We start from the raw sequence: 107,746 nt of genomic DNA, 5'->3' as shown, positions 1-107,746 counted from the left end.
GTAAGGGACACCAGCGGTTAAGCCCGTGAAGGAGTAGAGACCGTTGGCATCGGTCGTCAGTGAGGTCACGACCGTACCATTGCTGACTAAGGTCACCACTACACCGGCCAGCCCTGGCTCACTGCCATCGGTGGCCTGCTGACCATCCTTGTTGGCGTCCACAAACACCTTGTCGCCAATACTGGCCCCTGGAATGAAGAAGCCTGCATCTACTGAGGTGTTGTTCTCACCCAGCGTCAGGGTGATGGGGCCGGTGATGCCTCCCACAATGTCAGAGTCAGTCAGGTCAGAGCCCACATTGGCCAGCGTGGCCGTGTAGCCCGCTGGGGTGGTGAAGCTCACTGAGTAAGGGACACCAGCGGTTAAGCCCGTGAAGGAGTAGAGACCGTTGGCATCGGTCGTCAGTGAGGTCACGACCGTACCATTGCTGACTAAGGTCACCACTACACCGGCCAGCCCTGGCTCACTGCCATCAGTGGCCTGCTGGCCATCCTTGTTGGCATCCACAAACACCTTGTCGCCGATGCTGGCCCCTGGAATGAAGAAGCCTGCGTCTACCGAGGTGTTGTTACGTGCTGTGCTTGATTCTGGCTGGCTAGTGTCTATAGTATATACGCCGGTGAAGCCATTGGCTCCCGCATCACTATCCAAATCGTCGGTTACTACACCTACATTGGCGGATGAGGATTGGTATCCTGCCGGAGTAATAAACCGGACGACGTAATTTCCATCGGCTAAGCTATCGAACAGATATTTACCGCCGTTTGCGGTAACCGTAGAATCTAATTTTGTGGTACCCGTTGAATCGTATAAGAATACAGTTACGCCATCCAGTCCGGTCGCGCCATCATCTTGCGCTCCGTTTCGGTTGGCGTCCACAAATACATAATCGCCCAGGCTACCGAATGGTCCCTGGATGACTTGAATGTCACAACAGTTCGTGGCCGGGCAAGTTGCTCTGTAGCTTACAAACCGGTATACTCCCGGACTTTTGATTGTCAGGGAGAGGTCAGTATTAACTTCAGCCAAGCTCGTTGATACACTTGACGTACTTATCGGTACATCATTTCGGTACCAGACAATTTGATCGTAACCGGATGGAACGGTAACGGTATACTCATCTCCCGCGTACCAAAGTATGGGTACGGAGAAACAGACGGCATCGTAGTCGTCTTCCAGTAACTCCTGATTGTTAGGTGTCGAATTTGAATCTGTTTGATCGGCGGAGAATATTTCAGCGGTGTTAAACCAAACGCCACGTTCGAGTACCGTCGCGCTCAACACCAAAACAACAGAATCGTTAGGAGCGATAGGGCTGGTAATATTCCAGATTCCGGTTCCGGTATTATACGTACCGCTACCACGTAGTGCACTAGCTGACGAAGGCACATAGGAAACGCCACCCGCAGGTAATTGATCCTTAACTGATACGCCAGTAGCAATTGTTGATCCTGGTGCATTGGTAACGACGAGCGTATACGTAATAACATCACCAATGTTTGGCGCCTGGCTATTAACGGTTTTATTGAGGCTTAGGTTGATTGATGCCGGTGATTGAGCTTGTACCGAAGATGCTACCAATCCAAGTAACATAAAGATAAACGCGGTACAGGCTCCTTTTACGGCAAGCCTTGTCATAAGAGAACCAGAACCTGCAAACGAGGATAGCAGCTTCTCTAAGCTGCCCTTCGAGGAGAATGCCTCCTTCCCTAACGTTGTCTCTCCATCCCCGTCGGGTATCGCTCGGGAAGAAGGGGCGCCGGTTAATTTGCTTAGTAGAAGTTGCTCATTCATTAGATATTGTACGAAAAGAGTAAATGTCTGTTGAGTCGTCTCGTGTGAAATGCCGGAGAGGCTGGGCTTGGGTATGTCGGGTGGCTCGCCAGTAGACCGTATCAATCGGCGGCTGGTTTTATAGACGTAACTTTCTGGCTTTCCCGTGATTGACGAAGGGAAACTGGCTGCCCCTGTTAGTTCATCAGGCAGAGGGGACTGGGGCCGCCCACAAACCAGCTGCACAACATAATAAGCCAACCGGCTCACAAAGCTGGTCAGTTGGTGTAAATGCCTTACAGACTCAGAACGCTTGTCCTTAGATAAGCGGCCAACTGTGGGCTTAAGACGTTTCTTGCGTAGCGTAGAAGTTACTTCCATCTGCAACTTAATTTGGGGCGATCTTTATAAAGCAAAATGCCTCGCCAGTATGCGATTCTTCAGACAGATAAACCTATGACAAGTCACGGGACATCTGTTCCAAACTAATAATGACTTTTGCTTCGTAGAAATTAACTAAAACTATGCCAATCCAAAGTAACAAGTCATCTCTTTAGGTTAACAGCTATTAAAAAGCTTCTTTTTAAGCAGTTACTTATCGCAAGCTCCCTCTATACTTATCAACAACCGCCTTTTACCGGCACCTCACGGCTACCTCTTAAGCAGGAACTATAGTGAGGAGGGGTTAGCGAAAACTATGCCAAGTCTATTGTAACCGCTCTTCGTAAATTTATTAATCGAATAAACAGCCTTTTTAAGGCTTATCCGTCCATTTCTATTAGAAAAGTCGAATAACCAATTATGTATAAATGAAAAAAGGCTAAAAAGTTTACAAACATTAATTTCGCTAATATTTATTTTTAATAATATTAGGTAACAATATTACTTTAAGTACGCTTAAGTAGATACACCAGTAGTAGCTAATGTTCAGCGTCGGCTAAAACCAAAAAAGCCACCTCAAAAGAGGTGGCTTTTTTGGTTTTAGCCAATCTTGATTAAAAATCGTACCCCAAGGTTAGGTAGGCTATTGGCTTGCCAACGGTGCGGTCCTCAAGACCCCAGGCATAGTCAAACTTGACAAAGTAGCCAAAAAGCATTGTCCTGACGCCCGCGCCATAGCCGATCAGGAAGGGGTTTTTAAAGTTGGTCACTATAGCCCGGAATGGAATGCTTCCACCGCCAATGATTTCGGTGTTCAACGTATTCTGCTGACTAAATGGGCCAGTTCCCGCCCAGGCAGTACCGATGTCGGTAAACGCAACTAACTGTAAGTTTCTTAAGAAGTTTGACGTAATGTTCCCTCTGTATAGATACCGTATCAGAGGCAGGCGTAGTTCAGCATTAAACAACATATAACTATTACCTGTCAATTTACCCTGACGGAAACCCCGCAATGGAGCTACAAAATCAAGGAAAAAGACGTTACGGTAGTCGCGTGGAGGTTCGTTCAAAATTGTATTGGGCACAAGCAACGGGTTGGAACCTACAGGCTCCTTCTGATTGGCGCCGATCCAGTTTTCCATACCACCCAACGTGCTTTGCTTAGGCGAGGGGCCGCCCGACTGGCTAAAAGCAAAACGAGTCGCTAGTATCAGATCGCGATGAATCTTCTGATAGTGACGTAGATCGAGCGATAACCGGCGGAAGCCTTCCGATGCAGACCGTAAGCCGGCATACTCCTCGAAGCGCAGCTTTAGCCGAGTGCCTACGATCATGTTCATTCCATTCTTATTGGTGTTATCAAACACAAACTCTCCTCGCAGACCTGCGTAATCAGATACCCGATCTGGCTCAGCGAAAGATGACAGGTCAATCAGGCGGGTAATGGCATAGAAAGGAGCTACCGTGAAGCGACTGTTGACGGAAATCGGATAAGAAGCAGAGACCGAGAACCGGTTGTAGCGGTACTTCTGCAACAATCCTACCTCCGGTGGTACATATAAAGTCTGCCGGTCGGCACGAGCCCCAAAATCAATACGGTGTGTCAGATTGCTATACTCTGCAAACAAGTCACTGTTACGAAGCGTAGTCGTAATGAACCCACCCGCCCGAAGAACATGATTCTCGAGCTGGTCGGTCAATGTTACGTCCTGAGAATAACCAAATCCCCGAATGGGATCAATTCGCCAGTTTGAGGTAGCATCATTAATATGAAACATGCCCTTGTACTCAAACGGTCCACGGATGGTGATGTTCTCCCGACGACGATTGCGGGGGGGCGCCGTTGTGATTGTCGGTGAAACACCCGTATTAGAACGGCGTTGCCGGTATTCAGCCGCTTTCAAAACCTCTGGATCGAACTGATAATTATCGGTATCGACTTCACCTGGTTCTAAAGCCAGTCTCTTTTCTGGATCAGGTTGCAACCCGCCGGATGCATTACGGCCCGCGGCACTTGAGTCTGTAGCAGTACGATTTGTTTGAGCCGCCCGCGCCGTATCCGCTTTTGCCGGATTAGGCCGGTTAGTAGTAGTCACCCGAGCCTGGCTACTTGCCCGCTGCGTTGGGGGGGCCTGAACGGCCTGCGTCAGATTCAGTTGTGAGCGAAACCCAACGTATTCGTCTCCGTTCTTCAAACTACTATAAACAAATCCGCCGTTAGCTGGATTGAGATCGTACAAACGAATACTCTGCGGGAAAGCCGTTAACTGGCTGATTGCTTTATTTTCTGTGCTAAGCCGGTACAGATTACGAATCCCTTTATCATCACTCAGGAAGTAAATCGTCGATTCATCGGCCGGGATAGGCTGAACTGCCTGAGAAAGCGAATCGGTCAGCCGGGTCAACGACAAGTCGCGCGCACCACCCTCGTGCGAGAACAGGCTCAGTTGCTCACGGAATGTCTTATACGATCCTTTGTCAACGCCAAGTGTATCTTGTTTCCGGTTTGAGCTGAAAACTACCTGGCGCGCGGTACGGCCCACAAACGACGGATAAAGGTCGTCATATAAGTCGTTCGTAATCTGTTGATACGACCCTCGATTTATACTGTATAAGAACAGGTCATTTTGGCCTTTACGTTCAGCGCTTAAGACCAGGCTTGCTCCATCTTCCGAAGCGTCCATCCAAACGACCTGCGACAAACCATTAACCTGCCGTTTAAACTGCTGCTTGGGACGTTTTTCGAAATCGCTGAACTGATACAAATTTGTTCGCCCCAGCTCATCGGTAATAACTAGCAGGTTATTATCCCGTTGCCAGGCCACTAACGGAGTACTTGTCTTGGACGATTGCCCGTCGAGCCGATACCCACCGGAGAGAACAGATAGCTTTTTTCGATTTGTGGTATTAACCACCTCGACGTTGAACTTGCCATCGCGTAGCACCGTGTAAGCTATAAACTGTTTATCAGGACTTAATTTTAAGCTAACCAATGATGTTTTCTCGTCCGCCGACCCAACTTTGATCTGAAAATCGTCGGCCGTGCTGCGATACGACTGCGATACGCTATTCGCCATACCGGCATAATATTCGCGCCATTCGCGCAGAAACCGGTTATAGGGTACACCTAACGTGCTGGATATGCTGCTCTGCTCATTGCGAATAATACGGGTTAAATTCAGGATGTTAGAGACATTATCCCGGCCGTATTTCTGAACGATGTAGTTCCATATAGAATGGCCAATGCGCTCAGCCTCAGCGCCCGATAGCAACGACGGCTTCTTTACTGGGTGATTCAGCGAGACATCGCGCATGTAATCATCTAACTCCAGGCTATTACCCTCAGCAATGTAGGCGGCAATACCCGGCATAAACCAATCGGGCAAAGTGAGCAAAAGCGAGCTTTGGAGGGCATCTTTCAAGCTTCCTCCATACAGCATGTCGTAAACAAACAACATGGAAATGTCGCGGATGATCTGCCGACGAAAGCTAACCTGGTCTCCGGTGAATGCCAGCTCAACCCTAGATTTGGATAAATCCTGCTCCTGGCTACTCAAGCTGCCCTGCGAATTGAGCCCTATGTTACTTTGAGCCAGCTCTTCGGGGGAATTAAACAGAAAAATTTTGATCCGGTTGTAAGGCGTGTAGCCCAATAGCTCCGTAATTCGATCAAATTCTGACTCGGCGTATTGAGCCGTCAGGTTGGCAATCTGGGTGCCATCCTGGTAATAATAAATCTCAAAGTTTGATGTCCGAATGATTTTCCAATCGAAACTACGGTACTGAATGCGGTTTTTTCCGAACCGCTCAAGCGAAGGATAGTTTTGCGCCGTGGCCACGCTCAATCCTCCCAGCCACAGGCCCAACAGCAGAATGTATTGATTTCGCATAACAAGACGGTTACCAGTCCGGTCAGAAAGCCGCCTTCCACTAAAGCAAGCCAGCCTTGACCTTTAACGACTAATTAAATCAGAAACTTAAGGCTCTAAATTCAATGAATTAATTTGTGTTACTATAACGAAACATACCGACTAATATTCGCTTCTGGATCTAAATCTTCGCCATCGAGCAGATGCCGAGAAAATTGCTCTGCCAGAAACGGGGATAGCGATACGCCCTTGGTACCCATTCCCCCAAAAATACCAATTGCAGGGTGTGAGGGATGCAACCCTACGAATGGTCGGCGATCTTTAGTAGACGGACGAATACCGGCTTGTTGCGCTACAATCTGAAACGGTACTTTCAGAATATCACGTACTTTCGACTCTAGAAACGCTCGGCCGTCATCGGTTGTTTGCCAATCTAAGTCATGCCAACTGTAAGTGGCGCCAATTCTTATTAAACCGGTCCGTAGCGGCAAAATAAACACGCCCTGATTGACTATGTTCTTAATAGAGTACCCTTCAGCAACCGCCGTCAGAATCTGTCCTTTGACAGGATTGTACGGAAGCCAGTCAAATAACGAATTCTCGCGGCCTTGAGACCCGTCGCAGAATATAACTTTACTAATTTCAATATCTTTCCACTTCACAACGTCATCGTTGATTATCAAATCATTTACACTGACGCTCCCTTCATAATATTGATTTTTTCTAACAAAATATCCCTTGATAATTCTGACAAACTCAGTTAAATCGATCCACCCGGACTGCTTTACTTCTATGCCCCCAAAAGAATTATTTATATACTTATTATACTGCTCATTGTCAGCGTTTTGGTTAACATAGGGTTGTATATCAGGGTCAGCTGTAAGCTTTAGATAATCGTTTTTTTCGGTTTCGGACCGGAATGGACGATAGATTGGAAGTGGATGATAGAATCTGACACCGAGTGCCTGCTCAATGCCGCTGTAGAACTGATGCAAAAAAGGAAACAGGTCACCCGCCTTCCAGGTGCGCACGAGTTTACGCCCGGTTAACGGATTAACGATACCTGCCGCCACCGATGACGCCGATGGCAAGGCAGGGTCATCGGCCAGGAGCACCGAACAGCCTCGTTGGTCGAGTGTCCAGGCCAGCACAGAGCCGGCTACCCCCTGCCCTACTATCAGAAAATCAATCTTCATGAAAGTGGAATGGATGAAATGAGGGGAGTAGTGAAATGCTGGAATGAGTTTAGCCATACCTCACCTATTCCACTCATTTCCTCACCTCAGCAATTACACTTGTTAACTATTTACGACGCGAGCGAAGCAACTCGGCCAGACGCCGGTCAGCTTGTTCAATGACCCAGTCTACCTGCTCTTCAATCGTCATATGGGACGTATCGAGTAACGTAGCGTCGGGCGCTTGCACAAGAGGGCTCTCAGCGCGGGTGGTGTCAATTTTGTCGCGCTTCTCAAGATTATGGATGATGTCTTCCAGGTTTACCAACTCCCCTTTTTCGAGAAGCTCCTGTTGTCGGCGCTTAGCTCGTATGTAAGTTTCGGCGGTCATAAACACCTTTACTTCAGCATCAGGAAAAACCTTGGTGCCTATGTCCCGACCATCCATGACTACGCCCCGTTTGCGACCCATTTTCTGCTGCTGAGCCACCATGGCCCACCGTACCTCCGGAATTGCGCTCACTTCGCTGACGATGTTTGAGATGTACATCTTACGAATTTCCTCTTCCACGTTCAGGCCGTTTAAACAGGTCTCGTTTTTACCGGTGCGGGCGTTATGGTTGAAGGTGATATGAATCTTATCGAGCGCAGCAGTTACTTCCCGGTGATTAGAAAGAGCAACGCGTTCCTGAGTAAAAAAGAGACTCACAGCGCGGTACATGGCCCCCGTGTCAATGTAGCCATACCCCATTCGGGCGGCTACTGCCTTAGCGGTTGTACTCTTTCCGCAACTGGAATATCCGTCAATTGCAATTACTATCTTCGGCATGAAAGCTTGGTCCGCCGAAGCGGTAACATTTCGGCAAAATAACCACAAAATAGGAGGATAATCAACCCGACAGGCGGCCTACCTTTCCAGGTACTCGGCCCGAAGCATCGCGAATATGTGCTCGTCCAGGTATTGGTTGTTCTTGACAGCGGCCTTTCGGTGGACAGCTTCGTGCCGATATCCAGCCGATTCGAGGACACGCATTGATCCAACATTACCTTCTAATACACAGGCAAAGAGCCGGTTGACCTGAAAATTCTGAAAAATGTAGTTTGTTACAATTGGCACGGCTTCGCTCATGATGCCCCGTCCCCAATAATCTTCGCTGAGCCAGTAACCAATTTCGGCGTTATACCGATAAATATCGTCTTTAACGGTAAACCCAACATTGCCCACCGCTTGCCCATCTACCTCAATGGCAAAATTGTTGGGCTGCTGATACGACTTATTTGAACGTACCCACGAATGAGCGTCACGGGGTGTGTAGGGATACGGAAAGAAGTCTCTAACGTTATTCCAAATGCGCCGGTTGCTGGCGTGATGGGACAACGACTCCTCATCGCCCTCACGCCAGGGGCGAAGGCGGCCGACAGAAAGCTGGAAGGTAATCAACGTAGTAGTCAAGGGAGCGCAGTATTTACTACGTCAGTAACAACGTATAAACCTAAATGTTAACCCAAAGATTTGGCAAGTAATATACCGTTAAATCAACAATATTCTACTCTGCACTCTGATCACTACCAACTAGTCACTCTTACTGGTCCTCGACAAACGTAGCATAAAACCTTACCCGGTTCAGCTCCATATTCCCTATTTTGTTGGAATAACAATGCCCAGTAAACTACTGGTATTGACTGTTATTGTGCAGGTAAGTGATTACAGTATAAAGGGTAAATCGTCAATTTAATACTTGCAAAACAAATCAACTTCATCCTTTTCCTTTTGTGGTTCACTCCCTGCTTTTCGGTATTCGTCGGAAAAGCCAGGTAGGCAGCGATTTGGCGCCCTAGTTTTGATTCATCATCTCGACAACGCCAATTCTGATGAAAACACTATACCTCTTTTTTAACAGCCTGCTTCTGATGATCTATATTGGTCAAGCGTCGGCGCAGACAGTACTCACTGGTCGTGTCATAGACCAGAAAGGCCATGCTCTACCAGGGGCCAACGTATTTTTACGCGGCACCTACGACGGCGCCAACACGGACAGCAGTGGAGCTTTCCGGTTTACAACGTCGCGAAAAGACACAACTACCCTCCAGGTATCATACATTGGGTACGAACCTTTCGTGCAGAAGATTACGGCTGGTCAAACAGCCCCGCTCACGATCCGACTGACGGAAATGGCTAATGAGCTGAATACAGTTGTTATTACTGCCGGTTCGTTTGAAGCCTCTGACGAAAAACGGATGACGATGCTGAAACCTATGGACATTGTCACGACCGCTGGCGCAGGTGCTGATATTACTGCCGTCATGAATTTGCTCCCCGGCACACAACGGGTGGGTGAGCAGGAAGGTTTGTTCGTGCGGGGCGGCTCCAACGCCGAAGCTAAGGTAGTCATCGACGGAATGATCGTGCAGAACCCGTACTTCAGCTCGCTGCCCGACGTGCAGTCAAGGGGACGTTTTCAACCGTTTATGTTTAAAGGTACGTCCTTCAGCACAGGTGGCTATTCGGCGCAGTACGGACAAGCGCTGTCGTCGGTCTTGTTGTTAAATACCGCCGATCAGAGCCAAAACAACGGCCTTAGCCTGAGTTTAAACATGGCCAGCGCAGCCGTCAGCTATGACCATGCAACCGACAAGTCATCGGTCTCGGCGACAGGCTACTATGGCAATCTAAAACCCTTGTTCGCCCTTGTTCCCCAGACTATTGACTGGACGTCTGTTCCTGAGTTTGCAGGTTCGTCACTAACGTATCGACTGAAAGCGAGCAAAACAGGAATGCTTAAGTTCTACGGTATGTACTCGGATAGCCGATTGGGCATGAACTTCCGGGACCCGTCGTCGGAAAATAACTTTACCGCTTTAAAACAGCGCAACCGGAATTTCTTCACAACCAGCACCTACACAGATAGCTGGGCCAATGGTAGATGGTTACTCAACTCCGGCTTATCGTACAGCTATGACACCGACGCGACAACATTTGACGCTCAAGACTTTGGCCGATCGATCCAACGATTACAGGGACGTATCGTATTAACAAGACTTCTGGCCAATAACAATTCGATACTGTTTGGCGCTGAAGCTCATGCTATTACCCTCTCTAATGCGGTGCAGAACGTCAATTATTCGCTCAATGACAACTATAGTGCTGTGTTCGTCGAGTCACAAACGTACCTCGGTCGAAGTCTGGCGGTGCAGGTAGGATTACGTGGTGAGCATACGTCAGCTATCGGTCGATTCAACCTGGCACCTCGTGTGTCGCTAGCCTACAAAACAGGATTATATAGTCAGGTATCATTAGCCTACGGCCAGTTTTATCAGACACCCGATTATCGGTATCTCTATCGGAACACCTCACTCGGTTTTGAACGAGCCGATCACCTCATCCTGAATTATCAGATTATTAAGAATAAGCGCACATTCCGGGTAGAGACATTCTATAAAAACTACGTACAATTGGTACGGGAGTTTACAGGCCAGGCCGGTTCGGCGTCCCGATACGACGCAAACCCGTATCGGTTTCCGTGGGGGCGCACAGACAACTCGGGAAATGGGTATGCACAGGGTTTTGACGTTTTCTGGCGCGATCAGAAAACCGTGAAAGGTCTCGACTACTGGATTACGTATAGTTACGTAGATACCAAGCGTTTGTTTCAGCAGTACACCGTTGCCGCCACGCCTACCTTTATCTCGAACCATAACATCAGCCTAATCACCAAGCGGTACTTCGAAAAGATCAGCACGAGTGTTGGCCTGACCTATACCATCAGCAGCGGACGTCCCTATTACAACCCCAACCGCAGCGATGCTGACTTTCTCACCGACCGAACGCCTTTTGTTAATAACCTGAGCTTCAGTGCCAGTCATGTCACCAAAATCAAGCGCAATCTGGTCGTCATTTACGCGGCTGTAGACAATATCCTCGACACCCGCAATGTCTTTACGTATCGCTATACTCCAGATGGAAAGACCCGATACGCTGTTGGGCCCCAATCGTATCGGAGCTTCTTCGTGGGGGGCATGATCATGCTCTCGAAGAAGGCTAAAGTGAATGTCAATGAATTGTAACAACCAATTAAATCAACATATCTCATGAAAACCATCCTCTTGTTCATCGTTGCGGCCCTGGTGGCCAACAGTCCTTCTGCCCGGGCGCAATCAGACCAGTATAAGCAAGCCATGACCCAGGCCATCGCCACCATACAATCGCACAACCAGCAATCTCCCCCCGCCGACATGCTGGCTTCGGCCAACCAATTTGAACGTATTGCCAGCGCCGAGCCTAAAGAATGGCTTCCTCGTTATTATGCTGGTTTGAACTATGTCTATTTGGGTTTTATGGGAAAGACAGAAGCCGAAAAAGATAAATATCTCGATCAGGCAGATGCCAATCTGAAAGCCGCCGAGGCACTGGCGGTTGACAACGACGAGCTGGCGGTATTGAAGGCTTACATTGCGCAGGCACGTATGGTCGTTGACCCTATGAATCGCTGGCAGCAATACGGCCCTCTCTTTCAAGCCGGTATCGAAAAGGCAAAAAGTTTAAATGCAAATAATCCGCGTGCATATGCCCTCGAAGGTTCAGCCCTGATGTACACACCAGATCAATACGGGGGTGGCCCCGGCACGGCTTGTCCCGTACTGAAACAGGCCGCCGAAAAATTTGCTACTTTTAAACCAGCCAGCGATTTGCATCCGGGTTGGGGGCTTAAGAACATTGAACCCCTACTGGCCAAGTGTAAGTAAGCGTTAAGATTTTCGATTTACAGTTTTCAGCTATGAACTAGCATCCCAACTGTAGACTGAAAACTATGAACCGAAAACCGCAAACACATGACGCGTGAACAACTGATTGGCACCATCGGGAAAAACGGCCGCCGTCTTAAAATGAGGGCGTCGGACATGGTTGACTTTGACTTCAGTGGTCTGGATTTGACCCAGGCCGACCTTCGTTTCTCGAATCTGGCGCGGGCTAACTTCCGCGGAGCAATACTGCGCCAAGCCGACCTGAGCTTCTCGGATTTAAACGGAGCCGATTTCACCGACGCCGACCTATTTGAAGCCAACCTAAGCTTTAGTGGCTTGGAAGGCACAAACTTGACAGGAGCTAACGTAGAAGGAGCCAAGTTTAATTTTTCGGGACGAAGCACTTATCGCCCCGAGCTCAGCCAGGCAGAATCCATTACGTTAACAACGATTCTTCAGAAACCCGGCTGGGGAACGCTCATCGGCTCAGTTTTGGGAGCCCTTCTGATTTATGGCAGTAACGCTATCATTTATTTTACTCACCTGATTTCGAACGCCAAAGACCCCATTATAGCGGGTTTTTATCGGTTCCTGATTGTCCAGAACATCACCGATGGCGCCATTGTGTTCTTGTTAACGTGGGCGTTATCAGGCTGGCTTAGCCACCAGTTTAAAGTTATATGGAAGCGGCACGTCATAATCACTTTAGCCGTGATGATAAGCTTTGTTGTGGTCAACACCGGCATTTATTACCTGTTGGGAAAGACATACGCGGATCAGTTACAAAAGCGGCCCGAAGGCATTGAAGGATCGGCTCCCTGGTACGTTTATGTGGTGGGTGACCTTATCATTGCTAACTTCTTTTTGTATGTTCTTCAGCAAGGTCGTCAGTTAACCCGTAAACTCTCCGAGCAGGAATATCAACTGCTTAACCTGGAAAAGCTCAAAACCCGCGCGGAGCTAGATGCCTTGCAAGCCAAAATCAACCCGCATTTCCTCTACAATGCGCTCAACAGCATTGCCAGCCTGGTTCATGACGACCCTGACAAAGCAGAAGAAATGACGTTGCTGTTATCTAAGCTATTTCGCTATTCGACCGGCCGCGACGGCGAGTTGTTTGCGACCCTGGCCGACGAGTTAGAGATGGTCCGAACATACCTGCAAGTTGAGCAGGTTCGTTTTGGCAACCGGCTCACGTTTAATGTCGACGTATCAGACCCTGCCTTGAATGACCTTAAATTGCCGCAGTTTCTGCTCCAACCTATTGTAGAAAACGCCATTAAACACGGTATTGCCAAACGGGCAGATATGGGCCGGATCGACGTTCGTATTTACGAGAAAAAACGGGACACCGGATCAAACGAATTGCACTTATGTGTGCACGACAATGGTCCGGCTTTTCCGGATGACATGAATGGTGGTTATGGTCTGCGTAGTATTCAGGACAAACTCCGGTTACTCTACGGCGACGATGCAGGTATTGAACTACAAAACTGGCCACTTAAGCAAGTTCTATTGTCCATCGGTATGGATAAAATACGCGGCACTCACCCTGTGATAACGTCAAACACCGAAAAGGTATGACCCTTCCTTTAAAAACGTTACTCATTGACGACGAGTCATTGGCCATTAGCCGTCTGCGTCGTTTGTTAGAAAAGCACCGCGATACGTTTGAAGTCATCGGCGACGCCCCTAACGGAGCCGAAGGCTTGACACTCATAGAAGCCAAACAGCCTGATGTTATCTTTTTAGACATCGAAATGCCCTTGCTCAATGGTTTCGACATGTTATCACGCCTAACGGCCATGCCAATGGTTGTTTTTGCTACGGCCTTCGATCAGTATGCGATCCGGGCTTTTGAAGAAAACTCGGTGGACTACCTTCTCAAGCCTATAGAAGCGGATAGACTAGCCCGCACAGCTCAGAAAATTCGTTCACTCGTTGAACGTAGCGATACTGGTCAGCCACTTAATAATCCCATGACGGACAATGTCATGCGCTTGCTGGCTCAGATGCAACCCAAGAAAGAAATTTATTCGATCTCGGTGAAAACGGGTGAAAAAATTCGGTTGATACCGCTTTCTGACATTGCCTATTTTGAAGCAGAAGATAAGTATGTCTTTCTGGCAACAATGGATGGGCAGAAGTTTCTGACAACCTACACCCTGACGACACTTGACGAAAAACTTCCCGAAACGTTTGTGCGCGTCAGCCGATCAGTTATCGTGAATCGTCATAAGATCTCAGAGATTCATCGGCACTTCGACGGCAAGTTTCTACTGGCGCTAACCGATAAAAAAGCAACCAAACTTACTACCGGCAGTACCTACGGCGAAACAGTGCGGCAGCTGTTGGAATTATAAAAACAACGGTATGAAAGCAGCTACTGAACGTAAAATCATCCGCTGGTTTCACATCCTGGCCAGCATCCCTATTTTGGGCTACATTTATGGGCCAGTTGCGACCTTAGCTGAACCTGCCTTTGCGGTTAAGTTTGTTATTCTGCCCGCTGTAATTTTATCAGGGTTCTGGTTATGGCTTGGCCATTATGTCCGAAAATGGTGGCGTACAGTTAACCTTCGCCTTCGGTGAACGAGTGAAAGACGCTATTTTTGCCGGTAAACAGAAGGATTTATGAGCAAGAAGAACCGCAACGGAATTGTGTATTCCACCAACCCTGACTTTGAGTATCAATCTGATGGTCAGTCTGCAGCGGAAACGTTACCACCAGCGCAACAGAACTTCAAGATCTGGCTCGTTAAGCTAGGCGGAAACAAAGTTGTCACAGCCGTTCGAGGATTTATCGGTACCGAAGCTGATCTGAGCGAGTTGGGTAAACAACTAAAAGCCGCCTGTGGGGCAGGCGGCTCTACTAAAGACGATGAAATTCTGATTCAGGGCGACCACCGCGACAAAGTACTCACGTGGCTCGTAGGCAAAGGCTACAAAGCGAAAAAAGCAGGCGGCTAAGTTATTCCACCTGAGTGGTATTATTGTGCTTTTTCTTGAGGTATGGCAGCAATAATGCTACTTACTTCATCAATATCCATCTCGAACGTGTCGGCGATGGTCTTCGCGTCCATACCCAGTTTTAGCGCACCTTTTACTAATTTAAAAGTGGCTTCTCTTCGGCCTTCCTGACGGCCTTCCTGCTTCAATTTTTCTAATCCACTCATGACCACAGGGTTTTGAGTTGCTTCTGTAAATATAGAAATTATGTCCTGTTTTGTATAATTCGTGTATTCCAGAATATACACAAGAATTGCTTCAACTGTTTGCCGTTGTTCATCTTCAGACAGGCTGTTAAATTGGTGAGCAACGACTTCAGCAACGATCCGCTTAAACAGTTTGGTACGATGCTGGTACTTCATCAATGTAGCAGAAATCTGCAAGAAGCGACTCCGGAAAGTCTGAATCTGTTCATCTGGCAACACTGACAAATCAATCAATACATAATCGAAGTCGGGCACGTACCGACGCAGGGCATCATTCATCCCCATCAAGCTTTGTTCGAGCGACTTGTAGCTCCATGGTAGATTATTACCGGAACAATGGGGTCAGTTTACGCTTATGTTGCAAGTCCTCCTGCCATCGGTTTAACATGTACCTCAGCAGTTGCAAATGCGGGTGCAGCTCTACGTAGCTCTTGTGTTCAAGCAGCAGAGCTACCACAAACGGGAGACCATCGTTGAAGTGGCATTCATAAACCAAGTCAGCCAGGTGCTCGTTCAGCGCATCATCAATGTACGAATCGTTAGTCAGACGAAGGGAATCAATAGCGATCGCCGAAGCGAGGTCTGGCGGAAACAGGTCTGCAATCAGTGACGCTACCACCCCGGACTGCGAGAAAACGGATTTGAAGAACCGGTCGTGGATGTGATTCATGGATTAATCAATTCCCCCCATCCACTTCTTAAGCGGCTTCACGAAAAGTAGCATCAGTATACCTGCCCCAAGACTAAAGAAGGCGACGCTCTGAAACATAGTGGGCATCTGCTGAACGTTCTCTTCATCGAAACCACCCGCAAACAGACCCGCAATCAGGTTGCCCAACGACGAACCAACGAACCACAGGCCCATGAGCTGGCTGGTATACCGTTTAGGCGACAGTTTAGAAAACGCGCTCAGGCCTACCGGACTCAAAAACAACTCCCCTAACGTAAAGAACAGGTACGTCATGGTTAAGTACAAGGGCGAGGTACGCGTACCTGTCAAGGCCAGTTTTGAGGCAATAATCATGACAACGTATGCCAGCCCAAGTAAAACCAGACTTGTAGCGAACTTAGCAGGTACTGAATAGTTAATTTTTCGGTTTGCCAGAAATACCCACAGTGCAGCCAAAACAGGCGAAAAAATAAGAATAAAGGCAGGATTCAGATTTTGGAACCAGCTCGAGGGCATTTGCCAGCCAAACAGATTGAGATCAGTATAGCGATCAGCAAAGATTTGTAGCGATGATCCTTGCTGCTCGTTACCAGCCCAGTAAACAGCGGATGCGAGGAAAAAAACGAATAACACTATTACTCGTTTCTTTTCAACGGCATCCAGTCCCCCCGCCAGAAGTATATAAGCAAAGCCCCCCAAAGCGACGAGTGAAATGATAGTACCCATTGCTTGAGCTAATCCCTGCGCGGTAGTCAGATCCAGCACGCCCGTTAGCTGTAAGCCTGCTAATATAACTACCATCACAGCCAGAAAAACCAGCAACGAGCGCTTACCACCCGATGCCTTTTCGGGAGTTTCTGATTCCTGTGCCACGTAGTTACCATAATCGCCGAGGTAGCGTTGCCCAAGTGTCCGGAACGTGATCATCCCTAACGCCATCGCAACCGCAGCTGCGCCAAAACCATAATGCCAACCGACTTTCTGCCCCAGGTAACCAACAATGGAGATACCGAGCAGTGAACCAGTGTTGATACCCATGTAGAATATCGAGAAGGCTGCGTCTTTTCTGGCCCCCCCTTCTGGGTACAGTTCACCGACAATACTGCTGATGTTAGGCTTCAATAGTCCTGTGCCAAGCGCTACTACGCACAAGCCCGAATAGAAAAGCCCGGGCCCAGACGGAATAGCTAAGATGATATGACCGAGCATGATAACTAAACCTCCATACCATATCGATTTACGCTGACCAAGTATGTTGTCGGCAATCCAGCCGCCGGGTACAGAAAGCAGATAAACGGAAGCCGTATAAATACCGTAGATGGCGGCTCCTTCTGCCTCCGTCAGCCCCATCCCTCCCCGAACGTTGTCGATGAGGAATAGCAACAGAATGGCCCGCATGCCGTAGTAGCTGAACCGCTCCCACATCTCGGTAAAAAATAAGACAAAAAGACCTACCGGGTGGCCAAGCATTGTAGCCTGACGAGCGGGTTTGTTGATGGTCGCTTCCATGTAGTTAGGTTAATTGGTCTGTTGACCAAAGAATATAGCTTAGTTAACGAAGAAAATAGTCGTAAAGATACCCATAACAACCGAAATCTGGTCAACTGATACCTAGGACTCATTTGGTCATTAAATTGCGGGCTCAATCCTCATTAAGAATGCTTGTCCCCTTCGACTTTCGGAAAGAACCCTATCTTATTCTTGATTTTTCGTCCAGTAACCCAGACCTGGCTACGCTTGATTTAACCAATACAGCCACATTCGCCGACTACGTAGTCAACCAGCTAAAGTTGAGTGGTGCCAGAGTAGGCGTAGGCGGTTACAACGAGCACCGGGTCATCTACCGTCGGAGTGAGCACTTTCAGCAAATGACGGAACCACGAGAAATTCACCTCGGCATTGACCTTTGGGCTGACGCTGGAACACCCGTCTTTGCGCCGTTAGACGGCGTAGTGCATAGCTTTCAGGACAATGCCAACTTCGGAGATTACGGCCCGACAATCATTCTGGAACATTATGTGGAAAGTAGCGCGGCTGGAAAGCCGCGACCTGGGTTGGCGGCTTTCCACCCACTTTACTCACTCTACGGACACCTGACTCGCGAATCATTAAACGGGTTGTATGAAGGCAAAGAATTCAAAGCAGGTCAGAAGATTGCCGAGATTGGTCCCTATCCTGAAAACGGCGATTGGCCTCCACACCTGCACTTTCAGCTTATGACAGACATGCTTGGCCTAAAAGGCGATTTTCCCGGCGTCTGCTCCCTCGCCGACCGGGCTAAGTTTCTGGCTATCTGCCCTAATCCAAACGACTTATTAAGAATAACAGGCTTGCCCTAAACACAGAACTTAAGCACTGATTTACGTGTGAATTTCTAACCAACCACTATCTATCTTTCAAATATTTTTGAAATTATAAAAACAATGAAGTACATTTGAGCATGACATTTGAAGAGGCTAAAGATAAATTCATTCATACGTGGGGCACGCTGGCTACGCAGTGGGGTATCAATCGCTCTATGGCGCAACTTCATGCGTTGCTCCTGATTTCACCCGAAGCCATGTCGACCGAGGATGTGATGGAGCAATTACAGATTTCGCGGGGTAACGCCAGCATGAACCTTCGCGATCTGATGGATTGGGGACTCATCTACAAACAGCTTAAACCAGGTGAGCGCCGGGAGTTTTTCGTGGCCGAAAAAGACATTTGGAAAGTAGCTCGTCAGGTTGCCAAAGAACGTCGCCGACGGGAAATCACCCCCGTTGTGGATGTGTTGAACGAGCTAAAAGCAATCCCGACGGATACGCCCGAGGCTCAGGAGTTTCAACGGGTGATGACTGGCCTGAGTAGTGTCGTTGGCTTTGCCGACAACACCCTTAATGCAGTTATCAAAGCTGAAGAAAATTGGCTGATGGGACAGTTCTTAAAAGTGTTTCGGTAATATTTTTTTAACACTATTTTTCAATTATTTCTGAAAATTTAAAACATACAAATTCATGAGAAAGCTAATTATTTATGACGAGAGCTGTCCAATGTGCAGGCTTTACACTAAAGGTATGGTGGCTGTTAACAGCAGTGGAGATTTGATCCGAATTAGTAACGCTCAACTTACCCAGGAAACGATAAATCGTTTAGATACCCAACGAGCTCGGCATGAGATTCCTCTAGTCGACCTGGATGGGGGCGAGACAATATATGGTGTTGACACCTGGACTTATGCCTTTAGTAACTGGAACAAATCAGTGGGTAAGTTATTATCCCTGAAACCGCTACGAGCCCTTTTTAAGAAGTTGTATGCGTTCATTTCTTACAACCGACGAATCATTATCACATCCGCACCAGGCCGCTGGAACCTGCTAGACCTTCAGCCCGATTTTCATGCTGGTTATCGGATTGCCTTTATTCTGGTTGTTTTCGGCATAATTAGTGGGCTTTTCGCCACCGTCAGTTTACCCATCTGGCCACCAGCAGTGCTGGCTTTGGTTGTAGTCCAATTAACGATTGCCTGCCTTTATCTACTTCGTCAGCACACGGATAGCTTCCTCCAGCGTATGCTGGATTATACCGGTCACTTGGGGATGAGTTTGTTGCTAGGTGGCGCGATTAGCGCCATCGGGATAGTAGCTGGCTATACGGCACTCATTCCAATCGCTTATGCGCTGACACTTGGCCAGCATTTTATACGTACCTATCGGCTTGGTCTGAATCCGTGGCTGAGTGTGTGCTTCACCGCTTTGGTTCTCCTGTTGATTTTTCCGTACTGAAGTCAGCTATGTATAGTTATGAACAACACTTTCGATTCTTACGACTGGCATAACAGTTTAAACTTCCGTTGGATCGCCTTACCGGTACTGGCGCATCTATTCAGCTCGATGACCGGAATAGGCGGCATTTTTCTCTTTCCAATCTTCATCACCGTCGCCCAATACCTGATTTTCAAAATACATCCCGCCATTGGGCAACCAGGTATCTGGTTCGTTACCTTACCTGTTACTTTCTATATCTGGATCAAGTGGGGGCCTTTCATGACGTATACTCAGCCAGATGGGATTGTACGTGGAGTATTGGCTTACTATGCCGGACAACTCATTAATGCCTTCTTTATCCCATTGATCATTAAACCTGGAAGGCCTGAGCTTTTGCTGAACTGGCTTGTATGCACATCAATAACCGCATTGATATGGGTAGGATTATATTGGTTAATTGCTCATTCAACAAACCTCGCTTCTAAGGACGTAAGTAACTATGGTTTTTCTCAATTCATTCTTTATCCTGCCATAGCCCTTGTGGCGAATAGTATCAGTAGCTTTTTTCTTTTGAAAGAATAGGCGTTACCGCTTGCCTGAATGGAAAAGCCGCCCTCCTTCTCAGACGGGTAAAAGTTTCTGGCAATCCGTCCAGTACGAATCGTTTACTGAATCTTTGACCTTATAATGTAGTCTTAGCTAAATCCACCTAGTTTGTAAGCAGCCATGCCACAGTAGCTTTCGGTTCTGCAATAGACCACGAATGAGGATTCCGATTTCCTTGCTGTTTGCGATATCCTTGGTTAACAGTCGGTACATAAGTAGCCTTTGTGTTTCCAATTAAGCGCAGATAATTGATAAGGCTCACGCAATCGATTGTATTCTGTTCATAAAGATCCCGGTTCCGCTCATTCATCTGCCACAGTATATCAGGTTCGCTGATCAATCGTATGGGTGTGTTTTTTAGCAGGTTCGCATGGCGAGCAGTTGTATCAGTATAGCTGTAGGGTGACAGCGATACGTATTTAGCGGGCTGAGCCGTGGGCGGGCCACCAAATTCTTTGTCCATTCTGTCCATGAGGAATTGAGCTTCTTTGACAGCCACTTCCACTTTTCCGTGCTTTCGCTGGTGTAGCGAGCTTTGATAAAGTCGGGCAAAATCCAGGGGAGGATCAATGGCAAAGATGGCAGTAGGCTTAGGCAAAGAATTACCTGCCATGGCTAGCTCAGCATAACGAACGACTCCGCTCCCCCCGAGCGAAAAACCACCCAGATACAATTTTTTATCGGCCAATCTATGTTTAGACTGTACTTCTTTGATAATGTCAGCAAGCGTCTGTTGGGAAGCATCATCGACGTAGAAAGACTGCCAGCCCTGCTGTAAGGTAACCAGCACTGTCAGCAAACCTTGGCGTACTGCCTCCTTGGGCAGTTCGGTCTCCGCATAAACATACTCGGGCGACTCGCCAAAGCCATGCAGGAGGAGCAATAATCCTTTCGGTTGGCCAACTGGTTGAATAGTCATGTAGTAATTCACAGAACTATCTTTAGGATTACGAAAAGTCAGAGAAGGTGTTTGAGCCCAGTTTATTAAAGGAATTAGGGCAAGCAAACTGGACAACCAAAATAGTTTCATATATAAGTTAACAAACATCATTTTGTAAGAAACGATACCACAGCCTTAGCAAATTCGGGTGTCCGCATAGCGCCACCGTGATCACCCGGTACAATGACCAAACGAGAACCGGGCACAGCATCAACTAACGTTTGAGGGTCGCCATTGTCCTTATCCTGATCGCCATTGACAACGAGTACCGGTACTTTAATTTTAGCCAACTCGGCCCGGGTGGTAACGGGTTGAAATTCCTGCAAACGGGCTAATACGACAGTGTCAGCTCCACTCTTTTTCGCGTAATCAATCGCCGATTGTAGTTCAGGATGGCTGCCAGGTTTGGTAAGCGCTTCGTGAAAATTCTTCCGCCGATACCAGTTTGGATCTGAGAAATCAACACTGATACCACCCATCACAGCCCTACGCACCTGCTTATCAAGCGTCAATAACTTAGCCGTTAAAATAGCTCCACGGGAGTAGCCCACTACGTCATAATTGGTCAGACCCAGATGCTTCATCAACGCCATGACGTCTTTTAACTCCGCGTTGTTCTGATAAGCTTCGGCCGTGTGCGGCTTATCCGACTGGCCATTTCCCCGTAAATCGAGCGTCACAACTTTAAATCCAGCATCAACCAGCGCCTGTCGAACAATGGCCCGCTTCCAGCTTTCGCCGTTCGTGATAAAGCCATGCAATAATACCACCGGCTTGCCTTCACCCAGTACATCATAATGGATTTTAGTGCCGTCAAATGACGTAAACAAAGGCTCACGAGTTAACTGAGCGTAAAGTGAAATGGGAAGTACTAAAATTAAAAACAGACGTAGCAGTTTCATGCGTTAACAAAAACAGTAGTGAGCTAATTGGTTGACTGAATAAGAGTAACCTTTCGCTATTCTACCGAGTTACGTGTTATATCAGACACTCAACGCTTATGGCAACGTTAGTTCAACACCATTTGGCCGAAGATACCGAAGTGATTGGTTCGCGTATCGGCCGCATCGACCCCGACAATTTCCGGAATCAAAGCGGAGCTTCTATCGAAGACGATGATGACACCAGCGACGAAACGGAAGACAACGGCTTATTTGACGAACCCGTTGACGAAGACGGTGACCCTACCGGTGAACACGATCACCATCAGGACGATAATTACGCCCTGGGTGGTCACGTCACCCGGTCTGGCAGCGTGTAAACCAACCCTACTATGAACTCGACAAACAATCAGGACTACAACCCAGCTGAAGACGAAAATCAAGGCGTGATCACTAAACTGGTGCAGGGCGAAGAATCAAACGAAGGTGTTTCACAAATTGAATACATGAATCCTGTTACGAATCAAGGTCCTGAGCCAATTAAAGAGGAAGTTAACGAATCGGATACCGGTACCAATGGCAGCAACGATGACCTGTTAACGGAGAAGGACGTAGAAGATGGGGACATAGAAATGGATAACGAAACCGACCAATGAGCGCTAATCAATTGGCCCAACTGGTTATACGGCTTGGCCTGGGCATTAATATGCTGATGCACGGTTTAGTACGCATCCCGAAGTTGAACGCCTTCGTGACAAAAACCGCAGCAGGCTTTAGCGCTACCATTCTACCGGAACAACTAACCAGAGCGTTTCTGTATGCCCTGCCATTTGCCGAGTTTGCCAGCGGTTTGCTGATCCTGTTAGGTGGTCAGTTCAGCAAGTGGGGATACGGTCTGGGCGGAATCATCATTGCCTCGTTGCTTTTCGGTACTACCCTTAAAGAAGACTGGGGCGGAGCCGGAAACCAGTTGATCTACGTTATCGCCTTTTATCTGGCACTACGTGGACTTGAAGACATTAATCGCCGACGCTGATAATTTTATCGCCGGATGTTCCAACTGAATCTCCCACACGTGAGTCAGTATGGGAAACAAAACCAAGTAAAACGAAGTCAACGTTATTTTTAGTTTCTGCTGTAACAAGTAGTTTATTGACGTTCTCCGCCTGCACGAACGAGAGTACCACTGTAGCGCCCACTCAGCCGGGCATTCCTTATCAAAGTAATTTCCAATAAGGCAATGACGGTTGGGAAGCCGACTATGTAGATTACCACACGCAGATCAGCGACATCCAGTTTAAGTCTGACTGGACAAATTTACCCCAACCCTTAGACGCCCGTCGAAAATCATTGATGGTATCGAGTATGAACCGCAGTGATGATGTGTTCATGTTCATGAAAAAGAAGCTGACCGGTTTGCAGCCAAATACCGATTATAAACTGGTTTTTGACGTCGAATTACCTTCCGCTTACGCCGATAATTCTGTTGGTATTGGTGGTTCGCCCGGCAGCAGCGTTTTTCTAAAAGCTGGAGCTTCGGCTGTTGAGCCTAAGAAACAGTTAAAAGACGATTTCTACGAAATCAATATTGATAAAGGAAGTCAATCAGAAGGCGGACGCGATGCGGTGCTTCTAGGTAATATTGGAGCAGGAGAAGACGTAACGGATTACAAACTTATCACCCGCAGTAATACTGATGATCCATTAACAGCCCGTACGAATGATAAGGGTGAACTTTGGTTAATTGTCGGTACAGATTCGGGTTACGAAGGCCTGACAACCCTTTATTACAGCAGTGTGAAGGTAACTGCGAAATAGGAGTTAAGCTTCCCGCGAAAAACAAGGCCATTACGATGAGTGATGGTCTTGTTTTTTGTAGTGCGGGTGGACCCGCGCGACTTCTGGCTATAAATTGAGGATTTCCACCCGCATTACACAAGCCGGATAAACCTGCGCTCATGTGGGCTTAACAACCGTATAACTCAAAATAACGGAAAGTTTCCGATATTTGTCCAACCTGCCCGGAACGTACCATACCGGCCGATTGTTAAAATTATAACGCAACGGTTCAATTAACCAAGCGACCAACCGACCATGAGCAAGGACGTTGAAATTTTAGAAAGTATTACAAATTCCGAGTATAAATACGGATTCGAGACGCTGATTGAGGCCGACGAGGCCCCCATAGGTCTTGATGAAGACACCATTCGTTTCATCTCTGCCAAGAAAAATGAACCCGACTGGCTGCTGGAAGGCCGCTTGAAGGCGTTTCGTTTATGGCAGGAAATGACCGAACCACACTGGCCAAACGTCAAGTACCCTAAAATTGACTATCAGGCCATTAAATATTACTCGGCACCCAAGCAGAAGAAAACTGTTGGCAGCCTTGATGAAATTGACCCCGAGCTGTTAGATACATTCAACCGGCTGGGTATTTCGTTGAGCGAACAGAAGCGGCTAGCCGGTGTTGTCGATGAACCTGAAGGAGAACGTCCACGGGTTGCTGTCGATGCTGTTATGGACTCTGTTTCGGTAGCCACAACATTTAAGAAAGACCTTGCCGAGCGCGGTATTATCTTCTGCTCAATATCAGAAGCGGTGCACGAGCACCCCGAGCTGGTGAAGAAGTATATGGGTTCGGTCGTTCCAGCGAAGGACAACTACTTTGCAGCGTTGAATGCAGCCGTGTTTACCGACGGTTCGTTTTGTTACATTCCGAAAGGCGTTCGTTGTCCAATGGAGCTGTCAACGTATTTCCGTATTAACGCGGCTGGTACGGGGCAGTTTGAGCGAACGCTGATTATCGCTGACGAAGGTTCGTACGTAAGCTATCTCGAAGGCTGTACAGCCCCGATGCGTGATGAGAACCAGCTTCACGCGGCTGTAGTTGAGCTGATTGCCCATGCCGACGCCGAGATCAAATACTCGACCGTTCAGAACTGGTACCCAGGTGATAAAGACGGTAAAGGCGGTATTTACAACTTCGTGACCAAGCGCGGCATCTGCGACGGTCCAAACGCCAAGATTTCATGGACCCAGGTTGAAACTGGTTCAGCCATTACCTGGAAATATCCTTCGGTAATTCTGAAAGGTGACAACTCGATTGGTGAGTTCTATTCAGTGGCTGTTACGAACAACATGCAGCAGGCCGATACGGGTACTAAAATGGTTCACATCGGCAAGAACACCAAGAGCCGGATTGTATCAAAAGGTATCTCAGCAGGTAAGAGCCAGAACTCATACCGTGGCCTGGTGCAGGTAATGAAGCGTGCCGAAAACGCCCGCAACTATTCGCAATGTGACTCATTGCTACTTGGCGATAAATGCGGAGCGCACACTTTCCCCTATTTAGAGGTAAATAACCCTTCGGCAACGGTTGAGCATGAAGCCACCACATCGAAGATTGGTGAAGATCAGTTGTTCTATTGCAATCAGCGTGGTATTCCTACCGAACAGGCCGTTGCTTTAATTATCAATGGCTACGCCAAAGAAGTGCTGAACCAGCTACCGATGGAATTCGCCGTTGAAGCCCAGAAGCTGTTGGCGATTAGCCTGGAAGGATCAGTAGGTTAAGTTATATATCTTTTATATATTAGGAGGGCAGGTATCAACCAAGATTATTCCTGGTTAATGTCTGCCCTCTTTGTTTGTGATGAACTTTATTCTTACTGATTATGACCATCGAACGCACTGCTAACGAAGTAATTGTTCGCTTGTCTCCGTTGCTTGATGTAGAAGAGCTACAGCGATTACTTAATTATTTAGCTTATAAAGAATCAACAATTGAAAGTTCGGCTACCCAGGAGGACGTTGATAAGCTAGTAGCAGAAGTCAAAAAAGAGCGTTGGGCACATAGCCAAACCCGCTTCAACAAATGAAGATTGTTGTTGATACTAATGTTGCTTTCAGCGCAATACTGAATACGAATAGTAAGATTGGAGACCTGCTTTTCAACTCGGGTGAATTATTTACATTCTACACGTGCGATTATCTGCAGATTGAGCTTAAAAGGCATAAACCTAAAATGCTCAAAGTAGCGAAGAAGATGACCGAAGCACAAATTGATACTACGGTATCACTGGTTTTAGGGCAAATTACCTTTATCAACGAAAATCTTATTGATGAATCCGTCTGGATAGCAGCTCAAGAAATTGTAAAGGATATCGACGTTAACGACACGGACTTTGTAGCGCTTAATGATCAACTTGGTGCCCTTCTCTGGACAGGGGACAAACTTCTGTTCAGTGGTTTACAAGAAAAAGGTTACACACGTGTATTAAATACTGATGATTTGTGGACTTTACGGGCTCATTTAAGAACATCTTAAATTGTGCCAATGCATCAACGGCCACGCCAAAGAAGTACTGAACCAGCTGCCGATGGAATTCGCCGTTGAAGCCCAGAAGCTGTTGGCGATTAGCCTGGAGGGTAGTGTTGGATAAGTAGCTTGGACGGCCACGTCCGAGAAATAAACTTTGTATATTACAGCCCCTGCGAAAACGTAGGGGCTTTTTTGTAAGAGTATTTCCGTATGGCTTCTGTTCTTAATCTGGATGACTGGTTATTGCCCACGGCAACACAACCAGCTGATGTATCGGTAGTCCTTACCGTCCATATTAAAACTGATATCGAAGCCCTACGATCAATCGACGATCCTAAGCAACGACGGAGTCATGCGAGTCATCAGCGTAAAAAAGCAATAGAACTCTTCGCTCAGCAGTTCAATATTAAACAGTATGATGTTTCCCACCAGCATTATGCTATTACCTTTAAAACAAGCTTGCCTTTGGTAAATCAGATGGCAGACAATGAATCAGTTGATCGCGTTACAGTTCGTGAAGTAACGCCCGGTATCAAGCGAGAATCTAGTCGGCCTATCAACTACTTTTGTTTAAAAGTGCAGTTTATTATTCAAGTTGAAGGTTACACAAAGGGGTTGCAAGAAGTAGATGAACAGCATGTGTTGGTAAAGGCTACGTCGCCAGAAGATGCTCGGCAAAAGATTCAGCCGTACATCAACAAATATGAAACTCCGTACATAAATAGTGATGGCGCATGGGTACTCTGGAAGTTTGACCGGGTTCTGGATTGTTTTGAAACGATTGCTTCCACTGAATCTGACTTCAAGCCGGAGGGAGTGGAAGTATTTTCCGAGATAAAACGTCGGCGTATGAAATCGAACGATTATTGGGACGGCAAATGGTGATAGTTACTATGAAAAGGTTCGAATACATGACTTTAGACGTACCTACACAAGGGTTGTGGAGTAATCAGATTAATGCGCAGGAATTGACTAACAAGCTCAATCAGTTAGGCGCTAAGGGCTGGGAAGTAATATCCACTGTAGATTTAAACCGTTCGCAAGGAGCAACAAAGAGTTTGCTTGTTATGCTCAAACGAGAGATTGATTAAGTCGGCTGAGCGTAGTAATCATAAACAAAGCCGCCTTGCAATCCGTCTACTTTTTTCGTAAATTAGCCTGATTCAACCGAGCCGCACAGGCGACGCTAATGGACTTTAAATTAACCTCAGAATTTCAACCTACCGGCGATCAGCCAGCAGCGATCGAGAAGTTGGTAGGATCGATAAAAGAAGGCGAACCAGCACAGGTACTTTTAGGCGTAACGGGAAGTGGTAAAACGTTTACCGTGGCCAACGTAATTGCGCAGCTCAATCGCCCCACACTTGTCTTGAGCCACAACAAGACCTTGGCAGCTCAACTTTACGGCGAATTCAAGCAATTTTTCCCGGAGAATGCTGTCGAGTACTTTATCAGCTACTACGATTATTACCAGCCGGAAGCCTACATCGCCACCACGAACACCTACATCGAAAAAGACTTAGCGATCAACGAGGAGATTGATAAACTGCGGCTAGCGGCAACTTCAGCCCTGATGAGCGGTCGGCGTGATGTGATTGTGGTAGCGTCGGTTTCGTGCATCTACGGTATGGGTAACCCGGAGGAGTTCAAACGCAATGTTGTTCGAATTGGGGTCGGTGAGCAGATGAGCCGCAACCAGTTCCTGCATCAGCTCGTCAGCATCTTATACAGTCGTACCGAAGGAGAATTCCAGCGGGGCAATTTCAGAGTTAAGGGTGATACCGTAGATCTCTATGTGGCCTACGCAGACTTCGCCTACCGAGTTATTTTCTTTGGCGATGAAATTGAGACAATTCAGCGCATTGATCCGTCGACGGGTAAAAAGCTCTCAAACGAAAGCATCGTAACTATTTTTCCGGCGAACCTCTTCGTAACCGGCCGTGATACGCTAAACAGTGCCATGTACGAAATCCAGGACGACATGGTGGCTCAAGTTCGTTACTTTGAGTCGGAGTTTCGGGAGCAGGAAGCCACGCGAATAAAAGAACGGACGGAGTTTGACCTGGAGATGATGCGCGAGTTAGGGTACTGCTCCGGTATAGAGAACTACTCCCGCTACTTCGACCGACGCCAACCGGGACAACGACCATTCTGCTTACTCGACTATTTCCCAGACGACTATCTGCTAGTAGTCGACGAAAGTCACGTAACGATTCCGCAAATTCGGGCCATGTGGGGTGGAGACCGCTCTCGTAAAACAGCCCTTGTCGATTATGGCTTCCGGCTTCCGTCGGCTATGGATAACCGACCACTAACGTTTCAGGAGTTCGAAGATCTGTCTGGCCAAGCTATTTATGTATCAGCTACACCGTCGGACTATGAGCTTCGGAAGAGTGAAGGCGTAGTTGTAGAGCAGCTGATTCGCCCAACGGGTCTGCTTGACCCTGAGATAGAAGTACGGCCGAGTTTAAACCAGATCGACGACTTGCTTGAGTCGATTGACGCTCGCATCAAAGCGGGCGAACGGGTGCTCGTAACCACATTGACCAAGCGCATGGCCGAAGAACTTACCAAGTATCTAGACCGGGTGGGCATTAAAACGCGCTATATCCATTCGGAAGTAAAAACCTTGGATCGAGTCGAAATTCTGCGGGATTTACGACTTGGTAATTTCGACGTGTTGGTAGGTGTAAACCTACTCCGCGAAGGTCTTGACTTGCCTGAAGTATCGCTGGTTGCGATCATGGACGCCGACAAAGAAGGCTTCCTGCGTGACATTCGGTCATTGATCCAAACCATTGGCCGGGCCGCCCGGAATGCTAATGGCAAGGTGATTATGTACGCAGATACCATCACAGGATCTATGCAGAAAGCCATTGACGAAACCAACCGTCGCCGGGCTATTCAGATGGAGTACAATACCGATCATGGTATCGTGCCGCAGACGGTGTTGAAGTCTCGTGAATCCATCATGGGGCAGACAAAAGTGGCGGACTCCAAAGTGAAGCAGTTTTACATTGAGCCGGAAGAAATCCGCATTGCGGCCGATCCAGTTGTGCAATACATGGGCAAAAGCGACTTGGAAAAAGTCATTAATGAAACCCAGGCTAAAATGGAGCGCGCAGCAAAAGAGCTTGACTTCCTGGAAGCTGCCCGCCTGCGCGACGAACTATTTCAACTACGCGATAAGCTCAAGAAGGAAGCCGCGTAGGCTTTTAGCAAATATTTAGTACTTAGCGCTGATTTTAGTATCTTATAAAGGTTGGGGAGAGGTCCTCGACCCCTCCTTGGGGTGATGCAGTTTAGCTGTATCACCTCATTTTCTTTTACAAAGTAGATAAAGCGATCCTGTGCTGGCTCAGTGAAACGAGCAAGTTACCAATTCTTGCTAACTTAGAATCCGTCAATTCACTTCTACCCAACTACCATGAAACGCGTCTTTATAATCCTCGGCATTATTGCCGCCGTTCTGCTTCTTGCCTTTTTCGTACTGCGTAGCTTAACAAAATCAAATAGTCCCGAGGCCATCGCCCAGATTGAGCATGATGGATTACATGTTAAAGTAGATTATTGCCAACCCTACAAGAAAGGGCGTAAAATCTTCGGTGAGTTGGTACCGTATGGAAAAGTATGGCGTACTGGAGCTAACGAAGCAACCCTTATCGAATTAGGTCAGAACGTAACAGTCGCGGGTCAACCATTAGCAAAAGGTCTATATTCTTTCTGGACAATTCCGTCACAACAAGGCTGGACAGCCATCTTTAACGGTGAGACAGGCCAATGGGGTACAAATTATGACCAAACTAAAGATGTCCTGCGGGTACCAATTGTGTCGCGTAAGCACAGCCCGGTAGCCGAGCAATTCACCATCAATTTTATTCCGCGCTCTAATGGAACGAACATGACCTTGGTATGGGATCAAACCGAAGCCGTCGTTCCTATACTAAAACGATAGACAGTTCATGCTAAGTTCTCAGATACTACCGACGAAAGCTTTCGCTAATAAACTTCAAAGCCTCGGGCAATCCTGTACGCCAGTATGTCCAGGTGTGCCCACCGTCGCGAACCCGGTATTCATGAGGAATTTTACGCTCAAGCAACGCTAAATGCAAAGCAGCATTACCAACTGTCAAAGCATCGTCGTCGCCACAATCGATCCACCACCGCACTTTTGACAGGTCGCCTTCTGGTGCTGACTTCGCCAATGTGATTGGGCTGTTTCGTTTCCAGGTAAGGGTTAATCGATCTTCTCCTTTTGCGGGTCCACTGAATACGGGGGCAAAAACCGTATTATATCGCTCGTCTGGTATGCTGGCAAAAGCCTCATCGGTACGAATACCTGCGCTTATGGCTGCACATGAGCCAAATAAATTTGGATGATGCATCGCCAAGGTTAGTGCACCAAAGCCACCCATTGACAGACCCGAGACGGCCCGGTACTCGCGCTGCGTGCGCGTCCGATACGTTGAGTCAATGTAAGGCACCAACTCCTGCACGAACATATCTTCGTACCGTACCTTGTTCTGGTAATCATTGATATAAAAACTGGCCCCTGCGTTTGGCATGACAATAATCATGGGTGGCAACTCGCCCGTTTTAACTTTTTCGTCAACAATGCGGTCGGCTTCACCGAACTGCACCCAACTAGTTTCATTGTCTCCATATCCGTGCAGCAGATAAACAACCGGATAGCGCCGGTTAGATACGTAGTAATCTGATGGCAGGTAGATTGAGTATTTTAAGGCCTGATTCAATAATGAGCTGCTCATTCGCATACTCTCTAGCAACCGCGCCTGCGGGGCCGTTACGACCGGAACAGGGTCATTTGTTTGAGGGGCAGTTAACTGAGCACGTCGGCGCGACTGGGCCGAAGTAGTAAAGGTGACACTAACCAAAAGCAAAAAAAGAAAGAAACTACGAGCAAACATGGCAGGGTAGTAAGGCGGTTAAATTTATGCGAAATTTGGCGGCATTGGCAAACGACCTTGCGGTTAAGATGTCCATTTTTTATAGAATCGGTCATCCATTTTCTAATTCAATAACGAAATAAACCCTTCTTACATGCACACCCGCTTGCTTCTATCCGTATTCTTAATGGGTCATTTGACGTGGGTAGTTAATGCGCAATCGCTTCCAGATTGGGAAGACCCGCAAATCATAAGTCGTAATACCGAAAAACCGCACGCTACGTTGGTACCGTTTGCTTCAGAGCAGCAGGCGCTTGCTGCTTCCGACTGGCGTACTTCTCCCTATCTTAAACTGCTCAATGGTACCTGGAAATTTCGCTGGATTAAACACCCAAACCAAGTACCGAACGACTTCTACCAACCAAATACAAACGATGGAAACTGGGACGATTTGCCTGTTCCCTCCAACTGGCAGGTGATCGGGGCGCGGGAAGGAAGGCCTTATGATCGACCCATTTTTACGAATATTAAACACCCATTTCCGGTCACTCCTCCGCGTATCACGTCAGATACGAACGCCGTGGGTCTTTACCGAATGCGTTTTACCATACCGCCCAATTTTCAGGATCGAGAAATCTTTCTGCACTTTGCTGGGGTTCAGTCTACTTGCCGAGTATTTCTGAACGGAGCGTTCATTGGTTACCACGAAGATGGAATGACACCCGCCGAATTTCGGATCACCGATAAACTAAAAAGAGGCCAGTCGGCAGAAAATTTGCTGGCCGTAGAGGTAATCAACTGGTCGGATGGAAGTTATTTAGAAGACCAGGACTTCTGGCGTATTTCGGGCATTTTTCGCGACGTATTTCTGTATGCCAAACCTGAAACGTACCTCCGCGACCTATATGTTGTAACCGACTTAGACGACCAGTACCGGGATGCTACGTTCAAACTAACAGCCAACGTCCGTAACCTGACGTCGTCAGCCGCGCAAACTCCGTATCAGCTTAAGGTTACGCTCTACGATCCGAAAAAGGCCGTTATTTTTTCGGAGATAGTCAATGCAGAAGGTTCTGTTGAACCCGGCCAGGAAACCATTCTGCGATTGAACAAGGCTATAGCAGCGCCCGCGTTGTGGAGTGCTGAGTCGCCATCGCTCTATACGTTGACTACCCAACTTATTGGTTCAGACGGCCAGGTAAGCGAGGTCGTTAGCCAGCGGATCGGCTTCCGGGAAATGACGTTGCAAGATGGTCAACTGCTCGTTAACGGCAAACCCGTTACGTATAAAGGCGTTAACCGCCACGAGTTCGACCCTAATACAGGCCGAGTCATTAGTCGCGAGTCAATGATTCAAGACATTAAGTTGATGAAACAGTACAACATCAACGCCGTTCGAACGTCTCACTACCCAAATGTAACCGACTGGTATGACCTCTGCGATGAATATGGTTTGTATGTCATTGACGAAGCAAACATTGAAAGCCACGATCTGTGGTCTAAGGGGCAAACGCCAGCTGCTAAACCCGAGTGGCGCGATGCATTCGTAGCACGCGGGAGAGCGATGGTAGAGCGCGATAAAAATCATCCGTCGATAGTGATTTGGTCGCTCGGCAACGAGACCGACATGGGCCAAAACTTTAAAGATATGGCCGATATCATACGACTCATCGACCCAACACGGCCCATTCATTACGAAGGCCGCCGACCTTATAACGGCACTTCATTAACCAGCTTTGACATTATTTCGACCATGTACCCATCTGTAGACGACATGATTAAACTGATGGAAAAAGATCCTTCACGGCCAGTCATCGTCTGCGAATATGCCCATGCCATGGGTAACAGCGTCGGTAATCTGAAAGACTATTGGGCGGCTATTGATAGATACCCTCGAATGCAGGGCGGATTCATCTGGGACTGGGTCGATCAGGGATTGCGAGTACGGAACAAAGCGGGTAAAGAGTTCACCGATCATATCAATTACATTGACGGAGCGAACGCGGGCGACGGGCTTGTGAACCCCGACCGAACGCCCCAACCCGAAATCAACGAAGTAAAATTGGTGTATCAGTACGTTAAACTGACAGCGCCAACAGCACTTTCGGTTGGCGCGCCGGTTAAAATTAACGTTCGTAATACGTACGATTTTCAAACCCTTGAGCCGTTCAGGCTGGAGTGGACGCTGCTTCGCAATGGAGAAGTCGTGCAGCAAGGTGGCGAGAATAATTTGGTGGCTAGGCCCGGACAAACGCAAGTATTGACCTTGCCCGTAAAATTTCCGGAGGTGATTGAGCCCTACAGCGAGTATTTTCTTACGGTAAGCGTACGTTTAAAGCAGGCCACCGCCTGGGCACCGACCGGCCACGAGGTGGCTTCAGGGCAATTTCTCATTAAAGCCAATGCTCCAACGCTGCCCGTGGTGGGCATGAATCGCATTCCAGCCGTGAAAGCTACCCGATCGAGCAATGGCTATACAATTCGTGGCAAGGACTTTACGGTTGTGTTCGATAAAGCAACTGGCACCGTCAATCAGTGGGTATATAAAGGTAAGAATATACTGTTGCAGGGTCTACAGCCAAGCTTTTGGCGTGTTCCGACCGACAACGACGCAGGAGGTGGCAACAATTCGTTTGCCGCACGCTGGCGGAAGGCCGGATTAGATACGGCCAAAGCAAGGCCGGTCGATAGTCAGGTCGATATTCATCCGCAGAGGGTGCGAGTGAGCTGCACCAATGAAATAGTAGGAAACGGAGGTAGTCTGCTACAACAAACCAGCTACACGGTTTATGGCACCGGCGACATTCTGGTAACTACAACCTACACGCCCTCGGGCGCACTTCCCCCGTTGGCCCGCGTGGGTATGCAATTTCAGCTACCGGCTAACGTAACAAATTTTAAATGGTATGGCCGGGGTCCGTTTGAAAGCTACGCCGATCGGAAAGACGCGGCTAAAGTTGGGCTCTATGAAGCCAAAGTGGCCGATCAGTTTTTTCCTTACACAATGGCACAGGAAAATGGGAATAAAACTGATGTTCGCTGGGCAGAGCTAACAGATGCCACCGGCTTTGGATTGTTGATTACGAGTGACGTAAATACAGGCTCATGGCTTAACATCAACGCCCGAGACTATACCGATGCAGCATTGCTGAAGTCTAAACAACCTGATACACAAGAAATCGAACGTGGGAACGTAACGGTAGTCAATGTAGACATGGCTCAGATGGGCCTAGGTGGGGACGACAGTTGGACACCACGCGTCCATACCGACTATCAATTACCCGCTACAAAGCCCTACACATACTCATTTCGGGTTCGTCCGGTTGATGCTCGTACAAATGTAGCCGAGGTGGTAAGTCTGTCACTACCAAGATAACACGGTCACTTTATTCATAAATTTTAACCGATTCAGGCAAATTTGGTACACATACTTGCGGATGCTGATATAAAACAGCTATTTTCGGGCATATACTAACCCCATAGTTCAATTTACCCCTACTTATGGCCAAGTTGATTATCGTGGACGACGAAAAACCGATTCGGGCGGCTCTACGCGATATCTTAGAGTATGAAGGCTACGATGTGGACGAAGCAAAAGACGGAGAAGAAGGGCTCGAGATGATCATGCGAACCGGCTACGATGTAGCCCTTTGCGACATTCGGATGCCTAAACTCAATGGATTAGAATTACTTCAGAAAGCCAGCGAAGCCAGCAGGAGCACGCAGTTTGTGATGATTTCAGCGTACGGCAACGTCGAAAACGCCGTAGAAGCTACTAAACGCGGTGCCTTTGATTTTATCACTAAACCACCCGATCTGAATCGCCTGCTCATCACGGTTCGAAATGCAATTGAGCGCGCCAAACTGGTCCAGGAAACCAAGACGCTCAAGAAGCGAATCTACAAACTCAATGAGATCGTCGGTGAGTCGGAGCCGATCAGGAAAGTTAAAGATACCATCAACCGAGTAGCGGCTACCGAAGCCCGTGTCCTGATCACCGGCCCTAACGGCTCTGGTAAAGAGATGGTTGCTAAACAGATTCATGAAAAAGGAAGTCGCGCTAGTATGTCACTCGTGGAAGTGAACTGCGCAGCTATCCCGAGCGAACTGATCGAAAGCGAGTTGTTTGGCCACGAAAAGGGAGCCTTCACCGGAGCCGCTGCCCGGCGCGTAGGCAAGTTTGAGCAGGCCGATGGCGGTACGCTATTCCTTGATGAGATTGGCGACATGAGTTTGTCAGCACAGGCCAAGGTGCTGCGGGCGTTGCAGGAAAATAAAATTACGCGCGTTGGTGGCGACAAAGAGATCAAGGTCAATGTGCGTGTGATTGCGGCTACCAACAAAGACCTGCGGCAGGAAATTATCAATGGTAATTTCCGGGAGGACTTGTTCCATCGTCTGAGCGTAATCATGATTCATGTTCCACCGCTGGCCGAACGGCGGGCCGATATCGCCCTGTTGTCTGACAAGTTTTTGCAGGATATTGCCACGGAATATGGTTCGCCGGTTAAAGAGCTTACGCCTGATGCGCTGGCTTATCTACAATCATTGCCCTGGACCGGTAACGTTCGCGAGCTTCGCAACGTCATCGAACGACTCGTGATTATGTGTGGCGACGAGATCTCACTTGATGACGTGAAATTGTATGCATAATTGTCTGAACCGGGATTTAGAGGATCACAAGGATTGACAAGATTCTGTTTAAAGATTGCTGCCAGAAACAAAATCTTGTAAGTCTTTCAAATCCTCTAAATCCTAGTTCAGACATCCCGGTTCCAATCAGACAATCATCAAATTGCAACCACGCACATCAGAGTTGTCGAAGCGGCCAATGACACGGAACGTACCATCAACGTCGACGTACTGCCCCAGGTCCTGCGTTTCAATAAATGAGCAGGAATCCAGGTTTGCCAAGTCAACAACGTTGATGCCTCCCGTACGTCGCTCACCGGTCCGAATGTAATGGTCCGGATATAGCAAAAAAGGGTCGTTGATGTCACGCAGAAGTACTCGTAAGGTCGAACTTGGCGCAAACACCCCCTGGCCTGCGGAGTAAGCCTGCGAGAGCAACTCGGTCATACCATACTCTGAATGAACCGCTTTGATGCCTAGTCTTTCCATCAATATCTCGTGCACTTCTTCCCGCAATAGCTCCTTCCGTCGGCCTTTCATACCGCCAGTTTCCATGACTACAAGATTAGCCTGATCCCCCAGGAACGTCAGATCTCGGTCCGACTCAGCCCAGTCTAGTAGGCCGAATGTCACCCCAATAAGTAATACCTTACGCGCTGAGTTTGTCAATTGACGAAGCCGGTTCGTTAATTCACGGTAGTCATTTAGAAAAAAACCCGATTGCCGCGAATCAGTTTGCATCATAAATCGCTGAACCATATACACCAGCGACGAGTTATTTCGTTCAAGATACGACGGCAGTAGCGCCAGGATGTCGAAGTTCCGGAGCGGACCATACCTCTGTTCAAAAGTCTGAGTACTAACAGCATCATAAAGGTCAGTATCAGGTACCAGGTGCCGACTGGTCTGCTCACCAGTAGTACCACTGCTGGCAAAGGTTAGCACATTAGGCATGGACTCGGCAACCCCCGGACTCACCCCAGTCAACACCCTGTGTTTCTTGAAAAAACCAATGGGCATGAACGGCACCCGGCGTAAGTCGGTAATCTGGTCGGCCTCAACGTTCAGGTGATGCAGATAGTCACGGTAAACAGGGTTATAGACGGCCTGGTAGCGAAAAACAGCCAACGCCAGCGACTCAAACGTATCGCGGTTGGGTGCCTGAGCGCTAACAGTCAGGATCTGCTGACGAAGTGACTGGCGAAAGGCAGTGACTTCGGCTGAAAGAGTTAATGAAAAAGACAAAGTAACAAAAGCGATTATTGCACAACGAGTACAACAGCATGCGACGGCAACTAATTCAACCGTATCTACTAACCTTGGGGGTAGCCCTGAGCTTATCGGCCTGTTTTAATGAGCCGAACTACTCCAACACCCCCGAAATTGATTTCCGAACTCTTTACCACTATCCCTTACCAGCACAACAGGGAGTAGGAAGAGGCAAACGAGATTCTGTTGTGATTACCATTGGCTTCAAAGATGGAGACGGTAATCTGGGCATTAAACTGCCCATCTCAAAACAAGACTCCACGGCATTTGCACAAAATGGCGGCTGGGGGAATTACGACATAAAAACGTTCAGACTAATTAATAGACAGTACGTTGAGTTTCCGCAACAGGTCAATAAGTTTTTAACATTCCCTGATTTAACACCAGATAAGCCGAGGGGACCCATTGAAGGTACGTTAGATTTTAATCAAACCTTCCAATATGGCACCAGCTTTCAGTTATATCCGACTAAGTTCCAGATTAGAATTCGGGACGAAAGCTTAAATGTGAGTAACGTTATCGAAACAGATACAATATCACTCCCGTATCCAAGATAAATAACCTACATCATTACACAAAGGCTTGTAGAACGTACAAGCCTTTTTTTATTCACTGTTAAGTACAATTCGGAAGGTGGTACCTTTGCCAACTTCCGAGCTTTTAACGTAGAGCCGCCCATTGTGGTATTCTTCAACGATGCGTTTGGCCAGCGTTAGTCCCAGGCCCCACCCTCGCTTTTTGGTGCTGAAACCCGGCGAGAATACTTTCTGCATGTTTGCTTTAGAGATACCCTTACCCGTGTCTGTAATGTCAATCGCTACTTCCTGATGCGGCAGCGGCACCATATTAAGCCGTAGTTCGCCCGTGCCTTTCATAGCATCTACGGCATTCTTGCAGATGTTTTCGATTACCCATTCAAACAGAAGCTTGTTAATTTTAACCATTTGCGTGGGCGGCAACTGACTCGACACGCTCATTTTCACCTTTGTTGAAATACGTTTAGACAAATAATCGGTGAACTGCCGGACCACCTCGTTCAGATTCTCTTCTTTCAACGTAGGTATCGAGCCAATGCTTGAGAAACGGGCCGTAATGGTTTCTAACCGCTGTACATCCTTTTCGATTTCGTCGGTTATAGATTCGTCATACTGTGCCGGGTCCGAACGCATGTACTCGACCCACGCCATCAACGACGACATAGGTGTACCTAACTGGTGAGCAGTTTCTTTAGCCAATCCAACCCAAACGCGGTTTTGCTCGGCTCGGCGCGATGAGCTAAAGGCCAAATACGCTAACACGCCTAAAGCCGTTAGAATGGCCAGCAGCGCGTAAGGAAAATACGTTAGCTGACGTAGTAAACTCGAATTGCTGTAATACACCAGCCCTCGTTCGCCATTGCCGATGTCAACGACCAGAGGATCATGCTTTTTTTTCATTTCAACAATCTTCTGCCGCAGAAACTGCTGCTGCTGATCGTCAGTAAGATCAGCTGGCAGGTCGATGTTAAGTTTGTAGGAGATATGCCCGTTTGGATCGACGTAGATAGCGGGGATTGTCTTATTGGCCTGCAAAATCTCGCTCGTCACAAAAGTCATATCACTCATGTTCGTATGGCTGGTATCAGAAGCATAAGCGATAGCTTTGGTGTATAACTGCACGTACTGCTCCTCACGGTCTTCGAGTTTAGTGATTAACCGGTCTGTGTACAGAAGCGATCCCGTACCGACCAGAAGCAGATTTAGAGCGACGATAATTTTCAGAATGTTATTCTGACTGTAAATGTCAAATGATTTCAGCATAAGGTGCTGTTACTTTCGGGGTTTGCCATCGCTGGCCTGCAACTACCGCCTGGTGCGGCCTTCTGTTAATGCAAAATTTTAACGTATAGCTCAGCAAGCAATATACTCAATTAACAGCCAGGGGTTATCAGGTCGCTAATTCCTTGTAATAATAGTAAACGAAAAAACGGGATTGATGGTGCAAATCAGAACGTCCATCTATCATCTTGTGTTCTTCTAGTAAATAGGACTGTGATAAGAATCAGCCTTCTTATTTGGACACCTTCTAAATAACAAAGCCGTTTGCACAGTCTGTTATAATGTCCGGCAATTGTACCGTAATTTTGCATTGGCCAATGGCCGATTAGTGTGATTTGCAACGATGTTAGATACTTTCAAATCAATTAGTTTATCTCACAAAACGGCTCCGCTCCGGGTGCGTGAACTAATTGCACTTAACGAAGACGAAGCGAAGCGATTGATGTTGCGGCTACGAGACTTTTTCGGATTAACCGACTTGCTCGTTATCTCAACCTGCAATCGAACTGAGGTCTACTACGCCTTCGAACAAGACTTAAACGCCGAAATCGCCCGTCTGTTACTCATTGAAAAGGGGCTGACCGATACCGAAAATTATTTGCCTTATTTTCAGTTTTTTGGCGCACACGACGAAGCCGTTCGGCACTTGTTCGAAGTATGTGTCGGTTTGCATTCGCAGGTTGTTGGCGACATGCAAATTCCGAATCAGGTGAAGCAGTCCTATCAATGGTCTGCTGATCTGGATATGGCCGGTCCATTTTTGCACCGGCTAATGCATACCATCTTTTTCACGAATAAGCGGGTGGCTCAGGAAACGGCGTTCCGCGATGGAGCCGCTTCAGTTTCTTACGCTGCTGTAGAGCTGATTGATGAACTAGTTGGCGAAAATCAATCCCCAAACGTTCTGGTAATCGGTCTGGGCGAGATTGGAACCGATGTTTGTAAGAATCTGGCCGATCGCAATGTAAAAAATATCACACTCTGCAACCGCACCCAGGCCAAAACCGAGGTGCTGGCTAACCAATACGGTTTTCGAGTGGCCGACTTCGCTAATCTGACCGACGAAATTCGGAATGCGAACGTAATTATCTCATCCGTCATGCGCGATGAGCCGTTAATAACACCGGAACTGTTGCAGGGCGTTACGGTATTGACGTACAAATATTTCATTGACTTGTCGGTACCACGTAGCGTTGATGCCTCTGTCGAGCAGATTCCGGGCGTGCTGGTTTACAACATTGATCATATCCGTAACCGTGCCGACGAAGCGCTGAACCAGCGCCTGGCGGCTATTCCGCAAGTCGAAGCCATCGTTACACAGTCGGTAGCCGAGTTTGGCGACTGGTCGAAAGAGATGGTCGTGTCGCCGACTATCAACAAGCTAAAAAATGCGCTGGAGCAAATCCGTCGCGATGAAATTGCCCGGCACTTAAAGCATTTAACGCCCGATGAGTCTGAGAAAGTAGACAAGATCACGCGGGGCATTATGCAAAAAATCATTAAACTACCAGTGCTGCAATTAAAAGCCGCCTGTAAGCGGGGCGAAGCCGAAACGCTCATTGATGTGTTGAACGACCTGTTTGACCTCGAAAAACAAACCGCCGACGAACCAAGACGTAACCACTAGCATCTATTTTTTTACGCAAGAAACTCCCAAATTGGTGACGATTTGGGAGTTTTGTTTTAGTATTAGATCTAGCTAATGCCTACACTCATAAATACACTACTTCGCCTTTTTGTGGTTATCGTGCTGGTGGCAGGGCTAATCGCCATTTGGGAGCAGATTCGCGGTAATGCTGTGATGAGCCGCTTCCGACGGGGAGATAACACAACCCAAAGCATTGTCCTGAAAGAAGTAACGTCGTTGGGTAGGTTAGAACTAGTCAAATACACCTTCAAGGATATCGTTGAACATGAGCAGATAAACGACATCTTGCCCAACTCCAACGCCGTATTGATTGTAGAAGGCGAAGCCACCGGGTGCCTTGATCTGACGCAGATAACGCTAGCTGACATCACGGCGGCAGATGACTCAATCATTGTGCAGCTTCCTAAGCCACAGCTTTGCGGCTGGAAGATTAACCACGACCGATCGCGGGTGTACGATACTCGGTTCTCTTTTCTGAACGAATCGCAACTTGTAAGCGACGCCTATCGACAGGCAGAGCATCAGATACGGCAGGCGGCCTTGACTGGTGGCATCTTAGAGCAAACTCGTCAGAATGCTGATCGGATGCTGCGTCCCTTATTGGAGCGCATCTCTAGCCGAAAAATCAAGCTAACCTTTCGGCATTAATTTCTAGCGTACGGGTAAATCTGTTAGATTAATTCTACCGTATAAACGTAATTCTGCCCTTACGTAGCGTATTTAATAGTTTTTTGGTAACATCAACCCCTAAAAGTCGTTTTCTCTGTAGGATCATTACAAAGATTTGATGCCCCATGAACACGAATACGCCGACTGTTAAGAATGGAGATTTATTGATTGCCGAACCTTTCATGGGGGACACTAACTTCGAACGTAGTGTTGTATTGGTTTGCGAACATAGCGATGCTGGTACATTTGGCCTGGTACTTAACCAGCTTACCGACATTCACCTGAGCGATGTTATTGAAGAGGTGCAGGCTGACCTTCCGCTGTTTGTAGGTGGCCCGGTGCAGCAAAACACGCTGCATTTCATCCATCGCCGACCCGATCTTATTGACAATTCTATACGCATTAGCGACGGTTTATACTGGAGTGGCGACTTTGAACAGGTTAAGCAGGCTGTTAACCTGGGCACGCTGGCTGATCAGGACATCCGTTTCTTTATAGGCTACTCGGGCTGGAGCGAAGGGCAACTCGACGAAGAGTTAGTTCAGAAAGCCTGGATTGTGAGCCGAACGAACGCCGACTTTCTGTTCGATACGCCAACCAATGAGTTCTGGCGGGGTGTATTAAAGCGCATGGGAGGAGAGTACAAGTCCATTGCCCACTACCCCGTTGACCCCCGGCTCAACTAACCGGAGCCAGTTTTCAAAACAGGACTGCTGCGGCTGTTACTAGTTTGTTGTAAGATTCGGTCTTAGTTAGGCAGGCGAATCAAACTCTTAACTTTTTTTAACCAATTTTGCAGGCGGCCCAACGTTTAGGCTAAAACACGTTATTGGAAGCGTAGTTTCTTCCTGCAGTCCTGTATGAATTTGTATCGATTACTTTTTTTTACCTGTTTCGTTACCTCCAGCCTGTTGTCTCGGGCGCAAAGCAATAATCCGGTTGGTGGACACTTCGGTGTCAAAGCAGGAGCTTCGTTGACCCGTGTCGCGATTTCGGGCGTCAGTACTAACCTTCCAAAGCAGGCACTACAGCCTCATATTGGTGTAATGTACCGGTATCGCCTTCAAAAATTCGTTATACAGCCAGAGGCTTTGCTGGCCATAAAAGGAGGAACCTTTCAAAGCACAATTCCCGGGCGCCAACCCAGGAGCCACTCGTATTACTACGCCAGTCTGCCTATCATGCTGGGCTATATCCCAACGGAGGGGTTAACCCTGCAGGCGGGGCCTGAATTCAGCTACGCACTCAACGCCGGAGACGCCACCGAAACTGGCCCTGGCGCAAAAAATGACGTAGGTTTAGCGGTCGGTGCTCATTACGATTTCCTGGATATGCTCGACAAGTTCAGCCTGCATATTCGCTACGTTCGGGGGTTTACCAATGTTTCTCCCGAAACGGCGGCTACGTACAGAAACCGGGTAGTTCAGGTGTCAATCGTATATAATCTATATCCGAAGAAGAAAAAATAATGCTGCTGCCTCATTGAAAGTAGCTGTTCACATACGTTCGATTGATTGCTGATAACGGTCTATTTACATGCTCTCTGATTTCGGCATCATTTTGCTGTTCATTCTGGCTGCATTTGCTTTCATCGGCGCTGTGCTGTTCATAGCTAAGCTGTTGCGTCCCGATAGGCCGAACGTAGAAAAGAACAGCACTTATGAATCAGGAGAAGAACCCGTTGGTAACGCAAATATTCAGTTCAACATCCGGTTCTACGTGGTGGCCTTAGTCTTCGTCTTGTTTGACGTTGAGTTAGTCTTTCTATTTCCCTGGGCAACGGTGTTTGGCCAGGAGCAACTCATTCGGGCTACGGGCGGTTTGTGGGGTTGGTTTGCCTTAGCGGAAGCGCTTTTATTTGTTCTCATCCTTGGTTTAGGCCTTGCTTATGTGTGGGCCAAGGGGTATCTGGACTGGGTGAAGCCACAGCCTAAAATTCCGACCGCCGACACAAAGGTTCCGGCCGAGCTTTATAACCGGATTAACACAAAGTACCAATCGCGCCCCGGCAATGATCCACCAAGCATGTAAACGCTCTGATGAGATACTATGCGCTGGTTTTGCTTTTTGCGTTAGTGCCTGCTTACACTTTGCAGGCTCAAAAGGCTCAAGTTGACATTTACAAGATTAAAGTAGTGACAGTAGTAGGCAACCGCTTGTATGGAACACTTGAGGCAGTATCCGAAAATGATTTAATCATCAATACGGCCGATAACCGTCGTTCGGGTAATAGGCTTAACAGGTTGAAGCTATCAAGCGTAAAAAGAATAGTACTTCGTCGGCGCAGTGGACAAAAAAGCGCGGTTCAAGGAGCTATCGTTGGCGGATTAGCCATCGGCTACGTTGTCGTAAACTCAACGCCCAAGAATCCATTTCGAAGTCCGGTTCTGTATGGCGTTAACCTTGCCCTAGCTGTAGCGGGTGGGGCCGCTGGTGGCGCAATACTTGGAAATAGCATTAGCAGCTCCCTGTCCAGAAAGGTTATTCGCCCCCACAATCGGGACCGCGAAGATGCGAATGAACACCTGCGACGACAACTCGAACCATTTACCTATAGTTACCAGATTGATGTCTTGAACCGCATTCAACCGTAATGCGTTGTTGCGTAAATCTAGTGTACTCGATGAATTCATCTGCCCCATCTGATAAAACCGGCGAAGCCAGCGTCATTCTGATGCGCTCGGAAGAGCTCCTGAACTGGTCGCGCGAGAAATCGCTCTGGCCCATGAGTTTTGGGCTGGCCTGCTGTGCCATTGAAATGATGCAGGCGTTCGCGGCCAACTACGACCTCGACCGGTTCGGCATTTTCCCCCGCCCTTCTCCCCGACAGTCAGACATTATGATTGTATCAGGCACGGTAACCTACAAGATGGCGGACCGAATTCGCCGACTCTACGAACAGATGCCGGAGCCTCGATATGTAATCTCGATGGGCTCATGCTCCAACTGCGGTGGTCCCTATTGGCAGCATGGATATCATGTCGTGAAAGGCGTTGACCGGATCATTCCCGTCGATGTGTACGTACCCGGTTGTCCACCTCGTCCCGAAGCCCTGATCGATGGTTTTTTGAAGCTACAGGAAAAGATCAGGACCGAGCACCCTTTATCAGGTAAGCCTGCTTCTATTGATCCAGTTTCATCCGACGACATTCCGGTTCATTCATCATGAACGCCCTCACCTCCTCATTACGCCACACACGCAGCTCCGGGCAATTAATTTGGTTAATTTATGGCGTTACGCTGATGTTAGGTTTATTGGCTGCCTTACCCTTTTACAACACGCTTAAGGCCGAAGATGAGGACTCACTGGCCTTCCTAAACCTACTGGATGGCTTCGACTACACGGTTTACTCTGACTTTATGCATCGTAGTGAGCGAGCCATTGATCCGCTTATGAGCGTTGGTCGCTGGCTAGGTGTTCTTTATCTGCTCCTGAACCTCTTCTTCGCTGGGGGCATTCTGATGCGCTTTTCACAGCCCAGAGGTTCCTTCAACACGGGTTTGTTCTGGCAGGCTTGCAGTCATTACGTTGGCCGATTTTTACGGCTGTTCGGAGTCACGTTATTGTTTCTACTCGCCGGAGGGGGTATCTGGCTTGTAGCGGGCACGCTGGTAGGGGTTATGCTCAGCGATGAACTTACCGAACGGGGGCTATTCTGGGTAGGAGTGCTTTTTTTCGTCCTCTTTGCTTTGACTGCCACCTTGTTGCTTTGCATCGGTGACTACGCCAAAGTGCTCATGTTTCGCGAAGACGAACGTAATGCCTTTCGAGCGTTTGGTCAGGCTGGGCGACTTGTTCTCCAAAACATCAGGCAAACGTATGGCTTGTATTGGCGGTTTATTTTGATCGGGGCCGGCTTATTTGGGATTTATTTCTTGATCGACGAAGCCATCGTGATGAAAAACTGGCCAACAATCCTGATTATGTTTGTTGTTCAGCAAGCCCTCATTTTTGCCCGAGCAGGCCTCAAGGTGTGGTCGTTAGGAACCGCCTACACGGTCTATGCAACGCTCCTTAAACCTACACCGCTCACTCGGCCAGCACCAGTTTTTGAACCGTTGTATACTCAGTCTCCAGCCACCGAGCCAAATAAAGATGAGCCACAATCATCTGTCGATTGAAATAGGTTGGACGGCCTCGTCCGACAGGCTAAAAACATGAAGAGAAAAGTCAACCTAGCGGCTGTCGGACGAGGCCGTCCGACCTACTCCTTAAAGCACCTGCCCCAAGCCGAATAACACCACAAACAGTAACGTAGTCAGTGCAAGTTGACCCAGACGGGCGTTGAGCTCAACAGGGCGTTTGTGCGTTGCTACGGCACGGCCATTTATTATAAACAGCGGGAAAGCAAGCAAATAGAGGTAACTAAACCAGTTAGCCCCGGCAAGAAATGAGTAAGCCAATGCACAGAACATACCGGTTAGCAGCAGCCCCCAATGGTAGCGAATGGCCAGTGGTAAACCCAACCGCGCTGGAATCGACAGCTTACCCGTCATGGTATCAGTTTCGATGTCGCGAATGTTGTTGATATTTAACACCCCAGTGGCGAACAAGCCAACACTTGTAGCGGGTAATAGCATAATAGGATTGAACGACAGCGTATGCAGGAAATACGTCCCTAAAACGCCTACCCATCCAAAGAAAATCAGAACGGCTATATCCCCAAAGCCAGCGTAGCCATACGGACGCTTGCCGTTCGTATAACCCACAGCCGCAGCTATGCTCAGCAAACCAAGTATCAGAAAGAACCAGAAGAGCATTGGCCCTGCGTTATAAAAAGCGACAATCAGCAAACCGATACCACTGATAAGCGATAACACCGACGTTATGATGATCCCCCGTAGCATGGCTTCTTTGGAAATATCGCCCGTGGCTACTGCCCTACGTGGGCCGACTCGTAGTTCGGTATCTTTGCCCGATACGGCATCGCCGTAGTCGTTGGCAAAATTCGACAGGATTTGCAGGAAGATGGTGGTTAAAGCTGCCAGCAGGGCGATTTGCCAATTGAAGCGGCCAATTGAAGCGGCCAGAAAGCTGCCCAGAATGATACTGGCTAAGGATAATGGTAATGTGCGCGGCCGGGCGGCCGCTACCCAAGGATTCATAGACATAGTGGAAAATCGAAAGAGTGAAAGAGCGAATTTTCTGGGTTTACAGCAATTCGCTCTTTCACTCTTTCAACAATTATATACCTACAGCTTTCTTAAACTCGGCGTCGTCGGGTTTGATTTTAGAAGCGAAAAAGTGAGTTAGCTCGCCCTTTTCGTTGATGACGTATTTGCAGAAGTTCCAGGTTGGAGCCTTGTCGTTCCAGCCATTCAGCGATTTGGTCGTTAGCCACTTATAAAGTGGAGACTGATCATCACCCGATACGCTTACCTTTTCAAACATGGGGAACGAAACACCGTAGTTTTTTTGGCAGAACGTAGCGATTTCTTCGTTGCTACCCGGCTCCTGACTCGCAAAGTTGTTGGCGGGAAAACCTAATACGACGATTTTATCACCGTGCTCTTTATAGAATTTTTCCCAGTCGGCATACTGTGGCGTGAAACCACATTTTGACGCTACGTTCAGGATAACGACTTTTTTGCCTTTAAAACCGCTCAGGGCGACAGGCTTACCGTCGATACTTTTGACCGTGAAATCATACAGAGTTTTGCTGGGAGCCTCGGCTCCTTCGGGGACAACAGCCACTTCGCTCTTGTCGCTGAAAATACCTTTAACGATGTTTTTGAACATAAAACCAGATGTAATAATGAACACACCGAAGGCAGTGAGTGTAAGTAGGGTTATTTTTTTCATAGAATGTGTAGGCAAAAACCTGGAATTAGGCCAGGGTACTGCCAAAACGGGTTGGCGAATGAAATAGTTTACTGGTTTCTGTTTACGAATGGCGGTCAGTTTATCACGTCGCGCATGTACAGCTTAACGCCCCCTACCCTTGGAGCAATCAGATTGTAAATTACGGCGAATAACGCCCCAAACACCATCCCTATAATTCCGTAAAAAATGGGCAGAAATATCGCCATTGCAATGCCGCCCCCCATCATAGCCCCCATGCCTGAACGGCCAGACATTGCTCCGAACATCGACCCGAAGACCAGAAACAACACGGCAAAAAACAGCCCGATAACTGCCAGTACTGCGCCATACACTAAAGCTACCGACGTAACATCTAACTTGGTAATTTCTTGTTTCATTCCGCAAAAGTTTAAAGGTTTACGGATTGAATATAAGACCTTTATAGGTCAGTTGCAGAAACAGCGCTACATTTTTTCCGGAACGTCTATTCCTAACAATTCCATTCCAGATCGGATGGTATCAGCCACTATCCTCGACAGTATTAGTCGAGTATCCGCTTTAACCGCATCCGTTTCTTTCAGAATAGACAGTTTATCGTAGAACTGATTGAACGTTTTGGCTAGCTCATATAAATATTGGCCAATGTAAGAAGGTGCGTAATCATCCCCCGCTTCTTTCACGCGTTGCGGATACTGGCTCAGTAAAAAGATAAGTTGTTGCTCAACCGGATCGAGTTCTCCGCCCATGTTCAGTCCCTGCCCCGTTGCACCAAGTCCTTCACTCGCTGCCCTGCGTAACACCGACCGAATACGGGCGTGAACGTACTGAATGTACGGCCCGGTATTTCCGTGCAAGTCTACCGATTCAGCCGGATTGAACTGCATTCGCTTTTGCGGGTCAACTTTCAGCAGGTAATACTTCAGAGCACCCAGCCCGAGCATCCGGAATAGTTCTGTTTTTTCGGCTTCGCTAAATTCACCGAGTTTACCTTTAGCCGCTTCGTCGGCGGCCGTGGCTGCGGCTTCGGTCGTTTCTTTTATTAAATCGTCGGCATCCACCACCGTGCCCTCACGAGACTTCATCTTGCCCGTTGGCAAATCGACCATGCCGTATGACAGGTGATACAGTCCGTTGGCGTACGGCCGACCCAACCGACGCAGAATAGCAAACAGTACATTAAAGTGATAATCCTGTTCGTTGCCAACTACCCAAATCTGGCGGTCATTGTGAAAATCCTGGTACTTCAGATCCGTTGTGCCCAGATCCTGCGTCATGTAAACCGACGTTCCGTCTGAACGTAACACCAGTTTCTGATCCAACCCTTCTTCGGTTAAGTCAATCCAGACAGATGCATCGTCTTTGCGGTAGAAGATGCCTTTCTGCAACCCCTCTTCAACGACTTCTTTACCGAGCAAATACGTGTTCGATTCGTAATACGTCTTATCGAAGCTCACGCCGATACTGCGGTAGGTCGCATCGAACCCGGCATACACCCAATTGTTCAATTGCTGCCAGAGCGCCACGGTTTCTGCATCACTCTGCTCCCATTTACGAAGCATCTCCTGAACCTCCTGCATCAAAGGCGCTTTCTTTTCGGCCTCTTCCTTAGGCGTTCCCTGCGCAACCATCTCTTCGACCTGCGCTTTGTAGGCTTTGTCGAACAATACGTAATACTTGCCAATCAGGTGATCACCTTTCATCCCCGACGACTCGGGTGTTTCACCATTGCCAAACATTTTATAAGCCAGCATCGACTTACAGATGTGAACGCCCCGGTCGTTGACAATGCAGGTTTTCACGACATTGTAGCCATTGGCTTTCAGAATCCGGCTGACCGAATCGCCCAGGAAGTTATTACGTAAATGACCGAGGTGTAATGGCTTGTTGGTATTCGGTGACGAGAATTCAACCATTACTGACTCGGGTTTCGCGGGCAACGTTCCGAAGGTTGGGTTGGCCGATATGTCGTTGAGCACCTCGATCCAGGCAGCGTCGGCAATGCTGATGTTCAGGAAACCCTGCACTACGTTGAAGCCGCTTACGATGGTGCTGTTCTCCAACAGCCAGCCACCAATGGCCTGACCAATCTGAGCAGGAGCTTGCCGGAGCGTTTTGGTTAACGAAAAGGTGACGAAGGTATAAAGTCCCTCAAATTCTTTTTTGGTTGGTTGCAGGACGACCTCATCGACGGTTGTGTTGAAGAGTGCCTGAATAGCTTGCTGGATGGCGGTTTTTAACTGCTCTTGTATGTCCATTCGGTTGGATTCCATGACGAACCGCAAAGGTAACGCCCCAACCAACCGAATTACAAATAGAAGCCTGCTGGCTAAACTTCAATTGTAGTCTATCCAGCAGGCTTTAAAATCAAAATACAACCAACTGGCCAGCCGCGCCAACTTGCTGTTGGGTATACGACACCCCGGCAACCTTCCGGCCAGTTGAGTCGAGCAGGCTGATCGATCCACCACTGTTGCTCAGCTGTATGCCTTGCCCAGTCGCTGCATACGTTAGTAGCTGGCCAGCTGGCAACGTCCCCTGCAGCAGTTCGCGCCGGTTCGCTTTATCAACCAGTACATACCCATCGAGATTGATGTCTTTTACCGACGCATTAAGGATGTATACTCGTTCGGGCTGACCACTCGCGGGTTTCACCAAAGCGGCAATCAGGTGCAGGTCTGCTACGACTGGTGCTGACGGGTCTCCTGGCTGACTGGCAATGGTATGGCCATTGTCGTCGGTAAAGAACGACTGTGATTGAAAGGCCAGAAATAAGGCCACCCACCGATTGGTAGTCGTGAAATGGATGAGCATACCGCCGTCCTGCCAGATGCCGTCCTGTGCCACAAACTGCGCAACGTTGCCCTGATTCATGTGGATGTCGTGGATACCCCGACCCGGTTGAAAACCAAAATACTGATCGGCCTGCGTTTCGGGGCCCCAGGTTTCGCCAAAGGCATAAATCAGTGCATCGGGGTTGTTGATCGCCCGACTCACGTATAAATCAAGCTTATCGTTCAGATCATTGTCTTCTCCCGGAACTTCCAGTGGAAGAGGCACCAGCTGCGCGGTATCGAACAGGTTGCGCCGGACAAAGTCGAGTGCCAGCGCGTTGGGCTTACTGGGCACTGACGTAACGCCCGTGGGCAGATCAGCTTCGGCAATCTTATCGAGCAACTCGTGCGAGTAATTATCAGTGAAGAAGTATAACACTTCGGACGGTGCCACTCTCGACTTTACATTCACGGCAACGCGATACAATAAGCCCGCATCATCTTCGACCAGAATCTGAAAGTGAGCTTTCTGCTGAGTCGCCCGTTTGCGCTCTTTGATACGCCCTTTCAGGACGCTATAATTCTTTAATGGCATGATGGGAGAAAAAAATGGTTAGTTGGTTCCGCTGAAGTAATTACGAATAATTTCTTTGGGGCTATCAGGAAGGTAAAAAAGCGTTGTCCAGGCTGGCGTTTCATCTAAAAATAGCCGGTCGGGCTGGCTACCACTGTCGACAGACGTAACGAGGTTACGAAAATAGAAATGTCGGAAAAGGCGCATGAACTCCCCGAAATAAATATCAGCAACCCGCTTATCCCCGCGAATAACCAGCATATTTTCGTCGTTCCGCTGAATCGAGCTTTCACTGAAATTGGCCGACCCGCTGATGGTAACCGGATCGTCGCCGAGCGGGTCGAGCAAGAGGTATTTTGTATGAACATACCGAACTCGTGAATTCAATGGCGTCATACGCTCTTTAATCCAGCCTTCGAGGTTATTAGGCTGATTAAGCATTTTCCCAAACGCCGTTTGATTAGCCGGATTCTTAACAATGGCATTGGCCCGTAACCCAGGGTCCGTTTTGTCAGACATGACGTAAATAGGATTTTTGCGGCCCGAACGTGCCAGCACCGTTTCAAAGCGTTTATCCAGGCCAAACGGTACGGTAATGAAAGCTGGCTTTGTTTGTCCATCCATTTGTTCGGCATACCAGTCGAGCACCCGCAATTGCGCCCGAGGACTGAAATAAACGCCGGTTTCGTTGGCGGTTGCCTGAGCGCCCACAATTGGGTCTATGGCCATCTGAAGCGTACCGGCCCGGATTGTTGCCGAATCGGAATCAGCCTGGAGCAGTTGCCAATAGCGCAGGTACTGCTCCGCTACGTTTGGCAAGCGTACCACATGCCCAACGTTCGAATGGCCGTGAATACCACCATTGGTCAGGTTCGTGGAGCCGGTCCAAACCGCTTTGGGGTCTCCGTTTTCGAGCAGCACAAAAAATTTGTTGTGCGAGATAGTAGCTGTCCGCTGCCGGAAGGTCGTAACCAGAGTGAGTCCCAGCCGGTCGACCCGTTCCCGTAAGTGGGTCATTTCCCGGCGTTCGTCGTCATTGTCGGCCCGGGCATGCACAACAATCTGCACATCAACACCCCGTTGAATGGCGTCGGCTAACTCCTGCATAACTGGCTCGTAATTGAACTCATATACACCAAGCCTCAACGCAAAACCTGGCCCGGTGGCCAGCCTAATAAACTCAACCATAGCCTCCCGTAATCCCCGGCTTAACCAGGTGTACACTTCATCGTGCCGCTGAGCTTCAATGGTAGCGAAGGGCGCGCTACCAAATCGGTTAACAAACGCCTGCGACCCCGCAACGCCCCGGTTAAAATACACATCGTGCGCATGGCCATTCCCGTTCTGCTCGGTAGTGATATCGACGGTTACCTCGGCCAGCGTCGTCATGGCTCCGGGCAGGCCGCCCCGCGCCAGAATCCGGTACCTATAGTCGCGACCCGGCCGTACGGTAAAATCGGACCAGAAAAAATCCTGAATAGGATGGTGTTCTGTTGAAACTAGTTGCCCGGCGGGCTTCTGAGGAAGCACGGATTGAAACACTTTTAAGGCTTCTAACCAGACTTTTCGGTTACTGGCAAGCTCTGTACGCTGGATTGAGAAGCCTAATAACTGGCTTCCTACCGGTTTGGGTAAGTTCATACCCAGCGTAATGACGTGCGTACCAGCGACGGCCAGTACAGACAAGGATTGGTTTTCTTCAGAAAAGCGCATCAGGATAGACGAGGAAAGTGGTATTTCTGCACTAAGGTACTGCCTCTCTAGTCTTTGCGAATGTTAAGTTTTACCCCACTTTTTAAACGGTAAACCCTCCTTTTTTATAGGGGATATTTCACTCATCAAGGCGTTAATGTCACCGTTGTTTCAGCCACGCTCTTGACTTTTTCTTTTGAGAAGTATACCGGAAAATAGCCATTTTCGGACCAGATCGGAAACAGGTCCCCATAATGCGGACTCGCCGGGTCACCCGATTGGCCCGGACTGTTGATCCCGAGTGTCTTGTCCCAATCTTCGGTATCCACTAGAATGCGAAACGATGCGCCGTGGGTCTGATTTAAGGCATTGGCCGTTGCGTTCACGGTTTCCCCGTATCCACCACGGATGGCCGGGCCCAGGTTGATTTTTTGCTGCGTGGCTTTGTCAACCTGGTCGCTGAGCGGATGCGTGATGGTAATGTGCTTGTTCTTGCGCTGCCCATACGACCAATCGTCCATATCGTTACCCAGACGATCCGAAAGCTCAGCAACGGCCCGGTCGAGACACGTTAGCAGTAAGCTATCTCGGTTAGGAGTCGGAACGAGTAAAGCGTCGATAACTCGCTTCGACGGTAGGCTTGTCAGGTAGCGTTGTGCATTTTTCGGCACGTGCTTCTGATATACTGCCTGCTTAAGTTGACCTTCCCAGGCAACGTAGATAGAGGCCGCCACTGAACTAGGCTCAAGTTTGTAATCCCACTTGCGTAAGTAGCCCAACGCCTGTTCGGTTCGGTTTTCGGGCGATGACAGGTTTTGCAACAACGGCACCAGCGTTCGTGCCGGAATTGACAAATAATCGGCTTGCAACGCCATAAAATCGACCAGATTCTTACGTTTCCCGTCATTGAGTACCTCTTCAATGCGGTGTGCCCGAGCCGGGCCTGACCAAGTCCAGCCAACCGCATTCCGGTGAGGGAAGTTTACGGGTGTAAGGTTATTATTGGCCGTAACGACGTAGCCTTCGGGCGGGTTGACCTTATTTGGCAATTGATTAATGGGCAAATAGCCGCCCCACTCAAAGCGGCCATCGCCGGGCACCGGCACCAGACCACTGAAGTTTTTACGGATGGGCGACAACCCAACAGCCTGCCAGCCAATGATGCTTGCTTTAGGGGCAGTTGGCCGCTCCGCCCAGATCATATTTTCGCCGGGCAGTCGACTAAACAAACAGGCTTGCCGGAACTCCGCCCAGTTTCGGGCCTGATTCATCCGTAAACTAGCCAGATAAGGGGCCGAACCTACGTCGAGCCAGCCCGCCCGAATTACGTAGGCTTTGTGGTGTTCTTTGTCTTCAAACACTACGGGGCCATGTTGCGTGTACTTCAATGTGGCTTTAACCGGTTGTCCACCCTTCACAGGAATGGTTTCGGTCAATGTTTTCATGGCTACCCAACGCCCTTTGTAACGGTACTGATTCGGGTTAACCGGGTTCGTTTCGTAGACGTACAAATCTTCATTATCCGTCTCGAAAATGGTTAGTCCCCAGGCCCCGTAATTGTTATGCCCAATGGATACGCCCGGTAACGTTGGCTCCCCCGCTCCCACTACGTTCCAGCCCGGCCCATCCACGCCGGGCCCATTCAAATGAACCCAATAGCGTAGCGAAGGGGTCGATTGCGCTCGATGTGGATCGTTGGCCAGCATCGGATAACCACTAGCCGACTTATCACCAGAAATGACCCAGTTATTCGATCCAACGTATTGCTTTTCGGTATCGAACCACTCATCTATTGCCTTGTCGGTTCGCCTGGCTTCGTCTTCATCGGCTTTTGTGGGCCGTCCGCCGAACTTCAACGGTAAACGGAACGCTTCGTACAGTTCGAGAATTGGCTGAAACAACTCATCGCCGTTTACGTGGAGCGTCAGATCTGGCTCCGACGGTTTAGATACTGGGTGGAACCATTGCAATTCGCGCAGCTTGTCGGCGCCGATGAGCTTAACCAACCGACCGTAGTTCAACTCGTCACGAACGTTATAAGCCAGTCCTTGATGACGACTGATAACAACCTCTGGCGTCCAGTAGTCTGGTTTTGTGTTGAGCACCCGAAATTCAAAAGGGAGCTTTTCGGGCGTTTTCAATATCTGGGTGATGTAGGCATTGATACCATCGACGAATGCCCGAACAATTTGTGGGCCGCGTGGGTGGTAGTGTTTTAACTCCTGCTCCATATTACCCCGAAAACGGAAGAGTCGCGTTCCAATGTCACGCTTCACTTCTTGCGGTCCTAAAAGCTCGGCCACTGTCCCTGTCGCCTGCCGTCGCCAGATTTCTAATTGAAACAAGCGATCCTGGGCCGCACAATAGCCTTGAGCGAAAAACAAATCGTGTTCATTTTTTGCATAAATATGGTTGACGCCCCAGCGATCTTTAATGATTTCGACAGGCTGCTGAAGTTTAAGATTACGTTGGGCGTAAGCAGTAACAGTGACCAGCAAAAAGCAGATAAGCAGGCGAAGCATAGTCAAGTATAGTTTCAGGTTTAAAAGGTAACTGGCAAACTTGACACTTAGCACCGAAAACTTACCTTTTACTCGTTGATGGTACCGGGCTTTTACGTCACTAGTAACCAACGGTTGCGGGTTTATGCGTAACATTGCGCCATTATTACCAATCCTGTTGCGGGTTTAGCCAGCTGTAGTACGACCAAATATTGTGAGGAGAATCCTGCTGTTTGATACCATTATTGATGGGCACCATGCCGACTATTTAGCCCATCTCGTTAATTACTGGCTACGCTACCAACCCGAGGGTGAGCTGCTCGTGGTGACCCAAGCCTCTTTTGAGGCTACGTTTCAACAGTTGCGGGACGACACCGCTAACAACGCTTCAGTTCGCTTTATTCCAATTCCGCCCGAAGACATCGAACGCACGCACCAGTCGTCGGCCTTGAGCCGCTCATTCAGCGAATGGAACTTACTACTAAAATATGTTCACGATCACCAGCCAACGCATGCCCTGATCATGTACTTCGACATTTTTCAGTTAGGCAGTTGGCTCGGCAAGAAAGCGCCTTGTGCTATATCAGGCATTTATTTTCGGCCTGATTTTCATTACGCTATTCCTCCGGGACTTAAAGCCCGTTTAAACGTACTCAGAAAAAAGGTGACGCTGCGGGGTATGCTCAACCGGGGTGTTCTGACGAATTTGTTCTGCCTCGATCACTCGGCCGTTTCAGCATTAAAACAAATGAACCCTCGAGTTAACGTGCTGGCGCTCCCTGATCCGGTAAAGTCATACGACATCAAGCCCGCAGAAACGAAACAGCTTCGAGCCGAATTGGGGATTGAGGCAGGCCGTAACGTTTTTCTGCTCTTTGGCCACCTGGACGACCGTAAGGGGATTGAACCGTTGTTGGAAGCTTTAAAGCAGCTAAATCCAGCGTTACGTTCAACCTTGTGTTTGTTGCTTGTCGGTTCAATCAGATCCGTGTATCAGGCCGGCATTGAACAACTGATCGCCGAGATTGACTCACAAATACAGATTGTTTGCGTGTTCAAAGAGGTTCGGGGTCGCCAGATCCAAACCTACTTCGAGTTGTCTGATTACGCGCTGGCTCTGTACCAACGGCACATCGGCATGGCGTCGGTGTTTATTCGGGCCGCCGTTTCGGGCAAGCCCATTTTATCGTCTGATTATGGCTACATGGGGCGATTCGTGCAAACCGCGCAGTTAGGTGCGGTAACTGATTCAACATCGCCAACAGCCATTTGCCAGCTTCTTGAGCAGGTATTGACACAGGGCGTCTCTTACTCAGAGACTAATCTTAAGAAAGTAGCCGATCAAAACTCAGACGTAGCATTCGCGGAGACTATCTTCAACAGGCTTTAACGTTATAATCCGTCAATCGAAAAGACGTCCATCGTTGTCTTTCGGAAATTGCGGACACGAGCGAATACGGCCGTACCGTTACTCGACCCTTTCGAGTCGGTGTTGCCTTCAATTGTCTCCACAACGTCGCCATCCACACGGCTGATAAATCCGGTATGATACCAATCGGGTGCTTTGGGGTATCGCAAAAGAAACACATCGCCCGGCCGCATTTGTGAGGGATCTTTCTGTAAAAGGGCATTATCAATCAGTCGGCCATTCCGCTGACCACTCAATGCCATTACGTCGCAACTGAGCGTTTGCGGCATGATGGCAGTAAACGAGCGGCCATGCGCCGAAGCCACCTGATCGAGTATGGTTTGCACGAAGCCCGCACACCACTTAAAGGGCGAGCCATCCAGCCCATCACAATAGCTACGGACCCACGGCCCCAGGTTTTGAGCTTCGGTATTCTGGAGTTCGGTGGCCCGCTGCCGCAAATGCATTTGGGCTACCTGCACCACCGCTCGCCGGACGTCGGGTGCGGCTGCCTTTGCCTGAAAAGCCGTTGATAAGGGTTTGCTCAGTTGCGCGAACAACTCCGGCGAGACAATTCCTGTTCTGGGTAGATCGAGCGCATCTTCAAAATTGCACACGGCCCGCCGGGTTGCCGGGCCGAACTGGCCGTCTACATTCGTCGTCAGCGTCACCTCCGGAAAGCGCAGCGCATTGAGCGACAACCATTCCTGAACACGTTTTACGTCGGCCCCCTTGCTGCCTTGCTCGAGTGTATTTTGTAAGGTAAGTTCTTTCTGGAAAGCTGTTTTAAGCATTATGGACTATACCAAAATCACGTTTGCATGAATCAGCTGCAAGGTACAACGTGGAATTTGGTACGCTGATAATAACTTCATAAACGGCTAATCGTCGTCATCATCGTCATCTTTGTCAGCAACCAACAGGAAAGCCCCGCGCTTCGGTGCGGGCATCACCGCATGTTCGCCTTTGACCGCCTTCCAGATAATTTCGTTGAACAACCGGTCATCGATCTTATCGGCATACCGCAAATCCAGCTTCTCCGACTGACGGGCCGGTTCGTTCATGGCGGTGTTTTTAGCATCGAGGTCGATGTTGGCCGGAATGTGCGTGTAGGGTGTTAAAGTCGGTGTATTGGTGAAGCAGGCAAACATGGGGGTAGCCGCTGCATCGTACTGGCTCATGGGCGGCAAACCCAAAATCAATTCAATCGTCCGCAACATCCCCGAAGTTGAATACATGGTATGCTCAACATGCTTACGCTTCGTGTATGGACTAATGACCAAAGCCGGTGAGCGGTGCGCATCAACGTGGTCAGCGCCGTTCTGAGCATCGTCTTCCAGGATGAACACAGCCGATTCTTTCCAGATCGGGCTCTTTGACAAGTACTCGATGAATCGCCCAACTGCCAGGTCATTATCAGCTACGTGCGCAGCAGGGGTTGGCGCTCCAACTCGGGCTCCGCTCGTGTGGTCATTGCCAAGGCGAATGCTGCTGAAATGAGGCACTGCGTTGATCGCGATCAGGGAATCAATATCTTTCTTCCAGATCTCGACCCGGTCAATGTCTTTAACTTTCAAATCATAATCTGGGTAGTTCGGTGCGAAACGGCCATCAAGCGCTGATCCTTTACGTTTTGAATAAGCCTCAAATTCGCCGTAGCTTCGGTAGCGAAGGCCCGCCCGCTGACAGTAGTCCCAAATGAAGCCCTTCTTTGGGTACGCCACCGGCCGACTTCCTTCAAAGTCGTACGTACCTCCTCGACCACCGTAGCTCGTTGGCCACACCTTTTCGACGTAGTCGGTGGCGTAGGCTGCCGTTGACCAGTTGTGCCCATCGGCACTTACTTCGGCATCAACGTAAAAGTTGTCCAGGAGGACAAATTCCCGCGCCAGAGCGTGCTGATTGGGGGTAATCTTCTCTGGAAAGATACACAACGACGTATCGCCATTGCCGCCGGGCATATCCCCGAACACCTGGTCGTAGGTCCGGTTTTCTTTGATGATATAAAAGACGTGCTTGATGGGCGAGTTTTTGGCACCAACAACTTTTGGGATTGGATTGTTAGCTTCTCCGGCAGCCTGCTTTTCTTTCTCCTTGGTGTAAGGGGTATTCTGATAAACGAGTTTCGACAACCCCGTTAACTCTGCCGGTTTAGGCAGATCGAAGATAGACAAGGTGCCTTTAAACAGCCCGGCAATGTACTCCGTGCCCGACTCCCGGCGCTTATAAGGATTCGGGCCATTCGGGTTCGCTTTCGACGAAAACCCTTTCCCATTCGCTACCAGAACCTTCTTGCCAACGACCTTGACCGACGTTGGATACCAGCCCGTCGGAATAAAACCCAGCGACCGGCTTTTGCCCGGCTTCGATACGTCGAATACCGCCAGACAGTTGTTGTCGGCATTGGCAACCAGCAAGCTTTTCTGATCCGACGAAAGCGCCAGTCCATTGGGTGTGCTGCCAGCCGGAGCATCGGGGAATAAGGCCGTAGTAACCGTTTCGAGCGTCTTCCCGGTTTTTACGTCAATTACCGACACCGAATTGTCATTGGCATTTGCTACAAACAACAGTTTCCCGTCGCGGCTGAACACCATGTCATTGGGATGACTACCCGTTTTCAGCTCGCGGGTCAGCTTTTGCTGCTTCGGGTCATACACAACGATTTTCTCCGCTCCCCAAACCGAAATATACAGCTCATCAGACACAGGCGACCGCAAGCAGGTATAGGCTTCAGCGGGCAACTTAATCCGGTTTTTGATCTGCTTACTGGCTAAATCGCAGACGTAGAGTGAGCTATCATCTTTGGTGACAGCATATAATGTAGCGCCAGCCTTATCGGTCTCGACACCTGCTACCGAAATCCGGATAGGCCAGGGTTTGCCCAACACGACCGAATCAACTTTGTTTAGTTTATCGCCCGAGACGTCGTAAATCAGAATGCGGTTGTCGTTGCCCCCGGAGGCCAGCAAGCGCTTCCCATCAGGACTAAACTTCAAGCCTACCCATGACTTACTGATTTCAACTTCGCTGAGGACTTTTTCTCCTGTTACGTCGATCAACTGGATGGATTGCGTACTCTGCCCGTTGTTTGTTACGGCCAGCCGCTTTCCGTTTGGGGAAACCGTCATGTTCAATGGCAAATCGCCCAATGGTAGTGAGCGTCCGACCGGCGTCAGGCTCCAACCGTTGGGAAGGGTTACCCGTTTTTCAATGGGTAATGTAGTCTTAGTTACTTGGGTGGATTTGGGAGCCTGCGCTAAACTTAGCACGGCCTGAGCGAGGAGTATAGAAGTAAGTAAAGAGCGCATAATAGCAGGGGATTCAGGCAAAGGTAACTCAGAATAGATTTTCTGTATGTTACGTACTTGTTAAGTTGATTGAGTTCCGGATAGCCGATTAAGCTACCTCAAGACATACCGACCGTTTCAAGATTTTTTCGTATTTTTGATAGTTATACACCGCAGTAAAAATGACACTTACCGACCAGTCGCCCGTTGATTTCCTCAAGCGCTATTATGGCTACGATCGCTTCCGGCCGATGCAGGAAGACATTATCCGCTCCATCCTGAGCGGACGTGATACGGTCGTGCTTATGCCAACCGGGGGCGGCAAATCGGTTTGTTTTCAGATTCCGGCCCTGATGCTGCCCGGCGTTACCATTGTGGTCTCGCCCCTGATTGCGCTTATGAAAGATCAGGTGGGTGCCCTGCACATGAATGGTATTCAGGCGGCTTTTTATAACAGCACCCAAACCAGTCGCGAGCAGCGTGACATTGAGGACGACTGCATCAGTGGGAAGCTAAAACTACTGTATGTCTCACCCGAGAAGTTGTTGACTGAGTCTTTCTTCTCATTTATGAGACGAATCAACATTTCGCTCTTCGCCATTGACGAAGCCCACTGCATCTCCTCCTGGGGGCACGATTTCCGACCCGAGTACACGCAACTAAACGTCCTCAAGCAACACTTCCCGAATGTGCCAACTGTAGCCCTGACAGCTACTGCCGACAAACTTACCCGGCAGGACATTTGCCAGCGGTTGGGCATGAACGATCCGGCAGTGTTTATCTCGTCGTTCAACCGTACCAACTTAAGCTTACAGGTTTTGCCGGGTCAGAACCGCATTCAGCAGATCATTCGCCTGTTGCAACGTAAGCCCGACACGTCAGGCATCATCTACTGCCTGAGCCGTAAATCGACCGAGTCGCTAGCGGCTAAATTGCAGGAGAAGGGGTTCAATGCGGCCTTCTACCACGCCAAAATGGACCCCGACGATCGGGCGCGTACGCAGGAGGCTTTTCTGCGCGACGATGTCCGGATCATGTGTGCCACGATTGCGTTCGGTATGGGGATCGATAAATCGAACGTTCGCTGGGTGATTCATTACAATATGCCCAAAAACATTGAGAGCTTCTACCAGGAGATTGGCCGGGCAGGGCGTGATGGAGCCGACGCGCAAACGGTGCTTTTTTATAGCTTCGCCGACGTAGCCACGTACAAGGAAATGCTGGCCGAAAACAGTCCAGCCAATCTGGGGCTACAACTGGCGAAACTCGAACGCATGCAGCAATACGCCGACGCACACACCTGTCGCCGTCAGATTCTGCTTTCTTACTTCTCAGAAGAACTCTCGGAACCCTGCGGTAACTGCGACGTCTGCCGCGACCCACGCGTAACCTTCGATGGTACGGTACTCGCCCAAAAAGCGCTTTCTGCTATTGTTCGAACGGGCGAACGGGTGCCCATGAACCTCCTCATCGACATTCTGCGCGGCTCGCGCAGCCAGCAAGTGCTACAGGGCGGCTACGACCAAATAAAAACCTACGGAGCGGGTCGCGATCTGCGTTTCGAGGATTGGCGCAATTATTTGCACCAGCTGATTAACATTGGCGTCATTGAAGTAGCCTACGATCAGCATTACGCCCTGCGCCGGGGCATCCTAGCCGATCAGGTACTGTTTGGGGGCCGCAAAGTCGACCTCGTCCGCCCCGACGATGCACCGAAGCCAGTGGTTGAGAAAGCAAAGACTAAAACAGAAACCAACCGCGACGATCTGTTCGAGCGGCTACGGGCTCTCCGCAAAGAACTGGCCGACGAGCAGAACGTACCGCCTTACGTTATTTTCACCGATACAACCCTCGAGGATATGGCCCGCCAACGGCCAGTTACGCCCGATACCTTACGTAACGTTAGTGGCGTCGGCGAACGGAAGCTACAATTGTTTGGCAAGCGCTTCCTCGACGAGATTGTTGGCTATGTCCGCTCGAAGGTGCAAGCAGGCGAAAAACCGAAAGGATCAACGCAATTAATCACCTTCGATCTGTACAATCGGGGCATGACGGTTGACGAAATTGCCGCCGAGCGCCAGCTTACCACCGGTTCCATTGCGGGTCACTTAGTGCAACTCGCCAAGTCTGGTTACGACATCGATTTAGCGTCTATGGTTGACCCCTCTGACCGGCGTGAAATTGAAAAAGCCATTGCTACTGTTGGTATTGAAGAAGGTCGGTTAAAACCCGTTTTTGACCATCTAGGCGGCCGTTTTGATTACGGTAAAATAACCTTAGTAGCAGGCCTTTTGGAGCGATAAAGTCCTACTTTCGGAAAGGCCGTTGGATAATTCTCAGAACGACCGTTTGGTACCTATCAGATTATCAACTAAATTCGTATTGTCATGTTAGACAAGCCCGTACCAAGTAGACGGGCTTTGTCGTCTATATGTACCACAACAAATGCTGTTATTTTGATAAAAGAAGTAAGTTTCTCACTGCTCATGGCCGCGGTTAAACCGGCCTTTGGTCTAGCCACATTCGTGGCCGACACCAGCCGAATAATTCCGTCGTCGAATGGCCTGGAGAACCCCGCTTTGCTGGTTGTAGACTCCTCTAAACGCCTGTTTCCAATTTATTTTTGCGGAGAAGAAGTACCCGTTGACGAACCGCGCGTGTCGCGCCGGTGGCTGCAAACTCTGCGGACGTATGGTGCACAGCCGGAGTGCTTGTTCGACCTTCGGCGCCGGGCCTCAACCTTCTTCCCGATCATCGATCCAATTTTACGGAAATACAAAATTCCCCGCGATTTCCGGTTTATGCCCTTAGCAGAGAGTGCCCTGGTTAACGATTGCGTATCGCCCAAAGGCGCATCGGGCTATTGGCAATTGATGCCCGGCACCGCCCGCGAATTAGGCCTGACGGTGAACAAGCGGGTAGACGAACGCTATAATCTCCACAAAGCAACCGTTGCCGTTTGTCGTTATCTGCACCAGTTGTACCGGGAACTGGGTTCCTGGACACTCGTAGCAGCGGCTTACAACGGGGGCATTACGCACGTGCAAAACAAGATGGAGCAACAAGGCCAGTCCAACTATTACCGGCTCCGTCTGCATCGTGAAACAAGCCACTATCTGTTCAGAATTTTAGCTTACAAAGAGCTCTTAAGTAACCCCCGGCAATACAGCCTTCTATTACGTGGCTCGACGATTGCTCAGCTAACCAAGCCATTGCCAAGTTGGCGTAAACCATTGGCACTGCCGAAGAAAATCAAAGACGCTCCAACCGTCGAGCTGGTTGACGAAGATTATACAGATCCCACCTGGGGCCCTCGCCCAAACACGGCGCTAACTAAAACGCCGACAGACACCCAACAGTTTATTGCGATGGCTGTTTCGGCTGAGACCACACAAGCCACTCCTGATGCCGACCTAACCAAGCAAACAGCCCATTTGCCCATCCAGAAATTGATGATGGGCCTTATGGTTCTTCGGTTCCGTCGCCCTCGTTTGTTGCAATGGAACAAGGGGGAAGGTATTCGTCCACTTCACTTCTGGGATTGGATATAATCTAACGAGCTAAAGTTAGATCTCAATGATGTTTAGAGTTCTCTGTAACTGACATCAGCTACTTAATAGATTAAAAGCGGCTTCAGATATAAACAGTCTGAAGCCGCTTTTTTCATGTGTTTAAAAAATATAAAAAGTTTATACTATAGCGTTACTATAGACATAAAGTGGCGTCATAATTGCTGCAATTCTCAACGTTAACCGCCGAAGAAACCGTACTTGTCACTTTATGAATTTGTTAGTTTGCTTTTCGCTGACAACCAGTTTGGTCATGGCGAGCATCTACCCTTTTGTCAATTTTCGAGATAAGTCCTCAAGCCATTTGGTATCTGTTTCATCAACAACCAGTACCATTGCATTTGATCCTGGCTTAACAAGAATGCTGCCACCTGTGTACTTCTGTGGCGAATCTGTACCCGTTCATGAAGAAGTAGTCGCTCGTCGGCTGGTGTCAGCGTTAGTACGTAATACGGCCCATAATCAGGCTATGTATCGGATTCGACAACGGGCTGCTTCGTTTTTCCCAATCATTGAACCTATTCTGGCACGTCATCACGTTCCTTTAGACTTCAAGTATTTACCTTTGGTAGAAAGTGCCTTACGCGGTTTTGCAGTTTCCCGTAGCGGTGCCGTTGGTTATTGGCAATTCATGCCTGGTACGGCCCGAGAATTAGGCTTATCGGTGCGGCCGGGAAACGACGAACGACAAAATCTGGCCAAGTCAACCGCTGCTGCCTGCCGGTACCTAACGTACCTACACGACCGGCTGGGCTCCTGGACGCTGGCAGCAGCGGCCTATAATAACGGCCTTGGCGCGTTGTTGAGTAACATTCGCCGTCAGCAACAGCGGGACTATTATTACTTACGCCTGAACGCCGAAACCGGTAAGTACCTATACCGAATATTGGCATTTAAAGAGCTATTCTCAAATTATAGAAGCTACGAAGGTCTAATTCCCGACCAGATGCTGGCTTATTTAAGCGAGCCACTTACGCCAGAATCTGAACCGAACGGCGATGAGGTTCTATTACCAGAGCTTATTCTGGACGAAGCAACTCGATCAGCTATCAATACACCGACTCAGGAAGGTTCAGAGTTAACGGCTGGCCGTAATTCAGATATTCCGCTGCCCAATGCAGCGGATGTTTTCAGAGGTGGCATCAAGGCGCGTTTAACTGAATCGACTGGTTTGCAACGGGGACAGGTATGGGTCTTCCATTTAACCCGCGACGGAATCGCCGATGGTAAAGAAGTAGAAGAAGGCGATGTGCTATATGCGATTGTCGAAGATATTGATCTAAAAACGAACAAGCTCTACTTACGAGCGGATAGGTTGTATTCGACCACTGAAAAACATACGTACAACCTGGCTTTATCGGCCGTTGATGCGTCAACCGGGCGCATCGGCATTAAACTACCTGATGTGGATCAGGTGAAGTCAGGCTGGTTGTTAACCTGGAAAGCGCTTTGACAGCGAACAGGTGTATCAGTGAGCAGTGATAGCTAATAAGATACGTTTGTGACACTGTTCACTGGTATCTGTTCTGAACTAAACCACAAAGACCCTTCGTTGTCTATCGGTTAAACCAGCATAAATTGTTTTGACGCTAGCCACACGTTACTTTGTCCTTTTAACGCTTAGCCTCTTACTTGTAAACGGGCTCGCCTGGGCACAGAAGAAACCCGTTTCTAAAAAGCTGACACCGACTCGACCTGCGGTCGTACAGCCGCGTGTTACAAAGGGCACTCAGCGATTACTTCCCCAGCGGTTGCATTTTTGCGGAGAAGTAGTCCCTACTGAACAAGGTGATGTATCGTCAAAGCTGGCCTTCGCGTTGGCGGGCAGCTCCGGATACATTCGCCACCTCAACGGATTAAAAGCGCGGTCAGCTCCGTTCTTTGCCGTTATTGAACCTATCCTCCGAAAACACACTATTCCAAACGATTTTAAGTTTTTGCCGCTCATTGAAAGCGCCTGGCAGGCAAATGCGGTATCTTCAGCTGGGGCGGTTGGGTATTGGCAATTCATGGACGATACGGCGCAGGATATGGGTCTGTCCATTGCGCCGGGGAACGACGAACGGACAGACTTACGAAAGTCAACCGAAGCAGCCTGTAAATACCTAAAGTTCCTTTACCGAAAGTTAGGCTCCTGGACGCTCGTAGCAGCCGCTTACAATGGTGGGGTTGGTATGGTTGAGCGCAAGATCACCCGGGTTGGTCACCGCGATTATTATGCTATGGCGATGAATCCCGAAACAGGTTATTATCTGTACCGGATTCTGGCCATGAAAGAGCTGTTTACGAATCCATCGTATGGGATAGGTTCGGCCGGAGCGCTGTTGGCAACCGTTGGCAATCCCTATGAGCAGGAACGGCAGCAGGCCCGGCGCATGGGCTGGCTTCAGGACGACGAGCCAGAACCGGTCGGCATACCCATTGAGTCGCTGCCTGAGTTTGCGGGTAGTAAAGCGCCTGACCGTAGCGAAGCCATTGTCATGGATAGTCTACTTTCGGAACTGCTAAAGAATAAACCAACAACTACGCCTATTTTCTTAGGAGATGTTGCCGCAAAACTGGTACGAGCCGGTCAGCCCAAAATTGGCCAAAGCTGGGCGTTTATCTTAACCGAGGATGTACAGGTTGATGAAGACGCACTTAAAGCAGGCGATGTACTTTATGCCCTTGTTGATGATATAGACAACAGGGGCACTATTTTTCTACGGGCTACTAAAGTTATTACGGCTACTACTAAAGAGACCATTCCGCTAACCCTAACTGCTATCAACCCGGCTACAGGTTTGGCTGGCTTACCTCGCCCCAAAGTCATTAAGCCAGGCTGGGTCGTGCAATGGAAATTGTAATAGCTTTAGACGGTAAACTATTTGAATATAAAGTTGTACGATAGCGAAACGATTGGCGCAGCAAAAATCTGCAACTGATAAGCGTTGGTTTTTCCACTTTCCGTTTTAAAGAAAATAGAATACGCATTCTTGCGGCCATATAGATTATAGACAGTAAATGCCCAACGGCCCTCCCACCGCCGGTTACGCATACTAGGATTATAAATGTTCCAGGTAAAGTCGAGCCGGTGATAACCAGGCAGGCGTTCATTGTTACGTATGCCATAATAAGGGTATTGAGCACCATCTATGGTTACGTAACCAGTCGGGGCCGAATATGGACGGCCAGTACTATAAGCAAAGGTGAGCCCAAAACTATTATGACGATCGACGTCGATGGTCATGTTGGCGTTCACGGTATGTGGTCGATCATAGTTAGCCCGGTACCAACTGCCGCCATTCACATTTTGCTCAACCGTCGAACCTTCATACACCTGATTTAAGGTTCGGGCGTACGTATAATTCAACCAGCCCGTCAGTTCCCCTTTCTTTTTGGATATCATCGTTTCAATACCATAAGCCTTGCTCTGTCCTTGTAGCAGCTGCGTTTCTGGATAAGGCTGTAGCAGGAAATCGGCACCGGGACGATAATCGATGATGCGCTGCGTGGTTCGCCAGTAGCCTTCAACGGTCACTTCGTAAATATTTTCCTTGAACGACAGAAAATACCCGGCCGTAAGCAACTGGCTCACTTGCGGCCGAACGTTAGGATCGGACGTTTTCCAGCGCGACGTTGGCAGGGGCGTGGTTGTATTGGTCACGACCTGCAAGTACTGCCTCATTAGGTTATACCCTAATTTGAACGAGGAGTTCGATCCTAATGTGTAACGAATACCGAATCGGGGTTCAGGGCCGCCGTAACTTTGGCTGACCTGGCCAGCCCCGTACCGGATTGAATCAACCACCGAAAAGTCGTCGCGTGTTTCACCAGCCGCATATTGTCTAACCAGTGAGGGCCCCAGTGAAAGAAACTGAGAATAGCGTAACCCCGCCGAAACAGCTAACCTCGGGCTTATGCTCCGTTCGTAGTCAGCGTAGATGGCTAACTCAAGCGCATTTTCGGTGGGCGTTGTCACGTAGTTGACACTCTCGCTCCGGCCGGGTAGTAACGTTCCTGGCTCGACTCGGTAATGCGTCGCGCTCACGCCTGCTTCAATCTTTTGGTTGGCCAACTGGTAATTCAAATTCGATTTAATTTGACGTTGTAATACGGATTGGCGCAGCGTAACGACGTTGCCACTTAACTCGGGCGACAGAATGCGCGGCACGTAATGAACATAAATACCCGTAGTTTGCAGATTCAATCGGGGCGACAATGTCCGAAACCAGCGGGCCATCACGTTAATAGTCTGGTGGTCATAGCGGGTGGCCGTACCGTTTACGTTGGGCAGATTAGCCAGCAGATCGGTCCGGAACATATCCTTGCTGGCATAACCCGTTACGGTTAGTGTGTTCCGGTCATCTACGCGCCAGAACGCTTTTACAACGCCATCGGCAAACTTGGCCCGGATGTTAGCCAGCCGATCAGACACGATGGGCAACAAAAAATCGTTGAACGCCCCTCGGCCCGATATCATAACGCCCATTTTGCCTTTTATAATCGGAATGTCAGCCGTCAGCTTATTAGACACCACACTAACGCCACCGGATAGATTAAACTTTTCAAGACTTGGGTTTCGCAACGCCACATCGAGTACCGAGGCCGCCCGGCCACCAAACCGCGCGGGTACGTTACCTTTGTATAAGTCCACGGTGTTTAGCACATCCGGCGGAAACACTGAGAACAGCCCAAACATGTGGGTCGGGTTGAAAATGGGTGTGTCGTCCAGCAGAATCAGGTTTTGATCGGTTGTTCCTCCGCGGATGTTTACGCCGTTTGAGGCCTCCCCAACACTCGTCACGCCCGGCAGCATTTGCAGTCCCCGCAGGAGGTCTACTTCCCCTAAGGCCGAAGGTAGTTTTTTTAATGTACTGACATTAAGCTGGTCAACACCTAACATGGGCTGACGTACCGTCTGATCAAAGCCTTTAGTAGTCACAACCACCTCTTCCAGTTGACTTTCGACAGTTACCATGTTGACATTCATCGTCACGGGGTCGTTGGTCAACCGTAGCTCTTTCCGGACAGGTGTGTAGCCAATTAGTCGGGCAATGAGGATGTGATCGCCAGCGGGCAGATCAATTGTGTAATACCCCTGGGCGTTTGTGTTTGTACCGGTTAAGTGTTTGCGATAATCAATCACAATAGCGGCCCCAGGCAGTGGCCGACCAGTCGCCGAATCGCGTACCGTGCCACTCACTTTAACTAATAGTTGTGCATAGCCTGGCAGACCACTCAGCAAGCATACAACAAGGATTAGTACATGTCGATTCATTTGATTGTGCGTCAATTGTGCGTATTTAATCATTCCAGCCAGGTGGTAGCTGGTCGGTACGCGTACGACTCGGCACACAAACTGACGATGCAGAACTTCCTCCAAACGGACTTGGGCTGCCCTGCGATGACTCTAGCTTGGGACTACGACCATTTATTGCGTAGAACAACCCTTGAAATATGCCAGTTGTAACATCCATACGGCTGATCTTATGATTGCGCACAGCAACCGAAGCGGCTGAGAAATAACCCACCACGTTTTCTAAAGGATTTGCCTGATTTTTGATATTCCCCGAAATCGGCGCGGGGGGCGAGTCGGCCAGTGTACCTGTATTCTGCACCTGATCGGCAAACAGTTTATAATAACGATACGCGTTGGCCGATAAAGACAATTGCTCTACCACAATGAGTGCCTGATCGCGCTGATAGATAGGAATACTAGCCACTTTATGGCCTATCTGCGTTTGCCCGTTGGTATAAATGTCAGAGAACACATCAATAGTAGTGTTATAGAAAATGTCCCAACACAAGCCCCGGCAGGGATAATCGAAGAAATTCATTGAGCCCAGGGTTGTGTCTCGAACGCAACCCAATACATTGACCGGGCCCGCCCCCACCGGACCAACGTCTACGGCCACGTAACGGCCCTGCTGACAGGTGGCACACCATAATTGTGTTTCATAAAGTCGCCAGCGCCAGAGGTAGAAATTACGGTCTTTAGCCGGGTCCTGGAAATCTATATAAATATCGTTGGCTGGTACAGGCAAACCATCAGCCGTTTTCCTGGGGCCTTCAGGATTGAATTGATCGTAGGTTTTCAGGATGGGAGGAGTAGCTGCCATTGTCTCCACCGACGACTCGTAGGTGGTTCCGTCAGTGGTTTGAAAACGAAGTTGATACGTATTACCAACTTTTCCCCGGAAGCCTGTCGGAAATTGATACGTTCCGGGCTGAACCTCAATCAAGGAAATAGGGGTAGTTCCGTTCTCCACAACGGTAACCGTGGCACGCTGAACAGGCGTATTGATATTGCTACTATCAGCCTTGGAACGCGACCGGCTTAAGCTAATGGTTTGTACTTCATTCAGGTCGGTGACGATGCCGCTAACGACAACTAAGTTAGCGTTCAGGGCAAGACTAGGGTCATACACGTTAATACAACCTTGCATCATTGCGAGGATACAACTGATAACGCCCCATCGGATGACCTGTAAAAAGAACGGCATAAACACGTTGACGGCTAAAGGTTACACATTATTTCCCTCCGCTAACAGTGGGGTATGTTCCCTGAACTACGCTTTTTTGCGCAACGACTGGACTGGAAACAACAACGCCACCGGTTTTAAATGTCCAGCGTTTGCGACCTGTAGCCGCATCAAGAGCGTAAAGGTTGTAATCGTTACTACCCACGTAGACAACGCCGTTGGCCACTAATGGCGTAGAGTAAATATCAAAATCTGTGGTGTATGCCCAACGCGGACGGCCAGTGGCGGCATCAACGGCATACAGCCGATGATCGCGACTGCCCACGTAAACAACGCCATTCGCCACTACCGGACTCGAATAGATTACGCCATTCGTACCAAGTTTCCAGCGTTGAACCCCAGTAGCCGCATCAAGCGCGTAGAGTTGCGTATCAGCACTTCCAACGTAAACAATACCGTTAGCCACTACTGGGCTGCTGTCGATGGCACCGCCCGCTTTGAACGCCCAGCGCCCTCGCCCGGTCATGGCATCGATAGCATATAATCTCCCATCCTGACTACCGATGTACACCACGCCATTCGCTACGGTAGGACTAGAGAGAATGTAGTATTGGGCGCTATATCGCCATCGTAAAGTCCCACGGCTCGCATCAATGGCGTAAATCTGGTTATCCTGTCCGCCTATGTACACCATGCCATTCGCCACGACAGGACTGGAGTAAAAGCCGAAAGAACCGCCAAACGTAAACACCCAGAGGATATTCCCAATAGTCGCATCGATGGCGTACAATTTTCCATCCTGACTACCTACGTACACAATGCCATTGACAACTACAGGACTCGAATAAACGATATTACCCGTTTTGAACGCCCAGCGCTGCTGGCCGGTCGTTGCATCTATCGCGTAGAGGTTATAGTCGTTGCTACCTACATAGACCATACCATACGCCACTACTGGACTAGATTGAATAGATGTATCAGCTTCAAATACCCAGCGCTGAGTTCCGGTTGCGGTATCGAGCGCATAGAGCTTGTTATCAAAACTCGCGACGTACACCAAGGGAGCAGTAAGCGTTACGGCAGGGGGCGTAGTTGCCGTAACGGCCGCCGGTGGCGTAGGGGTAGGAGCCACAGTCAACTCCGACGATGAATGGCAGCCTGAGAGACCGTTAACAAGCCCGAAGGCAAGAAAAATCAGGCCCGTTGACCAAAAGAATGAAGACAGTATCCGCAACGCCATAACGTTAAGTAGCCAGTTTTAACTGACCCCTAAAGTACAAAGACGGTTGGAACGGCGACATACTACCCATTTTGTCTGGGCCAAGCTCCAGCCTGGCCAATACGCAAAGGTCCCTGGCCAGACTAGAACCTGGCTTGGACAATCATTACTTTGCCAGCGCCCGCTTATACGTATCAATAGCTCGCTGCCGGGCAAAACTGTGTTCGACAATGGGGTGCGCGTAGTTCAAACTGTTAAACTCGGGCACCCATTTGCGGATATATTCTCCTTTGGGATCAAACTTCTGGGCTTGCAGAGCTGGATTAAACACCCGGAAATAAGGGGCCGCGTCAGTGCCCGAACCAGCTGCCCATTGCCAACCGCCGTTGTTGGCTGCGAGGTCATAGTCGCGCAGTTTTCGGGCGAAATAAGCCTCCCCCCACCGCCAGTCGATCAATAAGTGCTTAATGCAAAAACTAGCCGTCACCATACGAACGCGATTGTGCATCCAGCCAGTTGTGTTAAGCTGACGCATACCGGCATCTACTAAAGGGTAACCTGTCTCACCAGCGCACCAACGCTCAAACTCGGCTTCGTTATTACGCCATTGAATGTTGTCGTACTCTCTTCGGAACGAGTGCTTTTCGACGTGCGGGAAGTGATCCAGCACCTGAAAATAAAAATCTCGCCAGGCCAGTTCTTTCAAGAACGTAGGACTCGTTTCCTGCGCCTGCCGGGCCAGATCTCGAATACTTATGGTACCGAAACGCAGGTGAATGCCTAACTCGCTCGTACCGGTTTGAGCCGGAAAATCACGCATTTTTTGGTACGCCTTTAACAACTCAGCCGAAACAACCGGCTCCGGAAATGACTCACCAACCGGTTGAAAATTCATTTCCTCCAGTGTAGGAATACTAGTGTCGGGATTTGTTTTGTAAAAGTTAGCAAAATACTTCTCAGTTGGGTACGACTTAAGGTAAAACTCACCTGAGCTACCCGTCAGCTTACTCGACCAATTGTTGCCGTAGGGCGTAAAAACGGTATAGGGCGAACCGCTGCCACTCACGACTTCATCGCGGTCCAATATTGTCTGGTCTTTACTAGTATGAAACCCGATACCCCGTTCTTCCAGCATCGATCCGACAACGGCATCGCGCTCTTTAGCGTACACTTCGTAATCATAATTGGTAAATACCTCTGCAACGGTGTACTCTTCTGTCAACTGCTTCAACACGTCGATTGGCCGACCATATCGGGCAACAATCGTTGACCCAACCTTTATCAATTCATCATGTAGCTTATGAATTTCTGTATGAATAAACTCAACCCGACGGTCGCGTCGGTCTTCCAATATATCGAGGATCAGGCAGTCGAATACGAAAACAACAAGAACGGGGTTGCCGCTTTTAAGGGCGTAGTACAAAGCGGCATTATCATGCAGGCGAAGATCACGCCGGAGCCATACAATGGACAGCGGTTCAGTCATAAAAAGAAATCGTAGGTTATGAGTTGGTAGGCTAACGGTAGGTTTAACAGAAATGTTTGTGCACAAAAAAGTCAGGAATGGCCAGAATTTGTCAAGTATAGCCAGAGTTCGTTTACGACATCTGACAGTGATTGACTATTTCTAACTATTCCTGACAATGATGGTCAGCTCTGATTAGCTAACAACTATTCTGGCTGAAACCGGAGACGTACGGTGTGCAGTTCGCCTGCGTCGCTACCGTATCCGTTCAGCTTCTTGCCAGTTAGCTGTCGAATCAGTGTATTATTGATCTGTTCGTTCTGGCTGAACACCTCCAATTGACAAATCTCATTATCGGAGTTCACTCGAAACTGAATAACCACTATACCCGCCCGTTGAGTTGGTCTCAGGGCTTCGGGGTAAGAAATGTACTTCGCTAACTGCTGCTCTAAGTTGACCTTAGGAGCTTTTGTTTTGCGGGTGTTTGTCGGCGTAGCGTAGGCTTGCGTCGCCAGGAAGCCTACCAGCGTAAGGAGAAAAAGGGACTTTTTCATTGACTTCGTTATGTTAAATGTGAACAATGCCCACTCGCCCAAATCCCTCAAATGAGTCGTAAGGACTAATGTTATTGTAATATTAACTAAATATTACGTAAATGTTAACAAAATATGATATTAAATTTTTAATGGTCTTTTAACCTCTATTAAATAGATGAGTAGATCGGCTATAAAAAATAAACATTACCACCTAATCAATTCATAATCAATAAGTAATTACAGTTACTATTGGCTGTGGTTACAATTTGAAGATCACTCTTAATATTAAATTAATGTTAACAATACATAGACACGCACTTTATTTTATTAACACAAGGAGTTCGACTTGAGAAGGATGAGTAGTGTCATAGTAAAGCTTCATGGTTGCTTTTTGGAAATCCGAATCGTCAGCTGTGCCAATATTTACAAACGTCTGTGGGTTACGGTCAACGATTGGAAACCACGAGTGCTGCACCTGCACCATCAGCCGATGGCCTTTCTTAAATGTATGCATGACATCGGGCAGTTGCAGGTTTACTTCGGTCACCTCACCGGGTTTAAATGGCTCTGGTTTCTCGAAACTGTTCCGAAACTTTCCCCGCAGCACTTCTGCTCGTACAAGCCGTTGATAACCCGCCATTTGCAGCCCCTTAGGGTTAGGGTCGGGGTTTTTCGTTGAATCAGGTAATACGTCAATGATCTTGACAATGAAATCAGCATCCGTGCCTGTTGTTGAGGCAAAGAGCTTAGCCCTGATCGGTCCGGCTACAGCCATGTCTTCTGTTAATGGTTCGCTTTGGAACACAACTACATCCGGACGACGAGCCGCGAATCGCTGATCTTCGATAACGTACTGATTATTGCGCCGAGCGTAAATACCGTCTGTGTAGGGCACAGGTTTGGCAGGATCGCTAATGTATTCGTCGAAGGCGTTTGTCGCTTTCGGTTGCTCTGTAGCTAATTTACCCGCCGGCTGTAAGTACATGGAACGAACCTGAACAGCTTGGGGTGGCCAGGTGTCGAACCTTTTCCAGGCGTTGACTCCCGTATCAAACACCGACGCTTCGGGGGCGTCGAAGTTACCCTTATCTTTCAGGTAGAAGGCAAAGAATTTCGATTCAATATTATCCCGATAATATTTCGCTGTGTTCTGCCCAAACGAAAGCGGGTCAAACTGACTCCAGTCCGGCCGAGCCCAGGCGCCGTGCGTCCAGGGGCCCATCACGAGCTTATTAACATTGCCCGTCGATTGTTTCTCAATGGCTTCGTAGGTTCGGAGAGCACCGAATAAATCTTCGGCATCGAACCAGCCACCTACGACAAGCGTCGCCGGTTTTACATTTTTTAGATGGGGACGAATGTTGCGGCTTTGCCAATACGCATCATACGTATCATGTTGCAGGTATTCATTCCAGATTTTTGCGCGGTTATTAAAGTACTGAGCGCTGTTTGCGTTTTTGACGGCTCCCAGATCAAGAAAAAATTTATAAGCATCGGTTGGCTTCCAGCTAAACATCTGGTCGTAATCCTGAACGGGTCCGCTGCGCGGTGTATCGAAGTAGTTCATGAACGAGAAGTTATCGAGCAGGAAAAATGCACCGTTGTGGCGGGCATCGTCACCAATAAACTCGTCGGTTACTGGTGCCTGGGGCGACACGGCCTTTAACGCTGGATGGGCTTCCGGCAAGGCCGCCGACGCATAGAAGCCAGGATACGAAATTCCCATTAGTCCAACGCGGCCGTTATGATTAGGCACGTTTTTAAGTAGCCACTCGATGGTGTCATACGTATCGGTACTTTCGTCCACCGGCCCAATGGCTTTTAAACTACCAATGCTTTGGGCTATTCGACTTGTGTCGCGTGCACCGGTGTATGTACTACTCCCTCGTTTATAAGCGATTTTTTTAGATTCAGCCGTTCCATTTCTGGCAGGCGTCATTTCCTCGAAATTACCTTCACTCATGTACCGACCCCGCACGTCCTGATACACAAAAATGTACTTCTCCTGCGACAGCTCTTTACTCATGCCGGGCCCTGTGCTGGGGTATTTATTTTCACCGTATGGGCTCGCCGAATAGGGAGTTCGCTCCATCAATATTGGGTAGCGAGTTTTGGCACTTGCGTCGGTCGGTACATAGATGACAGTATACAATTTGACCCCATCGCGCATTGAAATTTGGCGATCAAGCTTACGGTAATTCTGCCGGACAAATAGTGAGTCGGATGTGGTGGATTGCGCCAGGCTAAATACAACCGAACCCAATAAGATCAGTGCTGTTAGCAGCGTTCTAGAATGATACATGAACTGTGTTATGAAGATATGGCCAGTATTAACGACCTAAGTATGAAAAAACTGTTTAAACTGCCAAAAAAGGACGGCTTGGTACAGCGTACAACCGTTTAGCCGCTACAGATACCAGCTCCCGCTCGGGATAGCGCAAGGCCGTCAGTTTACCGCCAAACGCGCAGCCCGTGTCAATGTCAATGGTATTATTGAGCCAAACTGCTTCAGCAACGGGAGTATGTCCATAAACGATGGTAGTCTTTCCTTTGTAATCAGCCGCCCAGTTAAGCCGAACAGGCAAACCCAAAGCGTCCAATTGTCCGTTAGTTGCACCAAACAGACAAAAAGCCCGAACGGTCTCCCCCGTACGTCCGTGCAAATCTTCGCGCAAGCCGGCATGGGCAACCAGCAGCCGCCCGCCATCGAGCCGAATGTAGTAAGGCAAATTTTCGAGAAACCGACGAACATCCTGCCGAAAGAAAGACGGCTCGGCCTCTACTTGTGCCACTGTGTCGGCCAGCCCATGCGTCATTGACACTTTATTGCCGCGCAATTTTCGCCGAAGCTTGTCGTCATGATTCCCTGTCACACACAGCGCCGTTCCCTGCTGTACCAGTTGCATAACCAACCGAAGTACCCCTGCTGAATTGGGCCCCCGATCGACTAAGTCACCAACGAAAATGATTTTCCGGCCCTTAGGATGCGACAGTTGAGCCACATCGTATTCTAATTTGGTAAGCAATTCAACCAACTCATCGTAGCAGCCGTGTACATCGCCAATTATGTCAAATGGCCCAGTTTCACGCAAATAGCTGTTAACTTGTGAGGTACGTATCATTTCGACTGACTCAATTGCTTGCTCGGAGTTTAGGATGTATATAGCCTGAAACTCTTCAACCGGCAAGTGTTCACGGGAGTTTTCCAGATTAGCAAGCTGATAATCCAGCACAGTTTCTTCAAAAGAACGGTCGGGCCGAGCCCGGTGCCGGGCTAGCAGCACAGCCTGCGGCAGGTCGAACACAATGGCAATAGTGGCAACACCGTAGTGCCGGGCGGTTAACAAATAGCTCTTTCGATCAATCGTTTTCAGGTTAGTAGCGTCTACCACCGTTAGTAACCCGCGCCTAAGCCGCTTGTCGACAATGCTGTGCACGAGCTCAAAGGCATCTTTACTGGCCGTCTGATCATTCTCGTCATTCGACACCACAGCTCGGTAATGATCCGAAGAGACCACTTCGGTTGGGGTAAAGTGCCGCTGGGCAAAGGTCGATTTGCCGGAGCTACTAACACCAACCAACACGACAAGCGCACGTTCGGGAAGGGTAATGGTCATGTAAAGCTTACTATCATGACAACAGCTAATTACGGAAGTTTACGCGTAATTAAGCTAGTTCGATAACGAATCTATTATTCAAGCGTCAAATCTCGCACAACGTAAAAGCCCTCCTTAGTAGTGACATTACCAAGGAGGGCTTTTACATGAGTGTTTATTAGGCAGTCTCTAACTCACGCTCGGGTTTGCGAACACGCGATCGGTCGTGAACGTGCAGACGAAGGAGGATACGCTCTTTGATGCGCATCCAACGTTCGTAGAGCTTAGACTCTTTCAGAAAATTCCACTTATCTTCCTTCTCTTCTTTTTTGTGTTCTTCCGGATCGTACAGCATACCCGTGCACAGGCAGTGCTTACGGTTCGTACGCGTCAGAATGTCGAAGTTGGTACAGGTCTGACAACCCTTCCAGAAGGCATCGTCGCCGGGTAACTCGCTCAACGTAACGGGCTGATAACCTAAGTCAGAGTTAATTTTCATCACAGCCAGGCTCGTCGTAATGCCAATAATTTTGGCATCCGGGAAACGGCTTCGCGACAGCTCGAAGGCTTTAGCTTTGATGCGCGTTGCAATCCCACTCTTGCGGTGCTCAGGACGCACAATTAAGCCCGAGTTAGCTACAAACTTGCCGTGCTCCCACGTCTCGATGTAGCAGAAGCCTACCCACTCGCCCGACATCGTCGTGGCAATAATGGCTTTGCCTTCAAGCATTTTTTCCATCACGTAGATGGGTGAACGCTTGGCGATACCGGTTCCCCGGGCCTTGGCACTTTCCTCCATCTCGCGGCAGATGGTTTCGGCCAGCCGTAAGTGGTTTTCACTGGCGACCTGAACAATATATTGATCGTTGACTACTTCTGAAGTTATCATCGTCGTTTTACTGAGCGGGTAGTTCCGCAAACGGACCGGGCCGCTGGAGCGGACGGTGTGATCCGTGCTGATTTGTTAAAATGAATGAAATAGGAAAAAGTCGGAAGAGGTTTACCACATAGGCAAACAAAAAGATATAGTCCTTTCGGACCTAAACCGAAATGGCGTAGTATGGAAGAAGGTCGGTATGTAAACGAGCTTTGCCATCGGTTGTGCGCTGAAAACGCGGACAATGTTCGAGAAATTATCCGGGTCTTGCAATAGTTTAACGGATTTTTTAAGGGATAGTTCAGTAACGGTCAAAACATAATTGTTCATCTTTTAGTCGTAAGGTTTGGTAGCCATCCCAATCCGTTGGGTGACTTCTCTACTCAACGTATGATCACTGCCCTTCCTCCACCTTCTTACCCACTGACACTCAGCCAGAGCCGCCCGTTACGGTACGGTGTTTTTCTGTATCTGTACATCATGCAGGGTATCCCTTCCGGCTTCTATTTAACGGCCCTAACCAATTATTTTACGGCCGAAGGAGTTAAGCCTGACGTAGTCGGTTCCTTCATCGCTATTATTGGTTTACCCTGGGCATTTCAGTTCGTATGGGGCCCGCTTATTGACCGGTTTCAAAGCTCGCCAATGGGCCGACGTAAGCCGTGGGTTGTCGGCTCGCAGCTCATGACAGTGCTGGCCTCCTGCGTACTCTTATTTGTGAGTAACCCTGTTGCGAACATTACCACGCTGGCATGGCTATTCTGCGTCCGTAGTCTGTTTGCCGCCATTCAGGACGCCAGCGTCGACGCCATGGCGATTACGGTCATCCCGGAAGATGAACGGGGACGGGTGAACGCCTTCATGCGGGCGGGCTTTCTGATCGGGACAGGCATCGGTGCTGCCGTATTCGCCACCCTTTTACGTCGGTATGGCTTTCATGGCGCAGCACTCGCTCAGGTAGGTTGCTTAGTAACGGGCGTTGTGCTAATGCTGTTTATCCGTGAACGGCCGGGCGATCGGTTGTTGCCTACGTTCCATGATTCACCAGCAATGGCCGGCCCTTTTGGCTCACTAACTAAAGTCACTAAGCAAGCCGAGATAATTTCAACTGACCGTATCAGCACCGCCGGTCAGCATGATTTCCGCTGGTTATTTACGGAGCTATTTCGAGGACTGTTTTCGAGACAGAGCCTGTTGCTGTTCGGAGCTATTATAATGGCGTACACAAGCAACGCCTTGTTCCTGCGGGCTTATAACCACCACCTGATTGAGGAACTCGGCTGGCTCGACACGGACGTATCTGTACTAACTGGTACTTATGGTATGGTGGCAGCAACAGCCATCGCCTTAACCGGCGGGTATCTGGCCGACCGAGTAGGTGCTCGTCGACTACTTGTCATGATGCTGACTGTAGTTGCCGTGTACTTGATTGGGTTTAATTTATTGTCAGATCTTTGGGTTCGGCGTGATATCGCCCGAACCGGCTTAGTCGCCATATACTTTATGGACCCGGCAGTCAGTGCTGCCGCCATGCCGGTGCTGATGGGCATCTGTCGCAAAGGAGTAGAGGGGTCACAGTTTACGACGTATATGGCCTTCGTTAACCTGTGCGACATAGCCGGTACGTATTTCGCCGGGAATGCCTTGCTGATAGTATCTGCTCCCACGATTGGCCTGTTTGCTGGCGGTTTAGCCGTATTGGCGGTAACAGCTGCTCTACTTACCATCCGTCACTACCGCAGTAAAACTTCGTGATCACAGGCAGTAGCCGTTTGGAGTTTGGTGAGTAGCTTGCGCTACTGACCGTATCTGCCATGCTACACTTTCGCAAAAACCTTTATCGTATCCTCGAAACCTCGTCGGGCAAGCGACGGGGAATCAGCCTAGCGTTCAACCTAACGTTAATTACGATCATCACGCTCAATGCCATTGCGATCGTGTTGCATACCGTACCAGAATACAACCGGCGCTTTGCCCGTCTTTTTTACAATTTCGAGCTTTTTTCCGTCTGCTTCTTCACGGTAGAATACTTACTGCGCATTTGGGTCTGCGTTGAACAGGAAAAATATCGACACTGGTTTTGGGGGAGAGTTCGGTATGTTTTTTCGGCGTCGGCCATAATTGACTTTTTGGCTATTTTCCCATTTTATTTCTCATTATTCGCAACAGATCTGGCTATAGTCCGGATTCTGCGGCTATTCCGCATCTTCCGGCTCTTCCGCATATCTCGGTACTCACACGCCTTTCGACTAATTCAGAACGTAGTAGTTGACAAAAAGGAGGAACTGATTTTAAGCATGACGTTTGTCATATTCATGTTGATCATTGTATCGAGTGTCATGTACTACGTTGAGCATGCTGCCCAACCCGATAAATTCACGAGTATACCCGCCACAATGTGGTGGGGCGTCAGCGCCATGACGACAGTGGGCTACGGTGACATTCACCCAATAACACCTTTAGGAAAATTACTGGGAGGAATTGCTGCTATCATGGGCATTGGGCTCTTTGCGCTGCCCACCGGTATTTTAGTATCGAGCTTTAATGAGCATATCCGAACTCCGCACCGGCCCATGACACGCCGTTGCCCACATTGCGGAAAGGAAATAGTTAGTTGATTTTTCAAAAAACAGGGCAAAACTCACTTGGTCTAACCACCACCCAAAATCAGCACAAAAGGTAAAGGAGGTACAAATAGTTAAATCTGTTCTATTTTTCGCCTGAGAGTAGCCTTATCCTTGTGAATTAATTATAGCTACTCATGATTCGACGTAACTTTCTGCAAGCTGCTGCCCTGGCGGGTACGATTCCCCTTTGCGGTTCACCCCTGACTGACACGTTGCCTACCGGCAAAACGCCTGCCCTACCCGTGGATGAGCAAGACGCAATTGCCAAGGCTCTGGGTAAAAAGGGCACCTACGTTGAGTCACAAGCTACATACACCGTACCCCTGCCCCGCAATGATCTAAAAGTTACGATCAAGGGGGAATCCGTGCCGATTCCGTTCGGATTTGGCGGCTGGGTCTCCTTCAAAAAAACGCTTGACGGCCGACAGACCGTCATGATGAGTGATACGGTACTTCTAGAAAGCGAAGTAAATCCTCTAATCGACGCTACTCATGCAGCTGGCCTAGAAGTGGGCGCAATTCATAATCACTTTTTTTACGAACAACCACGCATTTTCTACATGCACCTGCACGGTGTGGGCACTACAACTGAGTTGGCAACCAAATACGCAGCAGCCATTGGGAACACGAAGCTTTTTCCGGCCAATCAATCCCAAACTGCTACGTCCCCGACGGCACAATCGGGCAACAATGCGACCCCAGCACCCGCCAACGCTCCTCAGACGGGCAAGGAGTTGTTCGACCTAACTACGCTAGACGATCTGGTTAAGTATAAAGGCGTGGTCAACGGTCCCACTTACAAGTACACTGTGGGTCGTGATGACGTGCAGATTGTAGCCATGGGTGCTGAAATGACAGCTGCTATCGGGCTAAATTCCTGGGCCTCCTTCGCTGGCAAACAGGATGCTGCCCATATTGCGGGCGACATTGCCATGTTGGAAGGAGAAGTAAATAACGTGGTTCGTGTGCTGAGGAGTCATAAGCTCGATGTAGTAGCCATCCACCACCACATGTTGGAGGAACAGCCCCGAACGATCTTTTTACATTATTACGGTACTGGCCCGGCGCCGGAACTAGCTAAAGGCTTCCGAGCGGCACTCGACCAATTAGGAAAATCTACCAGCATGAAACACTAGTTCTTTATGGGCATCTTAAGGATAAGATAACCTCTTTGTGAACGGTATCACCTGACCTACAGCATCATACTGATTACACCCACTGTATTACTCCACTCATTACACGTACTGCGCTGACTCCGCCATTTGAAATCCGACCCTCAATTGCTAACTTTGAGTATGGAAAATTTCGTGGTCTCGGCCCGCAAGTACCGCCCCGCCACCTTCGACACCGTTGTAGGGCAGGAGCACATTACTACCACACTTAAGAACGCAATTAAGACCAATCACTTAGCGTCGGCGTTTCTGTTCTGCGGGCCGCGCGGAGTTGGTAAAACGACTTGTGCCCGGATCTTAGCCAAGACCATCAATTGCCAAAACTTAACCCCTGAAGGAGAAGCCTGCGACCAATGCGAGTCGTGCGTGAGCTTTACCCAGAATGCGTCCTTTAACATTCATGAGTTAGATGCAGCTTCGAACAACTCGGTTGAGGACATTCGTAATCTGATTGACCAGGTCCGCTATCCGCCCCAATCGGGCAAATACAAGATTTATATTATTGACGAGGTGCATATGCTCTCGTCGGCGGCTTTTAATGCCTTCCTGAAAACGCTGGAGGAGCCTCCCTCCTACGCTATTTTTATTTTGGCGACGACGGAGAAGCACAAAATCCTGCCGACAATTCTGTCGCGTTGCCAGATTTTTGACTTCAACCGAATTCAGCCGCAGCACATCGCTGATCACTTGGCAAGCATTGCTCAGAAAGAAGGCATCACGGCCGAATCCGAAGCGCTGGACCTGATTGCCCAGAAAGCCGACGGTGGTTTGCGCGATGCGCTATCAATGTTCGACCTGAACGTAACGTTTGCGGCCGACCGGATCATTCGATATAAAGAGGTGCTGGATAATCTCCATATCCTCGACTATGATTATTACTTCAAATTAACCGATCAGCTGCTAGCCGGTAACCTTCCGCAAAGCTTGCTAACGGTAGATGAAATCCTGCGAAAAGGCTTCGACGGGCATCAGTTTGTGGTGGGTTTGTGCCGCCACTTCCGCGATTTGCTGGTTTGCAAGGATGCCGCCACGGTGCAACTGCTACAAGTAACCGAAAACGTTCGTCGGCAATACCTCGACCAGTCGGCGCGGGCACCGATGTCGTTTTTGCTATCAGCCCTGAGCCTGGGTGGGCAGTGCGACATGAACTATAAGCAGGCCAAAGACCAACGGCTGCATACGGAATTGTGGCTGATGAAGCTGGCCAATCTGCGAAATCTGCTGGACTGGAACGCCCTGCCCGATTTGCCGCTCAACGGTTTACGGATCAGCGAAAGCTTAATCGCCGATCACTCGGTGGACGAAAAAAAAAACGTCGAACCAACGCCCGTCCAACCACAACCCTCGCCTAGTAGCCGGTTAATCGAGAGCCATCCGATTACCAGTGAGCCAGCAAATGGTTACCGTCCGGCAGCACCAGCAAACGGGACTCCAACAAATGGCACCAACGGAGCTGGCCAAAACGGCCATGCAACTCCAACCAACGGAATAGCAACAGCGAGCGTAGCGGCCAAACCTCATATTGCGCCACCTACCCGCCCGGCCAGTAGCCGGTTACGGTCTACTGTGGCTTTGACTACAGGCCCCGTCCAACCAACGAATAGCGATGAGCCGGTAGCGGTAGTAGCGCCGGTTCGCCCTGACAAGCCGTTCATCTTCGAGCAATTGCAGGCGGCCTGGTCGGCGTTTGCCCGGCTTCGTCATCAACAGAATGACTCGGCTAGTGAGCAGTTAATTCTGAATCGAACCATAACGCTCGATGGGACGACCATTCACATCACGCTCGACAATACATTACAGGTTGGTTATCTAACCGAATTAAAGCCCGAACTTTTAGGCTATCTGCGTGATCAGTTACAAAACAGTCAGATTCAGCTCGAGCACAAAGTCACGGTGCAGGAGGTCAAGAAGATGATTTATAGTTCGCAGGACAAATTTAATTTCATGGCCGAGAAAAATCCGGCCTTGCTTGAACTACGAAAGGTCCTGAATCTGGAAGTTGATTATTAGACCGGGATTGGGCAGATTATTTATACGCCTTTGCTTCTTTGATCACGCCTTTATATTGGGCTACAGTCAACGCTTTTTTGTAGTTTATCTTGGCGCGGTTCGGATCGTTAGCCCGGGCTGCAATTCGCGCCAAACCGGCGTAGGCAAACGCATGATACTCTTTTGTGTACGGGTCATTATACTTTTGCTTCAGTGCCGTCTGGTATGACTCGGCAGCTTCTCTATCATTTTTATCCGCGTACTCAGCCAACATTCCCTCGAACGTATTGACCGCCATCGGCACAAGTTTATTGTCCATCTGCTTCAGGCGTTGCAAATAAGGCCGGGCATCGGCATAACGGCCTGCCAAAAGCAGCGCTTCGACGTTGACCATTCCAAACAGTGGATTATTGGGATACTTGTCGGCCAGGTATTTTGTATAAGTAACGGCTCGATTAGGCTGGATCTCGTGTTTTAACAGAATATGAGCTAAATAATAGTTGGCTCCAGCACGCATGAAAAGGCCTCTTTTAGTAGCTGTATCCATTTGCTTCAATCCCTGACCCATATCGCCGTCATCGAAGAAAATCATGAACGGCCGAACAATCGGATGGTCCATGGGGTATCGTTCGACGTAATAATTATATAAGCCCGTAGTGAAGTAGAAATCGGGGCTTTTGTCCATCAACGTAAAGCCGTCTTTAAGGTAGCTGTATGACTTCTTCGACTCGCTTACAGCTTTCATTGATTCGCCCTGGTTATTGTACAACGAAGCCAGATAACTATGCGCTGTCAGGGCAAAAAATACCCCCTCAGGATCATCTTCACGCTTAGCTAATAGTTTCCTGGCCAGCTCCAGCCCCTGATTAGCGGCTTGAATAAACTGAGTTGTGGCTACCTTATTTTCGTGCAAGGGCAGGTACTGCAATTCCAGTTGCGTAGCCCGCAGGATCGGCCCAATCGGGTGTTGTGGGTAACGTGCCTGCAGTTGACGAATCAGGCCCTCAGCTTCCATAAATTCAAAATTATAAATAGCATCCAGTGCTTTCAACACGGTCTGTTGTGCAGCTGGATCAGTCATCACCTGCGCCCGACTGAAGAATGATAACAGGAATAAACCGGCAAAAAGGCCCCATCTTTTCAGGGCTGATAACATTGGTACCAAAGTATGTCGTTTGATTCTGTACGGCTGGAACCGTACTTTTGTTAAGTGCGTATTATCTAACGAGGGCTATACGCAAAAGTTTTTATCCATGATTCATTACGAGCAATTTGTTCTGGACAACGGCCTGCGGGTATTCGTTCATGAAGACGAGTCGACGCCGATAGCAGCTGTCAATATTTTATATAACGTAGGGTCGCGGGATGAAGATCCAGGCCGAACCGGCTTTGCCCATCTGTTTGAACACCTGATGTTTGGCGGATCGCGGCACATTCCAAGCTACGACGAACCGCTGCAAAAAGTTGGGGGCGAAAATAACGCCTTCACCAGTCCCGACATTACTAACTATTACATTACGTTACCAGCCGCCAACCTGGAAACGGCCTTCTGGCTCGAATCGGACCGAATGCTGAGTCTTTCGTTCGATCCGCAAGTGTTGGACGTGCAACAAAAAGTCGTGATTGAAGAGTTTAAGCAGCGTTACCTCAACCAGCCCTACGGCGATGTTTGGTTAAAGCTACGCCCTTTGGCTTACCAACACCATCCCTATCGCTGGGCTACGATTGGTAAGGACATCAGCCATATTGAAAATGCCACGCTAGACGACGTCAGATCGTTCTTCTTCAAGTATTATCTGCCTAACAACGCGATCCTGGTGGTGGCCGGCAACGTAACGGTTGAACAGGTAAAGCAGCTATGCGCGAAATGGTTTGCGCCTATTCCGGCGGGCGAACAGTACATTCGTCAACTACCCCATGAACCCAGGCAGACGGAGGCCCGGAAGCTGGAAACATCGGCTAGAGTGCCACTAAACGGTTTGTACAAAGCGTATCACATGCCGGGGCGTTTTGACCCAGGTTTTCAGACCGCTGATTTGTTAAGTGATATGCTGGGGCGCAGTAAGTCGTCCCGATTGTATCAGAGACTGTTGCGCGACAACCCGCTCTTCAGTAATGTCGGTGCTTACATCACCTCATCGGTCGACCCAGGTTTATTGGTTGTGCAGGGAACATTAAATGAAGGTGTTACACTCGAAGAAGCAGATGCCGCCGTTGAAGCCGTTGTGCAGGAATTTATTGACCAGCAAGTGCCCGACGAAGAGTTGTCCAAAGTAAAGAATCAGGCGGAGGCAACGTTGGCGTTTTCAGAAGTGGAATTACTAAATCGAGCCATGAACCTTGCCTTTGCTGCGAACGCGGGCGACCCCGAGTTAGTGAATCAGGAGGCAGCTTTGATTCAGGCAATTACCCCTGAGGATATACAGGCAATGGCACGCCAAGTATTACGTAAAGAAAATTGTTCGACCTTGTATTACCGGCGGGATAGTTAGTTTTAATCTGATAGTCAGTCGTCCAATGCAAATCACATACGATCCAAAGCCACTCACGGCCGATCAACTACAGGCCCTTTCGCAGGAAGTCAAGCAAGCGTTAACTGAACTCTACGGTGACCGGCTCGACCGGGTGATTCTGTACGGTTCATACGCTCGGGGTGATTACCACGGAGAGTCGGATGTCGATTATCTGGTTGTGTTGAGAGACGATGTTCAGTCTGGTCGGGAAGTTAGGCGTATGGCTTCAGCCATTGGTGCCTTATCATTAAAATACATGGTAGAAGTATCGATTTTCCCGATATTAATATCAAAATATGTTTCGGGCCATACACTTCTATACCGGGCCATACAGCAGGAAGGCATTTGTCTATGAGCGACCTAAGACGGGCTATAGCTCATTTGCGTAAAGCAGAAAGTAATTCAGAAGAAGCCCGTATTTTAATGAATGCAAAGTTTCCAGATGGTGCTTCAAATCGTGCTTATTATGCCATGTTTGATTGTATAATGGCACTCTTACACACAACGGATGGGCCAATTCCTAAGACGCGCATACAGGTGCGCATACCGAATTTCGAAAACAGGTCATCAAAACAGGTGTTTTCGCCGACACATATAGCGCTGTAGTTACTGAACTGTTTAATCTACGACAAGGGGGTGATTACGAGATTGATTTTGATATATCCTTAGAAGATGGTCAAGATGCTATTGATCAAGCCACTCAGTTTTTGATGGAAGCTCAGTCGTATTTTGCCGCAAAGGGCTACAATTAAATTTTTGGTTTATATACTGTTGTGAAAATACGCGTAGGACAAGGGTACGATGTTCACCGCCTGGAAGAAGGCAGACCCTTCTGGCTGGGCGGTATCCAGATTCCGAGCACATTCGGGCCAGTCGGCCATTCCGATGCGGATGTCGTTTGCCACGTATTGTGCGATGCACTGTTGGGAGCCGCCAACATGCGCAACATTGGCTATCATTTTTCGGATAAAGACCCGCGCTGGAAAGGCGTCGACAGTAAACTGCTGCTTGCTGAAGTGCTGCGCATGGTGCGGAGCGCGAGCTATGAAGTGTCAAATGTAGACGTAACAGTGGTTCTTCAGGAGCCAAAACTCAATCCTCATATTCCGGCTATGAAAACCTGCCTGGCGGACGTAATGGCCATTCCCGAGGACGATATTTCCATTAAAGCCACGACCTCCGAACACATTGGATTTGTAGGGCGGGGCGAAGGTATTGCGGCTCACTGTGTTGCGCTGATTGTTAGAACTTAGATCTAAACGATTAAATTGATTAGCATGATTTTGTCTAAACCACTGTTACACACTAGCAAGCTCTTTACGTTTTCGTTGTCGTTAGCAACCACCCTTGTTTTAGCCCAACCTAAAGTGTCAACGCCCGCCGGTCCAATCGACTTTGAGGAGTATGAGCCGGTATCGACGCTTAAAGTGCCTGAACACAAACTCGGTCGTGCCAAGTACCCGTTCATTGATGTCCACAACCACCAGTATGAGATGGACAACGCCGACCTGCGGGGGCTCATCAAACAAATGGATAGCCTGAACATGGGTCTGATGGTTAATCTGAGTGGACGTGGCTTTAGCAGCAATACAGCCGAGAGCACCAAGTTTTTTGATAACGCCTTAACAAATATTCAGAAAACGAACCCAAAGCGTATAGCCCTGTTCACGAACATCAACTTTGCCAACGTAAACGACAACGGTTGGACAGCACAGGCCGTTAAAACGCTGGAAGACGACGTTAAGAAAGGCGCCAGGGGCTTGAAAATCTATAAAAGCCTTGGCTTCAGTGTTAAAGATGATAAAGGCAACCGGGTTCGGGTGGACGACCCGCGACTAGATCCTATCTGGGCCAAATGTGGCGAGTTAGGTATTCCGGTACTGATTCATACCGCCGATCCAAAACCCTTCTGGGACCCGATGGACCGTTATAACGAGCGCTGGCTCGAGTTAAAACTTCACCCCGGCCGCAAGCGGTCGGATACCAATCCTGTATCGTGGGAGCAGCTCATTAAGGAACAACACAACGTATTCCGGAAGCACCCAAAAACAACCTTTATTGCTGCGCATATGGGCTGGTTTCCCAACGACCTCGTCAAACTGGACAGTCTGATGCGGGTGTTTCCAAACATGAATGTGGAGATTGGCGCCGTCATTGCCGAGTTAGGGCGTCAGCCACGAACGGCCCGCAAATTCTTCGAGAAATACCAGGACCGGATTCTGTTCGGGAAAGACAGTTGGGTGCCATCAGAATACGCAACTTACTTTCGAGTGCTGGAGACGGACGACGAGTATTTTCCTTACCACAAAAAATACCATGCCTTCTGGCGGATGTACGGTATGGCGTTGCCTGATGACGTGCTGAAAAAAGTTTATTACAAAAATGCCCTGCGAATTATTCCAGGTCTGGATAAGAGCCAGTTTCCTAATTGAAACCTAAAGACTACTTCTTATGAGATCTAGATTCTTTCTAGCCATTTTTCTGTACTTGAGCACCTGCATAGTGCGTGCACAGTCTCTCGCGCCAGACGCGTTTGCTACGCAACTTCAGCAGCAGCCAACGGCGCAGCTCCTCGACGTACGTACCCCCGGCGAGTTCAACGGAGGGCATTTGATTGGCGCTAAAAATATTGATTTCAGAGACGCTGCTTTTGGTCAGAATTTGGCCCGTCTCGATAAAGCAAAACCGGTGTATGTCTATTGCCTATCGGGCGGTCGTTCAGCGGAGGCAGCTAAACTCATGCGCGAACAAGGCTTTACTAATGTGTACGAACTTCAGGGCGGCTACCTGAAGTGGACGACCAAGCTGAAGCCGGTTGAAGGAGTAACGCCGGATGCATCAGCCAAGGCTGTTACGCCCGAGCAATTGAAACAGATTGCCACCAGCAATCGCTTAGTGCTGGTCGATTTTTATGCGCCCTGGTGTGCCCCCTGCAAAAAAATGATGCCGCTTATTGAGGAGTTACAAACAAAGTATACTGGCAAGCTTGTGGTTGTAAAAGCGGATGCCGACGCCAGCAAAGCATTAATGCAGCATTACCAGGTCGATGAAATTCCGACCCTGTTGTTGCTCAAAGAAGGCAAACCCAAGGAGCGTATGATTGGCCTACAAACGTCAGGCATGCTGACCGAACTGATCGATAAGAACCTGTGATTATCTCCAGTATTACCTTCTATCAGTACGATATTCCGCTTAAAGCGCCCATCGCTATTTCGCTCGGCACGATTGAGCACGCTCGTAACCTGCTGGTTGAAATCCAGACCAGCGAAGGCATTACAGGCTGGGGTGAAGGCTCGCCCTTCTGGATGATCGTCGGCGAAACACAGGCTTCTGGGCTAGCCGCGGCTCAGGACATGGCCCGTTTATTACTCGGTCGGAATCCGCTGGATATTGAAGGGTGTATTACTACGTTGACTCGCTACTTACCTGGTCACCCGACAACCCGCTCGGCTTTTGATATGGCCCTGTATGACATTGCCGCTAAAGCCGCTCAAATGCCACTATATCAATTCTTAGGGGGAGCAAAACGAGCGCTGGTGACAGACGAAACGATTTATCTAAATACGCCCGAACGCATGGTAGAAGATGCGCTACGCATTCAATCTAAAGACGCAGAGGCAATAAAGGTCAAGCTGGGAACAAACCTCCGCGACGACGTTCGGCGGGTTGAAGCCATTCGCAAAGCTATTGGTGATGAAACACCTATCCGTACTGATGCTAATCAGGGTTGGGATGTCGTAACCGCATCTGCGGTACTAAGAACTATCGGCGACTGGAACGTTCAGTATTGCGAACAGCCCATTAAACGTAGTGACGTATCGGGATTACGACAAATTCGCCGAAATTCACCCGTACCCATTATGGCCGACGAGGCATTGTTTGATGCGACCGACGCCATTCGACTGGTGCGCGAAGAAGCCGTTGATTACTTTAACATCAAACTATCAAAAAGCGGGGGAATTTTTGAAGCCCTCAAGATTAACGCCATAGCGGAAGCCGCTGGTGTGCCCTGCATGATCGGCTGTATGTCGGAGTCACGCCTGGCGCTGACGGCTAATGCGCATTTCGCAGCCGCTCGACAGAATGTCCGTTTCTGTGACCTCGATGGCTGTTTTGAACACGCCGATGATCCCGTTTATGGGGGCATTACCTACCATGGATACCAAATTGAACTGCCTGATGCCCCTGGAATTGGTGCCGAGATCGACTCCGCTTTCTTAAACAAACTATCCGCCCAAACAATCGCCTAAGCGAATGCTTACTATCACTACCGTCCAATCCGATGCCGATATACAAGGCATTTTAGCCTTACAGCAACGTAACCTGCGTAAGAACCTACCTATCGATGTACAAACAGATCAAGGCTTTGTGACAGTTGAGCACAACCCAGTTGTTTTACTACGTATGAATCAGGACGCTCCTAGCATCATTGCCAAAGATGGAGAAATAGTAGTCGGTTATGCTTTAACGATGCTTCCCGAATTCAGAGCAGACGTACCAGAACTATTACCTCTGTTTGACTCTATTGATCAACTTCATTATGATGGTAAGCCCCTACTTGACTACTCTTATTATGTTATGGGACAAGTATGTGTGGCCGATGGCTACCGGGGCCAGCAGTTGTTCGACCGGATGTATGAGCAACATCGCGCTACGTACAGTGACCGGTATCAATTATTGGTAACCGACATTTCAGAGCGCAACACGCGTTCAATGCGTGCTCATAAACGGATTGGTTTTGAGCCACTGCATTCCTTTCATGACCCTGCTTTAGACGAAACATGGGTAGTTGTAGTATGGAATTGGCAACATCTGCCCAAGACCGGGTTTTAAGGCAATGCCATTGCGCATCCGTAATCAGCGACGCGCAACAACTGATTAACATGCAGCACTTCGCCCCCGTTTATTTCAACCTTAACCAACCCTTTACACAATACACTCATAATCAAAGCTGTTATGGCTCCACAGGACCTTAAATTGCGAAAGCAAGTGGAGTTTATATTCGCTGATAGTTGAACAGATACCATAAATCAAAGTATACTATACTTCAGTAACTTTCTTAAAGAGGCTTGGCCAGACAGCCTACCGCTGTTGTGTAGTTTTAACAAAGGGGTTTCCAACCAATGGGCCGAAAAATTGCTCTTATTATCGTCGGAGTGCTTGTCGGAGTAGCGATCTGGCAGTGGGAATGGGTCAACTATGGATGGATGCAGGCCAAGGGCCAGCTTCAGATTATGCTGAACACAAAACCCGTTTCAGAAGTCCTCGCTGATCCGTCGTACCCCGATTCGTTAAAGCACAAAATAAAACTTATCCAGGAGATCAAGCGTTTTGCCATCGACTCACTTAAGCTTGATCCCTCGGGTAGTTACGAATCGTTTTATGATCTCAAGGGCAAGCCACTCATGTGGATGTTGATTGGGTCTGAAAAATACCGGCTTGTACCGGTCGAATACAAAATCCCAATTTTAGGGACGTTTTCGTATAAAGGATTCTTTGACCAGGATCGGCTTATGAAAGCGGACACCTTATTGCAACAGCAAGGTTACGACACACGGATCAACGAAGTGGCAGCTTATTCAACATTAGGATTTTTCAAAGAACCTATCCTGTCGAATATGCTCGGCCGGACAGAAGGGAGTTTAGCCGAATTAATTATTCACGAACTCACCCACGGCACATTGTTTGTGAAAAACAGCCTGGAGTACAACGAGAATTTGGCGGACTTTGTCGGGGAATATGGTGCGTTGCGGTTCCTGGCTCAGAAGTATGGAAAGCAATCTGTGCCGTATCGGGACTATCTGGCAACGAAAGAGTTTTACGAACGTTATGACGACCATATTCTACGGGGCACTCACACGCTTGATAGTTTGTATCGGACGTTTAAACCTCAGACACCGGTTATGGTCAAAGATTCGTTGAAGTGGCAGACGATTCGACAGATTGTTAGCTCGTCGGACACAATTACCGACGAACGTAACAAACCAGTAGCTCGTTTAGTAGAAAAACGGAGGTCGAACAAACTAAACCTACCTAATAATGCGTATTTTATTGGCTATCTAACCTACCGGAAGCAGCAAAATCGTTTTCGGCAGGAATTTGAAAGCCGGTTTGGAGGTGATTTTACCCGTTATCTAACATACCTTAAAGAAACCTATCCATCTTTGTAAACGAAGCCCAACGGGCGGGCGGTTGTTACTATGAAGAAGTTTTTAATTGGCCTCGGCATTGTCTCAATTTTAGGGTCCGGGTTCACGGCCCTAAATGCTTACCGGCGTGTAGTAAATACCAGCTTTGGCCCTGGTGAACACCTTGAATACCGAGTTCACTACGGCTTTCTGAATGCAGCCGAAGCGATTGTAGACGTCAGCCCAACTCTATACAAAGTGAATGAGCGCCCCTGCTACCGCGTTAACGTGGACGGCCGGACGGTTGGTGCCTTTGACATGGTAACCCGCATCCGCGATACCTGGCGGTCGTACATCGATACATCAGCGATTCTGCCTCAGAAGTTTTACAGTAACTTACAGGAAAACAGCTATCGCAAAGAAGAAAACATTACGTTCAATCATGCTGCAAATACGGTTAAAGCCGAAGAGCGCACAGAACGCGATGTGTTTAAGGTGCCCGAGAATGTACACGACTTCATTAGCGGCTACTACTTTCTGCGCACTATTGATTTCAACCGGCTCACCAGCGGCCAGGTGCTTGAAGTGCCCGCTTTTTACGACGACACCGTTTACAACATGAAAGTCCGGTATCGTGGAAAAACCACAATAAAAACGAAGCAAGGCAAGATAAATGTACTGCGGTTGAATCCTGTTCTGCCTCAGAACAAGCTATTTAAAGACGAAGAGTCAATCCGGATTTTCGTTTCCGACGATACAAACAAGATTCCGGTTAAAGTTGAGGTGGACCTGTGGGTTGGCTCGATGGTCATGGACCTTCGCCAGAACAACAATTTAAAGCAACCCCTCCGGTACTTCTAGAAGATAATTCCTTTTGTGGGCTCGTTGACAAACGCAATTCCTGGCTCTGTCAACGAGCCCACAACTTGTTTCTAACCTGTAGCAAGCCACGCTCAAGCTGGCTCAGTCGACTCCAGCATATCATTTCAAAGGGCTCTTCAACGGCTCCGAAGCTTCGATAGAAGCTAACAATAGACGGCTTCTCCGGGCTTTCAAAATCAAAGACCATCGGTTTTCCGGCATAGTCTTGAAGTACCTGGTCAATGAGCAGCGTTCGGGCATTACCCCGTCGGCCGGCTTCAGAAGCTGCGTTAAACAAATAAATCACCCGGTTGCCTTCGCGAACGAATAAAGCGCCAGCTTCAATTCGTCCACTATAGGTCGCGTAGCGCAGGGTGATCAGTTGACGTCTGTGTAACTCCTGCACCAGACTGATAAAGGTATCATAAGCCCACTCAGCCACCCCGCCCGGAATCCCTACGGCATGATTCGCTCGAAACAATGTTACTAAAGGGGTTGGATCAAATGAATCAATAACAACCCACTGAGCAGCCTTGGCCCGTCGCAAATTGAGTTTGCGATCCTTCGTATAATTTCGAAATAAAGCCTGATACCCGATTGACAAATCAAGAACGTGCGTACCTAAACGTTTGATCAGGAAAGACGCCAACGGTGAACCGCCAACCGGTTGGCGGTTAATGCTTAATGTTGAACAGTAACGGTAGCGCTGATACAGAGTACACAAGAACAGATCAATGTCGACAGAGGTATCGTAGCTAAAAACGCCCAGCATCTGACAGAACAAAGGTTGGTGGACAACCCAGTCGTAATCAATCCCCAGAACACACTTTCGACGTAACGGAACAGGCATTATGGCCCGATAATGTCCGGCATCGTCGCTCAAGACCAGCCCCTCCCATTTCCAGCCAGAATCAGGGAGTACACTATCCAGATACCAGGAATACCCGTAAACAATTGGTTGTAACGAAGCTGCTACGCAGGCATCCCAGGCAGAAGCGTCAATCTGACTTCGGGTCAGCCATTGCAATTCGGCCGGCATACGAATGAATCGAAATTATTTGAACTGCGCTTTCAGCTTCTCAATCGCATCGCGGGTTTCGGCGTGTTTAGCCACCAGATCGCTGATCGTCTGTACCGCGTGGATAACTGTGCTGTGGTCGCGTCCGCCAAAGTGGTAACCGATGGACTTGAGCGACAAATCTGTTTTTTCTTTGGCTAAATACATAGCCACCTGCCGAGGATGAACGAGCTCGCGTTTACGGCTTTTCGCTTTCAAGTCGGCAATGGTAACGTTAAAATAATCAGCGACAGCCTCTTGTACTGAGTCGATCGTGACTTCGCGATCCGAATCGACAACAATGCTACGTAGCGTGCTTTTAGCCAGCTCAAGGTCAATATCGCGTCGGTTCAGCGATGCCTGCGCCATCAATGAAACAATGACGCCTTCCAGCTCCCGAACGTTTGTGTTAACACTATGCGCTAAGTATTCAATGACGTTATTTTCAATATAAATGCCTTCGGCCTGCAGCTTTTTCTGAATGATCGCGATACGCGTTTCGAGGTCAGGCGTTTGCAGATCGGCTGATAAGCCCCATTTAAACCGTGATAGCAGCCGGTCCTCCAGTCCGTCCAACGCTCTGGGTGCCCGGTCGGAAGTCATGATAATTTGCTTACCCGATTGGTGAAGATGATTGAAGATGTGGAAGAAAATTTCCTGCGTCTTTTCCTTTTTTTGTAGAAACTGTACGTCATCAATCACCAGCACGTCGACTTGCATGTAGAAGCTCGTAAAGTCGCGAATACCATCAGTACGAATAGCGTTCAGAAACTGGTTGGTGAACTTCTCCGACGTAACATACAGGACAAACTTTCCCTGGTTATTATTCTTGATGTAATTACCAATAGCCTGCACCAGGTGCGTTTTACCTAGTCCTACTCCCCCGTAGATCATCAGCGGGTTAAAGGAGGTCACACCGGGTCGTTCGGCCACGGCATAGCCCGCGGACCTCGCCAGTCGATTACAGTCACCTTCGACGTAATTATCAAAGGTATACGTCGGGTTGAGGTATGAATCCAGCGTAAGTGAATCCAGGTCTTTGAGCTGAAACGGACTTTTAAGAATGTCGGGATTAACGTTATCGGGTTTGGCCGTCTGCGGATTTTTGGTCGTCGGCATGCTTACCGTGAGTGGCCGGTTCTGCTCGTTGCCTTTATCGACAATTATGGAGTATTCGAGCTGTCCATCCCGACCGATGGCCGTATCCAACGCCTTACGAAGCGCATGCACAAAGTTTTCTTCGAGCCATTCATAGAAAAATTCGCTCGGCACCTGAATAGTCAGCACGCTGCCACTAAGACGTAAAGGTACGATCGGCTCGAACCACGTCTTAAAGCTTTGTTCGGGTACGATCTCCCGGATTACGTTCAGACAGCGATTCCACACCGTCGTTACTTCACGTTGCATTCCTGGTTGGCTCGTTCCATTCACGGTGGATACTTCTCTTAGTACGGTGAGTTCAATCAAAAAAAGGGAGACAAATGTAGCTAATTATCTGGCTCAGTCGTCTTCTTTTCGGTTCATTAAGCTAAAATTACGTGATTCAGACGGAACGTCAAGGCATTAAACTAATCCCTTCGAATAATGCAAGAACACTGTCCACTAGTCAGTTGAAATGACGGTTTTGCCCCCGAAAAGAGAAAGATGTAATTTTACCTACACATTGTCACAAACTACCAATGGAGCCGCTTTTTAGTACCTCATTTCCAGCAGCCGACAAATTAGCCTGGTTAGCGCAAATACGTAAAGAATTAAAAGATGATAATGCTTTCGAAAGTCTACGCTGGCATAACGAAGATGGCTTCATTGTAGAGCCCTATTATACAGCTGATGACTTAGCCGATTTGCCATTAGTCCAAATTCAATCAGCGCAGAAACAGACAACTGGCTGGCTTAATGCACCCGAGCGCCGAATCTCCGACGAAAAAGCCGACAACGTATTGCTACGGGATACCCTCAGGCGTGGGGCCGATGCCCTGGTACTCACCCTGCCCCCCAATCTAGATCTGGCCAGATTACTAGACGGTATAAAGCTGAGCGATACTCCCGTTTTTTTCCGCACCGACGCTTATTCCAACCCTGTACGATTTATCCAAAGCTTAAAGTCAATTGCGCCTTACCAACTAAAAGGTGGTTTGCTAACAGACGCCGGACCACTAACGGCTCAAGTCACTCGGCTGACGGCTGATTCGCCCCAGTTTCGGTCCGTCACTATCAGTAGCCACGACTTTCACAACGCCGGAGCTACGGCCGCTCAAGAGCTTGGGTTTGCCTTAGCCCGTTTAGCGGAGGTATATGATCAATTAACTGATGATGGCTTAACACTCGCTGAACTCATCCCTAAAACAGCCTTGTCCGTTTCTGTGGGCACGAGTTACTTTCTGGAAGTTGCTAAGTTGCGGGCGCTGCGAGTTTTGCTGGCCCGTTTTGCCGCTGCTTATCAGGTTAATTTTGAGAGCCAGCCCTTACCGTTCTTACTTCATAGTCAGACTTCAACCTTTTATGATGCCTCGGCTACGCCTTACACAAACTTACTTCGAGCCACGACTGAAGCGATGGCAGCTGTTATTGGCGGCTGCGACGTGCTGACAGTACATCCATACAATGCCATTTTGGGTAACATCAACGAGTTTTCCGAACGAATTGCCCGCAACATATCAGTCTTATTGAAAGAAGAAAGCTATTTTGATAAGGTTACTGATCCATCAGCTGGGTCATATTATATTGAAAATTTAACGAACCAGTTAATTGAAACAGCCTGGGCACTATTCCTGAACGTTGAAGAGATGGGCGGTTTAGTCAAGGCGTTCGCTAGTGGCTATGTACTGGACCAAATCGACAAATCGTACCAAGCTAGGGTAGAAGCGGTTAAAAACGGGAAGGTTCTGGTAGGCGTGACGAAGTTTCGGTTTGACGAGTCGCTCCAGCCGAGCCACACCAACAAACCTACCCAGCCATCGGCATTGACATCCTTACCTGACCGACGCCTGACAGAGCCGTTTGAATAGCCAACTCATTAGTTCTACTAACAAAGAAGGCAGCCTTTGTGGGGCTGCCTTTTTGATTCGATAAGAATGAACGCTATTGGGCATTCACTACGGCTTTGTAAGCGTTAACACGGCCATAACCATATAACGGATCGCGGCCTGGCGCTCCCAGGTCATCGGCCGATGCGCGCAGAGCCGCTTCAACGCGCGTAGGGTCCATACGACCGCCATTTTTACCAACGATCAGGGCAGCCACACCCGCAGCATGTGGTGTTGCCATACTTGTGCCAGCCGAGAAGTAGTAACTCTTCAAAGCACCTGTGCTCAGCACCATATCATATTGGTAATTAGCGTTTGGAAACAAAGCAAAGTCACCACCCGGAGCCGCAAATGTGATATCTGGCGTACCATAGTTCGAGTAAGAAGCAAACCGATCGAGATCAGTTGCCCGATTGGCAAACCACCCCAGCGGCCCTGTAGCCGAAATTGAGATAACATTCGGTAAGTTACCCGGAATCGTCAAGCCTGATCCGTCTTTATTGCCATTGATACCGTCGTTCCCAGCGGCAGCAATGACCGTCACCCCTTGTTTCGTGGCATAACTCACAACGCGGGTTATGGCATTGATCAACTCCTGAACTGATTTTGCGTCGTGGCCGACGAAATCATCGGAAGGATCAGCCGGGGTACCATTGTCATCGAGGTATTTACCATTACGTAACAGATAAGCTCCCAGACTCATGCTGGCAATGTCGGCCTGCTGTTCAACCGCATCCAATAGCCCTTGAATCATCCATGAAAAAGAACCGGAACCGCTGTCGGCTAATACTTTAATCAGCAGCAGCTTCGCTTTGGGCGCCACACCCACAACGCCAATGTTGTTGTCAATAGCCGCAACAGTGCCGGCTGTGTGCGTTCCATGACTAAACGCGTCGGGTAATCCGTATTGGGCTGGCTCGCCGGGTACAAAACTTTTGCTGTAAACAATATTACCGGCGAGGTCAGGGTGAGTCAGGTCAAAACCACCATCCAGTACGGCTACGCGGGCACCTTCTCCCTGAAAACCAGCCGCCCAGGCCGCAGGCGAACTAATAGCTTTGTGGCCCCACTGAAATGAGAAAAACTGATTTGTGTTCGGATTCGTAGCTGACAGGGCTGCAATGTCCTCAGCTTTTAGCTCCTGGTTAGCTACCGGGTCGATCCACTGTACTTCGGCATCTCGTATTACAGAACGTACACCCGCAATACGAGCTGCTTTGTCGGCAAATTTAGGGTCGCTGGAGGTGGCCGTTGCGATGCCAACCTTTCCGAACGTGCGTCCGACTTTACCATTCGCTTTAACAATGCTCGCTTCCAGATCAGCGGGAAGTGACTCATCGGAGGCAATGATAATGTACTGACCTGTTTTGAATTTCACACCCGTTTCTGAAACACCCTGCCGAGCACCATTACTGTTGATGAAGTTATTGGGTTGAAGTTGCGTTTCGTTTACGCAGGCAAACGTGGTAGCTAGCAACGTCCCCACGGCGAACAATGACTTTGGAGTAATCTTGTACATTAGACTAAATTTTTAATTTGTATGAACGAATAAAGGATAATACAGTCTTGCAATTTATAAGGCTTAAGATATTTATCTATAATTTATATTAAATAACTATGCAAAAAGGGCAAGAATATTTCTTAACAGCCCATATTTACCGAATATACTGCTCAAGCAGGTGACCTATATATAGGTTTTAAGATGGGGTGAATAAAGCTTAATTTCGCTGTACAAATCTGAGCGTATGAAACCCAACTTCGGCACTATATCCACCTGGTCAGCAGCCCCCAAGCAAGCCGCTCCCTCATCGGCGACTTATATGACCAGTGAGGGAATAAAACTCAAACCACACTTCGAAGCTGCCGACGTCGTTGATGCCGAGCACTTACACTACGCGGCTGGCATTCCTCCCTATCTGCGTGGTCCTTATGCTAGTATGTACGTCCGCCAACCCTGGACGATTCGGCAGTATGCCGGTTTCTCAACCGCCGAAGAATCAAACGCTTTTTACCGTCGTAATCTGGCAGCTGGGCAGAAAGGCTTATCCGTAGCATTCGATCTAGCCACGCACCGAGGCTACGATTCCGATCACCCGCGCGTAGTGGGCGACGTGGGCAAAGCGGGTGTCGCTATTGATTCGGTAGAGGATATGAAGATTTTGTTCGACCAGATTCCGCTCGATCAAATGTCGGTGTCGATGACCATGAACGGGGCCGTACTGCCCATTATGGCGTTTTTCATCGTGGCAGCCGAAGAGCAGGGCGTTTCGGCCGAAAAACTATCAGGTACGATTCAAAATGACATTCTGAAGGAGTTTATGGTGCGGAATACGTACATCTACCCGCCAGAGCCCTCCATGCGTATCGTGGGCGACATTTTCGCCTACACCGCCAAATACATGCCCAAATTCAATTCCATCAGCATCAGTGGTTACCACATGCACGAAGCAGGGGCACCGGCGCATCTGGAACTAGCCTATACGCTCGCCGATGGCCTCGAATACATTCGTACAGGCTTGCGGGCCGGTATGGGTATCGACGACTTTGCTCCACGTCTGTCGTTCTTTTGGGGCATTGGCATGAATCATTTCATGGAGATCGCTAAACTGCGGGCTGGGCGCTTGTTGTGGGCCAAGATAGTGCAGCAGTTTGCTCCAAACAATGCCAAATCATTAGCCTTACGTACGCATTGTCAAACTTCGGGCTATAGCTTAACCGAGCAAGATCCGTTCAACAACGTGGCCCGAACGATAATTGAAGCCCTTGCCGCCGTCTTGGGTGGCACCCAAAGCCTGCATACGAATTCGCTGGATGAAGCCATTGCGCTACCCACCGACTTCTCGGCCCGCATTGCCCGTAACACACAGCTCTATTTACAACACGAAACCGATGTCACTCGCGCCGTTGATCCCTGGGGCGGCTCGTATTACGTTGAGTTCCTAACGAAAGAACTGGCCCAGAAAGCCTGGGCACTCATCGAAGAAGTTGAGCAGTTAGGGGGCATGACGAAAGCCATTGAAACCGGCTTGCCTAAGCTTCGGATCGAAGAAGCAGCCGCCCGTAAGCAAGCCCGAATTGATGGCGGTAAAGACGTAATTGTGGGTGTAAACCGGTACAAGCCGGATAACGAGACGGACATTGAGCTACTTAACATTGATAATCAGGCCGTTCGGGAGGCACAGGTTCGACGCATCCAGGATGTTAAAGCAACACGTAACAGCCAGGCTGTGCAAGCCCGTCTAGCCGCGATTACGCATTGTGCTCAAACCGGAGAGGGTAATCTACTGAGTCTCGCCGTTGAAGCCGCCCGCGACCGCGCTACGTTGGGTGAAATCTCCGACGCTATGGAAAAAGCATTCGGCCGTCATAAGGCCACTATTCGTGCTGTATCAGGCATTTATTCCGCCGAGGTTTCCGATGATGAAAATTTCCGACTGGCGCGGGAGATGAGTGATCGCTTTGCCGAACTCGATGGGCGTCGACCACGCATCCTAGTCGCTAAAATGGGCCAGGACGGTCATGATCGGGGCGCTAAAGTAATTGCCACGAGCTTTGCTGACCTGGGCTTTGATGTAGATATGGGGCCGTTATTCCAGACTCCCGAGGAGGTGGCTCGCCAGGCTGCCGAAAACGATGTGCACATTGTCGGCGTATCGAGCCTGGCGGCTGGTCACAAAACGCTAGTGCCGCAATTGATTGACGAGTTGAAAAAGATCGGTCGTGATGACATACTGGTCATTGCCGGGGGCGTTATTCCGGCCCAGGATTACCAGTATTTGTATGATGCTGGCGTTAAAGGAGTCTTTGGTCCGGGCACCGTAATCTCTGTTGCGGCTCAGAAGATTTTAGGCGAGTTAATAGGGACTGATGTCGATAAGTGATTGACAAGAAAACACCTATATTTAGCTATTAAACAGGCCTGTTATGCTTACCGACTTCGTTGCGGACTTATTAGATGCCCCAGATGCTCAATTAATCATCAATCGTGTTCAAGCGGTTTTGGATGACGAAAAAAAGCGTCGGCAGGAGTTTTATGAATGGCTTCAGGAGGACGTCAAAGCTGAGTTCATCAATGGGCAAATCGTTATGCACTCGCCCGTTAAGCGTCGGCATTTACGAGCCAGCAAGCGACTGTTTCGTCTTCTTCAGGATTATATTGAGGCTAAAGAGCTAGGTGAGGTTGACATTGAAAAAGCCCTCGTTACGCTTACTCGCAACGATTATGAGCCAGATATTTGTTTCTGGCGCAAAGAAGTGGCGGATACCTTTGACGATGAAACCATGCAGCACCCTGCCCCTGATTTTGTAGTCGAAATTCTGTCAAAAGGGACTGCCAAACGTGATCGGGGCATAAAGTTTGAAGATTATGCCGCTCACGGTGTTCGTGAGTACTGGTTGGTAGATCCTACGCGACAGACCGTTGAGCAATTTAAATTAGACGAGGAGTTCATGGCTTTCGACGCCGTTGGTAATTTTCACCTCCACGACACAGTCACTGCGCTCACCATACCCGGATTTGCTATTCCTGTTCGATCCATTTTCGAGCCAGAAGCCAATCGCAAAACTTTAAACCAACTTTTAGACGGCAAATAACTTACTTCTGGTATATATTATTACTACCACTTCACGCTGTTTTAACCTGAGTCATTAAACACCGGCTGGTTTTAGTTTAGATGCTTGGTGTAGAACAGGCTTGTATTGTCATAGGAGCCACTAACTTCTTCAAATCTAGTTTGCTTCTTGATCCAAGAAGTGATTGGGTAGCGTGCACCTTCCCTCCGACTTTCATGTTACGTCTCCAGTAACCAATCACTAACGTATTATGAAAATCGGAATTATCGGGGCAGGCAACATCGGCCATACTGTTGCCAAGCTATTTGTTGAAGCAGGTCATGAGGTTGCTCTTAGTAACTCGCGCGGACCTGAATCCCTAAAAGATATTGTTGCTGAACTCGGCCCCACAGCGCATGCCGATACGGTCGACAATGCAGCCGCTTTCGGCGAAGTTATCCTGTTAGCCGTTCCCTGGAACTCTCCGGAAGCCCTGCCGCACTCCGATTTGGTTGCCAACAAGATTGTGATTGATGCCATGAATCCATACGGCCCTAACGGACAGGTATTGGATTTGGGAGACTCAACATCCAGCGAAGAAACCGCGAAACGCTTACCTGACGCACGATTGGTTAAAGCATTTAACACCATTTGGTTCAAACACCTCGCCGAACAGGGTGATATCAGCAAGCCTGAAGCTCAACGCCGGGCCATCTTTGTAGCGAGCGACGACGCAGGAGCAAAGGCCATTGTATCAGACCTTATTCGGGAAATAGGTTTTGCACCGGTTTATACAGGTTCACTGCACGAAGGCGGACGCAAACAACAGCCCGACACGCCTATGTACGGCAAAGATTTGACGGCAGAAGAAGCTCAGCAGGCATTGAGCAGCCTTTAAGCATACATCTATCTATACCAACACAAAGTCCGGCTCTATTAAAGAGACCGGACTTTGTGTTAACCTAACGTATTACCTGTGTTAATACTTTTTCAGTATTGAATCAGGCAGCATTCTTACGTCCAGCCCCGTTGCCTTGAGCAGGTTTGCATGGTTGTTTTTGCCGTCCTGATACGCTGGGTTTACAATCATGGACTGATTGTAATAGTATGAAGCTAGCTCAAGCTTCTGCCGATTGTTTTGTGCCAGGCCTTCGCCCTGGTAGATAACACCCAGGTTGTTGTAAGCGGGTGCATAAGCCGAGGCAGCCCGGATCGTTTGCTTGTAATAGTATTTCGCCGAGTCTACGTTAGGCGTAATCTTTTGAAATACGTACGCCATGGAGAAATACGCTTCGCCAAAGTTTGGATAGATACGTGTTGATTCCTGCAAGTGGTCGAGCGCCCACCGGCCGTGCTTGTTAGCGTGGGCGATATTGGTGTCAATCAATGCCTGGGCTTTCTTTATCTGGTCTGGCGTAGGTTTCGGCTTCAGGGCATTCGTTGCATTAGCGATAGAATCAGCCTTAGCACGGTCCTTAAGTCCTTTTTCGATCCACTCGTTCGCCACGTGCCGTTGTACCTGGCAACTGTTCGGTGCGTAAGGTAAAGCGGAGTTAAACAACACAAAGTTATTTTCCCAATCGCGATTACGCTCAATGGTCTTGAACGAATACAGACCAGCCACAACGGCCATTAGTCCAAGCAAAGGAGCGTAGCGGGCCAGCAATGGTTTAGTTGCGTCGCTAGCGTCGCGAACCAGTAATTTCTGGAGGCTCCAGATTAGCACAAAGCCAAAGCCCATAACAGCGGCATACGTAAAGCGCTCGGCCAAAATACCGCCCCGGAACCAGATAAAGCCTAAGCCAGGTGCCATGGTTACGAAGAACCAGAAAAGACCAAACCCCCAGAGGGTCCGCTTAAGGAAACCTTTCCAGGTAAGCCAAATCATGCCAACCATGGTAAAGAAGCCTGCCCACGTTAATACATCTCCCTTACTCCCCGACGGTATAACGTTATATGAGTAATCATAAACCAGCGGATGAGGCAAAATGAGCAGTCGCAGATAGTATTCAAAAAATTTGAACATGGTCGACTTCTGCGTCTTCTCAATAGCATACGGATAGTTAGCCCAGTCGACCGGTGGTGTACCGCTCAAGGTGCCGATCATCTTCTGCTTTTGGTAAAAGAATAAAGCCGCAACAATTAAGAACGGCCACAGGCTAATGAGCGACTGCCACACGTTCCGGCGGGCAAACCAGTACTGCATGGCCGGAATCAGGGCCAAACTAACAATAGAAGATTCTTTCGATAAAAATGCCAGGTAAAGTGACAAGCAAGCGCCAACAATCCACCCCCATTGTTTTGTTTCCAAATAACGCCAGTAGGACAACAGCATTAGGGAGATAAATAGGAAGCTAAGTATCTCATCGCGGCCTTTAATATTGGCAACAATTTCGGTATGGATTGGGTGGGCCATAAAGACCAGTCCAATCAAAAAGGCTGTAATGATTTGCTTAGGTAACCACTTCTGAAGTAAGATTCCAACCACTACGCCCGTCAGACCGTAGAGGCCGGCATTAATCATGTGGCTAATATTCGGGTTGTCTTTAAAGTACTCTTGCTCGAGTGCAAACGTAATGAGCGACAAAGGCCGATAATAACCGAGTGAAATATTACTAAAGTGCCAGAATTCGGTACGGAGCAGATCAGGGATACCGGCAATGCCTTTTTTAACAAAAAGGTTTTGTCCAATAGCGGCAATATCGTCGAGAGCGTATTGATGCCCAAACGTGTTCACGTATAAAAGAGCGCCTAAAAGCGCCAGTACGACGGGAGGCCACCAGGCGACCGGCCGCGTCTCAATCGGCAGGTCGGGTGTTGACGGTGTTTCAGCTTGTTTTGCGGTGATTGGGCGGGTAGCCGGGCGTATAGTTGCCTCAGCCGTCCGAACCGAATTAGGTCGGGTAGCTCCGCCGGAAGGAGTTAAAGCAGGCTTGGGGGCTACTGGGCGCGGTCTTTCCTGGCCCGGGCCAGCTGGTTGCTTCTTTTTGGCCATAACAGCAGATAACTCTGTTTATTTTAGGTCAATTTTGTTACTACTTAGTACACTTATAGGCTAAGTAGTCATTTGTTACGTTTATTCGTTGTAAAGTTCCGTAAGAATGTCAGCAAAATCAATTCAAGTACTTCGCCAACTCAAAAGTATTTTATTTTTAATTAGTTTCGGAGTGTTACTGACTGATTGTGTATCAGTAAAATCGCCGAAACCAGCCGGTACTGGTTCTACTGAACCAACACGTGATGACAACCTCGCTCTTGGTAATCCCAGTGGGGCCTCTGTCAGCGACCCTGACAACTACCTCCTTACCAAATCAGCCTATGTATTGTCTTACAGCCGTAGTCGAGGTATCGCAAACTGGGCCAGCTGGCACCTCAGCTCGGCCTGGAAGGGTGAGAGCCGTCGAACCGATGCGTTTCGCCCCGATCCTACGCTCCCTTCCGGCTGGTATGCGGCTAAACCAACTGACTATACAAACACGGGCTTCGACAGAGGTCATCTGTGCCCCTCCGATGATCGTGATCGCTCACCAGAAGATAATGCTAGTACCTTTTTGCTAACCAACATCGTGCCACAAGCACCGCGGCATAACCGCGAAGTCTGGAAAAATTTGGAAGACTATGAACGGCAGCAAGCAACAACCGGTAATGAGGTGTACGTTATTGCCGGAACGTACGGCTCCGGTGGCACTGGTCAAAATGGCTTTTCTTCCGCTATTGCTGGCAGTAAAATAACGGTTCCAGCCACGCTCTGGAAGATCATCGTGGTGTTACCAACGGGCTCGAACGATGCTTCTCGCGTATCAACAAACACGCGTGTCATTGCGGTGAACATCCTCAATAACCAGTCGGCAGCTGATAAACCCTGGCGAGCCTACCTAACTAGTGTCGACGAGCTGGAACGGTTAACGGGTTACGACTTTCTCTCAAACGTACCGGTCGAAGTGCAGCGCATCATTGAAGCACGAGTCGATGGCAACAATAGTTAGTTGATACCATCGACTCGTAGTTAACCGTTAGTTGATCTATAATGAAACTAACTCGGGTTCTCTAACCAGAATTCGCTGTGTCCGCTGGCGAAGTAAGGCGATAGCATCGTCATCATCCACGAACGTACCGTTGATGTTAACCATGTGCTGGGCTAGCTTATCGTACCGGCCCCGCATCAGTAAAAAGAATATTTGCAGAAAATCCAGCCCGTCAAAAACAATGGCCTGGTTCTGGGCGTATTTATCAATCGTTTTCTGAAAAAATACTGGATGCTCCGTCCAGTGCATAGCAGGCCGCACGTGGTGGCTGATATGATAGCCATCGTTCCAGCATTTCTTATTGTACTTGACGTTAATGCAGGTGATGCTATTCTTATACGCATTCCCAGGATCGTCACCGTCCACGAAGGCGTGTTGCGTCCAGTTGCCTAACATGGCCACTAAGCGATAAATGAACAGCGGTAGAATGAAGACGAGCACTGTTGCTGGCCAACTGACAAAGCAGAGCGCCACGCAGACAATACCGAATGTGATTTCGCCAATCAGAGCCCGTTTTGCCAGTTTTGAGCGGTTCTTCCAGCGCAGATAAACTAATAAATCGTGTACACCCCGCACGAAGAATTGACCGAAGTAGGCCAGGAAACTACGAAAGCTATCGCGTTGAAACGCCATTGTGCTGCTTTCGTCATCTTCAAGATTATTTTCGGGATGGTGCATCCCGATGTGGTGACTGTAATACGTTTCTGGTGTATGGCCAAAAAACGGAGCCATTATCCAGGGTAAATAGTTGTTCATCCAGCCGTACTCAGGCTTAAAGAACGGACGGTGGCTGGTGCAATGCAGCATCAGTCCAAATGGCCCTTTGAACATGAAATTACTGATGTAAAAATGAACAGCCGCCACCGCCCACCACGCCCAACCCGTGAGGAAAGGCATAAATAACAGCACACTTAATGGAATCAGCGTTAAGCTAATGCGGATAGTTAGATAAACGAAGGGCAAATCGCGTTCATCTTTAATATATCGAAGAAACAGTTGGTCAACCTGGTTGTACGACTTCTCAATAAAAACAGGATCTTGAATCGGACCTAATACTTTCATATAGGCATACCGCGGTTATAGGGTTATAAAATATAAGAGTTCAGGCAGTTTCGATTGCATTATGGATGACAATCGAAACTGCCTGAACCCCTTTATCTCTATAAATTAACGACAAAAATTTAATTAGATTGAGCGCGGTTCTTTATTCGGCCCTAATTTATTTTTTCTCAACAGCGTGTCCACCAAACTCATTGCGCAACGCAGCAACGACTTTACCGGTAAACGTATCGTCTTGCAGCGATCGGTAACGCATGATCAATGAGAGCGCAATGACGGGTGTTGGCACCCCTAGATCAAGGGCTGTTTCGAGCGTCCATTTGCCTTCGCCTGAGGAGAACATACGTCCTCTAATTTCGTCCAGCTTAGCGTCCTTTTTGAAGGCGTTCTCGGTCAACTCCATCAACCAGCCACGAATGACCGATCCATGGCCCCACATCCGGGCAACCGCTTCAAAGTCGAACGGAAACTGGCTTTTCTGCAACACTTCAAAGCCTTCGGCAATAGATTGCATCATACCATACTCGATGCCGTTATGTACCATTTTGGTGAAGTGGCCACTACCAGCCGGGCCCGTATACAGATAACCGTCTTCGACTGATATATCCCGGAACACTCCGTGCAATGGCTCAATAACGTCGGCGTCGCCCCCTACCATGGTGCATGCTCCGTTCAATGCTCCGCTGATGCCGCCACTCGTGCCGCAGTCCAGGAATCCAATACCTTTTTCTTTTAAGTAAGCGTGTCGTCGGAGCGAATCCTGGTAATGTGAATTACCGCCGTCAATAACAACATCGCCAGCCTGCATGACGGCCAGCAGCTGCTCAATAACGTTGTCAACGAGCGGCCCCGCCGGAATCATCAGCCATAAAACACGCTTTTCGGGCAGCGCATTATACAGGTCTTGCAAGGAAGTAACGCCCTGCGCTCCTTCTGTTTTGACGGCTTCAACTAAGGTTTCGTTGATATCATAGCCTACAACAGTATGACCGTGACGAACTAAGTTACTGACAAGATTGAAGCCCATCTTGCCTAAGCCAATAAATCCGATATGCATAACAATCAGTGGTTTGAGCGGTTAAGTTGGCAATTTTTTGCTAAAACATGGCTGGCCGTTTAGACAGATTTTAGCGGACTCTCTCCTTTTCCTTTCCGAAAGCTTACCGTTATTACGGTTTAACTACCCTCACTTGTACTGCCTGGCAATCCAATAAGCTGCTAATAGCTAAGCGTTTACAAGGCTCATACTTTATTTTAAGGCATTGAAACAACACACCTTTGCCAGGCTGGCTCTATATCTTAAAGACCTTTCCTAATCCCAATCCGACTCCTACACCAAGTAAGGTTCCAATGAAATCGGCAATAGCGTCCTTTACGTCAGCGCTACGGTGTATGGGAAGAACTCCTTGTATTACTTCAATTAAGATGCCGTATAACAACCCAGCTATGATCACCCACATTGGCCGCCGGCCAGCAATGATCCACAAAGCGGCAAAAGGAACAAAAATGCCGATGTGCATGAACTTGTCATTTAACGTCATCACCGGTGGTACGTCAGGCCCGGGAATAGTGCAACCAATGAGCATGATAATCGTCCAGGTAATTGCTGCGCCATAGCGCAAAGTAGAGTAATTCATAAAAGAAGTTAACTACGATCTAGCGCTTAGTCGATTGGCTGTCAACACTAAAAAAAGCGCGATCAGGCTAAGCAAGT

The 107,746-nt window shown here is 48.8% G+C and carries 96 protein-coding genes (1 of these 96 only partly in view); 56 read left to right on the top strand and 40 right to left on the bottom strand.

Features of this window, described 5'->3' with window-relative positions; all coding sequences use genetic code 11:
• The 5 genes from ACFSUS_RS13970 to ACFSUS_RS13950 form a co-directional block, all read right to left on the bottom strand.
• The coding region (locus ACFSUS_RS13970) for an SdrD B-like domain-containing protein (RefSeq protein ID WP_381523530.1) at nt 1-1,794 on the bottom strand (1,794 nt) is incomplete at its 3' end.
• A gap of 974 nt (nt 1,795-2,768) precedes the next feature.
• A complete protein-coding gene (locus tag ACFSUS_RS13965; protein ID WP_381523529.1) occupies nt 2,769-6,044 on the bottom strand; it encodes a hypothetical protein in 3,276 nt (1,091 codons plus the stop codon).
• A 122-nt stretch (nt 6,045-6,166) separates the two neighbouring features.
• On the bottom strand, nt 6,167-7,219 hold the full coding sequence (locus ACFSUS_RS13960) for an NAD(P)/FAD-dependent oxidoreductase (protein ID WP_381523527.1): 1,053 nt from the start codon (nt 7,217-7,219) through the stop codon (nt 6,167-6,169).
• Nucleotides 7,220-7,325: 106 nt separating this feature from the next.
• Nucleotides 7,326-8,027: a (d)CMP kinase gene (gene cmk, locus ACFSUS_RS13955; protein WP_381523525.1), complete on the bottom strand. Its 702-nt coding sequence runs from the start codon at nt 8,025-8,027 to the stop codon at nt 7,326-7,328.
• 78 nt (nt 8,028-8,105) lie between these two features.
• Complete coding sequence (locus tag ACFSUS_RS13950) at nt 8,106-8,651, bottom strand: GNAT family N-acetyltransferase (RefSeq protein WP_381523523.1); 546 nt, start codon at nt 8,649-8,651, stop codon at nt 8,106-8,108.
• A gap of 419 nt (nt 8,652-9,070) precedes the next feature.
• On the opposite strand from ACFSUS_RS13950, the gene ACFSUS_RS13945 reads away from it, so the two are divergent.
• From ACFSUS_RS13945 to ACFSUS_RS13920, 6 genes are all read left to right on the top strand, one after another.
• Complete coding sequence (locus tag ACFSUS_RS13945; protein ID WP_381523520.1) at nt 9,071-11,263, top strand: TonB-dependent receptor; 2,193 nt, start codon at nt 9,071-9,073, stop codon at nt 11,261-11,263.
• Nucleotides 11,264-11,287: 24 nt separating this feature from the next.
• Entirely contained in the window at nt 11,288-11,941 is a 654-nt protein-coding gene (locus tag ACFSUS_RS13940) for a hypothetical protein (protein ID WP_381523519.1), read from the top strand.
• An 87-nt stretch (nt 11,942-12,028) separates the two neighbouring features.
• Complete coding sequence (locus ACFSUS_RS13935; RefSeq protein WP_381523517.1) at nt 12,029-13,525, top strand: histidine kinase; 1,497 nt, start codon at nt 12,029-12,031, stop codon at nt 13,523-13,525.
• A complete protein-coding gene (locus tag ACFSUS_RS13930; RefSeq protein ID WP_381523515.1) occupies nt 13,522-14,304 on the top strand; it encodes a LytR/AlgR family response regulator transcription factor in 783 nt (260 codons plus the stop codon). The genes ACFSUS_RS13935 and ACFSUS_RS13930 overlap by 4 nt, the downstream gene beginning before the upstream one ends.
• 10 nt (nt 14,305-14,314) lie before the next feature.
• The gene (locus ACFSUS_RS13925) at nt 14,315-14,533 is read left to right on the top strand and encodes a hypothetical protein (RefSeq protein WP_381523514.1); all 219 of its coding nucleotides are present in this window, start codon (nt 14,315-14,317) and stop codon (nt 14,531-14,533) included.
• A 42-nt stretch (nt 14,534-14,575) separates the two neighbouring features.
• Nucleotides 14,576-14,911, top strand: a complete 336-nt coding sequence (locus tag ACFSUS_RS13920; RefSeq protein ID WP_381523512.1) for a translation initiation factor — start codon at nt 14,576-14,578, stop codon at nt 14,909-14,911.
• 20 nt (nt 14,912-14,931) lie between these two features.
• On the opposite strand, the gene ACFSUS_RS13915 is transcribed toward ACFSUS_RS13920, so the two are convergent.
• The 3 genes from ACFSUS_RS13915 to ACFSUS_RS13905 are packed head-to-tail and all read right to left on the bottom strand — an operon-like array spanning nt 14,932 to nt 17,335.
• The gene (locus ACFSUS_RS13915) at nt 14,932-15,441 is read right to left on the bottom strand and encodes an RpnC/YadD family protein (protein ID WP_381523607.1); all 510 of its coding nucleotides are present in this window, start codon (nt 15,439-15,441) and stop codon (nt 14,932-14,934) included.
• Between the two features lie 40 nt (nt 15,442-15,481).
• Nucleotides 15,482-15,826, bottom strand: a complete 345-nt coding sequence (locus ACFSUS_RS13910; RefSeq protein WP_381523510.1) for an Rpn family recombination-promoting nuclease/putative transposase — start codon at nt 15,824-15,826, stop codon at nt 15,482-15,484.
• A gap of 3 nt (nt 15,827-15,829) precedes the next feature.
• Complete coding sequence (locus ACFSUS_RS13905; RefSeq protein ID WP_381523508.1) at nt 15,830-17,335, bottom strand: peptide MFS transporter; 1,506 nt, start codon at nt 17,333-17,335, stop codon at nt 15,830-15,832.
• Between the two features lie 149 nt (nt 17,336-17,484).
• Between ACFSUS_RS13905 and ACFSUS_RS13900 the strand changes: the two genes are divergently transcribed.
• The 4 genes from ACFSUS_RS13900 (at nt 17,485) to ACFSUS_RS13885 (ending at nt 20,154) form a co-directional block, all read left to right on the top strand.
• Nucleotides 17,485-18,165: a peptidase M23 gene (locus ACFSUS_RS13900; protein WP_381523506.1), complete on the top strand. Its 681-nt coding sequence runs from the start codon at nt 17,485-17,487 to the stop codon at nt 18,163-18,165.
• A gap of 101 nt (nt 18,166-18,266) precedes the next feature.
• Nucleotides 18,267-18,767, top strand: a complete 501-nt coding sequence (locus ACFSUS_RS13895; RefSeq protein ID WP_381523504.1) for a GbsR/MarR family transcriptional regulator — start codon at nt 18,267-18,269, stop codon at nt 18,765-18,767.
• A gap of 55 nt (nt 18,768-18,822) precedes the next feature.
• Nucleotides 18,823-19,590, top strand: coding sequence for a thiol-disulfide oxidoreductase DCC family protein (locus tag ACFSUS_RS13890; protein WP_381523502.1), 768 nt, complete (start codon nt 18,823-18,825; stop codon nt 19,588-19,590).
• Nucleotides 19,591-19,608: 18 nt separating this feature from the next.
• On the top strand, nt 19,609-20,154 hold the full coding sequence (locus ACFSUS_RS13885; RefSeq protein WP_381523500.1) for a hypothetical protein: 546 nt from the start codon (nt 19,609-19,611) through the stop codon (nt 20,152-20,154).
• 127 nt (nt 20,155-20,281) lie between these two features.
• Here the strand turns inward: ACFSUS_RS13885 and ACFSUS_RS13880 are convergent, their stop codons facing one another.
• Both ACFSUS_RS13880 and ACFSUS_RS13875 read right to left on the bottom strand, forming a co-directional pair.
• Complete coding sequence (locus ACFSUS_RS13880; protein WP_381523498.1) at nt 20,282-21,097, bottom strand: hypothetical protein; 816 nt, start codon at nt 21,095-21,097, stop codon at nt 20,282-20,284.
• A 128-nt stretch (nt 21,098-21,225) separates the two neighbouring features.
• Nucleotides 21,226-22,020, bottom strand: a complete 795-nt coding sequence (locus ACFSUS_RS13875; protein ID WP_381523497.1) for an alpha/beta fold hydrolase — start codon at nt 22,018-22,020, stop codon at nt 21,226-21,228.
• A gap of 98 nt (nt 22,021-22,118) precedes the next feature.
• On the opposite strand from ACFSUS_RS13875, the gene ACFSUS_RS13870 reads away from it, so the two are divergent.
• From ACFSUS_RS13870 to ACFSUS_RS13860, 3 genes are read left to right on the top strand one after another with little or no spacing between them, the layout of a single operon-like run.
• Entirely contained in the window at nt 22,119-22,379 is a 261-nt protein-coding gene (locus ACFSUS_RS13870) for a hypothetical protein (protein ID WP_381523495.1), read from the top strand.
• Between the two features lie 12 nt (nt 22,380-22,391).
• On the top strand, nt 22,392-22,655 hold the full coding sequence (locus tag ACFSUS_RS13865; RefSeq protein ID WP_381523493.1) for a hypothetical protein: 264 nt from the start codon (nt 22,392-22,394) through the stop codon (nt 22,653-22,655).
• Nucleotides 22,652-23,035: a DoxX family protein gene (locus tag ACFSUS_RS13860; protein ID WP_381523491.1), complete on the top strand. Its 384-nt coding sequence runs from the start codon at nt 22,652-22,654 to the stop codon at nt 23,033-23,035. Before ACFSUS_RS13865 ends, ACFSUS_RS13860 begins: the two co-directional genes overlap by 4 nt.
• A 232-nt stretch (nt 23,036-23,267) precedes the next feature.
• Here ACFSUS_RS13860 and ACFSUS_RS13855 read toward each other — a convergent pair whose 3' ends face one another.
• Nucleotides 23,268-23,390 (bottom strand): hypothetical protein, encoded by a 123-nt coding sequence (locus ACFSUS_RS13855; RefSeq protein WP_381523489.1) that lies wholly within the window; start codon nt 23,388-23,390, stop codon nt 23,268-23,270.
• 4 nt (nt 23,391-23,394) lie between these two features.
• Here ACFSUS_RS13855 and ACFSUS_RS13850 point away from each other — a divergent pair, with 4 nt between their 5' ends.
• The 8 genes from ACFSUS_RS13850 to ACFSUS_RS13815 all read left to right on the top strand — a co-directional run bounded on the left by ACFSUS_RS13850 (nt 23,395) and on the right by ACFSUS_RS13815 (nt 30,275).
• Nucleotides 23,395-23,817 (top strand): hypothetical protein, encoded by a 423-nt coding sequence (locus ACFSUS_RS13850; RefSeq protein WP_381523487.1) that lies wholly within the window; start codon nt 23,395-23,397, stop codon nt 23,815-23,817.
• 276 nt (nt 23,818-24,093) lie between these two features.
• Nucleotides 24,094-25,572, top strand: a complete 1,479-nt coding sequence (gene sufB, locus ACFSUS_RS13845; RefSeq protein ID WP_381523485.1) for a Fe-S cluster assembly protein SufB — start codon at nt 24,094-24,096, stop codon at nt 25,570-25,572.
• A 101-nt stretch (nt 25,573-25,673) separates the two neighbouring features.
• The gene (locus ACFSUS_RS13840; RefSeq protein WP_381523484.1) at nt 25,674-25,877 is read left to right on the top strand and encodes a hypothetical protein; all 204 of its coding nucleotides are present in this window, start codon (nt 25,674-25,676) and stop codon (nt 25,875-25,877) included.
• Nucleotides 25,874-26,326: a PIN domain-containing protein gene (locus tag ACFSUS_RS13835; protein ID WP_381523482.1), complete on the top strand. Its 453-nt coding sequence runs from the start codon at nt 25,874-25,876 to the stop codon at nt 26,324-26,326. The genes ACFSUS_RS13840 and ACFSUS_RS13835 overlap by 4 nt, the downstream gene beginning before the upstream one ends.
• Before the next feature lie 204 nt (nt 26,327-26,530).
• Nucleotides 26,531-27,205 carry a DUF4288 domain-containing protein gene (locus ACFSUS_RS13830; protein ID WP_381523481.1) on the top strand — a complete coding sequence of 225 codons (675 nt, stop codon included), beginning with the start codon at nt 26,531-26,533 and terminating at the stop codon, nt 27,203-27,205.
• Nucleotides 27,206-27,213: 8 nt separating this feature from the next.
• On the top strand, nt 27,214-27,411 hold the full coding sequence (locus ACFSUS_RS13825; RefSeq protein WP_381523480.1) for a DUF4177 domain-containing protein: 198 nt from the start codon (nt 27,214-27,216) through the stop codon (nt 27,409-27,411).
• A 98-nt stretch (nt 27,412-27,509) separates the two neighbouring features.
• Complete coding sequence (gene uvrB / locus ACFSUS_RS13820; protein ID WP_381523478.1) at nt 27,510-29,531, top strand: excinuclease ABC subunit UvrB; 2,022 nt, start codon at nt 27,510-27,512, stop codon at nt 29,529-29,531.
• Between the two features lie 216 nt (nt 29,532-29,747).
• Nucleotides 29,748-30,275, top strand: coding sequence for a DUF2911 domain-containing protein (locus ACFSUS_RS13815; protein WP_381523476.1), 528 nt, complete (start codon nt 29,748-29,750; stop codon nt 30,273-30,275).
• A 25-nt stretch (nt 30,276-30,300) separates the two neighbouring features.
• On the opposite strand, the gene ACFSUS_RS13810 is transcribed toward ACFSUS_RS13815, so the two are convergent.
• Nucleotides 30,301-31,248, bottom strand: coding sequence for an alpha/beta hydrolase (locus tag ACFSUS_RS13810; protein ID WP_381523475.1), 948 nt, complete (start codon nt 31,246-31,248; stop codon nt 30,301-30,303).
• A gap of 133 nt (nt 31,249-31,381) precedes the next feature.
• Between ACFSUS_RS13810 and ACFSUS_RS13805 the strand changes: the two genes are divergently transcribed.
• Nucleotides 31,382-34,603, top strand: coding sequence for a glycoside hydrolase family 2 TIM barrel-domain containing protein (locus ACFSUS_RS13805; protein ID WP_381523473.1), 3,222 nt, complete (start codon nt 31,382-31,384; stop codon nt 34,601-34,603).
• A gap of 125 nt (nt 34,604-34,728) precedes the next feature.
• Entirely contained in the window at nt 34,729-35,880 is a 1,152-nt protein-coding gene (locus tag ACFSUS_RS13800; protein ID WP_381523471.1) for a sigma-54-dependent transcriptional regulator, read from the top strand.
• A gap of 126 nt (nt 35,881-36,006) precedes the next feature.
• Here the strand turns inward: ACFSUS_RS13800 and ACFSUS_RS13795 are convergent, their stop codons facing one another.
• Nucleotides 36,007-37,104, bottom strand: coding sequence for a LuxE/PaaK family acyltransferase (locus ACFSUS_RS13795; RefSeq protein WP_381523469.1), 1,098 nt, complete (start codon nt 37,102-37,104; stop codon nt 36,007-36,009).
• A 38-nt stretch (nt 37,105-37,142) separates the two neighbouring features.
• Between ACFSUS_RS13795 and ACFSUS_RS13790 the strand changes: the two genes are divergently transcribed.
• Entirely contained in the window at nt 37,143-37,685 is a 543-nt protein-coding gene (locus ACFSUS_RS13790) for a hypothetical protein (RefSeq protein ID WP_381523467.1), read from the top strand.
• 48 nt (nt 37,686-37,733) lie between these two features.
• Here the strand turns inward: ACFSUS_RS13790 and ACFSUS_RS13785 are convergent, their stop codons facing one another.
• On the bottom strand, nt 37,734-38,927 hold the full coding sequence (locus ACFSUS_RS13785; protein WP_381523465.1) for a sensor histidine kinase: 1,194 nt from the start codon (nt 38,925-38,927) through the stop codon (nt 37,734-37,736).
• Between the two features lie 361 nt (nt 38,928-39,288).
• On the opposite strand from ACFSUS_RS13785, the gene hemA reads away from it, so the two are divergent.
• The 8 genes from hemA (at nt 39,289) to ACFSUS_RS13745 (ending at nt 45,384) form a co-directional block, all read left to right on the top strand.
• On the top strand, nt 39,289-40,572 hold the full coding sequence (gene hemA, locus ACFSUS_RS13780) for a glutamyl-tRNA reductase (RefSeq protein ID WP_381523463.1): 1,284 nt from the start codon (nt 39,289-39,291) through the stop codon (nt 40,570-40,572).
• 75 nt (nt 40,573-40,647) lie between these two features.
• Complete coding sequence (locus ACFSUS_RS13775; RefSeq protein WP_381523461.1) at nt 40,648-41,241, top strand: DUF4230 domain-containing protein; 594 nt, start codon at nt 40,648-40,650, stop codon at nt 41,239-41,241.
• A gap of 146 nt (nt 41,242-41,387) precedes the next feature.
• Nucleotides 41,388-41,948, top strand: coding sequence for a YqgE/AlgH family protein (locus ACFSUS_RS13770; RefSeq protein WP_381523459.1), 561 nt, complete (start codon nt 41,388-41,390; stop codon nt 41,946-41,948).
• A 174-nt stretch (nt 41,949-42,122) separates the two neighbouring features.
• A complete protein-coding gene (locus tag ACFSUS_RS13765) occupies nt 42,123-42,731 on the top strand; it encodes a porin family protein (RefSeq protein ID WP_381523457.1) in 609 nt (202 codons plus the stop codon).
• Nucleotides 42,732-42,798: 67 nt separating this feature from the next.
• Nucleotides 42,799-43,293, top strand: coding sequence for an NADH-quinone oxidoreductase subunit A (locus ACFSUS_RS13760; RefSeq protein WP_381523455.1), 495 nt, complete (start codon nt 42,799-42,801; stop codon nt 43,291-43,293).
• An 8-nt stretch (nt 43,294-43,301) separates the two neighbouring features.
• Nucleotides 43,302-43,856 carry a hypothetical protein gene (locus tag ACFSUS_RS13755; protein ID WP_381523454.1) on the top strand — a complete coding sequence of 185 codons (555 nt, stop codon included), beginning with the start codon at nt 43,302-43,304 and terminating at the stop codon, nt 43,854-43,856.
• Nucleotides 43,857-43,885: 29 nt separating this feature from the next.
• Nucleotides 43,886-44,431, top strand: a complete 546-nt coding sequence (locus ACFSUS_RS13750) for an NADH-quinone oxidoreductase subunit B (RefSeq protein WP_381523452.1) — start codon at nt 43,886-43,888, stop codon at nt 44,429-44,431.
• Entirely contained in the window at nt 44,428-45,384 is a 957-nt protein-coding gene (locus tag ACFSUS_RS13745; protein WP_381523451.1) for a hypothetical protein, read from the top strand. Before ACFSUS_RS13750 ends, ACFSUS_RS13745 begins: the two co-directional genes overlap by 4 nt.
• A 90-nt stretch (nt 45,385-45,474) precedes the next feature.
• Here ACFSUS_RS13745 and ACFSUS_RS13740 read toward each other — a convergent pair whose 3' ends face one another.
• From ACFSUS_RS13740 to ACFSUS_RS13710, 7 genes are all read right to left on the bottom strand, one after another.
• The gene (locus ACFSUS_RS13740; protein ID WP_381523605.1) at nt 45,475-46,368 is read right to left on the bottom strand and encodes a 1,4-dihydroxy-2-naphthoate polyprenyltransferase; all 894 of its coding nucleotides are present in this window, start codon (nt 46,366-46,368) and stop codon (nt 45,475-45,477) included.
• A 79-nt stretch (nt 46,369-46,447) separates the two neighbouring features.
• Nucleotides 46,448-47,065 (bottom strand): glutathione peroxidase, encoded by a 618-nt coding sequence (locus ACFSUS_RS13735; protein WP_381523449.1) that lies wholly within the window; start codon nt 47,063-47,065, stop codon nt 46,448-46,450.
• A gap of 95 nt (nt 47,066-47,160) precedes the next feature.
• On the bottom strand, nt 47,161-47,463 hold the full coding sequence (locus ACFSUS_RS13730) for a hypothetical protein (protein WP_381523448.1): 303 nt from the start codon (nt 47,461-47,463) through the stop codon (nt 47,161-47,163).
• 66 nt (nt 47,464-47,529) lie between these two features.
• Nucleotides 47,530-49,320 (bottom strand): arginine--tRNA ligase, encoded by a 1,791-nt coding sequence (gene argS, locus ACFSUS_RS13725; RefSeq protein ID WP_381523603.1) that lies wholly within the window; start codon nt 49,318-49,320, stop codon nt 47,530-47,532.
• 109 nt (nt 49,321-49,429) lie between these two features.
• Nucleotides 49,430-50,431 carry a DUF2278 family protein gene (locus tag ACFSUS_RS13720; RefSeq protein ID WP_381523446.1) on the bottom strand — a complete coding sequence of 334 codons (1,002 nt, stop codon included), beginning with the start codon at nt 50,429-50,431 and terminating at the stop codon, nt 49,430-49,432.
• A gap of 18 nt (nt 50,432-50,449) precedes the next feature.
• On the bottom strand, nt 50,450-52,123 hold the full coding sequence (locus ACFSUS_RS13715) for a phospholipase D-like domain-containing protein (protein ID WP_381523445.1): 1,674 nt from the start codon (nt 52,121-52,123) through the stop codon (nt 50,450-50,452).
• 125 nt (nt 52,124-52,248) lie between these two features.
• Nucleotides 52,249-54,624: a penicillin acylase family protein gene (locus ACFSUS_RS13710; protein WP_381523443.1), complete on the bottom strand. Its 2,376-nt coding sequence runs from the start codon at nt 54,622-54,624 to the stop codon at nt 52,249-52,251.
• A gap of 193 nt (nt 54,625-54,817) precedes the next feature.
• Here ACFSUS_RS13710 and ACFSUS_RS13705 point away from each other — a divergent pair, with 193 nt between their 5' ends.
• The gene (locus ACFSUS_RS13705; RefSeq protein WP_381523441.1) at nt 54,818-55,993 is read left to right on the top strand and encodes a glycosyltransferase; all 1,176 of its coding nucleotides are present in this window, start codon (nt 54,818-54,820) and stop codon (nt 55,991-55,993) included.
• A gap of 2 nt (nt 55,994-55,995) precedes the next feature.
• Here the strand turns inward: ACFSUS_RS13705 and ACFSUS_RS13700 are convergent, their stop codons facing one another.
• Nucleotides 55,996-56,805 (bottom strand): peptidoglycan-binding protein, encoded by an 810-nt coding sequence (locus tag ACFSUS_RS13700; protein WP_381523439.1) that lies wholly within the window; start codon nt 56,803-56,805, stop codon nt 55,996-55,998.
• Between the two features lie 87 nt (nt 56,806-56,892).
• Nucleotides 56,893-59,319: a YVTN family beta-propeller repeat protein gene (locus ACFSUS_RS13695; RefSeq protein WP_381523438.1), complete on the bottom strand. Its 2,427-nt coding sequence runs from the start codon at nt 59,317-59,319 to the stop codon at nt 56,893-56,895.
• 161 nt (nt 59,320-59,480) lie between these two features.
• Here ACFSUS_RS13695 and recQ point away from each other — a divergent pair, with 161 nt between their 5' ends.
• From recQ to ACFSUS_RS13675, 4 genes are all read left to right on the top strand, one after another.
• Entirely contained in the window at nt 59,481-61,601 is a 2,121-nt protein-coding gene (gene recQ / locus ACFSUS_RS13690) for a DNA helicase RecQ (RefSeq protein ID WP_381523436.1), read from the top strand.
• Nucleotides 61,602-61,784: 183 nt separating this feature from the next.
• Entirely contained in the window at nt 61,785-62,849 is a 1,065-nt protein-coding gene (locus ACFSUS_RS13685; protein ID WP_381523434.1) for a lytic transglycosylase domain-containing protein, read from the top strand.
• Between the two features lie 229 nt (nt 62,850-63,078).
• Nucleotides 63,079-64,320 (top strand): lytic transglycosylase domain-containing protein, encoded by a 1,242-nt coding sequence (locus tag ACFSUS_RS13680; protein WP_381523433.1) that lies wholly within the window; start codon nt 63,079-63,081, stop codon nt 64,318-64,320.
• Between the two features lie 130 nt (nt 64,321-64,450).
• Nucleotides 64,451-65,713 carry a lytic transglycosylase domain-containing protein gene (locus tag ACFSUS_RS13675; protein WP_381523432.1) on the top strand — a complete coding sequence of 421 codons (1,263 nt, stop codon included), beginning with the start codon at nt 64,451-64,453 and terminating at the stop codon, nt 65,711-65,713.
• Between the two features lie 17 nt (nt 65,714-65,730).
• Here the strand turns inward: ACFSUS_RS13675 and ACFSUS_RS13670 are convergent, their stop codons facing one another.
• The 8 genes from ACFSUS_RS13670 to ACFSUS_RS13635 all read right to left on the bottom strand — a co-directional run bounded on the left by ACFSUS_RS13670 (nt 65,731) and on the right by ACFSUS_RS13635 (nt 77,036).
• Nucleotides 65,731-68,127 (bottom strand): TonB-dependent receptor, encoded by a 2,397-nt coding sequence (locus ACFSUS_RS13670; RefSeq protein WP_381523430.1) that lies wholly within the window; start codon nt 68,125-68,127, stop codon nt 65,731-65,733.
• Nucleotides 68,128-68,152: 25 nt separating this feature from the next.
• Entirely contained in the window at nt 68,153-69,352 is a 1,200-nt protein-coding gene (locus ACFSUS_RS13665) for a DUF4249 domain-containing protein (protein ID WP_381523428.1), read from the bottom strand.
• Between the two features lie 28 nt (nt 69,353-69,380).
• The gene (locus ACFSUS_RS13660; protein WP_381523426.1) at nt 69,381-70,571 is read right to left on the bottom strand and encodes a beta-alanine-activating enzyme beta-propeller domain-containing protein; all 1,191 of its coding nucleotides are present in this window, start codon (nt 70,569-70,571) and stop codon (nt 69,381-69,383) included.
• A 145-nt stretch (nt 70,572-70,716) separates the two neighbouring features.
• Nucleotides 70,717-72,036, bottom strand: a complete 1,320-nt coding sequence (locus ACFSUS_RS13655; protein ID WP_381523424.1) for a cryptochrome/photolyase family protein — start codon at nt 72,034-72,036, stop codon at nt 70,717-70,719.
• A 185-nt stretch (nt 72,037-72,221) separates the two neighbouring features.
• Complete coding sequence (locus ACFSUS_RS13650) at nt 72,222-72,569, bottom strand: hypothetical protein (protein WP_381523422.1); 348 nt, start codon at nt 72,567-72,569, stop codon at nt 72,222-72,224.
• 301 nt (nt 72,570-72,870) lie between these two features.
• On the bottom strand, nt 72,871-74,853 hold the full coding sequence (locus ACFSUS_RS13645) for a CocE/NonD family hydrolase (protein WP_381523420.1): 1,983 nt from the start codon (nt 74,851-74,853) through the stop codon (nt 72,871-72,873).
• Nucleotides 74,854-74,908: 55 nt separating this feature from the next.
• A complete protein-coding gene (locus tag ACFSUS_RS13640; protein ID WP_381523418.1) occupies nt 74,909-76,168 on the bottom strand; it encodes an AAA family ATPase in 1,260 nt (419 codons plus the stop codon).
• A gap of 157 nt (nt 76,169-76,325) precedes the next feature.
• Complete coding sequence (locus ACFSUS_RS13635; protein WP_381523416.1) at nt 76,326-77,036, bottom strand: GNAT family N-acetyltransferase; 711 nt, start codon at nt 77,034-77,036, stop codon at nt 76,326-76,328.
• 378 nt (nt 77,037-77,414) lie between these two features.
• On the opposite strand from ACFSUS_RS13635, the gene ACFSUS_RS13630 reads away from it, so the two are divergent.
• From ACFSUS_RS13630 to ACFSUS_RS13615, 4 genes are all read left to right on the top strand, one after another.
• Nucleotides 77,415-78,779, top strand: a complete 1,365-nt coding sequence (locus tag ACFSUS_RS13630; protein ID WP_381523415.1) for an MFS transporter — start codon at nt 77,415-77,417, stop codon at nt 78,777-78,779.
• 59 nt (nt 78,780-78,838) lie between these two features.
• Nucleotides 78,839-79,642, top strand: a complete 804-nt coding sequence (locus tag ACFSUS_RS13625; protein ID WP_381523413.1) for an ion transporter — start codon at nt 78,839-78,841, stop codon at nt 79,640-79,642.
• Nucleotides 79,643-79,785: 143 nt separating this feature from the next.
• Complete coding sequence (locus ACFSUS_RS13620) at nt 79,786-80,787, top strand: DUF1259 domain-containing protein (RefSeq protein ID WP_381523411.1); 1,002 nt, start codon at nt 79,786-79,788, stop codon at nt 80,785-80,787.
• A 159-nt stretch (nt 80,788-80,946) separates the two neighbouring features.
• Entirely contained in the window at nt 80,947-82,833 is a 1,887-nt protein-coding gene (locus ACFSUS_RS13615) for a DNA polymerase III subunit gamma/tau (protein ID WP_381523409.1), read from the top strand.
• A 16-nt stretch (nt 82,834-82,849) separates the two neighbouring features.
• Here the strand turns inward: ACFSUS_RS13615 and ACFSUS_RS13610 are convergent, their stop codons facing one another.
• On the bottom strand, nt 82,850-83,968 hold the full coding sequence (locus tag ACFSUS_RS13610; protein WP_381523408.1) for a tetratricopeptide repeat protein: 1,119 nt from the start codon (nt 83,966-83,968) through the stop codon (nt 82,850-82,852).
• A 97-nt stretch (nt 83,969-84,065) separates the two neighbouring features.
• Between ACFSUS_RS13610 and ACFSUS_RS13605 the strand changes: the two genes are divergently transcribed.
• From ACFSUS_RS13605 to ACFSUS_RS13560, 10 genes are all read left to right on the top strand, one after another.
• Nucleotides 84,066-85,304 (top strand): M16 family metallopeptidase, encoded by a 1,239-nt coding sequence (locus tag ACFSUS_RS13605; protein ID WP_381523406.1) that lies wholly within the window; start codon nt 84,066-84,068, stop codon nt 85,302-85,304.
• A 25-nt stretch (nt 85,305-85,329) separates the two neighbouring features.
• Nucleotides 85,330-85,680, top strand: coding sequence for a nucleotidyltransferase domain-containing protein (locus ACFSUS_RS13600; RefSeq protein WP_381523405.1), 351 nt, complete (start codon nt 85,330-85,332; stop codon nt 85,678-85,680).
• Nucleotides 85,677-85,931 carry a HEPN domain-containing protein gene (locus ACFSUS_RS13595; RefSeq protein ID WP_381523403.1) on the top strand — a complete coding sequence of 85 codons (255 nt, stop codon included), beginning with the start codon at nt 85,677-85,679 and terminating at the stop codon, nt 85,929-85,931. The genes ACFSUS_RS13600 and ACFSUS_RS13595 overlap by 4 nt, the downstream gene beginning before the upstream one ends.
• Nucleotides 85,932-86,098: 167 nt before the next feature.
• A complete protein-coding gene (ispF, locus tag ACFSUS_RS13590; RefSeq protein WP_381523401.1) occupies nt 86,099-86,578 on the top strand; it encodes a 2-C-methyl-D-erythritol 2,4-cyclodiphosphate synthase in 480 nt (159 codons plus the stop codon).
• A 24-nt stretch (nt 86,579-86,602) separates the two neighbouring features.
• Nucleotides 86,603-87,757, top strand: coding sequence for an amidohydrolase family protein (locus tag ACFSUS_RS13585; RefSeq protein ID WP_381523399.1), 1,155 nt, complete (start codon nt 86,603-86,605; stop codon nt 87,755-87,757).
• 19 nt (nt 87,758-87,776) lie between these two features.
• Nucleotides 87,777-88,478 carry a thioredoxin gene (gene trxA, locus ACFSUS_RS13580; protein WP_381523397.1) on the top strand — a complete coding sequence of 234 codons (702 nt, stop codon included), beginning with the start codon at nt 87,777-87,779 and terminating at the stop codon, nt 88,476-88,478.
• Nucleotides 88,475-89,575 carry a mandelate racemase/muconate lactonizing enzyme family protein gene (locus ACFSUS_RS13575; RefSeq protein ID WP_381523395.1) on the top strand — a complete coding sequence of 367 codons (1,101 nt, stop codon included), beginning with the start codon at nt 88,475-88,477 and terminating at the stop codon, nt 89,573-89,575. The genes trxA and ACFSUS_RS13575 overlap by 4 nt, the downstream gene beginning before the upstream one ends.
• A gap of 4 nt (nt 89,576-89,579) precedes the next feature.
• Complete coding sequence (locus ACFSUS_RS13570; protein ID WP_381523394.1) at nt 89,580-90,158, top strand: GNAT family N-acetyltransferase; 579 nt, start codon at nt 89,580-89,582, stop codon at nt 90,156-90,158.
• A gap of 290 nt (nt 90,159-90,448) precedes the next feature.
• Nucleotides 90,449-91,495 carry an aminopeptidase gene (locus ACFSUS_RS13565; protein ID WP_381523392.1) on the top strand — a complete coding sequence of 349 codons (1,047 nt, stop codon included), beginning with the start codon at nt 90,449-90,451 and terminating at the stop codon, nt 91,493-91,495.
• A gap of 30 nt (nt 91,496-91,525) precedes the next feature.
• Complete coding sequence (locus ACFSUS_RS13560) at nt 91,526-92,314, top strand: DUF3108 domain-containing protein (protein ID WP_381523390.1); 789 nt, start codon at nt 91,526-91,528, stop codon at nt 92,312-92,314.
• Nucleotides 92,315-92,363: 49 nt separating this feature from the next.
• Here ACFSUS_RS13560 and ACFSUS_RS13555 read toward each other — a convergent pair whose 3' ends face one another.
• Together ACFSUS_RS13555 and dnaA are read right to left on the bottom strand one after the other, a co-directional pair.
• Nucleotides 92,364-93,353, bottom strand: a complete 990-nt coding sequence (locus tag ACFSUS_RS13555) for a GNAT family N-acetyltransferase (protein WP_381523388.1) — start codon at nt 93,351-93,353, stop codon at nt 92,364-92,366.
• A gap of 15 nt (nt 93,354-93,368) precedes the next feature.
• On the bottom strand, nt 93,369-94,778 hold the full coding sequence (dnaA, locus tag ACFSUS_RS13550) for a chromosomal replication initiator protein DnaA (RefSeq protein WP_381523387.1): 1,410 nt from the start codon (nt 94,776-94,778) through the stop codon (nt 93,369-93,371).
• Nucleotides 94,779-95,050: 272 nt separating this feature from the next.
• On the opposite strand from dnaA, the gene ACFSUS_RS13545 reads away from it, so the two are divergent.
• Nucleotides 95,051-96,379, top strand: a complete 1,329-nt coding sequence (locus tag ACFSUS_RS13545) for a methylmalonyl-CoA mutase family protein (RefSeq protein WP_381523386.1) — start codon at nt 95,051-95,053, stop codon at nt 96,377-96,379.
• 73 nt (nt 96,380-96,452) lie between these two features.
• On the opposite strand, the gene ACFSUS_RS13540 is transcribed toward ACFSUS_RS13545, so the two are convergent.
• The gene (locus ACFSUS_RS13540; protein ID WP_381523384.1) at nt 96,453-97,916 is read right to left on the bottom strand and encodes a S8 family peptidase; all 1,464 of its coding nucleotides are present in this window, start codon (nt 97,914-97,916) and stop codon (nt 96,453-96,455) included.
• Nucleotides 97,917-98,142: 226 nt separating this feature from the next.
• On the opposite strand from ACFSUS_RS13540, the gene scpA reads away from it, so the two are divergent.
• From scpA to ACFSUS_RS13525, 3 genes are all read left to right on the top strand, one after another.
• Nucleotides 98,143-100,278: a methylmalonyl-CoA mutase gene (gene scpA / locus ACFSUS_RS13535; RefSeq protein ID WP_381523382.1), complete on the top strand. Its 2,136-nt coding sequence runs from the start codon at nt 98,143-98,145 to the stop codon at nt 100,276-100,278.
• A gap of 43 nt (nt 100,279-100,321) precedes the next feature.
• On the top strand, nt 100,322-100,990 hold the full coding sequence (locus ACFSUS_RS13530; protein WP_381523380.1) for a Uma2 family endonuclease: 669 nt from the start codon (nt 100,322-100,324) through the stop codon (nt 100,988-100,990).
• A gap of 229 nt (nt 100,991-101,219) precedes the next feature.
• Nucleotides 101,220-101,846 carry an NADPH-dependent F420 reductase gene (locus ACFSUS_RS13525; protein ID WP_381523378.1) on the top strand — a complete coding sequence of 209 codons (627 nt, stop codon included), beginning with the start codon at nt 101,220-101,222 and terminating at the stop codon, nt 101,844-101,846.
• Nucleotides 101,847-101,927: 81 nt separating this feature from the next.
• Here ACFSUS_RS13525 and ACFSUS_RS13520 read toward each other — a convergent pair whose 3' ends face one another.
• Nucleotides 101,928-103,943 (bottom strand): tetratricopeptide repeat protein, encoded by a 2,016-nt coding sequence (locus tag ACFSUS_RS13520; RefSeq protein ID WP_381523376.1) that lies wholly within the window; start codon nt 103,941-103,943, stop codon nt 101,928-101,930.
• 106 nt (nt 103,944-104,049) lie between these two features.
• On the opposite strand from ACFSUS_RS13520, the gene ACFSUS_RS13515 reads away from it, so the two are divergent.
• Nucleotides 104,050-104,934: a DNA/RNA non-specific endonuclease gene (locus tag ACFSUS_RS13515; protein WP_381523375.1), complete on the top strand. Its 885-nt coding sequence runs from the start codon at nt 104,050-104,052 to the stop codon at nt 104,932-104,934.
• Nucleotides 104,935-104,970: 36 nt separating this feature from the next.
• Here ACFSUS_RS13515 and ACFSUS_RS13510 read toward each other — a convergent pair whose 3' ends face one another.
• From ACFSUS_RS13510 to gldF, 4 genes are all read right to left on the bottom strand, one after another.
• On the bottom strand, nt 104,971-106,035 hold the full coding sequence (locus ACFSUS_RS13510; RefSeq protein ID WP_381523374.1) for a fatty acid desaturase family protein: 1,065 nt from the start codon (nt 106,033-106,035) through the stop codon (nt 104,971-104,973).
• Between the two features lie 157 nt (nt 106,036-106,192).
• Nucleotides 106,193-107,089: a phosphogluconate dehydrogenase (NAD(+)-dependent, decarboxylating) gene (gene gnd / locus ACFSUS_RS13505; protein ID WP_381523372.1), complete on the bottom strand. Its 897-nt coding sequence runs from the start codon at nt 107,087-107,089 to the stop codon at nt 106,193-106,195.
• A 235-nt stretch (nt 107,090-107,324) separates the two neighbouring features.
• Nucleotides 107,325-107,669, bottom strand: a complete 345-nt coding sequence (locus tag ACFSUS_RS13500; protein WP_381523370.1) for a VanZ family protein — start codon at nt 107,667-107,669, stop codon at nt 107,325-107,327.
• A 12-nt stretch (nt 107,670-107,681) separates the two neighbouring features.
• Nucleotides 107,682-107,746: the 3' end of a gliding motility-associated ABC transporter permease subunit GldF gene (gene gldF / locus ACFSUS_RS13495; protein WP_381523368.1), read on the bottom strand. Its footprint extends 661 nt past the window's final position; 65 of the gene's 726 nt are visible here — the last part of the coding sequence; the start codon falls outside the window, past its right edge; the stop codon is at nt 107,682-107,684.

It is taken from the genome of Spirosoma soli, assembly GCF_042684525.1.
Classification (GTDB): Bacteria; Bacteroidota; Bacteroidia; order Cytophagales; family Spirosomataceae; genus Spirosoma; species Spirosoma soli.
The sequence above is the reverse complement of the archived record's forward strand: the minus strand, read 5'-3'. Positions and strand labels throughout refer to the sequence as shown.

Excerpts from the sequence above, each read along its gene's own strand:
- ACFSUS_RS13560 (WP_381523390.1), top strand. The coding sequence starts at position 91,526 with ATGAAGAAGTTTTTAATTGGCCTCGGCATTGTCTCAATTTTAGGGTCC.
- ACFSUS_RS13925 (WP_381523514.1), top strand. The coding sequence starts at position 14,315 with ATGAAAGCAGCTACTGAACGTAAAATCATCCGCTGGTTTCACATCCTG.
- ACFSUS_RS13515 (WP_381523375.1), top strand. The coding sequence starts at position 104,050 with ATGTCAGCAAAATCAATTCAAGTACTTCGCCAACTCAAAAGTATTTTA.
- scpA (WP_381523382.1), top strand. The coding sequence starts at position 98,143 with ATGAAACCCAACTTCGGCACTATATCCACCTGGTCAGCAGCCCCCAAG.
- ACFSUS_RS13615 (WP_381523409.1), top strand. The coding sequence starts at position 80,947 with ATGGAAAATTTCGTGGTCTCGGCCCGCAAGTACCGCCCCGCCACCTTC.
- ACFSUS_RS13815 (WP_381523476.1), top strand. The coding sequence starts at position 29,748 with ATGAAACGCGTCTTTATAATCCTCGGCATTATTGCCGCCGTTCTGCTT.
- ACFSUS_RS13605 (WP_381523406.1), top strand. The coding sequence starts at position 84,066 with ATGATTCATTACGAGCAATTTGTTCTGGACAACGGCCTGCGGGTATTC.
- ACFSUS_RS13895 (WP_381523504.1), top strand. The coding sequence starts at position 18,267 with ATGACATTTGAAGAGGCTAAAGATAAATTCATTCATACGTGGGGCACG.
- ACFSUS_RS13875 (WP_381523497.1), bottom strand. The coding sequence starts at position 22,020 with ATGAAACTGCTACGTCTGTTTTTAATTTTAGTACTTCCCATTTCACTT.
- recQ (WP_381523436.1), top strand. The coding sequence starts at position 59,481 with ATGACACTTACCGACCAGTCGCCCGTTGATTTCCTCAAGCGCTATTAT.
- ACFSUS_RS13635 (WP_381523416.1), bottom strand. The coding sequence starts at position 77,036 with ATGATAACTTCAGAAGTAGTCAACGATCAATATATTGTTCAGGTCGCC.
- ACFSUS_RS13855 (WP_381523489.1), bottom strand. The coding sequence starts at position 23,390 with ATGAACACATCATCACTGCGGTTCATACTCGATACCATCAATGATTTT.
- ACFSUS_RS13735 (WP_381523449.1), bottom strand. The coding sequence starts at position 47,065 with ATGAAAAAAATAACCCTACTTACACTCACTGCCTTCGGTGTGTTCATT.
- sufB (WP_381523485.1), top strand. The coding sequence starts at position 24,094 with ATGAGCAAGGACGTTGAAATTTTAGAAAGTATTACAAATTCCGAGTAT.
- ACFSUS_RS13900 (WP_381523506.1), top strand. The coding sequence starts at position 17,485 with ATGCTTGTCCCCTTCGACTTTCGGAAAGAACCCTATCTTATTCTTGAT.
- ACFSUS_RS13680 (WP_381523433.1), top strand. The coding sequence starts at position 63,079 with ATGAATTTGTTAGTTTGCTTTTCGCTGACAACCAGTTTGGTCATGGCG.
- ACFSUS_RS13600 (WP_381523405.1), top strand. The coding sequence starts at position 85,330 with ATGCAAATCACATACGATCCAAAGCCACTCACGGCCGATCAACTACAG.
- ACFSUS_RS13650 (WP_381523422.1), bottom strand. The coding sequence starts at position 72,569 with ATGAAAAAGTCCCTTTTTCTCCTTACGCTGGTAGGCTTCCTGGCGACG.
- ACFSUS_RS13865 (WP_381523493.1), top strand. The coding sequence starts at position 22,392 with ATGAACTCGACAAACAATCAGGACTACAACCCAGCTGAAGACGAAAAT.
- dnaA (WP_381523387.1), bottom strand. The coding sequence starts at position 94,778 with ATGCAACGTGAAGTAACGACGGTGTGGAATCGCTGTCTGAACGTAATC.
- ACFSUS_RS13805 (WP_381523473.1), top strand. The coding sequence starts at position 31,382 with ATGCACACCCGCTTGCTTCTATCCGTATTCTTAATGGGTCATTTGACG.
- ACFSUS_RS13595 (WP_381523403.1), top strand. The coding sequence starts at position 85,677 with ATGAGCGACCTAAGACGGGCTATAGCTCATTTGCGTAAAGCAGAAAGT.
- ACFSUS_RS13670 (WP_381523430.1), bottom strand. The coding sequence starts at position 68,127 with ATGAATCGACATGTACTAATCCTTGTTGTATGCTTGCTGAGTGGTCTG.
- ACFSUS_RS13910 (WP_381523510.1), bottom strand. The coding sequence starts at position 15,826 with ATGAATCACATCCACGACCGGTTCTTCAAATCCGTTTTCTCGCAGTCC.
- hemA (WP_381523463.1), top strand. The coding sequence starts at position 39,289 with ATGTTAGATACTTTCAAATCAATTAGTTTATCTCACAAAACGGCTCCG.
- ACFSUS_RS13620 (WP_381523411.1), top strand. The coding sequence starts at position 79,786 with ATGATTCGACGTAACTTTCTGCAAGCTGCTGCCCTGGCGGGTACGATT.
- ACFSUS_RS13540 (WP_381523384.1), bottom strand. The coding sequence starts at position 97,916 with ATGTACAAGATTACTCCAAAGTCATTGTTCGCCGTGGGGACGTTGCTA.
- ACFSUS_RS13965 (WP_381523529.1), bottom strand. The coding sequence starts at position 6,044 with ATGCGAAATCAATACATTCTGCTGTTGGGCCTGTGGCTGGGAGGATTG.
- ACFSUS_RS13800 (WP_381523471.1), top strand. The coding sequence starts at position 34,729 with ATGGCCAAGTTGATTATCGTGGACGACGAAAAACCGATTCGGGCGGCT.
- ACFSUS_RS13940 (WP_381523519.1), top strand. The coding sequence starts at position 11,288 with ATGAAAACCATCCTCTTGTTCATCGTTGCGGCCCTGGTGGCCAACAGT.
- ACFSUS_RS13890 (WP_381523502.1), top strand. The coding sequence starts at position 18,823 with ATGAGAAAGCTAATTATTTATGACGAGAGCTGTCCAATGTGCAGGCTT.
- ACFSUS_RS13610 (WP_381523408.1), bottom strand. The coding sequence starts at position 83,968 with ATGTTATCAGCCCTGAAAAGATGGGGCCTTTTTGCCGGTTTATTCCTG.
- ACFSUS_RS13710 (WP_381523443.1), bottom strand. The coding sequence starts at position 54,624 with ATGCTTCGCCTGCTTATCTGCTTTTTGCTGGTCACTGTTACTGCTTAC.
- ACFSUS_RS13825 (WP_381523480.1), top strand. The coding sequence starts at position 27,214 with ATGAAAAGGTTCGAATACATGACTTTAGACGTACCTACACAAGGGTTG.
- ACFSUS_RS13960 (WP_381523527.1), bottom strand. The coding sequence starts at position 7,219 with ATGAAGATTGATTTTCTGATAGTAGGGCAGGGGGTAGCCGGCTCTGTG.
- uvrB (WP_381523478.1), top strand. The coding sequence starts at position 27,510 with ATGGACTTTAAATTAACCTCAGAATTTCAACCTACCGGCGATCAGCCA.
- ACFSUS_RS13520 (WP_381523376.1), bottom strand. The coding sequence starts at position 103,943 with ATGGCCAAAAAGAAGCAACCAGCTGGCCCGGGCCAGGAAAGACCGCGC.
- ACFSUS_RS13915 (WP_381523607.1), bottom strand. The coding sequence starts at position 15,441 with ATGGGGATGAATGATGCCCTGCGTCGGTACGTGCCCGACTTCGATTAT.
- cmk (WP_381523525.1), bottom strand. The coding sequence starts at position 8,027 with ATGCCGAAGATAGTAATTGCAATTGACGGATATTCCAGTTGCGGAAAG.
- ACFSUS_RS13660 (WP_381523426.1), bottom strand. The coding sequence starts at position 70,571 with ATGGCGTTGCGGATACTGTCTTCATTCTTTTGGTCAACGGGCCTGATT.
- ACFSUS_RS13880 (WP_381523498.1), bottom strand. The coding sequence starts at position 21,097 with ATGACTATTCAACCAGTTGGCCAACCGAAAGGATTATTGCTCCTCCTG.
- ACFSUS_RS13700 (WP_381523439.1), bottom strand. The coding sequence starts at position 56,805 with ATGCTTAAAACAGCTTTCCAGAAAGAACTTACCTTACAAAATACACTC.
- ACFSUS_RS13920 (WP_381523512.1), top strand. The coding sequence starts at position 14,576 with ATGAGCAAGAAGAACCGCAACGGAATTGTGTATTCCACCAACCCTGAC.
- ACFSUS_RS13665 (WP_381523428.1), bottom strand. The coding sequence starts at position 69,352 with ATGCCGTTCTTTTTACAGGTCATCCGATGGGGCGTTATCAGTTGTATC.
- ACFSUS_RS13570 (WP_381523394.1), top strand. The coding sequence starts at position 89,580 with ATGCTTACTATCACTACCGTCCAATCCGATGCCGATATACAAGGCATT.
- ACFSUS_RS13870 (WP_381523495.1), top strand. The coding sequence starts at position 22,119 with ATGGCAACGTTAGTTCAACACCATTTGGCCGAAGATACCGAAGTGATT.
- ACFSUS_RS13850 (WP_381523487.1), top strand. The coding sequence starts at position 23,395 with ATGAAAAAGAAGCTGACCGGTTTGCAGCCAAATACCGATTATAAACTG.
- ACFSUS_RS13905 (WP_381523508.1), bottom strand. The coding sequence starts at position 17,335 with ATGGAAGCGACCATCAACAAACCCGCTCGTCAGGCTACAATGCTTGGC.
- ACFSUS_RS13585 (WP_381523399.1), top strand. The coding sequence starts at position 86,603 with ATGATTTTGTCTAAACCACTGTTACACACTAGCAAGCTCTTTACGTTT.
- ACFSUS_RS13885 (WP_381523500.1), top strand. The coding sequence starts at position 19,609 with ATGAACAACACTTTCGATTCTTACGACTGGCATAACAGTTTAAACTTC.
- ACFSUS_RS13685 (WP_381523434.1), top strand. The coding sequence starts at position 61,785 with ATGGCCGCGGTTAAACCGGCCTTTGGTCTAGCCACATTCGTGGCCGAC.
- ACFSUS_RS13775 (WP_381523461.1), top strand. The coding sequence starts at position 40,648 with ATGCCTACACTCATAAATACACTACTTCGCCTTTTTGTGGTTATCGTG.
- ACFSUS_RS13740 (WP_381523605.1), bottom strand. The coding sequence starts at position 46,368 with ATGAATCCTTGGGTAGCGGCCGCCCGGCCGCGCACATTACCATTATCC.
- ACFSUS_RS13530 (WP_381523380.1), top strand. The coding sequence starts at position 100,322 with ATGCTTACCGACTTCGTTGCGGACTTATTAGATGCCCCAGATGCTCAA.
- ACFSUS_RS13525 (WP_381523378.1), top strand. The coding sequence starts at position 101,220 with ATGAAAATCGGAATTATCGGGGCAGGCAACATCGGCCATACTGTTGCC.
- ACFSUS_RS13755 (WP_381523454.1), top strand. The coding sequence starts at position 43,302 with ATGAGATACTATGCGCTGGTTTTGCTTTTTGCGTTAGTGCCTGCTTAC.
- ACFSUS_RS13555 (WP_381523388.1), bottom strand. The coding sequence starts at position 93,353 with ATGCCGGCCGAATTGCAATGGCTGACCCGAAGTCAGATTGACGCTTCT.
- argS (WP_381523603.1), bottom strand. The coding sequence starts at position 49,320 with ATGGACATACAAGAGCAGTTAAAAACCGCCATCCAGCAAGCTATTCAG.
- ACFSUS_RS13510 (WP_381523374.1), bottom strand. The coding sequence starts at position 106,035 with ATGAAAGTATTAGGTCCGATTCAAGATCCTGTTTTTATTGAGAAGTCG.
- ACFSUS_RS13860 (WP_381523491.1), top strand. The coding sequence starts at position 22,652 with ATGAGCGCTAATCAATTGGCCCAACTGGTTATACGGCTTGGCCTGGGC.
- ACFSUS_RS13545 (WP_381523386.1), top strand. The coding sequence starts at position 95,051 with ATGGAGCCGCTTTTTAGTACCTCATTTCCAGCAGCCGACAAATTAGCC.
- ACFSUS_RS13785 (WP_381523465.1), bottom strand. The coding sequence starts at position 38,927 with ATGCTGAAATCATTTGACATTTACAGTCAGAATAACATTCTGAAAATT.
- ACFSUS_RS13655 (WP_381523424.1), bottom strand. The coding sequence starts at position 72,036 with ATGACTGAACCGCTGTCCATTGTATGGCTCCGGCGTGATCTTCGCCTG.
- ACFSUS_RS13810 (WP_381523475.1), bottom strand. The coding sequence starts at position 31,248 with ATGTTTGCTCGTAGTTTCTTTCTTTTTTTGCTTTTGGTTAGTGTCACC.
- ACFSUS_RS13835 (WP_381523482.1), top strand. The coding sequence starts at position 25,874 with ATGAAGATTGTTGTTGATACTAATGTTGCTTTCAGCGCAATACTGAAT.
- ACFSUS_RS13750 (WP_381523452.1), top strand. The coding sequence starts at position 43,886 with ATGAATTCATCTGCCCCATCTGATAAAACCGGCGAAGCCAGCGTCATT.
- ACFSUS_RS13630 (WP_381523415.1), top strand. The coding sequence starts at position 77,415 with ATGATCACTGCCCTTCCTCCACCTTCTTACCCACTGACACTCAGCCAG.
- ACFSUS_RS13720 (WP_381523446.1), bottom strand. The coding sequence starts at position 50,431 with ATGCCATTAAAGAATTATAGCGTCCTGAAAGGGCGTATCAAAGAGCGC.
- ACFSUS_RS13715 (WP_381523445.1), bottom strand. The coding sequence starts at position 52,123 with ATGCGCTTTTCTGAAGAAAACCAATCCTTGTCTGTACTGGCCGTCGCT.
- ACFSUS_RS13645 (WP_381523420.1), bottom strand. The coding sequence starts at position 74,853 with ATGTATCATTCTAGAACGCTGCTAACAGCACTGATCTTATTGGGTTCG.
- ACFSUS_RS13840 (WP_381523484.1), top strand. The coding sequence starts at position 25,674 with ATGACCATCGAACGCACTGCTAACGAAGTAATTGTTCGCTTGTCTCCG.
- ACFSUS_RS13745 (WP_381523451.1), top strand. The coding sequence starts at position 44,428 with ATGAACGCCCTCACCTCCTCATTACGCCACACACGCAGCTCCGGGCAA.
- trxA (WP_381523397.1), top strand. The coding sequence starts at position 87,777 with ATGAGATCTAGATTCTTTCTAGCCATTTTTCTGTACTTGAGCACCTGC.
- ACFSUS_RS13695 (WP_381523438.1), bottom strand. The coding sequence starts at position 59,319 with ATGCGCTCTTTACTTACTTCTATACTCCTCGCTCAGGCCGTGCTAAGT.
- ACFSUS_RS13765 (WP_381523457.1), top strand. The coding sequence starts at position 42,123 with ATGAATTTGTATCGATTACTTTTTTTTACCTGTTTCGTTACCTCCAGC.
- ACFSUS_RS13935 (WP_381523517.1), top strand. The coding sequence starts at position 12,029 with ATGACGCGTGAACAACTGATTGGCACCATCGGGAAAAACGGCCGCCGT.
- ACFSUS_RS13760 (WP_381523455.1), top strand. The coding sequence starts at position 42,799 with ATGCTCTCTGATTTCGGCATCATTTTGCTGTTCATTCTGGCTGCATTT.
- ACFSUS_RS13830 (WP_381523481.1), top strand. The coding sequence starts at position 26,531 with ATGGCTTCTGTTCTTAATCTGGATGACTGGTTATTGCCCACGGCAACA.
- ACFSUS_RS13770 (WP_381523459.1), top strand. The coding sequence starts at position 41,388 with ATGAACACGAATACGCCGACTGTTAAGAATGGAGATTTATTGATTGCC.
- ACFSUS_RS13790 (WP_381523467.1), top strand. The coding sequence starts at position 37,143 with ATGCGACGGCAACTAATTCAACCGTATCTACTAACCTTGGGGGTAGCC.
- ACFSUS_RS13730 (WP_381523448.1), bottom strand. The coding sequence starts at position 47,463 with ATGAAACAAGAAATTACCAAGTTAGATGTTACGTCGGTAGCTTTAGTG.
- ACFSUS_RS13500 (WP_381523370.1), bottom strand. The coding sequence starts at position 107,669 with ATGAATTACTCTACTTTGCGCTATGGCGCAGCAATTACCTGGACGATT.
- ACFSUS_RS13930 (WP_381523515.1), top strand. The coding sequence starts at position 13,522 with ATGACCCTTCCTTTAAAAACGTTACTCATTGACGACGAGTCATTGGCC.
- ACFSUS_RS13945 (WP_381523520.1), top strand. The coding sequence starts at position 9,071 with ATGAAAACACTATACCTCTTTTTTAACAGCCTGCTTCTGATGATCTAT.
- ACFSUS_RS13565 (WP_381523392.1), top strand. The coding sequence starts at position 90,449 with ATGGGCCGAAAAATTGCTCTTATTATCGTCGGAGTGCTTGTCGGAGTA.
- ACFSUS_RS13625 (WP_381523413.1), top strand. The coding sequence starts at position 78,839 with ATGCTACACTTTCGCAAAAACCTTTATCGTATCCTCGAAACCTCGTCG.
- ACFSUS_RS13640 (WP_381523418.1), bottom strand. The coding sequence starts at position 76,168 with ATGACCATTACCCTTCCCGAACGTGCGCTTGTCGTGTTGGTTGGTGTT.
- gnd (WP_381523372.1), bottom strand. The coding sequence starts at position 107,089 with ATGCATATCGGATTTATTGGCTTAGGCAAGATGGGCTTCAATCTTGTC.